The sequence below is a fragment of the Erwinia aphidicola genome (genome assembly GCF_014773485.1).
In the GTDB taxonomy this organism is placed as follows: domain Bacteria; phylum Pseudomonadota; class Gammaproteobacteria; order Enterobacterales; family Enterobacteriaceae; genus Erwinia; species Erwinia aphidicola.
The window spans coordinates 1-115,343 of sequence record NZ_JACXBP010000007.1; the positions used below are offsets into that span (position 1 = coordinate 1).

A 115,343-nucleotide genomic window follows, 5' to 3' on the forward strand; every position below is an offset into this window, starting at 1 on the left:
TCCGGCGTCAGCGCAAAGTCGAGGAACTGGATACCACTGTTCTGGACCAGCGTCATATTGGGTTTAAAATCAGCAATCGTCGCCAGCATCATTATTTACTCTCACGCTTCATGGTCATCGGCAGCACCGTGTCGGCATTGTAGCTGCCGCTGCACTCGGCAGGCCCGCTCAGGCCCTGTTTACACACCAGTTCCGGCATCTGATAGCGCGAACCATCGCTGCATCGCGCTTTCGTGCGGCTGTTAATCACCAGGTTGCCGGAGGACATCAGCCCGGCGAATACCTCCACCTTACAGCTAACGCCGTCGCCCTGGGTGATACGCGCCGTCCCTTTGCCATTTTTCAGCTGATATTTCAGCATCGGCGGGGTGCCGGTTGGCAGATTTTTCTGCACCAGTACGCGCCAGTTACCGTTAAGGAACTTGGTCGAGCCAATTTTGACCGCATCGGCAGGCAGCACCAGATCGTCTTTCGCCACCGGGCGCGCGTCTGCGACAGCTTCCACCGCCGGTTCAGCCGCGGTCGCTGCTGCCGGGGCCGCAGCGGGTGTAACGGCAGCCGGGGCGATAATCGCCGGTGCCAGTGGCAGAGTAGGTGCAGCAGCCGGAGCGACCGGTGCGGCTGGCGCATTCGCAGCTTGCGGTGCGGCAGGCTCGGGCTGTGCGGCGGGTTCAGGCGCTTTCACCTCTTCAGGCGCTTTATCGCTACAGCTTTTCAGCTGCACGCCAAAGGCAATCAGCAGCACCACGGCCGGAACAACCCAGCTGTAGCGCAGCCAGGCTTTCATCGGTGGTTTTGCCGCAGGCGTAGCGGGGACCGCCGGGGCTGGCTCAGGTGCGATTGCCTCCGGCTCGTCAATAATTTCCAACGGCGGAATAGTGGGCATCACTCGCGGCGCGGCGGCGGGTTCAGGGGTAATCAGCGGAGCAATAACCGGCGATACCGTAGCCGCAGCGGGTGCAGGGGCTGCCGCGACGGGTGCAAGGCGCGACAGGCCGAGCTGCGGCTCATCATCTTCCACTGCGCGCAGGCAGTCGAAAGCGTCCTGGCGGGATTTTTTATCCAGGCTGACAAAGCCCCAGAAGGTGATCACCGGTTTGCCGCCCACCAGGTAGACATAGTTCTGGTCGGGGAACTGTAACGCCTTGCTCAGCAGGGCGCCGAACAGCTTCTGGCTCGGCTTATCGGACTGCTGGGCGCGGTCGCTAATCTCTGCCAGCGTGCTCTGGCAGGCGAGCAGGTCATTCAGCGCTGCCTTGCGTGCGCTGTTGCTGGCGGCGGCCCACGAACTGACTTTGCCATTCACCGGCGAGTACCAGTCCAGGCGGTCGCCCGCGTCGTTAGGCTGCGGGATCGCCAGGCAGTCGGCCAGCGCAGACTGTTTTCTCAGGCGCAGGGTTTCGCGCAGTTGCAGAGCGGAGAGATAGACCGGTTGCCCGTTCTCCCCCAGAGCGAGCACAGCATCAAGATTGCCACTGCGTAAGAAGATTTTTGCCACGCAAAAGACCTTATAGTCAGAGTTCGGAAGAAAAAAGCGTGTGTAATCAGAATATTTTAACGCTTTGCGACTTAAATCAAATGCGCAAATAAGCGGTGAAACGCAACAGTACTCAGGCTATAGCCGGGCAGGAGCTTGATATCCGGGAGAATGAAATGGCGAAATGTGACACGGGTAGTGACAGTGTCACATCAGATAATTGTTAATGGGTCAGGCAGGCCTGAGCCTACCCTTTAAGCGCTGCAATATCACCCGCCGTAATTCCAGCAAGATGGGCAGTAATCTTCTCCACTGGCCAGTCCCACCAGGCTAGCGCTTCCAGTTCGGCAATCACCTCATCACTAAAGCGTTTGCGGATCGCTTGCGCCGGGTTACCGCCCACTATGCTGTACGCCGGGACATCGGAAACCACTACGGAGCGTGAAGAGACGATCGCGCCGTTGCCGATGCTCACGCCCGGCATAATCAGGCAGTCATAGCCAATCCAGACATCGTTGCCGATGCAGGTATCGCCTTTGTAAGGCAGGTCGCCGGGTTGCGGAGCTGCGCTTTCCCAGCCGTTGCCGAAAATAAAAAAGGGAAAGGTCGATATACCAGAGGTCTTATGGTTAGCGCCGTTCATAATGAACTTCACGCCGCGAGCCAGCGCACAGAATTTGCCAATAACCAGCTTATCGCCGATAAACGGATAGTGATAAAGGACGTTGCGCTCGAAGTTCTCCGCGTCATCAGGATCGTCGTAGTAGGTATAGTCGCCGATGATGATATTGGGGTTGGTCACGCAATTTTTGATAAAGCAGACCTGGGGAAAGCCAGGGAGTGGATGTTTCTCGCTGGGGTCGGGTCCGTGCATATATTCTCCTGAAGCAGTAGCGTAAAGAGAGTGTAATTCAGAGGAAACCGAAGCGCCTCACGCTGTATTCAAACGGGCAGTGACGCTATGATAGCAGCGCGCCAAATTCGGCAGAGGAGAATTCGCCATAATGTTTTATCGTTTTACGCTGGCAGCGGTTGTTGCCGCCACCACATTGACAGGTTGCGCTGCCTTTAAATCTAATACTGCCGTGGCGCCCGTTAGCCAGGCGACGCAGACCGCTGATGCCCCCGCTGCAACAGCCCAGCCCGAACAGCCGGTGCAAACAGAGCAAACCGCGCCAGCCGAACAGCCGGTGCAGACTACGCCTGTCACTGCGCCCGGCGCCGTCACCGAAGGCAGCCCTGAGGCGACGACAGCTGAGGCAGCAACCGCTCCGGCAGCGACCGCACCTGACGCGCCAGTAGAAACGGCCAGCGCTCCGACCCCGGCCGAAACGGCCACGCCAACTGCACCTGCCGAACCGGCTAAAGAAGAAAAGGTCACGGCGGCGCAGGGGACAGCAGCAGTAGCACCGTTCAGCAGCGGCCCAACGCAGATTGATGTTTCGCATATTGTCACCCGCGCGGATGATGGCTCCTCCATCACGCTGACCATCGACGGTACTGAAGCGGGCATTCTTAAGCGCGGCGAAAAGCGTGCGCTGTTTGTCGAGCCGGGCAAACACAAGGTGGGCGGCTACGTCCAGACGCTGTTCGGCTTAGGGCGCGTAACCATTCCGGCGGTGGAGATCACCACGGTACCGGGCAAAGTGAAACATGTGGCCTACTCGGTTACCCGAACCAAGCCTGCATTTGCTGAAGCGCCAGACACCACCAAAACCCCAGGCTGATATTACTCTCAGCGGAGTGAACAGCAAAAAAAAAGGCCGATCCTCAGGATCGGCCTTTTTGGTTGGCGGGGAACTTACAGCGCCATATCGTGCTGCGGGTTCTCTGCGCGTTTCTCAGCGGGAGCAGCAGCAGGGGCGTTCTGCTCACCGTTCATGTTGATCACCGGCGGCTTCACCAGCTGCAGGGTGGCTGCGGTGTCATCCCACACTTGCTGGGTCAGCGGCGTGTTGCCGTTCAGCTGCTGGCCATAGCTCGGCACGATAGTGCGGATTTTGCTCTGCCACTCAGGAGAGTTGAACTGCTCCGGGAACAGCTTTTTGATCACGTTGAGCGCGATAGGGGCCGCAGTGGACGCGCCCGGTGAAGCGCCCAGCAGGGCCGCGACGGTTTTCTGCTGATCGGTCACAATTTCCGTACCCAGCTTCAGCACGCCACCTTTATCGGCATCCTTCTTGATGATCTGCACGCGCTGACCTGCCTGGATCAGTTTCCAGTCCTCTTTACGCGCGTCCGGGTAGTACTCTTTCAGCGCGGCGAAGCGGTCGTCGTCATTCAGCATCACCTGACCAATCAGGTATTTCACCAGGTCAAAGTTATCCAGGCCGACGTGCGTCATTGGCATGAAGTTGCTGGTGGTGGTGGTGCCCAGCAGATCGAAGATCGAACCATTTTTCAGGAACTTGGTAGAGAAGGTGGCAAACGGCCCGAACAGCACCACGCGCTTACCGTCAAGGTAGCGGGCATCCAGGTGTGGAACGGACATCGGTGGTGCGCCCACTGAAGCCTGACCGTATACTTTTTCCTGATGCTGTTTAGTAATTTCCGGGTTTTCAGTGACCAGGAAGGAGCCGCCCACCGGGAAGCCTGCATAGTTATCCGCTTCCGGAATACCGGTTTTCTGCAGCAGCTTCAGCGCGCCGCCGCCGGCACCGATAAACACATATTTCGCATCGATGCTGTGCTCTTCACCGCTGTTAACGTCTTTAACCGTCACATGCCAGGAGTTATCGGCATTGCGCTTAAATTCGGTAGCCTCGGTCGAGGTTTCAAGGGTGAAGTTTTTATCTTTCTTCAGGCTGCCGATCAGCTGACGGGTGATCTCGCCGTAGTTGACATCGGTTCCCACCGGGGTCCAGGTAGCGGCCACTTTCTGCTGTGGGTCGCGACCGGCAATCACCAGCGGTGCCCACTGCTTGATCTGGTTCTGGTCGGTAGAGAACTTCATGCCCTGGAACAGGGTAGTCTGCTGCAGTGCCTGGTAGCGCTTGGTCAGATACTCGACGTTCTTATCACCCCAGACGAAGCTCATATGCGGCGTCGAGTTGATGAAAGAGTGCGGGTCGTTGAGCACGCCGCGTTTCACCTGAGCGGTCCAGAACTGGCGCGAGATCATAAACTGTTCGTTGATATCCAGCGCTTTGCTGACATCAATTGAACCATCAGCACGTTCCGGCGTGTAGTTCAGCTCCATGTTCGCAGAGTGGCCGGTCCCGGCGTTGTTCCAGCCGTTCGATGATTCGAGTGCGACACCATCCAGCTTCTCTACCATCAGCTGTTTCCAGCCTGGCTGAAGTTCCTGTAACCAGGTTCCTAAGGAAGCGCTCATGATACCGCCGCCAATCAACAGCACGTCGGTTTTCTGTGGAGCAGGGGTTTCAGCATGCAGTGCAGTAGATACCAGCAGAGCAGACAGAGAAAGCAGGGGAATTGTTTTTCTAAATTTAGACATAGCAGTGAGAGATATCTATATAGGTTTCAAAATTGAGGCGATATTTTAACGAACTTAGATGAAAAGTTAAGAATTATTTGCAGCTTTTAATTTAAACACGATTGATAGGGTTAAATTTAACAATTCAATTATTCGGCTAAATTTTAAAAAGCGTTAATTATCAATGCCATGCCTCGATTTTAAATAGGCATGCTATCGTTACTGCTATCTGCAGGCTTTAACTGAATTAGTGGTTACTCTAATTACATAACGCTGACTATAATTAATAAACCGTGCCACTTTTATAACTAAGCCATTAATTGGTCGACTAATTATCCGGTTGAGAAAATCGCTTCAGTCAGCATAATTATCATTAAGTGCCATATCCCGGCATTTAATTTCCTCCGGCCAGACCCGGTGTCGCGATTTTCCCGCCGCCGTTTGATGCCGAAGGTGTTTATAATTTGAGTTAACTCAGTAGCGTGACTCACGATAAACTTCACTGGGTCAGGGTTAAGCGCAGAAACAGCGAAATTTTTTTAAAATTTCCGAATAAAAGTGGCGATGGCGCGTTAACCGATCAACATCCACAAACGGAAACCTACTGTATGTCTGCCATTGCCACTTCCCGCGCGCGTCAGCGCTATGATGCTTTCACCCTGACGCTGCACTGGCTGACCGCTGCCAGCGTGATCTTCCTGTTAGTTTCTTCGGCCTGTTTGATATTCCGGGCTGGATTACCGTCGATCCCGCGCTGCGCCGTATGATGCCTCAAGCTGCCCGGAGGGCGTGAAAATTACCCATAGTGAAGTACGGCAACAGCTGGCCGCCCATCTGTCGCGCCTGTGGCGTTACGGTATGGTGCTGTCCCGCAATCGCGACGTCGCCGAGGAGCTGGTGCAGTCCACCTGCGTGCGGGCGCTGGAGCGCAGCGCGCAGTATCAATCCGGTACACGCATCGACAGGTGGCTGTTTACCATTCTGCACTCGGTATGGATCAGCGACCTGCGGGCGCAGCGGGTGCGCGCCGGGCAGGGGTTCGTCGACAGCGACGATCTGCACGCGCCTGGCAGTCAGCCGCAGGACGAGCAACGCAGGCAGTATCAGAAGGTGATGCAGCGCGTCGGGCAACTGCCGGAAGCCCAGCGCAACGCCGTTTTTTTGGTCTATGTCGAAGGATTTACCTATCAGGAAGCCGCCGAAACGCTGATGGTGCCTGTCGGGACGATCATGAGCCGTCTGGCGGCCGCCAGGGCCACGCTGGCCAGGCAGACGTCGCAGGCGGCGCCCGTACAGGAGAAACACCGGTGAAGAGAGAACATATTACCGCGCCCTACAGCGATGAGGCGATCGTCGCCTGGCTGGATGGCGAAATGAGCGCGGCAGACTCTGCGGCATTTGAACAGCAGCTAAAGCGCGATGAACCGCTGTCAGCCCGCACCGCTGAACTGATGAGAAGCAATCAGCCGTTTGCAGAAGCATTTGAAGGCTTGCTGGAAGCCGCACCAGAGGAGAGGATGGAGCGGCATCTGGCACAACTGCTGGCCCGGACGCCCCCCGCGCCTGCGCAGCACAGGGGACAAGTCAGCCGCCGCGCGCTGATCGCCGCCTCACTCAGCTTTTTGTTTATCGGTTCCGGTATCGGTTATTTCGCCCGTCCGGAAAGCGCCTCGCGCCGCGAAAGCGGCAGGATCCGCGACCTCGAAGCGCAATATATGTCGTTGTACAGCACTCAGACGCTGGCGGATGTCGATAATTCGCCGCCGGTGATTGCGCGCTCGCTGGAGAGAACCGCCCGCGAGATGGGCCTGCGGCTCAGCGCACAGCAGCTGGCGTTACCCGATGCTGAGCTAAAAAGCATACGCCTGCTGCGCTATGACGACGCTTCAATCGCGCAGATCGTCTGGGATCGCGCCAGCGAGGGTCCGATGGCGCTGTGTATTTCCCGCGAGCAGCATCAAAATCTCACCCCGGTGCAGGATGAAAAGCGCCACGGTATGAATCTCGCCTGGTGGTATGCCGAAGGTTATCAGTACGTATTGATTGGCCGCAGCCCGACGCAGCAGATGCAGCAGCGGGCAGGGCAGCTGCGGCAGAGTCTCTCGTAGCGGTCAGGCATGCCTGACCCGACGCGTAGAGTAGGTAGCAATCCCAGGATAATGCCAACCTTATTGCTTTCCGCCTGCCGTGAACTACGCTTTTCAGGTAGGACACGGCTGCGCTTGTTAGCCGACTAATTAAAAACATAATATTCGATAACTCTGAGGATTTAACCATGATGCTTAAGACTAAGCTGGCCACTGCTGCGGTATTGTTATTCTCACTTAATGCTTATTCAGCGGAGCTGATGACGAAAGTCGACTTCGACAAAGTTTCTCTTCAGTATGAAAAAGTGGGGGATATCTCTGTTGCGGATGAATCTTCCACAATTGATGCAAGAGAGGCACTCAAGGCAGAAGCGGAAAAACTGGGGGCGGATATTTACGTCATTACCTCTGCCAATGAGAAAAAGAAAGTGCGTGCTACTGCAGTCGCTTACAAGAAAAAATAATCGGTCATGTCGGGGTCGACCTTTTTTTTCGGTCGACCCGCTATTGACGATGACGCTCAAGGCATATAAAACTCTGTTAATGCTGCGTCAGAGTCTGGATGATCTTATTCGCCGCTTCCACCCTTGCCGGGTTTGGATAAGTTTTATTTGCCAGCATCACAATCCCGACTTTCTGCTGCGGAATAAAGGCAATATAGCTGCCGAAGCCGTTGGTGCTGCCGGTTTTATGCACCCAGGATTGCGCTTCAGCCTTTCCGGCTGGCGTTAACACCTCGACGGCGTGCGGCTTGAGCGCCACCCCATTGTCGCTGGCAGCAATCACTTCTTTGGCATCCACCGGCCAGTGATAGATTTCCCACCCTAAGCCCTGATACCCGTTGCCCACGCGCAGATAGCGCGCCTGGCTGGTGAGGATTGCCTGCTTCACGGCGGGCGTGCTGTCCGGGTCGATATTCGCCTGCAGATATTTCGCCATATCCTGCACGCTGGTTTTCACTCCGTAGGCTTCCGCATCCAGCATGCCCGCTGAAACGCGCACCGGCTTACCGTCGCGATATCCCCACGCGTAATTTTTCTGCTGCGCCGCAGGCACATCAATATAGGTGTGCGTCATCTTCAGCGGTTGCAGCACGTTGTTGTGCAGATAGTCGGCAAAGCTCAGCCCGCTGTTTTTCACCGCCAGTAAACCAAACAGCCCGATGCTGGCGTTGGAGTAGCTGCGCATCGTGCCGGGCTGCCATTCAGGCTGCCACTGCTGATAGTAGTGCCACAGCGCCTGCTGGTCGGTCACCGCATCCGGCACCTGCAGCGGCAGCCCGCCCGCGGTGTAGGTGGCGAGGTTTAGCATAGTGATGTGCTGCCACTGCGGCGTGTTGAGCTGCGGCGCGTATTTCACCGCCGGGTCGGTGAGCTTCACCAGACCGCTGTTAATCGCTGCGCCTGCGGCGATACCGGTAAAGGTCTTGCTGACGGAACCCAGCTCGAACAGGGTATCCGCCGTGACCGGGCGCTTGGCCTCGATGTCGGCTTCGCCGTAGCTATAGAGATGGCTTTTGCCCTGATACACCACGGCGACGGCCATGCCGGGGATCGCCTGCTGGGCCATTAAGGGTTTGATGGTGTCATTGACGATCTGGTCGAGCTGCGCGTTATTCAGCGGGGCCGCTAACAGCGAAAAGCTGGAAAGGGTGCCAGCAATCAAGATCGGGAGAAGGTTTTTTTTCATGCTTAATAGTTCCATAGGCTGATTGATGCAAACAGTGTTGCTCCTTGTGACCTGGAATAGTCTGAAGAGATTGCACGGATCTGACAAACGATTATATTTAGCATCTGACAATAGAAAATCTTACACGAGAGCACCATGAGCCGCAGTTATCTGCCGTTAAATTCGCTGCGTGCCTTTGAAGCCGCGGCCAGACAGTTAAGTTTTACTAAGGCTGCTATCGAACTCAATGTGACCCATGCCGCCATCAGCCAGCAGGTTAAAGCGCTGGAGCAGCATCTGAACTGTCAGCTATTTATCCGCATCTCGCGCGGGCTGGTGCTGACGCCAGAAGGGGAGATCCTGCTGCCCACGCTGAGTGACGCCTTCGATCGCATCGCCGAATCGCTGGACCGTTTTTCTGCCGGCCGCGTCAGGGAGAAGGTGAAAGTTGGCGTGGTCGGAACCTTTGCCACCGGCTATCTGCTGCCGCGGCTGGCGGCATTTCGCCTGCGCTATCCGCATATCGATCTGCTGCTCTCCACCCACAATAATCGCGTCGACAGCGTGGCTGAGGGGCTGGATTACGCCATCCGCTACGGCAACGGCGCCTGGCACGGTACGGAGTCACAGTTTCTGTGCGATGCCCCGCTGGCGCCGCTGTGCACGCCGGAGCTGGCGCAGCAGATCCAGCAGCCTGCCGATTTGAACACCTTTACGCTGCTGCGATCCTTCCGCCGCGATGAGTGGACAACGTGGTTTGCGGCAGTGGGGGAGCCGGCGCCTTCGCCCGCGCAGCATATTATGGTGTTTGATTCGTCGGTGAACATGCTGGAGGCGGCACAGGCCGGGGCGGGGATTGCGCTGGCGCCGCCGGTGATGTTCAGCCATCTGCTGCAAAGTGGGAAGATCGTGCAGCCATTTGCCACCACTATCAGCTTAGGGGGGTACTGGCTGACGCGGCTGCAGTCGCGCCCGGAAAGCGCGGGGATGCGTGATTTTGCGGACTGGCTGCTGGGGGAAGCGGGTGCGCCCGGCCATCCCGGGCCGACCAGAAAAGCGGTCGGCCCCTACAACAGATGATGCGTCATTCATTCCTGATGATGCCCCGGTACTTCCTGTAGGGGCCGACCCTTTTTTTCGGTCGGCCCGAAGTCCCTTGATGATGCGCCATTCATTCCTGATGATGCCCCGGTACTTCCTGTAGGGGCCGACCCTTTTTTTCGGTCGGCCCGGACCCCATCACCCGTTATCCTGAAAACCCGGATAAAGCGTCATGCCGCCATCGACAAACAGCGTGGTGCCGTGCACGTAATCGGACAGATCGCTGGCCAGCCAGACGACCGCGTTGCCAATATCCCGCGCTTCGCCAATGCGGCCATAGGGGATCAGCTCCAGTAGCTTGCGCCCCGCGTCACCCTCGGTACTCTCTTTGTTGATCGCGGTGGCGATGGCGCCGGGCGCGATCGAATTGACGCGTATACGCTCGGCGCCAATCTCCTGGGCAAGCGAGCGCATCAGCAGGTCGACACCGCCTTTGGAGGCCGCATAGTTCACATGCCCGGCCCACGGGATCACCTGGTGTACCGAGCTCATATGGATAATTTTCCCCAGCGCGCGGCTGACCTCCGGCCGCGCACCCTGCTGGCGAAACTGGCGCAGCGCCGCACGGGCGCAGAGGAACTGCCCGGTCAGGTTGACATCCAGCACTTTGTTCCAGTCGGCCAGCGACATCTCGCCAATCGGCGCGTCTTTTTGCAGCCCGGAGTTCGCCACCAGAATATCCAGCGCGCCAAAAGCGTCGATGGTGCGGGCAAACAGGTTGTCGACGTCGTCCTCTTTTGACACATCGCCGCCGACGGCAATGGCTTTGCCGCCTTGCTGACAAATTTTTGCCGCCAGCTCTTCAGCGGGCTGCGCCTGGCTGTTGTAATTGATCACCACGCTGGCCCCGGCTTCCGCCAGCGCCTCTGCGCAGGCATAGCCAATTCCTGAACTGGCGCCCGTCACCAGCGCAACCTGATTTTTTAATGAAATCATCATAACTTTGACCTTCTTGTCGTGAACACGGGTGTCCTATAGTCTTGTTGAGGATCATGAACTCAGCAAATCATGCGGCAATTTTATCAGGAGAGAGCTATGCCAGAGATTAAGTCTGCCCAGTGCCACTGTGGGGCGGTCACCTTTAACGTCACGCTGCTGGACGGCTTCAACACCGTGCGCCGCTGCAACTGTTCTTTTTGCCGCATGCGCGGCGCGGTGGTGGCGTTTGCCAGTGAAATTAACATCACCCAGGGCGAGGATAAGCTGACCGAGTACCGCTTCAACAGCAAATCAGTGGCACACTATTTCTGCTCCGTCTGCGGGATTTACACCTTTCATCAGCCCCGCTCTAATCCGCAGCAGCGTGCCGTCAACGTGGCCTGCATCGACGGCATCTCGCCGTTTGATTTCTCGCCGCTGAACGTTACGGATGGTATCCATCATCCGAAAGATGGCGGCAAAGGCGGCGTGGCGGGAACGCTGAGCTATCAGCCTTCTGCCGATGAGTGCGCGCCTGAGTGAATATCCACGCGGTGTTCGCGCCCGTCATCAATCAGCTCAATATCGCCGTACGGCTGCGGCGTGCCGTCCAGGCACAGTGAAGACTCTCCGTCGCAGCGCCGCACGGTGATGCGGTAGTGGCTGCTGCCGTGCTGATAGGCGATCATCACTTCAGGCCAGGCGGCGGGCAGCAGCGGCCTGATGCTCAACTTATCGCCCTCACGGGTTATCCCCAGCAGCGATTCGGTCAGCAGGCGGTACGCCCAGCCCGCCGAACCGGTGTACCAGCTCCAGCCGCCGCGCCCGTTGTGCGGCGCCACGCTGTAGACGTCGGCGGCCATCACGTAAGGCTCGACCTTATAGCGCGCGACTGCGTCAGCATTCAGGCTGTGATTTACCGGGTTAATCATCGACCACAGCTGCCAGGCGCGCTCGCTGTTGCCCATCTGCGCAAAGGCCATCACCGCCCAGATAGCGCCGTGCGTATACTGCCCACCATTTTCCCGCACCCCCGGGACGTAGCCCTGAATATAGCCGGGGTTAGGGCCGAGACCGTCGAACGGCGGAGTGAGCAGTTTGATTAAGCCGTTATCGCCATCGACCAGCAGCTCGTCCAGGGAGCGCATCGCCTGAGCACAGCGATCCGCGCTGCCTGCACCCGACAGCACCGCCCAGCTCTGGGCTATAGCATCAATCTGGCAGGCGGGAGAGAGCTGGGAGCCGAGCGGCGCACCGTTATCAAAATAGCCGCGGCGATACCACTTGCCATCCCAGCCCGACGCGTGGAGATTTTTTTGCAGCAGGTCGGCCTGCTCGCGGCACAGCAGCGCCACGTCGGGCTGCTGTATCCGATCCGCCAGCGCGGCGAAGCGCTGTAGCACCGTGAACAGGAAGAAGCCGAGCCAGACGCTTTCGCCTTTGCCCTCAATACCGACCAGATTCATGCCGTCATTCCAGTCGCCCGCGCCCATCAGCGGCAGGCCGTGCGGACCGAAGCGCAGCCCGTGGCGAATTGCCTTCACGCCGTGCTGCCACAGCGTCTCCTCCAGCGGGGTGATGGTCGGCTGCTGGTAAACTGACTCCTCTTCCGGCCGCAGCGGGCGCGATTCGATATAGCTGACGGGCTGTTGCAGCAGCGCGCTGTCGCCCGTCACGCTCACGTAGTGGCACATGGCCAGCGGCAGCCAGAGATAATCATCGGAGCAGCGGGTACGCACCCCGTTGCCCAGCGGCGGGTGCCACCAGTGCTGCACATCGCCCGCCAGATACTGGCGTGAGGCGCACAGCACGATCTGCTGGCGCAGCCGCTCCGGCGCCGCATGCGCCAGCGCCAGCGTGTCCTGCAGCTGGTCGCGGAAGCCGTAAGCGCCGCCCGACTGGTAGTAGCCGCTGCGCGCCATGATGCGGCTGGAGAGGGTTTGGTACAGCAGCCAGCCGTTGACCAGCAGATCCACCGACGGGTCGGGGGTGGTCACGGTAATTTTGTCGAGCAGGCGGTGCCAGTGCTGATGGACGATTTCCAGCTCGTGCCGCGCCGCGCCTTCACTGATAAAGCGCGCAATCAGCCCTTCGGCCTCTGCCGGGGTTTGCCCGGTGCCGAGAACAAAAATAAAGGTGCGCTGGTCGCCATCAATCAGCGTGGTCGCTGACTGCACGGCCGCGCAGGGATCTAACCCCACGCCGGTGGTGCCCGACAGCATGTGCTGGGTCAGCGCCGCCGGGGCACGCTGCGTGCCATTACGGCCAAGAAAGGCACGCCGGTCGCCGGTCAGGGAGCAGTGGACGCCGCTGACGGCAAAGAAGGACGTGCGCTCTGAGCCGTTACTGCCGTAGAAGTTGGTGGCCAGCACGCCGCACCCGGCGGCAACGCCAGCGGGCTGCGTCATGATATGCATCGCCGATTTGCTGCGCGTCTCGCCCAGCGTCCATTCTACGTAGCCGGTGGCGGAAATTTTGCGGATCCGCCCTGAGTTATTGCTCACCGTGAGGATCGCCAGCTTGACTGGCGCATCAACGGCGACCAGTACGGTCAGCTCGCTGTCCAGCCCGGTTTCGCGGTGGTGAAATACGCTGTAGCCGAAACCATGGCGGCTCAGGTACAGCCCCTGGCCCCTGGCGGGTAGCGCCGTGGGTGACCAGAAGTGGCCGCTCTCTTCATCACGCAGATAGAAGGCTTCACCTGAACGGTCGCTGACCGGGTCATTTTCCCACGGCGTCAGGCGATATTCGTGTGCGTTCTCGAACCAGCTGTAGGCCTGCCCGGCCTCTGAAATTACCGAGCCGAAACTGTCATTGGCGATCACGTTGGACCATGGCGCAGGGGTCGGGTCCTGCTCATCAAGCAATATCTGGTATTCACGGCCATCAGGGGAGAAGCCTCCGCGCCCGTTGAAGAACAGCAAGTCATCCGTTTCAGGTTGCCACTGCAGGTGCTGATTAGCAGGCAAATCCGTCTGGATAACCAGCGGCTGTGCGGCCGCCGTCACGGGCTGCATGCGCAATTTAAGCTGTTCTTTCAGCCCACCGGCGCGATCGTCGATGACGACCCGCGCCACGCTGAGCAGCAGCAGGCGGTCCTCAGGGGAGAGATGCTGGCCGTCGCGCACAAAAATGCCCCCTGACTTATCGATCAGGCTGGCTTCGGCGCCCGCGGCAACCAGGCTCATTATCTGGTTTTGCAACAGCTGCTGATAGCCGCCGGGGCCGTCATTGAGGATCACCAAATCCATCAACAGACCTTTCATGCGCAGATATTGATGCGCCTGCACAAAGGTAGTGATCAGCGGCGTGTTTTCCGCGCGGGTGACGCTCAGGATCACAATCGGCAGATCGCCCGAAATAGCCCAGCCCCACAGACCGCTTTGCCCACGACGGTTGCGGCTGAGGATCTCCGCCCCGGCGCGTAGCTCGGGGCTGGGGAACAGCACGGCACTGGCGAGGCGGTTAAACAGTTTGGCGTCATCTTCGTTGGCGTTGATCTGCCGCAGCGCAATCTGGCTGTGCGACCAGGCCAGTTCAAAGACCCGATCGGCAATCGGCTGGTCGCGGTACTTTTCCAGCAGTTGAATACTGAGGGCGCGGCTTTCCGTCACCCCATAAACAATGTCTACCGTTACCGACTGGCCCGGTAGCAGGGTAACAGGCTGGCGCACCGCCATGATCGGGTCGAGCACCGCGCCCGCCGAGTTGCTGAGCGGCCCGCTATAACGGGACATTGCCGCATTGGCGGTATCGTTGCCGCGGCCAAGGAAGATGGCGCGGTCAGTTTCGAAGGAGGCGGTTTGCTGCGTTCTGCCATGCACCACCATCATATGAAACAGACAGGGGGTGACTTCATCCGGGGATCTCGGCCGGCGCTGGCAGAGAATGGCTTCATCCTCCGTGAGCAGTTCCGTCTGCACAAAAAGGTTACTGAAGGCCGGATGTGCCCGATCGCTGGCGGCCGGGGCCAGCACCACTTCTGCATAGGTGGTCAGCTCCACGCTGCGCGCCTTGCGGCCGCGATTGAGCAGCGTGACGCGGCGCAGTTCGATATCGTCTTCCGGCGAAACCACGATCTGGGTTTTGATCTCCAGCGTGCCCTGAGTACGGGTGAATACCACACCCGCGTCGGTAAACGATGCCCGGTAGCGATCGGCTGGCGCGCCCAGCGGCTGCCAGGTGGTGTTCCACAGCTCACCGCTCTCCACATCGCGAATATAGCAGCACGGCCCCGAGTTATCGCAGGTGCCGTCGCTGTGCCAGCGGGTCAGCGCCAGATCGCGCCAGCGGCTGTAGCCACCGCCGGCCTGCGTCAGCATCAGGTGATAGTGAGCATTCGACAGCAGCTGGACCTCCGGCAGCGGGCTGTTAACATCATTGAATTCTCGCGGCAGATAGTGAACCGGCAGTAATGCCCCTGCCTGGGCCTCAAAATGACGGCGCGGGCTGTACAGCTCAACGGCATCCGGCACCCGTTCCTGCAGCAGCAGGCGGCCGGACTGGAATGCGGCAACCGACATAAAGCGATCGGTCATGGGCGCGTTGTGCAGCAGGTGGGAGATCGCCTGAAAAGCCATCCCCTGGTGATGCGCCATCCATGAACGCACCACGGCAAAGCGCTGGCCGCTGGCCTGGCGCGAAGGGGTGAAATCCAGCGCCTCATAGAAACCGTATTCGCCGCGCGCGCCGCTTTTAGCCAGCAGCGCCAGATTCTCACAGGCTTTTTGCGGTGACACCATCAGCGCCAGGAACGTGGCATACGGGGCGATGACCATATCCTCCGCCAGCCCGCGCTTCAGCCCCAAACCGGGCACGCCAAAGGCGTGATACTGATAGTTTTGCGCCACGTCAAAGGCATAATATCCCGACTCAGAGATCCCCCAGGGCACCCCGCGCTTTTTGCCCCAGTCTATCTGTCCGTTCACCGCCGACAGGCTCATGGCGGCCAGCAGGCTGCCGGGGTAGATTGGCATCACCAGATTGGGCATCAGATATTCAAACATCGACCCGCTCCAGGACATCAGCGCGGTATTGTTATCGATAGTGGTGAACAGGCGGCCCAGCGCATACCAGCTTTTCAACGGCAGCTGGTTAGTGGCAATCGTCAGGAAGGTAGTCAGGCGGATCTCAGAGGGGAACAGGTCGTAATGGCTGTGGTCCAGCGTGCTGTTATCGCAGTGATAGCCCACGCTCAGCTGATGGTTAACGTCACTGTACAGGAAGACAAAGTCCATTCTGGCGTGCGCGTTCAGCCGCAGTTCCAGCTCGCTGATGATGGCGAGCTGCATGCGGGCCTGGACAATCGCCGAAAGGGGGGGAGAATCGGGCTGCAATGTATCAGCCTGGGAAAGCCACGCCAGCGAAGGCAGCCCGGCCGCACGCCAGTCGGGCGGCAGCCAGCCGAGCAGCGATGACCAGACCTGGCAGAAGCGCGTCAGCTGCGCGTGCAGCAGCCGCGTCCAGCGGCTGACCCCATTGTTCTCCTGCTGGCTCATTCCCTCAAGGCGAGCGCTCAGTTTGCGCATCTTCTTCAGCTCATCCTGTAACAGCGCCGGGGAGAGCTGCGCGGCGTCAACAAGATGCTTTTGCAGCAGCCGCAGCGTGGTGGGGGCATGAGCCCCCCAGCAGGTTTCCAGAATAGCCAGGGTATCTTTAAGCCCCGCCAGCATCTGGCCGATATCGATGATCGGCTGATGGCGCAGCTGACCTAAGCCCGCGCTGAGCGTCAGCAGGTGACCGGCCATATTGCCGCTGTCGACGCTGGAGACATAGCGCGGGTTAAGCGGCAGCAGCGTCAGGGTGTCGTACCAGTTGAACAGGTGACCGCGGTAGTGCTCCATTTTATCCAGGGTGTCCAGCGTCAGGGTGACGCGCCGCAGCACTTCGGTGCCGGGGATATAGCCGAAATCCATCGCGGTCAGATTAGCCATCAGCGACAGGCCGATATTGGTCGGCGAGGTGCGGTGGGCAATCATGGCGTGGGGCTGCTCCTGATAATTGTCCGGCGGCAGCCAGTTGTCGTCTGCGCAGGTAAATGTTTCGAAAAAGGCCCAAATTTCGCGGCTGCTCTGGCGCAGCAGCATTTGATGGTCGCTGCTCAGCGCGGGGGCAGAAAGTTCCGCAGGTCGGCTTAGCCAGCAGAGCAGCAGCGGGGCCAGGCACCAGAGTAATCCGGCGGGCAGGGCGAGGCTCAGCAGGGCGGGCGCCTGCAACGCGCTTAACAGAATCAATAGCAGGCCAGCCACCACGTTCAGCCACATGCTGCGGTAAAACGCCAGTGGGGAAGCCGGGTTGCCGACAGCCGAATGGTCGGCGCTGACCCACTGATTGAGGTTGCGCCGGGTAATCGCCAGCCGCCAGAGGGTGAGCGCAATGGCATGCAGGGAGTAGCCTGCCTCATGCGGCAGCGTGATGAAGTTCAGCCCGATGCGCAGCAGCCGTAGCCAGGTCCCCTTCAGGACAGCCGACACGCGGCTCAACAGAGGGCGGTTGCTCATCACCAGGTCCAGCACCACGGCCAGCACAGTGGGCAACAGCAGCACGATAGCCAGCACCGCAAGCCAGTACAGGGGGTTAGGTACCAGCAGGAAAGCGCAAAACAGCAGCGTAAGAAATGCCGGAGCTGCCAGGCTGCGGCGTAGATTATCGAATAACTTCCAGCGTGACAGGGTGGTGAGAGGGTTAGGCTCGCGCGAGCCATCGGCCCGGGTCACGCGCAGCTTCAGCCAGTTGAGGAGCTGCCAGTCGCCGCGGATCCAGCGCGTGCGCCTGGCGACATCCGTCAGGTAGTTGACCGGGTACTGCTCATACAGCAGCACCTCGCTCAGCAAGCCGGAGCGGGCGTAGCACCCCTCAAGCAGGTCATGGCTCAGCACCAGATTTTCCGGGCCAATGTTGCAGGTTGCCTGCGCGAAAACATCCACATCATAGATCCCTTTACCGACAAACGTCCCTTCGCCAAACAGATCCTGATAAATATCCGAGGACATCATCGAGTAGGGATCGTTGCCCGGTACGCTGCTGCAGATCGCCGCGTAGCGCCCCTGACCGTGGCGCGGCATCTCTTCCGCCAGCCCCGGCTGTAAAATGCCATAGCCTTTCACCACCCGGCGTTGCTGCGCATCGTAAACCGGGTGGTTGAGCGGGTGGGCCATGGTCGCGACCAGCTTGTGTGCGGTGTCGCGCGGCAGCACCGTATCGCTGTCCAGCGTGATGACATATTTGATCGGCGCGGGTAGCGCTTTTTCATTGCCGGTAATAGAGGAGAACTGCGTGCCGGGCTGCCGCAGCCAGCTGTTAAGCATCGCCAGCTTGCCGCGTTTGCGTTCATAGCCCATCCAGACGCCCTGCTGAGGGTTCCACGTGGGGGAGCGGTGCAGCAGGTAGAAAAGGGGCGTTTCACGCGCGTAGCGGCGGTTAAGATTTTGTAGCTGTGCGCTAGCCCACTGCAGCAGAGCGTCATTCTCCGGCGTGCTTTCAGACGGGGAATCGTGAAAATCGCTGAGCAGCGCAAAATAGAGGTTGGCGCTGGGATTACCGAGATAGCAGACCTCAAGGCTGCTGAGCAGCGCGTCAATCGATTTACGGCTGCCCAGCAGGCAGGGAATGGCTATCAGCGTACTGGCGGCAGGCGGGATGCCGCTGGCGTAGTCCATGCGCGGCAGTGGCATCGGGGTGCGAAAACGCGTGGTCATTTCGCCCAGCAGTTGCAGCACCAGCTGGCTGATTACCAGCGCCAGCGGCAGAGCCAGCAGCCATAGCGTCCAGCTCATTCCGTGCTGGGCAGTGCGCTGCAGCACCGCGGCGCTAACGGCCATGGTCAGCAGGCTGAGGCTACCGAGCCAGGAGAGCAGCGGCACCTGATTGAACCGATGGCGCAGCTGGGTGACTCCGCTGGTGTTGGCCGTCAGCACTTTTTCCAGCACCTGGCGTTCTTCGCCTATCAGATAGTGACCAATATGCTGCGGTGGCGAAGCGCCGCTGGCCGCCTGCGACAGCGCCAGCACCTGACGCGTGACGTCCAGCTCGCTGAAACGACTGTTGCGCGCCAGCCGCTCAATCACATGCCGGTAATGGTCGCGGGTATCAAAATGCATCTGGGGATAAATCGCGGCGGGATCCTGCCTGAGCAGCTGCTCCACCAGGCTGGCAGACTCGCAAAAATCTGCCCAGTCGGTTTCGCTCAGCAGGCGCAAACCGGCAATGCTGTTGCTGACCGAAAGCTGGCTGGTGGCCAGCTGCTGGTTGAAGCGGTTGATCATGACATCGGTCGTCATGCCACTTTCGGCCAGGCTCTGCTCGGCCCAGGTCAGCGGCAGCGCCAGTAAACTGCCGCGCCCCTGCAGCCTGCGCACCAGCTCGGCGACGAAAGCACTGCTCAACGGCGGGCGCGAGCGGGCCATATCGGCGATCACCAGCACCAGGTCAGCGGGGGTGGCCTCGGCGCAGGCAATCAGTTTATTCACCCACGAGTCTGCCAGGTTGCGCTCTTTTTGTGCCTGAGCAACCTCGCTGCTGATGCGGCGCAGGTTCTCAATCAGCGCCAGGCGCAGCATGCCGGGTAGCGCCCACAGCTCGCCCAGCGTCAGCGGCGTAACCCGCTGATAGGCCATAATATAGCCGGTTAAGCTGCCGACATCCCAGCGCCCGTCACCGTGAGCAATCGCTTCGGCGGCGATATCATAGATCCTGGGGCAGGAGTGCGGAGCTGAGAGCACGGGCAACCCTTTACCAAAATTCTTGGGTAAATGGTGGCGCACCATGCGGATCTGCTCCTCAATCAGATAGTAGTTATCCAGCAGCCATTCGCCCGCCGGGGCCATGCTGGCCTTCTCTGCGTCATTGAGTAAAAAGCAGTTGTGGGTAATCACCGCCTCGTTATTGCCCAGTCGTTTGAGCAAATAGTACGGCTGAGTTTTTGGCGACAATCGGTGTGAGCGGGCGAGCTTTTGCCCGTAAAGCTCCATTTGCAGCGCAGAAAAAATTTCCGCCTTCAGGGGAGGGTCATTGGCAGGGGAGACGTCTGCCTGCAAGGGTTTATTTGATCTGCTGGCTATGTTCGCAAACACGTTTGTCAGCCACGATTTAAAATTTATTTTCATAATTTTGCTCTTCAGGCGAAACAGACGCAGGGGAGCAGTGGTGAAAGAGGTAGAGAAACGTTTTTTGAAATGGGACGACGTTATAGTTTCAGCAGCTGCCGCAGCGAGAGGAGTAGTTAAGAATTAATGGGGTACGACAAAAAGCGATTTACAGGAGGGGCAGAGTAAGGTCTGATTCTGCCTGATTTTACTCGCCGCATGGGACGACTTATGCCCGCAAATGGGACAAATCGCTGTGGTGGTCGTGGCTTTATTTATGCGTTTCAACGCATCATCTAAAAAAGACATGGAATTGTTCCTCCGACGCGTTTATTTTCTGATGTTCAGAATGCTCTTTAATGACTTTCTATACTCTTTAGTCCAGCCGTTATAAATGTCAGTTAGCGACTCCAGATCGGTTCCTGCCGCCACATGGCGAATAAACAGTCTTGCCTCGCTCTCATTGCGATCGTAGACATAAAGGTTGGCCCATGAATCCACCATCGCTTTTTTCCCATCGACGACAATCTTAGCGTGGTCGAAATTAATCAATGGCCATTGTGCTAACTGCGAGAAAAAATGTTTCTTTTCCATAAGCCACCGTTAATTGTGTAGATATTAAGAAAGGAACAGGAAAGGTTATTTATTGTGCATAGCGACTATATACCTAACCATTGACACTGTCCTGCGTGGGGTCACCAGTTTACTAATAACCTCTGCAGACGAGGTAGATTCTGTCATTACCTCGTTTTAACCATGCTAAAGCTGCGGATTCAGCACAACTGCGAGGCCATAACCTGGCTGCCGTGCAAAATTCCAATCGGTTGATACACTTACAGGAAACGAACCGGGAGGAATAATGAAATTAGGCTTTGCCTGCAAATACCTTAATGCTGACTTACAGCAGCCGTACCCTTTTAAATCACCCACGCGCAAGCGTTTTCTTAGCCTGGATCAGGACAAGCGCCGTGAGCTGCTGCTGTCGTGTGCCAGCCATAACCTGTCGCAGCTGGCGCACATATTTAGCGAGCTGGCGCAGCTGCCGCACCAGTTAAGAATGATGCGTATCGGCAGCGATCTGCTGCCGCTGTTTACCGTTCCCGAAGCGCAGGAGCCGTACCAAAGCCTGCTGCCTGACTTATTGCCTCTGTTCGCGCATGCCGGTGCGCTGGCAAAAGAAGCGGATATCAGGCTGTCGTTTCATCCGGGCCAGTATACGGTTCTGGCTTCGGAAACGCCGGAGGTGGTGGACAGGGCGCTGGTGGACATTGAGTATCATGCGCTGTGCGCCAGATTGCTGGGTTATGGCCGTGAGTTTCAGGATTTCAAGATCAATATCCATATGAACGGGCGCGCCGGTTTTGCCGGGTTCAAAGCCGCCTTTGAGCGGCTCAGCCCGGAAGCCAGGCTGATGCTGACGGTGGAAAATGATGAGGTTTCCTGCTCGCTGGATGATGTTTTGCAGGCCAGAGATCTCTGCCCGATCGTGTTAGATATCCACCATCACTGGGTGAAGGAGAATCAGTTTATACAGCCCGACGATGCGCGCATCGCACTGGTCAAAGAGTCCTGGCGCGGGGTACGGCCGGTGCTGCACTACTCGATTTCTCAGGAGGGATTGATTCCCGAGCAGGGGTTCCCCGATCAGGAGTCGCTGGGGCTGTCAAAAATGAAGCTGCGGGCGCATTCAGACTACTACTTTAACGACACCCTGAACGACTGGGCATTGTCGTTTAGCGATTTCGATATTATGTGCGAAGTGAAAATGAAAAATATCGCCAGCGCAAAGCTGTTGCGGGTCGGGCATGCCCGACCCCTACGGGTAAATAGCGTTTAATCGTGACGTTCGCGCGCTTCCCACTCGGCAGGCGTGAGAGTTTTAATATCAAACTGATCGCGGGTGCGGGTGTAAGTATGCCCGCCCATTCGACCCACTGCGTCCATCAACTGCTGGTCGATGTGCAGGTTCTCCAGGTTGACCGCGTCACTACGCACGTAGACACCAAGCACTTCGCCAAGGATGATTTCGCGCGCCGGGCCAACCTGTAACGTAGTGTGGCGGCGGCACTCCAGGGCGGCAGGGGCCGAGAGAATACGCGGGCTGCGCACCATCTTGCCCGCAGTGGTTTCTAGCCCGGCGAGGCTCATTTCATCCACTTCCGGGCCGAATTTAATCGCGCAGACCTCCATCTGCTCAACCAGCGCATCGTCAACGATATGCACGGTAAACTCCCCGGTTTCGCGGATATTACGCGCGGTATCCTTAAAGCGCATATCCGCGTAGTTTTCCACACCAATCGCCACAATCGCCGGATCGTGGGTCAGCACGTTAAAAAAGCTGAATGGGCCGGCGCTGGGCTGGCCTTCCTTGCTCAGCGTCGTGACCAGCGCGATAGGGCGCGGGATCACAGTGCCGATCAATAGCTTGTAGCGGTCGCGCTCCCCCAGCTCGGCAAAGTCAAAATAGCTATGCCCTGGCATCGTTTTCATCTCAGGCTCCGGCGGCAATGCGGTGAGTTTCCAGCGGGGTGTGGCGGCTCAGGTTTTCAAAGCCCTCTTTGGTCACCACATACATATCGCCAATATTACAGCCTGCTGACAGCGGCTCCAGCCACTGGGTATGCATCACAAATACCATCCCTTCTTCCAGACGATCGTAGTTGTGCGAGGAGATATTAAAGCTGTTCTGCCCCCCCGCCATCCCCACGGAGTGACCGAGGTTCGGGTTATGCGGCCCGTGCGTTGCCGGGTAAACATGCATCAGTCTGCGGCCCTGAGCTTCATAATCCGCATCCGGCACATACTGCTGCGGGATGCGCCTGGCGGACCCGTCCGGCATTGGCGACCAGTTGTACGGCATGGTGCGCGCCTCCGGGGAGGCCAGCAACCCGGCTTCAATCATTGGCGCAAAAGCGGCGTTATTGATATCGCGCATCAGCGCGCCGGGCTTAATCAGCTTCTCGGCATTTTTCACCCCTGCAGTACAGGCATCCAGCACCAACTGCTGGCGCCCGGTGATCTCGCCGACGGCGATCATGCGTGCGGTCTGCGCAGTATAACCCCGCCAGGTGACGTTGGAGATATACAGGTTGATCAGGTCGCCCGGGCGCACCACATGGCCGTAAGGTTTGCCGCAGTGAGTGCCAAACTGGTTAATGCCAATCTGGTAGCCGTCGCCGGTTTCGCCGCCAAACGCCATCTGCGCCGCGGTGAAAGCCGCAAAGATTTCGTAATCGGTAACGCCCGGTTTGGCCACGTGCCAGGCGGCCTGTGTGCCGATGCCGATCAGCTGCGCGGCGGCGCGGAACATCTCAATTTCGCGCGGGGAGCGCACCTTCTGCAGGCGATCAAGGATGGCGTTATCGGCAATAAATTTGCTGCCCGGCAGCATCGACTCCACGGCAGCCCAGAAGGTCAATGAAGTGCGGTCGCCGATTTTTCCGATCTGCGCTTTTGCCAGACCAAGATCGCTCAGCAGCTGCGCGCACTTCTCGGCAGTTTTCATCACCGAGTCACCCGGGCGGTCGGCGTATTCACGTCCGATCGGACCAATCTGCCAAATCTCGTCAACCAGCAGCGGCTCGCCGCCCGGAGGCAGCAGCACCGACTGAGTGAAGAAGGAGAGCAGCACCAGCGCTTTGTCAGCATCGGTCGGGATAATCAGCACGCCTTCGCGCATCCAGTCACAGATATAGCGCAGATAGTGATTCGAGGCGTGGAACCAGCCCACGCTGCCGACATGAACGATAATCGCATCATGCCCGGCTTCCACCGCCTGGCGGCGGATTTTGCGCAGCCGCTCTTCAAACTCTTCAAGCGGCAGCGGCAGCGGAGCCGAGAAGTCGAAATCCGGTTTAAAGTCCGCCAGCAGGGCGCCGATACGATAGCCTGGCGCCTGAGTCGCATGAGTCTTCATAGTCATTCCTTGTGTTTCTTTTGATAAAGTTAAGATGCCTGCGGGCGCGGGGCCAGAACACGCCGGGCGACCAGCATGCCGAGCAGGGTTATCGCAATCAAAATGCCGGAGATAGCCGCGACGCGTACGTCAAGGGACTCCTCGATCATCGCGAACATGCGTAGCGGCAGAACCGTGGTGCTGGCATCAGCGAGGAACAGAGAAACGGTGACGTTATCCAGTGACTGGATAAACACCAGGAACGCCCCCGCCATAATGCCGGGCATCAGCAGCGGCAGCGTGACGCGGCGCAGGGTCATAAACCAGCTGGCCCCCATCGTGGTTGAGGCTTCTGCCAGCGACGGATTAATGCCCTGCGCCACCACCGATGCGGCGCGGTACATCAGCGGGCCAAATACCACTACGTGGCCAACCACGTTCAGCCACAGCGAAGGCTGGAAGCCGATAAAGTTGGCGACAATCAGCGCCGCCAGGCCATAAACCAGGCTCGGCAGCACCAGCGGGGCGAGCAGCAGTGGCTCGATGGTACTGACGCTGCGTCGCTTCATACGCGTCATACCGATGGTGGCAGGCACCGCAAACAGTATGGCGCCGAGTACCGCCAGCGCGGCGATTTTGAACGAGTTCCAGGCGGCAATTTGCTCGGTGGTCGAGCGCACCGGGTCAAGCAGCGCCTCATACCAGCGCAGCGAAAAGCCCTGCGGGGGATATTTCAGCGTCTGCCCGGAGGTAAACGACATCATCACCGCAATGACGATCGGCGCCACCAAATAGATCACACACAGCGTACCGAAGCCATAAACAAACAGCTTGTACAGCAGGGCCGGAAGCGGGTTTTCGCGACGTTCAAACATGGCCATTCAGCCTCCGGTGGCGTGAGATCATGGTAAGGGCAACCAGCAGGCAGCCTGTGGAGACCAGCAGGACCACGGCGATAGCAGAGGCCATTGGCCAGTCGAACAGGGTGCCGACTTCGCGATAAATCAGCTGCGGAACATAGACATTGCGCGCGCCGCCAATCACCGCCTGGGTAACAAATGAGCTGCTGGTACTGGCGAAGACCAGGATCCAGCCCGCCAGCAAGCCAGGCAGCATCAGCGGCAGCAGCACCGTCACCAGCACGCGCCACGGCCCGGCACCGGACACCTGCGCCGCCTCGGTCAGCTGATACGGCGTGCGAGACAGGATGGCGATCAGCGGCAGAATAATCAGCGGCAGATCAATCTGGCACATTGCCAGCAGCAGACCGGTTTCAGTAAACATCAGGCTGGTCGGCATGTTGGTCACCCCAAGGAACATCAGCGCCTCGCTGATCGGCCCCTGACGCCCGAGGATGACGATCCAGGCAAAAGTGCGCACCACGTTGCTGGTGAGCATTGGAATAAGGGTCAGAAAAATTAAAATCTGGCGCAGCGTGCGCCCGCCGTGCCAGTAAAGCAGGGCGATAGGCACCCCCAGCAGGGTGGTGCCTATCACGGTTTCAATCCCCAGTCGGGCGGTATTAACCAGTACCCGGAAGTTAAAAGCGTCGCCGAAGAAGTGGGCGTAGTGCTGTAACGTCACTCCGCCATCCCGGGTGAAACTGAAAACGATCAAAACAGCGAGCGGCGTCGCGAAGAACACCACGGAAAGTAACAACATGGGGATAACGTACGGAAAACCGCTCTGTTTCATGATTTACCTCAACTTGCGACCAGCGCATCAAACTGGCGGATCCAGCCGTCACGATTTTTATTGATAATGTTCCAGTCCGGGTAGACCAGCGATTTAACCTGCTCGCGGGTGATGTACGCCGCAATTGCCGGGGTCAACTCAACATTTTTGTTAGTCGGGAACATTTCGGTCGGCGGCTGCTCCAGTTTTGTTTGCACAAACTGTGAAATCGCGGCGTCCATATAGGCGTAAGCGGCGTCGAGATTTTTACTGCCTTTGGTCAGATGGATATTCACCGGGGCAGCAGGAGAGCCGGTTTCCGGATGGACAAACTCGGCCTTCAGACCCAGGCTTTTCAGGCGCGCCACGTTGTTGGTGCTACACATAAATACGGCGATGTTGCCCTGCTGGAACTGGGTCATCTGGCTGTTGGTGCTGTCAACAATGCTGGCCATCTGCTCAGGGTGCTTTTTAAACAGGTCAAACACTGCCTGCATATCGTCCGGACCTTTGCCGTAGATTTTTGCCAGTTCGGTGTAGGCCATCACCGCAGTGTTAGAGCCAAATCCGGTCCATGACACAAGGCCTTTATAGGCCGGGTTGTCAAACAGATCGCGATAGCCTTTCGGGCGCGGCACCAGCTCCGGGTTGTAGGCAATGCCGTTCACTTCTACCGTTACGGTCGGGCCATATTCGCCCTGAAATGCCGGGTCAAGCAGGTTCCAGTTTTTCAGGCGGGAAGGGTCGATCTTCTGAATCAGCCCCTTTTCTACTGCCACCGTCATTTGGCCAGGCGACATTAACAGCGTGTCGTACGGCGGGTTACCCGGGCTGGCCATCACTTTTGCCAGCTGATCCTGCGCCATTGCCGGGGAAATGGTCAGACTAAAACCCTGCTCTTTAAGGATCGGAGCTAGCGTATTGCGGTAAGCATCTTCCCAGTTACCGGGGAAGGTGGCCGCAACTGCCGTCCCGCCGCCGGCAGCGAACGCGCGCAGCGAGATGGGCAGCATGGCGGAAGCCGCAACGCCTGCCATGATCTGACCAAACCGACGACGACTGATTTCAAAATCTTTCATGGTGCTTACCTCTGTTTTTCATTCATGGGTTGCGGTTCAGCTGGGAAGGCGTGACAGCGTGCAGTATCAATCTCAGCGTAAAGTTGCGATCCGGGTTGCGGGATAAAGGTTGACGGTCCGCGCACTTCGGAGGCGCGTAGCGTGGTGCCATCATCCATCGCCAGATCATGGACCAGCGTAGGACCAAGCGGCAGTGAAACGGTCATCCGCACCGGCTGGGTGTTTTCACCCGACTGCTTTGCCAGCCGCACCTCTTCAGGGCGGAAGGTGATCGTGACCTTCGAGCCAGTAGTAAAGTTGAGACGGCGCGGCAGGCGCAGCGTGTGCTGACCCGCTAAACCAATCAGCGTGGTGTCGTTATCAAAACGCAGCACGGTGCCATGCAGTTGGTTGGTCTGGCCGATAAAGGTGTTAACGAACAGCGTTTTTGGTCGGTCATATACCGCCATCGGCGTGTCGATCTGCTCAACATTGCCTTTATTCATCAGCACCAGACGGTTCGCCAGGCTTTGCGCCTCTTCCTGATCGTGGGTGACGATCAGCGTGGTGATACCCAGCGTTTTTTGCAGGTGTAGAAGTTCCACCTGCAGGTCGAAACGCAGCGCCCGATCGAGTGCGCCAAATGGCTCATCCAGCAGCAGCAAAGAAGGGCGACCGGCAATGGCGCGCGCCACGGCAACGCGCTGCTGCTGACCGCCGGAAAGTTCACGCGGCAGGCGGTTACCGTATTCATCCAGCTGCACCAGATTCAGCATCTCGGCGACGCGCTGTTTCCGCTCAGCGCGGGAAACCTGCTGGCACGCCAGCGGATAAGCGATATTTTCGGCAACGGTCAGGTGCGGGAATAACGCATAGTTCTGGAACACCATGCCAATACCGCGCCCTCTGGCCGACACCGCGGCGAGATCCTGATTTCCCAGCACGATTTTTCCCGCTTTTGGCTGAATCAACCCCGCAATGGCACGCAGCACGGTCGATTTGCCGCATCCGCTCGGGCCGAGCAGTGCGACGATTTCGCCCGGATCAATGTTAAAGGAGACATCGCTGATAGCGTTGCTGCTGCCGTAGCTATGGGTCAGGCCCTGAACGCTGAGCCGCTTACTTTCAGCGGTGTTGTGCATATCTGGCATAAGGTGCTTCCCTGGTTTTGAGTAGCGGTCACAAGACGTTTAGAAACTTGTGAAGCATTCTGCAAGCCGCATGCCAGGTTAGTTATTCCTGGTTCGGATCCACTTCAATACATTGAAATTTATGCCATAAATATGAATTTATTATATTCGCAAATTTGTGCGAAATAACTTAATCCTTATCATCCGAAAGGAATTCCCACATTTAGACAAGCCATTTTGGTGCAGCAATATCGTCATTTTGGTGCAAAAAAGCGACTAAAAACCCTGTCAACGTGAATGTTCTTATGCCGCCAGACGTTCAATTTGTGAGTAACAATCTACGCCAGCGCCCGTGAGGGCGGACTCTTTTGGGAATATTCACTGCTTGAGCTATTTGCCATGACAGAAAGAGTAAAGTCGATTAGCATCGTTATTCGCAAATATATTCGACAATATATTATTTTAAATATTATTTATAAAAATCATATTGATAGGGAGGTTTTTCACGCTAAATTTTGCAACTGGCATGCGCCTTGCAACAGCGGCTGGTGCTCAAACAGCAAATCAGAAAGCAATTAAGGAACAGGTTATGAAATTAGGCATTGATGGGTTGAAGCTGCCCGAAGTGAAGAGACAGGGTCCGCTGGCCAGTCTCGATCGTGTAGGGGCGCTGGGATTGCAGGGGATCTTCTTCAGTACCGTGCTGGATATGAGCCCGACGCTCGACAGCGGCGAGCTGCGCGATATCCGCGCCAAAGCTGACGACCTGGGGCTTTACCTGGAAAGTGGCCTTGGCAAAATTAATCCTTACTGCAGTGCCGAAGCGCCGGAGCTGCGCGCCATCGGCAACGGCGACATTGTTGCCGGGCTGACCCGCATGATTGAGGCCAGCGCTGCTATCGACTGCCGCGAGATGTGGGTTTCGCCGGGCAACTTCAAGGCACAGTATCCGGGCCGACTGGCGGTGGACCGTTTTCGCACTGACGTCAGCTGGCAAGAGCAGCTGCTGGCGATGGAAAAGGTGCTGCACAAAATGGCCCCGGTGGCGCGTGCTCACGGAGTGCATATGAATATCGAAACCCATGATGAGATCACCTCGTTTGAGATCCTGCGATTGATTGAAGCGGTAGGTGAAGATTGCGTTGGCGTGGTACTGGATACCGCCAACATGGTGCAGCGCGGCGAACATCCGGTACTGGCCGCGCAGCGCCTGGCCCCGTGGGTGCGCCAGACGCATATCAAAGATGCCTATATCGGGCGGGCGCCCGGCGGCATTGATTTCCAGCCGCGTCCGTGCGGAACCGGCGTGGTCGACTTTGCCGCGATTCTGACGATGCTGGCGAAGGTTAACCCCGAGATGACGCTGTCGCTGGAGATTGCACAATCTACTGATGATAATCGCCGCCGCGCCAACCCGCGCCAGTGCATCGAGATTGATGATCCGATCTGGCGCGCGGGGCATCCCGACCTCAACGCAGGGGAACTGGAAGCCTACTTTACGCTGGTGGACAGCTATGCGCAGCGCGTGGCAGCAGGAGAGGTTGAGGACTGGGAAAGCTATGAGAGCTCACGCTATGGCTACCCAACATATCAGAAGCAGAATTATGGCTATAAAGAAGCGATCGACTTTATCCAGCAGTCGGCCAGCCACATTCGCGCCGTTTGCGCGCAGCAGGGCATCACTTTATCCTGACCGTTACGCAGAAAGATACGCACAAAGATAAATCACCCGTAAGAGTGCTGTTGCGGTAAATTATCAGGCAAGCGTCAACATTCACCAAAATGATACAGAGGACAGGGAGAGAGCCATGAAAAAAACGCGCGTCAGAGCGACGCCTGAAGCCAAAACCGAGGGCAGCAGTGCCGATCACAGTGAGGATGTTTCTGAGCGGATTCGCACCACGCTGGCTGCTGCTATTGGTGAAGGGGCGCTAAAACCCGGTAGTAAAATACTTGAAGAAGCCATCGCCGAGCATTTCGGCGTCAGTCGTACCGTGGTACGTGGCGCACTTGGCGTGCTGGAAAGCGACCATCTGCTGGAGAGAAAGCGAAATCGTGGCACTTTCGTGGCAGAGCCGAGCATTGAGCAGGCAAAGCACCTGTTTGAAGCGCGACGCCAGCTGGAAGGGGTTCTGCTGGAGTTCGTGGTGGTGCGAGCCAGCACCGAACAGCTGGATGCGCTGGCCCGTCTTGCCGACGAGGAGGAGCAGATCCATCATCACGGCGACGAGAAATCTAAAACGGTGCTTTCCGGTAAGTTTCATATTGTGCTGGCCGAGCTGGCGGGTAATCCCGTTCTGACCGAGATGCTGGCTAAAATTGTTGCTCGCCTGTCACTGGTAATGTCGCTTTACGAAGAGGAGCGCAAAGACGACTGCGGCGCCGATCACCACCGCCAGATTGTCAGCGCCCTGAAAGCGAAAGATCTGGCCACCGCCCGCCAGCTGATGGAGCACCATCTGGCCGATATTGAAGGGCGGGTTCGCCTGACGGAAGGCCACGGCGATCGGCATTCGTTTATTTCAATGCTGGAGAACTTCTCCTGAGGTCCTTTTCATCGCCATCCGGTGCCCCATGCGGAAGAACAGCAGGCCAGCAGCAGAGAAGGCGATTAAGGCAAAAAACATTACCGGCGGTGCCGTGTAGCTGAGCAGGAAGCCGCACAGCACAGGGTTAATGGCACCGCCGATGTTGCTCAGGTTCTGCATGCCGTAGTAGCTGCCTTTCATATGGTCCGGCGCAATAAAGTCGATAAACATATACTCCACCGGGATCACAATCAGCTCGCCAAAGCTGAAGATGGTCATCGCGATTATCCACAGCAGTACCGAAGTGCCGGCCAGCATAAAGCCGGCTAGCCCGAGGATGAAAAACAGCGTGCCGAAAAACAGCCACTTCAGCAGGTTATTCTGTTTCATGCCGCTGCTCATGACGTACTGAAAAGCGATAACAATTATTGCGTTGGTGATCATGATGGCGCCGATGATCTTATAAGCCTGTGCGGCGTCTGAGATAATGATCAGATACTGCGACAGATAGCCGGTGAACTGGCCAAACACAATCGCGCCAAAAGTGCTGCCGAGAGTGAAATAGACCAGGCAACGGTCGCGCATCAGGATAGCTAACGTCTGGCGCAGGTCAGGTTTTTCCAGCGGCTTTAGCTCAATATCGTTGCGTGCCGGGCTGTTGGGGATATGGCGTAAGCCCACCGTCAGAGCAATGACCGTGCCCAGCGCCAGGCTACCGGATATCATAAACGGTAGCTTAGGATCAAAGCCCGCCAGCCACACTCCCAGCGATGAACCAATGGCCCAGCCGACATTAATTAGCGTGTAGTTTATCGAAAATGCTTTTACCCGCTTCTCCACCGGCAGCCAGGCGGCAATGCAGGCTTTAATGGTAATACTCAAAAGTGCATAGGAAGCGTTAAGCAGGGCAATCACCATCACCACGCTACTGACCTGCGGCAGGACAGGCAGCAGAAAAAAGCTCAGCGCGAAGAGGCTGATAGAGAGGGTGATTAAGGTTCGGTGGTTAAATTTGTCGACCAGATAGCCGCCATACAGGCTGCTGAAAATACCGATAGCCAGGCTGGCGCCCATAATAATGCCGACGCTTTTCGGCAACAGCTGGTAATGCTCAGTCAGGTAGATAGTGAGGAACGGCAGAGTGACGCCACGCCCAATCGTCAGAACCAGTGAGCCAGCAAGCAGGGCGAGGATAATTGGCGGCATCCCTTTCATTTACGCTACATCCATCGATCAAGAAGTTAAAAATCAGACCGTTTACTCTATCCGCTTATTGGGGATTTTTTGTGTCGTAGAATCATCATGTTTCAAGGTGTTGTGATGAGAAAACGCTACAGAAAACTCTTATTATGGCAGGGAATACTGCGACAGCGGACTGTGACGCAAAGCGCGCTCAGATTAACCCTCGGGCAGCGTGGTGAAAATTTGTTTTTACCTTGTCTATATGAAAATTCTGTTTTTTGTCAAAAACAGTCAATAAAGGACGCAGACTACAGCTTAACCGGAGATGTCAGACTGAACATGTCCGATTCGTTAACGTCTGGGGCAGCCTTGGCCAGCAGGCTGGCAGTAGCCAGTACCGCGACAGCAGTGCGGCGGTGGGCGTTAAAATCAGTTTCTGATAACAGGCGCAGCCTGCTGTAGTGCAATATAAGTCATAAAAAACGGGCAGAGAATTCTGCCCGTTTTTATTTGCGCAAATAGCACTGGACAACACCGCAAGGGATTCTGTTAATGTAAGCCTTTAAAAGACCAGTATTGCGGAATTTTTATGTTATCTACCCTCATCTATCGCAGCCATCTTTCCGATAATGTTCCGCTAAGCTCGCTGGACAAAATTGTACAAAAGGCAAATAAAAACAACCAGTTAATTGGCGTTACCGGCATTTTGCTGTTTAACGGCACGCATTTCTTCCAAGTGCTGGAAGGCCCTGAACAAGCAGTCAGTACGCTTTATGAACATATCTGTCGCGATCCCCGTCATCATAATGTCGTGGAACTGATGCGTGACTACGCGCCATTCCGGCGATTTGGTAATGTCGGCATGGAGCTGTTCTCGCTTCATGAGTTTGATAAAGCATCGGTGCTGCAGGCAGTACTGGATAAAGGCACATCCGAATTTCTGCTGACCTGGGATGATCGCGCGCTTCAGTTTCTGCGCACCTTTGTCGAATCCTGGGAGAAAGAAAACTATTTCGAAATCCCACCTGCCGGTCAGTGGGAATTTATCGCCACGGACGATCTACCCTTAACCGATGCTGACTTTGCACCAGGCGAGGAGATTAGCTTTGCCTTCCAGCCGATTATCGACCCGCTGGCCGGAACCATCGTCTCCCTTGAAGCCCTGTTGCGCAGCGCACAGGGGCTTTCACCGCTGGATTATTTTGCCAGTTTGCCGCGTGAGGAGCTTTACCGCCGCGACCTGGAATCCAAGAGCCGGGCCCTGGCTCTGGCAAAAGAGCTGCAAATTGATGACATCACCTTCTCGATTAACCTGCTGCCGATGACGCTGGTTGAGATCCCGAATGCCGTGGATTACTTGCTGGGTGAGATTGCCCGACACGGACTGGTGCCTCAGCAGATCGTGGTAGAGGTGACTGAAACTGAGGTGATTTCGAATATCGAAGCATTCTCCAGTGCGTTGAAACATCTGAAAGCGGCGGGTATCAGTCTGGCAATAGATGACTTTGGTGCCGGCTCCGCCGGTCTGCTGCTGCTTTCACGCGTGCAGCCGGAGAAAATCAAGATCGATCGTAATATTATCAGTGATGTGCATAAAAGCGGCCCTAAACAGGCAATCGTCCAGGCCATTATTAAATGCTGTTCTTCGCTGGAAATAGCCGTTATTGCCGAAGGCGTGGAAAAACCAGAAGAGTGGATGTGGCTGGAAGCAGCAGGCATCTGCCAGTTCCAGGGGTTCCTATTTGCCAAACCGCTGCTCAAAGGCATCCCACCTGTTGCATGGCCTGAATTGAAATAACCGGTTTTTGCTACGAGGCGGTGAAGCTGGTGTTTAATAACCAGGGGGAATATGCCCCCTGACATTTATACGTCTTGCGGGGCAGGGTGCTGCTATCAATAGGCTGCAATATTTATACCTCTAAATCCCTCTTTAAGCGGAGCATTGCCCCATCAAACCCTCTCTTTACAGAATAATAACAACCTTTAAGAGCCGAAAATAATATTTTAAGACTTGCTATATTCGAAATGCGCATGCGACTTTTATTTAAAGTGATAAAGGTGAATACGCGCCGAAAATAACTCAATGTTTACGAACACTATAATATGAGTTAGCAACATATCTGTTAGCAAAAAAAACGAACAATCCAGTTAACCCAATCAAACATAATTATCTTTCGCTGTGTGCCAGGCTTATCGGGTTGCATACGTTTTTCGAAATAATTCTTATATGAGGTTAATTATGACAATTAAAACGCTGGAAGATCTCTTTATCCATGAATTATCAGATGTCTATAGTGCAGAAAAGCAAATCTCGAAAGCCCTGCCTAAAATGGCCAGAGCTGCAACTGATGAAAAGCTGGTGGCGGCCTTTCAGCAACATCTGGAAGAGACGCGTGGTCAAATTGAACGTATTGACCAGCTGGTTGAAAGCACTGACGGCGTGAAAATTAAAAGGATGAAATGCCACGCGCTGGAAGGCCTGGCGGAAGAAGCGCAGGAGATTATCGACTCCGTTGAAGCCGGGCCGGTGCGCGATGCTGGATTAATTGGCGCAGCTCAGAAAGTGGAGCATTACGAGATTGCCACTTACGGCACGCTGCATGCCCTGGCACAGAAACTGGGCTATAAGGCAGCCGCTAAACTGCTGGCCGAAACGCTGGATGAAGAGAAGGCCACGGACGAAAAACTGACGGCGATTGCCGGGCAGCAGTAAAGACCTCTTCTGGAAGATGCGCCCGGTCGCAAGCTTTAGTCCTCTCTAAGTACTGCTATAGCCTCCCGCAGGAGGCTATGTTACAGCAACTCAATCAGTTGAAACTCTTCTGCCACAAGATCCATTTCACTTCCTTATTTATCAGGGGGGATTATTTTTTCCGCGTCAGCGTGATGCGCGTCAGTTCTGACGGGCGTCCCACGCGTACCGCCATTCCCGGCCACAGCGCCGTGCCGTTATTCACATACAGCTGCATGCCATCAACATCATAAAGCCCGGATACAAAGCCGCCATTCGGTTTGGCAAACAGGCGGTCTAAGCCGACGATTAAGCCGCCGTGAGTATGGCCGGACAGCTGAATATCGACCCCGTGTTTCGCATTTTCACGAGCGTTCTTTGGCTGGTGGTCGAGTAACACCACCGGCGCGTTGTCAGGGGCATCACCCAGCGCTTTAGCCAGATCGGGGCCGTTACCGCCCCGGCCCGGTGCAGAAGTATCGGGCAGCCCGGCAATCACCAGGCTGGCGTTGCCGCGGGAAATGACCGAATGACTGTTTAGCAGGGGCTTCAAACCTAAAGATGCCAGATGCTCGGTCCAGGCCTGCTGCTCAAAGAAATATTCGTGATTGCCGGTAATCGCCAACACGCCATCGGGCGCATGCAGATTGCGCAGCGGCTCCACGTCCTTAATGCGATTTTTAAGCGTACCGTCAATAACATCCCCGGTAACGACAATCAGGTCTACGTTCAGCTCCAGCGCGCGCTTGACTAACGCGGCACTCCAGCTGGCGTTAAAAAGCGGGGTAATGTGCATATCGGTTAACTGGAGCATTTGGTAACCCTCAAACTCCTGCGGCAAATCAGCAACCTGAATTGTCACATCTTTAAGAGGGGGAACGCGGATTGCCTGCTGCACGCCCCAGCTGGCCAGGCCGAATGCCAGCAGGGCAGCCAGGTAGCGCACGCCGGGAGCAATCTCCAACGGATGGCGCATCAGCATCGCAACAAGCGCAACCACATCAATCAGGATCTGGGTGAGGGCGAGGAACAGCACCGCGCTATATACCCAATTGAACAGGATAATCACCATTCTTGGCATCTCCGGTGAGAAGATGCTGCCAGAAGTAAAGCGGCTCACCAGCAGGTATTGTGAGGCAAGCAGCGCCAGTAGAGAGAGTATGATTTTTAACGCCAGTGGCATGGAAAGCGGAATGATAAAACGGGCAATAACATACCAACTCGGTATGCTGAAAATGAGGTGAAACATGGCGATTTTCCCTGTTAAACGTGCCGATAATTAGCGCAGAAGTAGGATTAAATGGATAATGCGACGCTTCTATTTTAATACAGCAGATTATCATACGGAGAAAATGTGCTGCATAACACCCCAGGTACTGGCCTGAATGTGCCTTTCAGCTCAGCCTGCGCCCGTTTTTATCGACAACTTCTTCCCCGTCTTCTTTGCTGAATTCGCCGCGCTGAGCCGCTGGCAAAATATCTAAAACTTTCTCTGATGGGCGGCACAGCCGGGTTCCGAGCGCAGTGACAACGACAGGGCGGTTCATCAGGATTGGATGTGCCAGTATCGCGCTGATGAGCTCATCATCAGTGAAAGCAGGGTTATCTAGCTTCAGGTGCTGATAAGGATCACTGTTTTTCCGCAGCAGTTCGCGCACGGTAATTCCCATATCAGCAATCAGCTTAACCAGCTCGGAACGGGTTGGCGGCGTTTCCAGGTAGAGGATTACCGTTGGCTCCATGCCGCTGTTGCGGATCATTTCAAGGGTATTGCGCGACGTGCCGCAGTCGGGATTATGATAAATCGTCACCTGGCTCATTTTGTTACTCTCTTTTCTCTATTATCCGGCCCCCGGCATGGCTATGCAGGGGTAAGAAGTTAAACGATGGACAGCCGCAGCGCCAGTGCGGACAGCGTAATAAATAGCACCGGAATCGTCATGACGATGCCGACACGGAAGTAATATCCCCAGCTGACTGTGATGTTTTTCTGCGCTAAAACATGTAGCCACAACAGCGTGGCAAGGCTGCCAATCGGGGTGATTTTTGGCCCCAAATCACTGCCGATTACATTGGCATAAATCATTGCTTGTTTAATCACTCCCGTGGCCTGGCTGCTTTCTATCGACAGCGCGCCAACCAGCACGGTCGGCATATTGTTCATCAAAGAGGAGAGGAACGCCGTCAGGAAGCCGGTGCCCAGAGTTGCGGCCCACAGTCCGTGTTCAGCAAGCTGATTCAGCAACGAGGAAATATACAGGGTCAGCCCGGCGTTGCGCAGGCCATAAACCACCAGGTACATGCCAAGGGAGAAGATAACAATCTGCCAGGGCGCACCGCGCAGTACCTTAGCGGTATTGATCGCATGGCCTTTTTTTGCCACGGCAAGCAGGAACACTGCTCCCACAGCGGCCACCAGACTTACCGGGACGCCAAGGGGCTCAAGTGCGAAGAAGCCGACTAGCAGCAGAACCAGAACCAGCCAGCCGGCTTTAAACGTGCTGCTATCGCGAATGGCCTCTTTTGGCGCCTTTAGCAGCGAAATATCGTAAACAGCCGGGATCTCTTTACGGAAAAACAGGTGCAGCATGAGCAGTGTAGTTGCGATAGCAGCCAGGTTGACTGGCACCATCACGGCGGCATACTGGGTAAATCCAAGCTTGAAAAAGTCAGCTGAGACAATGTTAACCAGGTTCGAGACAATCAACGGCAGGCTGGCGGTATCGGCAATGAAACCTGCGGCCATCACAAAAGCCAGGGTTGCAGCCGGGCTGAAACCCAGCGCCAGCAGCATGGCAATGACGATGGGCGTCAGGATCAGTGCAGCACCATCATTGGCGAACAGCGCGGCCACCATCGCACCCAGCAGAATAATCCAGCTAAACAACAGGCGGCCACGGCCTTTGCCCCAGCGGGCAACGTGCAGGGCAGCCCATTCAAAGAAACCAGACTCCTCCAGCAGCAGGCTGATGATGATCACTGCAATAAAGGTGGCTGTCGCATTCCAGACAATGTGCCAGACCACCGCAATATCAGAGATATGAACAACGCCCGTCATCAGCGCCAGGCCTGCACCCAGCATGGCGCTCCAGCCAATACCCAGCCCTCGGGGTTGCCAAATAACCAGGATCAGCGTCAGTAAAAATATCGCACTTGCCAGCAACATTACACACTCCATTTATATTCATTTAAGCGTATGTATTACGCATACTCAACAGACAACTGACGGCGCATTTCTAAGTTTTTTTTGTATATGCTCGCGCTCGCAGTTCCACGCAGAATCGATAATAGCTACAGCCCAGGCGGGCATGTGCGGCGACAAACGGTAGTGTACCCATTTGCCTTCACGGCGATCGATCACCAGCTCCGCCTCACGTAATAGCGCCATGTGGCGTGATATTTTCGGCTGAGACTCTGCGGTAATGGCACAGATATCACAGACACAAAGCTCGCCGGACTCGCGCAGCAGAATCACCACCTTCGAGCGTGTTTCATCGGCAAGCAGTTTAAAAAGTTGTACGGGTCGCAGCATTGTTAACCTCGATAGTATTTGACATTACATATGCTAATTCATATATGATAAATTGCAAAGCACCGTTTCTAACAAGCAGTCCTTATGCAGCACTCACCCGCATTTTTAAGTCGCATACCCATTACTTGGCCGACCGCTACAGCGGAAGGAAAGAGAGCTAACAGGAGTTATCCAGCCGGGTAAATCAGAACAAAATTTGATAAAAAGCCGCGACGTACTGACCTACGGGCCAAAATTGTGCACCTCAGGTATGGCGCCGCAACGGATTTTAATTCTGTCGGGCGGAAAGTGCGTGATATTGTTATCTATTCACGTTGGCGCGGGGCGGTGGTACAGCTCGCGCTGTCGTCATGATAAATCACGTTGTCTGGAGGAAAGATGGAATTGGAAACTGCACGGCTGCGTCTGGAGCCATACCAACACGCTCATTTTGATGGACTGCGCGAGATGGAAAAAGATCCGGAAATGATGCGCTATATTAGTCCAGGCGAGGTGAGGACGGAGGATGAAACGCGTGAAAGCATCGAACGGGTGATGCTGCGCTGGCAACAGCGTGGCTTCTCTTGGTGGGCACTTATGGAGAAGCAGTCAGGTGCGCTGGTCGGTGCCGCCTGTCTCCAGCATTTAGCCAATGACGACGGCGCACCGCTGGAGCTAGGCTGGCGCCTGAACGCCAGTTATCATGGCCAAGGGTACGCGACGGAAGCGGCGCAGGCGATTGTGAAATTCGCGGTTGAACAGGTCGGCGCGCGCTATCTGGTTGCGGTGGCGCATCCGGATAACAGTGCCTCACATCGGGTGATGCAGCGCCTGGGCATGACATACAAAGGCATTGAGCAGCACTACGATACGCAGTGCGTGGTGTATGAGATGCACGTTGGCGAATAACATCAGGCAAATCGCCTCAGCCAGGCTGTCTTATCGCTACCTTACGTCGGCAGACTGGCCATTTTTTCTTGCTTATTTAGACGATATAATGCCAGCCTGAGACTGGCAAAAATAAAGTTAGAAAAAATAAGTAGCGCGATAATATCTGACAGAATTATCTATCCAGCGACCAGCATCCGGCTTCTTTTAACGCAGCGCTGCCACTATTTGCAAACAGCATGATGGCGCGCTCTCCCGGCTGCGGATAGATTCGGCTGCTTAAACAGGCTTCGCCTTCATTGACAAAGACTTCCACGGATGAACGGTCAATGAAAATTCGCAGTGAAAGGATATCGTCCTCTGGCAGGGGAATGCTGCGCGTTCCCACAAGCGAAAAATCAGGATAGCTTCGCTCTAATATTAAGCGCTGGGCCTGATTATCAACGTAAATACGCAGCCCATCTCCCAGCATCATGCCATACTGTTCTGCCTGCGACCTGGCTCGCTCCCATTCCAGTGATAATTCCATGGCTTCAGCATCTGCTGCGACAAGCATTTGTTGACTACTCAGACAACGTGCAGTGACAGGAATATAGCTGCCTCGCAAAGCGGTCACTTCGGCGATGGGTTTCATCATCAGGCGATTATTATCACCTAAGCTCAGTTCGCGCGGCAGGGAGAGCATACCAGCCCAACCATCCTGTTGCTCCGGCATCGGTGATTCCCACATATCCAGCCAGCCAATAACGATTCTGCGCCCATCCGGACTGAGAAACGTTTGCGGGGCATAAAAATCGTGACCGTTGTCCATTTCAATAAATTGCCCGTCATGGCTGAACGCCTGACCTGGCTGCCACTCTCCCAGTAAATATCCACTCTGGAAGAGGTTACGGTTTTGATAGCCTTGTGCCACCATTCCTTGTGGAGAGAACATCAGCACACGCTGGCCGTTCAGGGTAAAGAAATCAGGGCATTCCCACATATAGCCCATTCCATCTTCAGATTCAGCCAGAATACCTTCGTCATGCCATTTGTGAAGGTCCGTGGAACGGTACAGGCGGACCTGGCCGGTTTCCGCCACGCGTGAACCGACAACCATGTACCAGTATTCACCCTCACGCCATACTTTCGGGTCGCGGAAATGATGCAGTCCTGGAGGGGTATCAATCACCATTCCTTGACGCTCGAAATGAACTCCGTCACGACTGGTTGCCAGACATTGCACCTGATACAGATTGTCATCACTTTCTGGCGAACCGTGAAATTTATGACCGGTGTAAATCAGTGCCAGCGTATCTCCGTCCACCACTGCGGAACCGGAAAAACAGCCGTCTTTATCTGCCGGCCCTTCCGGTGCCAGTGCCACAGGCAGATGTTCCCAGTGAACCAAATCTTTACTGCGGGCATGCCCCCAGTGCATGGGTCCCCATTTCGTTGAATAGGGGTGATGTTGATAAAAGGCATGATACCAGCCGTCGAACCAGACCAGCCCGTTAGGATCGTTCATCCAGCCGGCTCGTGCGGCAAGGTGATAGCGTGGATACCAGCGGCGGTTAATTCCGGCTTGTGCTTCTTCAAGCATCTCTTCAGCCTGTTTTAATAAAGATGTCATTATGCTTTCTCCCGAAAATTACACAGCATCTTGCTGTAAAAAGGGGTGTTCAGTTGTGGGTTTATTTGGGCGCAAAAGGAAGATGGAAATAAACGTGGTGCAGAACACCATAATGCCCATTATCAGATAGGATTGAGCGAAACCAAATTTTTCGTAGCTGAAACCCGCCAGCGGCGATAACACGGTGCCAATAACTGAACTGGTACAGGCAAAACCCACCAGATAAATTGTGGAAGACAAACGCTTGTCGAAGTTCAGGCTGTTATATTTGAAAATGGCAACCAACAGTATCGGCAATTCCAGGGCATGTAGCAGTTTTGTAATAGAAATGAGCAGGGGTCCTTCAACCAGCCCGGAAGCGATCATACGCAGAGCCATTACCATTCCGGCGAATATCAGGCCATTTTTGGCACCAATTTTGTTAACCAGCCAGGGTGCGCAGAACATGCCTGCCGCTTCCAGAAGTACCTGGAAGGAGTTTAAATAACCAAACATCGCGTTCCCTTCGCGCAAGGTAGGAAACTGTGAGGAAAAATAAACCGGAAATTGCTGGTCGTATACACCGTAAATACAGGTTCCAATCACGAAGAAAATAAGTGCCCAGAAACGCGGTAGCGTTAGCAGCCGGATAGCATCTTCCAGAGAAACCTTTTTAGCCCCAATCTCCAGTTTTTCCATGCTCGCCGGTGCCGCAATTTTTAATCGGGCCAGCATGAAAAAGAAAACCAGGCCAGAGCATGACGCCACCAGGAAATTAAGATTGGGGTTAATGTTAAACAGCAGTCCGGCGAAAAACGTGGCAACGGCCCAACCGAGAGAACCCCACATGCGGGCCCGTCCAAATTCAAAGGTACTCTGACGCGCAACGCGCTCGGTATAGGATTCCAGCACGCCTATACCGCCATTAAACGTCAGACCAATAAACAGGCCACCAAAAACACTTCCCAGCAGAATATTGAGGTTGAGCAAATAGCTGAAGAAGAGATACGCAGGCCCGGAGAGGATCAGCAGGGCGGCCATAAACCACAGCAGGTTTTTGCGCAGACCAAGACGATCCTGAATGAAGCCGTAAAAGACCTGAGCGAAAAGGGCTGATACTGATAAGACGGAAAAGATAATACCCGTCTCGGAGGCTTTTAAACCCACTTCCTGGTGGAGCCAGATAGAAAGAAGGGAGCTGGACGAAGACCATGTGACAAAGAAAAAGAACAGCAGGGCGCTGAGCAGCATATAGCTGCGGGAAGGCTTTTTTTTCATCTGAGCAATCTCATAGCGATTTATATGCGCACATGGTAACGTTAACATTATACGCCGGCACCGAGTTTTATGGCAATATCCGATGTTAATCACAAAAGTTAACGTTAACATTGGTATTGTGAGATCTGTATCAAATTTCTTTGCCAAATTCCCAAAATAACAGGCTCAAAGCTTAGAATAGTGGGTTCAACTCTATGGATAACTTGATTACGGCTGTTCGCTTGCGGCGCAATGAAGTATCCGGATTTTCGCAAAATGGAAGGTTATGGCGTCTTTGAAAGATGTGGCCAGAATGGCCAATGTATCGTTAATGACAGTTTCGCGGGCGCTTAATTACCCTGAACGCGTAAAGCCCGAGACCCTTGCACGCGTGCAGGAAGCGATTCTGCATTTGAACTACGTACCCGATTTGTCGGCAAAACAGATCCGCAGTGTGGGGACTAAAAACAAGACGATTGGCGTACTGGCATTGGATACGGTAACCACACCCTTTTCCGTCGAAATCACGCTGTCAATCGAGGAGACCGCGCGCGCACACGGTTGGAAAAGCTTCGTGGTTAACATGTTCTCTGATGATAATCCGGACGAAATTGTCGATCTGCTGCTTGCTCATCGGCCCGGTGGCATCATTTTCACTACCATGGGGCTGCGTGAAGTACGCATACCGCCCAAGCTGCTGACACATCCCTGTGTTCTGGCAAATTGCGAGAATAAAGACGAGCCCGTTGCCTGTTACATACCCGATGACGAGAAGGGCCAGTACACTGCAGTTAGAGCCTTGTTGGCAGCAGGATATCGTCGGCCTATCTGTCTGCATTTACCCGCCAACCACCTGGCGACGTCCCGTCGCCAAAAGGGAATGGCGCGCGCCTGTCTTGAGGCAGGCATCGATCCCGGTACGCTGGATCATTACTATATGCAGCTTGGCGATGAGCACTACCGTGACATTCCCGACCTTCTCATGGCTCATATTCGTCAGGGGATACCTCAGTTTGATTCGGTGATTTGCGGGAATGACCGCATCGCATTTATGGTGTATCAGACGCTTTTGGCTAAAGGAATTCGTATCCCGCAGGATATCGGGGTTATTGGTTACGATAATCATGTAGGCATTGGCAACCTGTTTTTGCCGCCGTTATCTACGGTACAGTTACCGCATTACGAAATTGGTCGACTGAGTACTTTGCATATCATTAACGGTGATGACAGCAAGGCGAGGGTACTGGTGGATAGCCCCTGGCTGTCTCGCGAGTCATTTAGTCGCTGCACCTGACATTCAGTCAGCCCGAGTGGTGAAGCAGCATCACGACGTCGCAGGCATTTTTTCATCAAAGGCCTGGATCACCGCAAGGCGGTTAAGAACTCCCCAAAGCAGCGGCAGGATCGCCGTTGCAGGGCGACATGGTGACCAACCTAATAGTGATAATCCTGGCTGCCTGAATAAGAACAGGCTAACCGGAGTACGACATTTTAACTTTGCTAGAACAAGACGTTATCGCTTGGGACTGACGTTATCGCTTGGGACTGACGTTATCGGTGCGTATAATGTATATTATGTTAAATAAGATATCAGGTAGTTAATCCGTCAGGGCTTTCTGACCAGCCTCATTGCCCTGCTCTTACGGATGTCAATTCAGGCAGCGCTACGTGAATTCTACGAAATTGTGTGGGCTCTCCCACGCCAGGATTTACGTAGCGTTGCCTGTAAAACGCACTCACGATCAACTGCCACCTTTTGCCTGTGTCATGATGCATTCACTCATCACCCACAGGAACGGCTCATGTCAGACAATGATGTTGGATTTAGTCATCTGGCTTTACAGGTGAAAGACCTGTCGAAAAGCGTCGAATTTTATCAGCGTTACGCAGGCATGCAGATTATTCATCAGCGTGAACCCGGGATTGCTGAAGCACAAAAAGTGGCGTGGCTGTCTGACCTGACGCGGCCGTTCGCGCTGGTGCTGGTGCAGTCAGAAATCAGTAATGACACACCGCTGGGACCCTTCGGTCATATTGGCGTGGCCTGCGGTAGCCGCGAGGAGATCGATGCCAAGGTCAAACTGGCTGAGCAGGAAGGCGTTTTGCGCCGTGCAGCGCAGCAATCTGCTGCACCGGTTGGCTACTGGGCTTTCTTTGCGGATCCTGATGGCAATACGCTGGAGCTGTCATATGGTCAGCAGATCGGCATGGAAGTTATCACCGCGCGCCTGTCGTCATCGACCGGCTAAAGCAGTGATTTACTCATGCGGTAGTTGATAAAGTTCTGGCCACGCACCTGCACCTGTTGTGCTGCGAGCAGTTGGTACCCTCGCCTGCTGAAAAATGGCTCAGCCGTGACGCTGGCCTCAGTAAATATCTCCGGCAACGCCATGGCAATAACGGCGTACTCCAGTTTTTCCAACAGCGCACTGGCCACCCCGGTGCGCAGATACTCCGGATGGGTGAACATCAGATCGAGATGACCATCAAACTCTACGTTGCCAAAACCCACTATCTTATCCTCGATGCTGGCAACCCAGCAGTGACTGTCGAGCAGCCGCTTTTGCCAGGACTCCCGATCAACCTGTGCCCAGGCTGCAATCTGTGCAGGATTATAATCGTGTGAGGCTGTCTCGCACACAGCGCGTTCAAACACCGTAATCACCCCTTCGAGGTCAGAATGTTGGTACGACCTCAGCTTAAATGTCTGACTATGCACTATTCCCCACTCCTTATCCATTTGAAGCAAAAGAGGGTCATCGACACTCCGTAACTTCCTATCCTATTGAATATAAAGTAAAATATAAAACAGATCGCGCTACGTGAATTCTGATGTTTTTGCAGTACTGTGATACAGGAAGATTGACGTAGCACCGTTAAAAATGTCCTCCTGAACGGCCTGCAGCCTCAATGATAGCGCGGTAGTTACAGATGACACACTCATAGTTATATCTGTACGTTGTAACTAAAGTACCACATTATCGATGATTTAAATGCCGCGACAGCCGATCGCCGCACAGCTGTAATACCGTAACCAGCGCCACCAGCACGATTATCACCGTGAGCATCACCTGCGAGTCAAAACGCTGATAGCCGTAGCGGTAAGCAATATCCCCCAGCCCGCCCGCACCAATCGCGCCCGCCATTGCCGAAGCATTAATCATGGTGACCAGCGTAATGGTAAATCCGCTGACAATCCCCGGGCGCGCCTCTGCCAGCAGCACATGCCAGATGATATGCCGCCGATGGAAGCCCATCGCCTGCGCCGCCTCCACCAACCCTTTATCCACCTCGCGCAGGCTCACCTCGGCAATACGCGCAAAGAACGGCGTTGCAGCCAGCGTCAGTGGGACAACGGCGGCCCACACGCCATAGGAGGTACCCACCACCAGTCGGGTAAAGGGGATCAGCGCAACCATCAGGATCAGAAATGGCACCGAGCGGAACAGGTTGACGACCCAGCCCAACAGGCGATTAAGCAGCGGATTGGCGAAGAGATTATTGCGATCGGTAATCACTAATATCACCGCCAGCGGCAACCCCAACAGCAGCGCGGCCAACGAGGAGGCTCCGACCATCATCAGCGTATCGAGCAGCCCCTGCCATAAACGTTCAAGCTGGAGTGACATAGCCCAGCACCTCCACGCGGTCAGCCAGCGTCTGCGGAATGCTGGCAGGATTAAACGGCAGCGGCTGTCTGGCCGCCTGCAATACGATATGGCCAATCTGTCGGCCCTGCACCCACTCCAGCGCACTCTGGATCAGGATAACCTCCTCACCCAGTAGCCCGAGCTGCGGCACCGCCCCCTGACCGGTATAGCTCAGGCGCAGCAGCGGCTGGTCACTCTGCGTCTGGGGAGCGCGATGCAGGTGCGCCAGCAGCGCTTCCGGCAGACCGCTATGCTGAGGATTGAGCAGGATGCGGGTGGTCGGCTGCTGCGGATCGCCATACACCGCCCACACCGGGCCCTGCTCTATCACCTTGCCCTGCTCCAGTACCGCCACCTGGTGGCACAGATCGTGGATCACATTCATCTCATGGGTAATAAGCACGATGGTGATGCCCTGCCGCTGATTAATCTCGCGCAGCAACGCCAGAATCGAGGCGGTAGTCTCCGGGTCAAGTGCCGAGGTGGCTTCATCGCACAGCAGCAGCTGCGGCTGATGCACCAGCGCCCGGGCAATCCCTACCCGCTGCTTCTGCCCGCCGGAAAGCTGCGCTGGCCAGGCGTGCTGGCGTTCTTCCAGCCCGACCAGCGCCAGCAGCTCATCAACCCGCTTTTTGCGCAGCGGTGGAGAAACGCCCGCCACCTTCAGCGGTAGCTCGATATTCTCACGCACGCTTTTCGCCGACAGCAGGTTGAAGTGCTGGAATATCATGCCGGTGCCGCGCCGCCATTCAACCAGCTCACGCTGAGTCAGGCGGTTAATATCGACACCATCCACCACCACGCGCCCCGCCGTGGGCGTTTCCAGCCGGTTAAGACAGCGGATCAGCGAGGACTTGCCCGCGCCGCTGCGCCCGATAATACCGTAGATAGCCCCGCGCGGGATCGTCAGGTTGATATCGTGCAGCGCATCCAGCGGCTGGCCGGAATAGCGTTTCACCAACCCCTGAATCGCCACATGCGTCGAGCCATCCGGGCTTACGGCATCAGCTTCTGTTAGCTCATCCCACGTCATCGTCGCCATGCTTACTGCTGCCAGCCAGGCTGATAGAGCTTGCCGTAAAACTTATCGAGGCTGGCGCGCACCACCGGGGAGTGCTGATAGATATCAACAAACTTCTTCAGGCGCGGATCGTCCTGGTGCCCGTCGCGGATAACAAACTGAATCACATATTCCGGGTGCTCCAGCCCGTCAAACAACAGCGCGTTATTCGGGTCAATCACGCCGGAGGCGCGCAGATAGTGCGGATAGCCCTGTGCGAGATCAACCTCCTCCAGCGAGCGCGACAGCTGCACCGCTTCCACTTCAATAATCTTCAGGTGCTTCGGGTTAGCCACAATATCGTCAACGGTAGACTTCAGCCCCGCGCCGGGCTTTAGGGTTATCAGCTTCGCCTTTTGCAGCAGCAGCAGGCCGCGCCCGCCGTTGATGGGGTCATTGGCAATCGCCACCGTGCCGCCGTCAGGGATCTGATCGAGACTGCTGTGCTTTTTCGAGTACAGGCCGACATTATTAATAATCGCCGGGGCGTACTTCACCAGATGAAATCCGCCCTGCTGATTGGCGTTATCAAGAAACGGCTGATGCTGGAACAGGTTAACGTCGATATCGCCGTTTTCGACGCTGACGTTAGGCGCCGTCCAGTCGCTGAACTCAATCAGTTCCACCGCCAGCCCCTGTTTCTTTGCCTCTGCCACGGCGGTTTCCAGTGGCGGTGCGAAGGCCGAGGTGGTGCCGACTTTGAGCGGCCCGCTGTAATCGGCCGCCAGCGCATTTCCGCTGAGCAGCGCGGTCAGTAACAGTGTTTTAATTATTTTCATGATGACCCCTTTATATGTCCCAGATGTTCAAAGATCGCGACGCCACCGGGCGGCCGGATGGCGCAGCGGCAGGCGGTCGTGGTGGAAGAGTTTGTGGCGCAGCGTGCCGGGCTGATAGGCGGTTTTATAACGCCCGCGCTGCTGAAGTTCCGGTATGACCAGCTCGATGAAATCGATATAGCTCTGCGGATTGACGATGCGCGTCAGGTTAAAGCCGTCGATATCCGCCTCATCCAGCCAGTGAATAAGCTGGTCGGCCACCTGCGACGGGCTGCCAACAATCAGCGGATAGCGGCCACCGAGGGCGTGCTGCTCCAGCAGCCGCCGCCGTGTCCAGCCGCTGAAGGTTTTGCTGACCGACTCGATGGCGCGCCCGGAGCCGCTGTCGATCGGCTCATCCAGCCCGAAGCGGGCGAGATCGATGCCGATAGAGCTGGAGAAGTGGGCAATCCCCGCTTCCGGGCTGGCATAGCGCAGGTACTCCTGATGCTTCTCCTGCGCCTCCTTTTCCGTGGGCGCGACAATCACCGACACGCCCATAAACACCTTCACATCACCCGGTTCACGCCCGGCATCGCGCGCGGCGCGGCGCAGCGTGTCCACCTGGGTGCGCATCGCCTGCGGGGTGCTGCCGTTAACAAAGCTACACTCCGCGTGGCGGGCGGCAAACTGCACGCCGCGTGCCGAACTCCCGGCCTGAAACAGCAGCGGCGTGCGCTGCGGTGACGGGGAGCTGAGATGGTACCCCTCCAGCTGGTAATACTTACCGTGATGGCGCACCGGATGAATTTTTGCCGCATCGGCGTAGCGGCGCTGCTGGCGGTCGGCGAGCACTGCACCCTCTTGCCAGCTGCCCTCCCACAGCTGGTAGCTGACGTCGAGAAACTCGTCCGCCTGGTCGTAGCGCTCGTCGTGGCCAAGCAGCTGCGGCTGCCCCATCGCCCGCGCGGCGCTGTCGAGATAACCGGTAACAATGTTCCAGCCCACGCGGCCATTAGTGAGATGGTCGAGGGTGGAAAAACGGCGGGCAAACGGGTATGGCGCCTCGTAGCTCAGGTTGGCGGTCAGCCCGAAGCCGAGGTGCTCGGTGACGCTGGCCATCGCCGACACCAGCATCAGCGGATCGTTAACCGGCAGCTGCACCGACTCGCTGGCGGTCAGCGTAATCCCCTGCTGATAGACGTCATACACGCCGAGGATATCGGCAATAAACAGCCCGTCAAACAGGCCGCGCTCCAGGGTACGCGCCAGGTCCAGCCAGTAGCGTAAGTCGTTAAACTCGGTGGAGCGGTCAAGCGGATGGGTCCACATGCCGTGATGGATATGCCCGACGCAGTTCATATTGAAGGCGTTAAGCAGGATTTTTTTGCTCACAGCGTCCCCCTGCGGGCGGGTAACGCACCGTTTAACAGATAGTTGCCGATCGCCGGATACTTCCAGCGCACCGGGTCGTGCAGCGTATGGGTGCGGGCATTGCGCCAGTGTCGGTCAAGGTTATGCTCGCGTAGCGCGGAGCGGGTGCCGGAAAGCTCAAACAGCAGGTTGGATGCCTCCAGCGCCAGCTCGGTGGTCCAGGCGCGCACGATGGCAACGGCAATCGAGGCCGCCGCCACGCTGTCGGCATCCGGGTTACGCTGCGCGGCGTCTACCGCTTCACCCGCCTCCTGCAGGAGGGCGTCACCGGCCTGCAGGCGTGGCGCAATCTGGCCCACGCGATCGATGGTCAGCGTATCCTGCGCGGCGTGATCCACCCCGGCATCGGGCCACGGGCGCGCACGGCTGTTGATAAAGTTCAGCATGTCGTTAAATGCGGCGCGGGCGATGCCCTGTTCGATGGCGGCATGCATGATCTGCGCGAATGACCCCACGGTGGTCGGGCGCTCAAAGGCGCTCTGAAACGGCACGATATCCTGCGGGTCGACCCTGACGTGATCAAAGGTGACCGTGCCGCTGCCGGTGGTACGCTGCCCGAATCCGGACCAGTCGTCGATCACGCTGACGCCAGGCTGAAAGCGCGGGACAAATACCAGCTGTTCCCTGCCGCTGGCATCACGCGCCGCAGTGGGAATGCGGTCAGCATACAGCGCGCCGGTGGCGTAAAACTTCTGGCCGTTAAGCAGTAAATCCGCACCCTGCGGCAACACCGCCGTACAGCGCTGATGGGCCGCCGCCGAGCTGAACTCCGCCAGCGCGTTGCCGAGATGCACGCCGTCCAGCACCTCCTGATAAAAACGCTGCTGCTGCGCCGGGCTGCCGTTGACGCGCAGTACCTCCAGCGCATAAAAGTGGTTCTGCGGCACCTGACCAATCGCGGCATCGGCCTCACTCAGAATGGCGATCGCCTGCGCCAGCACCGCCGAAGAGAGCGCAGCGCCGCCGAATTCGGCCGGTACGGTAATCGCGCCCAGCCCGGAGGCAAACAGCGCCTGCAACTGCGCGTGCGGCAGTTCGCGCTCGCGGTCCCTGCGTGAAGATCCGCTGCGAAACTCCTGCGCCAGCTGCTGAGCAACCTCGATAGCCTGCTCAGCACTGTGAATGCGGCTGGCGGGATTTTTGGCCTGAACCTGACTGGTTGGCATGACGTGCTCCTTATATCCAGGCATGGCGCACCGGAAAGACACCGTTGAGGTAGTAGTTGCCGATGGCGTGAAACTTCCAGCGGATCGGGTCGTGCAGCGTATGGGTGCGCGCATTGCGCCAGTGGCGGTCAAGGTTATGCTCAGCGAGCGTGGCGCGGCTGCCGCCCCACTCCAGCAGCTTCTCACTGGCCCTCAGCGCCGCCTGGGTCGTCAGCACTTTGGCCTCCGCCACCACGATGGAGGCGCGCGCCGCCGTGGCCGCATCCAGGCTGGCAGGGTCGACCTCATCGAGAAAGCGTGCCGCCCGGCGCAGCAGCGCATCCGCCGCGGCAATCTCGACCCACACGCGCCCGACGTCGGCCTGCAGGTGCGGGTCGTCGCTGTTGCGCTCCACTCCGGCATCCACCCACGGCCGGGAATGCTGGCGCACAAAGGCGCAGGCCTCATCAAAGGCGCCGCGGGCAATTCCGCCGTCGATAGCCGCCTGGATCAGCTGCGATACCGGGCCGCGCAGCGACGGTTTATCGCTGGCGGGCGTGGGGATCACCAGCGCAGCCTCCACCGCCACCTCATCCAGATGGATAGTGCCGCTGGCGGTGGTGCGCTGCCCGATGCCGGACCAGTCATCAACGATCTCCAGCCCGGCGGAATCGCGGGGCATAAACGCCATCACCGGCTGGCCGCTGTCGTCGATAGCGGTGGTAACAATGATGTCGGCGAACAGTGCACCGGTGGAGTAGAACTTACTGCCGGAGAGCCGCAGCCCGCCTTCACGCTGCCGCAGCCGTGCCTGCACGTCCCGGGTGTGCCGGGTGTTCTTCTCCGGGCCACCGTTGCCTAAACGCTGCCCCTGCACTACGGCAGAAAACAGGCGCTGCTGCTGTGCGAAGGTACCCTCATCGCGCAGGAACTGAATCAGTCCGAAGTGGTTCTGCGGGATCTGCCCGAGGGACGGGTCGGCGGCCGAAATAATGCGGAATACTTCCGCCACGGTGCGGTAAGAGAGCCCGCCGCCGCCGAATTCGCGCGGCACGGAGATACTGCCGAGGCCGGAGCGGCTGAACAGCTCCAGCGCCTCCAGCGGGTAGATGCGTTCGCGGTCACGAGTGGCGGCATCGCGCAGCGCCAGATCGGCCACCGCACGCGCGGCGCAGAGCGCCAGCTCATCGCTGAGGATCACCCTGGCCGGAGGATTTTCTGGGCGTGTAAGTGCCGCAGTTTGTTGCGCTGACTGGCTCATGATTTCCCTTAATTAACAGGCAAAGCGATGCCGGATGGCACAGGCCATCAGCAACAGGATTTGTCGAATTTAATTAATATAATCAGAGCGATAATAATTAGTAAAGCGCCACAATTATGACAAATATGGCGTTTGATTGCTGATATTCAGCTAAGGGAACTCACTGTATCGGGTTGACCGAAAAAGAAGGTCAACCCCTACGGAAATAACCGTCCGACACATCAATCGTAGGGGCCGACCGCTGTTCTGGTCGGCCCTTATATAAACGGGCTGACCGAAAAAGAGGGTCAGCCCCTACGGGTAACAATCATCGGGCACATCAACCGCAGGGGCCGACCGCTGTTCTGGTCGGCCCTTAATTTTCCCTACCGCCCCATTGACTTAATCTGTATACATCGTACATTTACCGCCATGCACACTTTCCTGATTATCGTCCCCGATGGGGGCATGCTGTTTGAATCCGCAGGCGTCGCCGACATTCTGATGCAGGCTAACCGCCAGCGCGCGCACGCCGACGCTTTTTATCACATCACCGTGGCCACCACGCAGCCGCACCGGGTGATCCACGGCCAGTCCGGGCTGAACCTGCTGGCCGACCAGCGCCTGCTCGATCTCGACCCGGGTGAGCAGCGCGATACCATAATGGTGACCGGGCGCGGATTAACCGAGGAGGAAAATGCCGGGGTAGCTGACTGGCTGCGCCTGGCGGCACCGCACGCCGGGCGCGTGACATCCGTGTGCGGCGGCGCGATGCTGCTGGCGCAGGCGGGCCTGCTGGAAGGACGGCGTGCCACCACCCACTGGCGGCTGATGGAGGCCCTGCAAACCCGCTTCCCGAACGTCAGCGTGCAAAATGGCCCGCTGTACGTGCAGGATGGCACGGTCTGGACCTCCGGCGGGGTCAGCTCCGGTTTTGACCTTACGCTGGCGCTGGTGGAAGACGACCTCGGATTTGACCTGGCGCGCTGCGTAGCGCAGGACCTGGTGATGTATCTGCGCCGCCCCGGCGGCCAGGCCCAGTTCAGCCGCTACCTGCTGAACCAGGCCGCCGATGGCCCGATTGCCGGGCTGCAAAGCTGGATGGCGGCTAACCTGAAAGCAGATCTGTCGGTGCAGAGCCTGGCAGAACGGGTGGCAATGAGCCCGCGCAACTTCACCCGGGTATTTACCCGTGAAACCGCCATCAGCCCGGCAAAGTATGTTGAGGAGCTGCGTTTAAGCGCGGCACGTCAGCGGCTGGAGCAGACCCGCGACGGCGTTGAACAGATTGCCTGCCTGTGTGGCTTTGGCAGCGCGCTCAATCTGCGCCGGGTGATGGAGCGCAATCTGCACCTCACGCCGGGTGAATACCGTCAGCGCTTCGCCATGCGCACAATGGCGTAAATTGATCTAAATTTGTCATTTACGCCATTCAGAAGCCAGTCCAGACTGAACTCATTACTCATAATAAGGAGTTCACCATGGTAAACATCGGTATTAACGGCTTCGGCAGAATCGGACGTAACGTGCTGCGCGCCGCCCTTGGGCGCAGTGATTTTCAGGTAGTGGCGATCAACGACCTCACCGACAGTAAAACCCTCGCCCACCTGCTGAAATATGACTCGCTCTCCGGCACGCTGCCCGTCCCTGTGGAAGCGGGCGACGGCGAACTGTGGGTTGACGGCCAACGTATTCAGGTCTTTTCCCAGCGCGACCCGGCGACCATTCCGTGGAGCAGCGCCGCAGTGGATATCGTGATCGAGGCTACCGGTTTCTTCACCGATAAAGCGCAGGCCGAAGTGCATATCACCCACGGCGGCGCCAAACGGGTGATCATCTCTGCCCCGGCAAAAGGCGACGACCTCACTATCGTAATGGGCGTTAACCACCAGCAGTACGATCCGGCGCTGCATAAAGTGGTCAGTAACGGCAGCTGTACCACCAATGGGCTGGCCCCGGCGGCGCAGGTACTGCATCAGCACTTCGGCATTAAGCACGGACTGATGAACACCACGCACGCCTACACGAATAGCCAGGCCCTGCACGACCAGCCAGAGAAAGATCTGCGCGGCGCGCGTGCCGCCGCCGAGTCCATCGTCCCCTATTCCAGCGGCGCTGCGAAGGCGATTGGCAAGGTGATCCCGGAACTTGATGGCCGCATGACCGGCTACTCGCTGCGCGTCCCGGTGCCGGTGGTGTCGATCGTTGACCTGACGGTGAATCTGGATCGTGACGTGACGGTGGAGGAAGTCAATGCCGCATTCCGCCAGGCGGCGGAGTCCGGCCCGCTCAAAGATATTCTCGGCTACAGCGAGGAGCCGCTGGTCTCCAGCGACTATCGCGGCGACGCGCGTTCCTCGGTAATTGACGCCCTCTCAACGCTGGTGATTGGGGGCAACATGGTGAAAATCCTCGCCTGGTACGACAACGAATGGGGCTTCTCTAATCGCCTTGTTGACCTCGCGCTGCTGATGGAACAGCGCGGCCTGTAGCCCCAACAGCATAACTAAGAGCATCATAATGATGCTCTTTTTTTTCTTAAGCTTCATGGTGGTATGATGCCTGCGCCGCTGAACACTCCATGGAGTCATTAATGTCCACACTGCGTTTGCTGTTATCCGATTCTTACGATCCCTGGTTTAACCTGGCGGTCGAGGAGTGCATTTTTCGCCAGATGCCCGCCACCCAGCGCGTACTGTTCCTGTGGCGCAATGCCGAAACCGTGGTGATTGGCCGCTCGCAGAACCCGTGGAAAGAGTGCAACACGCGCAGAATGGAAGAGGACAATATTCGCCTGGCGCGGCGCAGCAGCGGCGGTGGCGCGGTGTTTCATGACCTCGGCAACTGCTGCTTTACCTTTATGGCTGGCAAGCCGGAGTACGATAAAAGCGTATCAACGGCGATTATTCTCAACGCGCTTAACGCGCTGGGTATTCCGGCGGAAGCATCAGGGCGCAACGATCTGGTGGTGAATACCGCCGACGGGCTGCGTAAAATTTCTGGCTCTGCCTATCATGAGACCCACGATCGCGGCTTCCACCACGGCACCATCCTGCTTAATGCTGACCTGTCCCGGCTGGCAGACTACCTCAACCCGGATGTGAAAAAACTGCAGGCCAAGGGCATTACCTCGGTGCGCTCGCGCGTGGCGAACCTGGAAGAGCTGGTGCCCGGGATTAGCTTTGAGCAGATCTGTGGCGCGGTAACGCAGGCATTCTTTAGCCACTTTGCCGGGCAGTGCCAGCCGGAGATTATTTCACCGAGCGCACTGCCCGACCTGCCGGGCTTTAAAGAGCAGTTTGCTAAGCAGAGCAGCTGGCAGTGGAATTTTGGTCAGGCTCCGCACTTCCAGCACCTGCTGGATACGCGTTTTAGCTGGGGCGGCGTGGAGATCCACTTTGACGTTGAGCGCGGCAAGATTAGCCGCTGCCAGATATTTAGCGACAGCCTGAACCCGGCGCCGTTAGAGCAGCTGGCACAGAATTTACACGGCGTGGAGTATCGACCGCAGGCGCTCGGCCAGCAGGTGGCGTTGCTGACAGCGGCGTTTCCCAACCAGCAGACAGAGTTGACACAGCTGCAGGCGTGGCTGGTCAGCAGCGTTAGATAAACCGGGCGGACCGCAAAAGAAGGTCCGCCCCTTGCAGGATAATGTTAACTTTCCAGCACCACCACGCACTGGCCGGCGCGCACCGCGCAACCGGGCTGGACGCGCACCTCGCTGACAATACCGTCGCAAGGCGCCAGCAGCGGGATCTCCATCTTCATTGCCTCGATAATCACCAGCACGTCGCCCTGCTTTACCGCATCGCCCGGCTGGAACTTCACCTGCCACAGATTGCCGGCAATCGCGCTCTCTACCGCCTGCTGCCCGGCCTGCAGCGGCTCGTCATCCGGCGCCGCGCTTGCCTCCTCCTGGCTGTCGAAGTGCGCCTGACCGCTGGCGATCCAGCGCTCGCGCTCGGCGTTAAAGGCCGACTGCTGGTGCGTACGAAATGCCTCAATGCCCCCACTTTCGCGCTGTAAAAACTGCTGATAGTCGGCCAGCGCCAGCTCGGTGTGCTCAATGCGCAGCGGATAGCGCCCCAGCGGAAAATCACGGCGGATAACCTGCAGCTCGTCGGCGGAAACCGGATAGAACTTTATCTGGTCGAAGAAGCGCAGCAGCCAAGGTTTGCCGTTGAAATCGGCGACCTCACGATAGCGGTTCCACATCTGCAGCGTCCGCCCCACAAACTGATAGCCACCCGGCCCCTCCATGCCATAAACGCACAGATACGCCCCGCCGATCCCCACCGAGTTCTCCGCAGTCCAGGTGCGCGCCGGATTATACTTGGTGGTGACCAGCCGGTGGCGCGGATCGAGCGGCGTAGCGACCGGAGCGCCAAGGTAGACATCGCCCAGCCCCATGACCAGATAGCTGGCGGCAAACACCGTTTTGTAGACCTCATCAATATCCGCCAGGTCGTTGATGCGGCGAATAAACTCAAGGTTACTCGGGCACCAGGGCGCATCGCGGCGCACGGTGGTCATATATTTATCAATCGCCAGCTGGCAGGCGGGGTCATCCCACGACAGCGGCAGGTAAACCACGCGCGACGGCACGCGCAGATCCTGCTGCGCGCATACCGTTTGCCACAGCCGACCGACCGTTGCCAGCAGCTCGCTCAGCGGCAGCGCTTCAGGGCGATAGTGAACCTGCAGCGAGCGGATGCCGGGCGTCAGGTCGATGACTGCCGGATGGTTAATGGCCTCCAGCGCCTGCATTAGCGCATGAGCGCGAAAACGCAGCACCAGGTTCAGCTCCGGCGCGCCAATCTCCAGCAGCAGATGGGTATCACCGCTCAGCCGCGCGACCAGCTGCGTATCACCCGTGCCGCACTCCAGCACCACCGGGGAATTCAGCGGCACAGGCTGCCAGACGGAATCAACCGGCGCCAGCGCCTGCAGCTCCGCCTCACGCTCTGCGGCCAGCTGGCGGGCGGTCGCCACGTCCACCGCGACAAACTTCAGGCGATCGCCCGCTTTCAGCTGCCCGACCTGCCAGAGATCGGCCTCAATCACCGTCACCGGGCAGACAAATCCGCCAAGGCTCGGGCCGTCGCGCCCGAGGATCACCGGCATATCCCCGGTGAAATCCACCGCGCCGACCGCATACGGATTATCGTGGATATTCGAGGGGTGCAGCCCGGCCTCGCCGCCGCTGTCGCGCACCCACTGCGGTTTTGGCCCAATCAGCCGCACCCCGGTGCGGCTGGAGTTGAAATGCACCTGCCACTCGGTGGCGAAAAACGTCTCAATGTAGCCGGCAGTGAAATACTCTGGCGCAGCGTGCGGGCCGTAGATAACCCGCAGCTCGCGCAGCGCTGGCAGATCGCTGCACAGCGCGTCAGGCAGTGCCTCCCCGGCGCGGGCATCGCGCAGTTCGCTCAGATGCAACACGTCGCCCGTACGCAGCGCGCGCCCCGCATGGCCGCCGAACTGCCCGAGGGTAAAGGTGCTTTTACTGCCGAGGTACTCCGGCACCGCGATCCCGCCGCGCAGGCAGAGATAGCTGCGCACGCCGCGGCCAGCGATGGTGCCGAAAGTTAAGGTGCTGCCTGCCGCGATCGCGAAGGTCTGATTCATCGCCAGCGGCTGGCCGTCAAGCGTGAGCGGGATCGCCGCCCCCGTCACCACCGCCACGCTGGCCGTATTGAAGCGCAGCGTCGGGCCGCTCATGGTGATCTCCAGCGCGGCCGCCGTCGGGTCGTTATCCAGCAGGCGGTTGCCCAGGCGTAAAGCGCGGTCGTCCATCGGGCCGGACGGCGGCACGCCCACCGCCCAGTAGCCAAGGCGGCCCGGGAAGTCCTGCACGGTGGTTTGCGTTCCGGCGCTCAGCACCTCAACGGTGGTGGCGCGGTAGTGCAGCTTCTCAAGGCAACGCGTCCACGGCGAGCCGCTGGTGAACGGCTGCGACGCGAGGATCTGCTGCAGGTACTGGCGGTTAGTCTCAACGCCGTACAGGCGGGTTTCTCCCAGAGCCTGGCTGAGCGCTGCTGTCGCCTGTTCGCGGCTGGCTGCAAAGGCAATAACCTTCGCCAGCAGCGGGTCGAAGAATGGCGGGATCTCACAGCCGGACTCTACCCAGCGGTCAATGCGCAGACGTTTGCCGTCGGCGGGTGGGAAAAACACCTCGGTCAGCAGACCGGGCGACGGTTGAAACTGGCGGCCAGGGTCTTCGGCGTAAACGCGCGCCTGAATCGCATGGCCCTGCGGTGACAGTGTCACGCCAAGCTCTGCCAGCGGCGGCAAATCCCCCGCCGCAAGGGCGATCATCCAGCGCACCAGATCCACGCCCCATACCTGTTCGGTGACGCCGTGCTCTACCTGAAGACGGGTATTAACCTCGAGGAAGTAAAACTGTTCGGCGGCGCTGTCGTAGACAAACTCAACGGTTCCGGCGCTGCGGTAGCTGACCGCCTTCGCCAGTTTGATGGCGGCGGCACAGAGCGCATCGGCCATGCCCTCTGGCAGATTGGCTGCCGGCGTCTCTTCAATCACCTTCTGGTTGCGGCGCTGCACCGAGCAGTCGCGCACGCCGAGCGCAATCACCTCGCCCTGGCCGTCACCAAAAATCTGCACCTCAAGGTGGCGGGCGCGCTCGATAAACTTCTCGATAAACACGCCCGCATCACTAAAGTTATTCTGTCCGAGGCGCTTAACCGCTTCAAACGCTTCGCTCAGTTCAGCAGCGCTGTAGCAAACGCGCATGCCGATGCCGCCCCCGCCTGCGGTGCTTTTCAGCATCACCGGATAGCCGACCTGTTCGGCGGCCATCAGCGCAGCGCCAACACTCTCCAGCAGCTCCGTTCCCTCCAGCAGCGGTACCTGATGCTGTTTCGCCAGCGCACGCGCGGTGTGCTTCAGGCCGAAGAGGCGCAGCTGCTGCGGCGTCGGGCCGATAAAGGCGATGCCGGCGGATTCACAGGCTTCGGCGAAGGCGGCGTTTTCGGAGAGAAAACCGTAGCCGGGATGGATAGCGTCTGCCGCGCTGGCGCGTGCCGCCGCAAGGATCTTCTCCACCACCAGATAAGTGTTGGCCGCCGGGCCATCGCCAAGGCTGACCGCTTCATCGGCCTCGCGGATGTGCAGGCTACTGGCATCGGCTTCGGCAAACACCGCCACGCCGCTGACGTTCATTTCGCGCAGCGAGCGCAGGATCCGGCTCGCAATCGCGCCACGGTTAGCAATCAGCAATTTTTTAAACATAGGTCAGACTCACACCAGGGCGGGCCGTCCCGCCAGTCTTCAGGCCGCCCGGGGTCGTCCCCGGGGGAAATCTCAGGATTTTCGGCGGCTCAGTTCCACACCAGCACTTCGGCGGCGGTCGGGTTCCAGCCGTTACACGGGTTGTTAAGCTGCGGACAGTTGGAGATCAGCACAATCACGTCGCATTCGGCGCGCAGCTCAACATATTTCCCGGCGGCGGAGATACCGTCTGCAAAGGTCAGCCCGCCCTCCGGCGTCACCGGCACGTTCATAAAGAAGTTGATGTTGGCGGCGATGTCACGCTTGTGCAGGCGGCCATCGTGGATGCAGACGCAGAGGAAGTTATCGCGGCAGCTGTGCATGTAGCGCTTATCGGCGTGATAGCGTACGGTATTGCTCTCCTGGGCGCAGGCACCGCCAAGGGTGTCGTGGCGCCCGCAGGTGTCGGCAACAATGGTCAGCAGCGGGTTGCCAAGGTTGGAGTAAAGCACGCTGCCGCTGGTCAGGTAGGCGTTATTCTGGCGGCGCAGCGTGCGCTGGGCGTCATAGCGCTCGCGCGGGTTGGCAGCGCTGTAAAACAGCGTATCAACGGCCTGATTGCCCTCCAGATCGTGCAGGCGCACGGTCTGCCCCTTCTTCACTTCAAACAGATAGGGTTCACCCGCCGGAATGGTGTGGCGCAAAACGGCATCGCTGGCCTGCTTAGCGCTGGTAATTAAAGTCATCAGACGGCTCCTGTCACGTTAAAGCGTTCGATATTCTGCAAGGCGCGCAGGTTCTCCGGGCGCGAGGTTTTACAGCCTTCCAGCATCTGTTCATCGTGGGCATCTCGCAGCGCCAGCTGCACCGGGCGCGGCGCATAGTGCGGGTTCGGGTCCATCGGATGCTGCAGCGCGGTGAGCACCACCAGCGTGTTCATCGGGGCGTACAGCTCAACCACGCTGCCCGGCGCGGAGTGGTTCTGATGAAACTGGAAGCTGCCCGCTTCATCAACGCTCACTTTACTGAACAGGTTAAGCACCATCAGCAGGTCTTCCAGCCGCAGGTCCCACTTGCCCAGCTCCACCAGCAGATTATCGCTGCCGTTGCGGTAGAAGCCGTTGCGCAGCTCCTGATAGCGGCCGTCGCCGTATTTCTCTGCCACTTCTGCCGCATTCAGCACGCCGCCAAAGCAGTCGTGCCAGCCGCAGGTATCGGTCACCATGGCCGCCAGCACGCGCCCCATATCTGAGTAGAGGCAGTGCCCGGCGGTCAGTCTGGCGGTGTGCTGCCCTTTCAGCGTATCCGGCAGGTTCAGGCGTTCACTTTTCTCATCGGCATTCAGCAGCATCAGGCTGACGTTGGCGCCGCCTTCAAGATCGGTAAGGCGCAGTAGCTGGCCCTTTTTTATCACCAGTGAGGTGTGGCCGCCGCCGGGTAAGGTCTCTTCATAGAGGTGCGTCATGGGAAATCTCCTGAGTGGATGGGTGGGCGAAAGCCGTTGGGTGCATCAGCACTTCAGCGGGCTGACGGCGCTGCCGCAGTCGGGTTTCGTTCAGCGGCAGGTCATAAGTAATGCGTGCGCCCCAGGCGTTGGGTTCGTGCGGGTCAATGCGCACTTTGTCGAACACCAGCAGGCGCGTGCCGAGGTTAAAGCCCTCCGACAGGTCATGCGTCACCATAAACACCGTCAGCGCGGTTTCCTGCCACAGCTCCAGCAGCAGGCTGTGCATATCCTTACGGATGCCGGGATCGAGTGCGCCAAAAGGCTCATCGAGCAGCAGAATGCGCGGCTGCATGATGAACGCCTGGGCGATCGCCAGCCGCTGCTGCATGCCGCCGGAGAGCTGCGCCGGATATTTCTTTAACGCCTGCCCCAGCCCCACGCGCTCCAGCATCGCGGCCGCCTGCTGGCGCGCCGCCTGTTTACGCCTGCCGAACAGCCGGCCACAGAAGCGCGCAGCGGGCAGCTCCAGCCCGATGGCAACGTTATCCAGCACGTTAAGGTGTGGAAAGACCGAATAGCGCTGAAACACCACGCCGCGGCTGGCGTCCGGTTCCGCAGGCAGGGTTTCGCCCTGTAGCGTGATGCTGCCGCGGCTTGGCTTCTCCTGGCCCAGCAGCAGGCGCAGGAAGGTCGATTTACCGCAGCCGGAGGCACCGACCATGGTGCAGAACTCCCCTTCGTTGATGCTCAGGTTGAGGTTCTCCAGCACCACGTGGTTGCCATACTCCTGCCAGATGTTGTTGATGTTGATAAAGCTCATGATTTCTCTCCCTGGGCCCACGGGAAGCACCAGCGGTTAAGGCGGCGCAGGCCAAGGTCCATCAGCCAGGCCAGCAGCGTGATCCAGAACACATAAGGCAGGATCACATCCATCGCCATATAGCGGCGCACGAGGAAAATGCGGTAGCCCAGCCCGGCAGTCGAGGAGATCGCCTCCGCGGAGATCAGGAACAGCCACGCGGAACCCAGCAGCAGGCGCAGCGAGGTCAGCAGCCGGGTCAGCAGCTGTGGCAGCACCACGCGCAGCACCACCGTCCAGCTATTGGCCCCCAGCGTTTGCGCTTTAATCAGGATCTCCTGCGGGATCTCCCGCGCCCGCTGTTCAAGGTCGCGCGCCAGCATCGGCGTAATGCCAATGACGATCAGCATGATTTTCGACAGCTCATCGAGTCCGAAGACGATAAACAGCACCGGCAGGATAGCCAGCGGAGGCACCATCGACAGCACGGTCATAAACGACGACAGCGGCGAGCGCCACATTGGAAACACCCCGGCGGCAATGCCGAAGGCCAGTCCGAGCAGCGAGGCGATGCCCAGCCCCAGCAGCAGGCGGCCAAGACTGACGGAGGTATCCATCCACAGCAGATAGTCGCCGCTGCGCTTGTCCGGGGTGAACGCCATGCGCTGCACCGCGTCGATCATCTGCCCGAGTCCTGGCAGCAGTTTGTCGTGCGGGTTGGCATCCAGCCGCACGGCGGAGCCGATGAAATAGGCGGCGATCGCCAGAATAAACGGCAGCAGCACCAGCATCAGATGCATGCCTCTGTCGGGATGACGATTCATTTGCCGCATGGCGTTGGCTCCTCTGTGTGGGGTTATAGCTTGCCGTCGGCGGCCATCTTCAGAAAGCTGTCGTCAAAGCGCAGTTTGACGTTGCTGCTGTCGCCCTGGGTGACGTTGCCGGGGAAGCGCATGCCGATAAAGTCAGCACTCTGCGCGCCGTCGCCAAGCAGCCCTTTCTCAAATGAGAAGCGGGCCACGCGCTGCATGGTTTTCGCCAGTTCGGCATCGCTAATAAATTTCAGGTTGTCGGCGGGGGTGTAAAACAGGTGGGTGGTTTTCAGCTGCGCCTGGTAGCCTTTCAGATCAGTGCCGGAAGCGGCTGCCATTGCATTCAGGGCATCGCTATCACCCGCTTTCATTTTGCTCATCATCTCGTACCAGGCCCCGGTCAGGGCTTTGCCAAGCGCCGGGTTATCCTTCAGCACGTCACTGTTGACTACCATCATATCGATCAGCTCGCCCGGCACCTGCGAGGACTCAAATACTTCCGTGGTATCCGGCGTGGCTTTGATAGCGGAGAGCTGAGGGTTCCAGGCCACGGCCGCCTGCACGCTGCTGGTGGCAAACGCCGAGACGATATCAGCATCAGAGGTGTTTACCACCGTGACATCTTTCTCGGCCAGGCCCGCTTTCTCCAGCCCGCGCACCAGCAGATAGTGTGATACCGACAGTTCCGGCAGGTAGACCTTCATCCCTTTCAGATCGTTGAGGGTCTTGCCCTTGCCTTTCAGCACGATGCCGTCATTGCCCTCAGAGTAGCTACCCAGGATCAGCGCGGTACTGTCAACGCCCCCGGCGGCAGGAATGGTAAGCGCATCCATGTTGGTCATGGTGCAGCCATCAAACTGCCCGGCAGTGTACTGGTTAATGGATTCGATATAGTCGTTAAGCTGGGTGACGTGGATTTTAATGCCATATTTAGCCGCCCACTTGTCGATGATGCCAGAGGTGGCGATCTGGCCCCACGGCATCCAGCCGGCGTAAATGGTCCAGCAGACGTTGAACTCTTTTTTGGCGACAGCCTGTGAGGGAATGCTGGCCAGCGCGGTAACGCTGAGAAGGCAAATGCTGAGGATGTGAGAAAGTTTCATTGTAACCTCGGTTTTTGACGGAAAAGGGGCAGCGCGACACCTGTGGTGTTGCTGTCTCCCGGGCTTTTCTCCCGCCGTGTAACCCCAACCGAGGTCGCCAGCTCTCGGACCAGTCATCCACCTGCGTGGACCGGAACCCTAGCCTGCTATTGTGTTCAGTTATCTGTGTAACGCTGCTGCTATCATTACCTCAGCAAGAGTTGTGCCAGCTTTAAAAGTCCCGGTAATCAGTGAATTCGCGTTTTCGCAGGTTATACGCGTTCCGCATTGGGGCATCATTTTCTGGCAGGCTGCATCAGCGCGGTGCAGGCTTCAGGGACGGGCATGCCCGTCCACTACGAAAAATGTGCTCGGTGCAGGCGTCAGGATGGATATGCCTGTCCCCTACCAAAACTCGCTTGCCCGACGGGAAGCGGGTAACTACCCTTGATGTACTCTGTTTTCCCGGAAGGTAAAAATAACAATGACAAAGCCTGAGCAGTTAAGAAAGAAAGCGCTGGTGGCGGGCGCGGTGGGTAACTTTATTGAGTGGTATGAGTTTGCCGTGTACGGCTTTCTGGCCACGGTGATTGCGCAGAACTTCTTTACGCTTCAGGGCGAATCGGCGATGACGGGTATCATCCTGACCTGGGCTTCTTTTGCCGTTGCCTTCTTCTTCCGTCCGCTCGGGGCGATTATCTTTGGCCGCATCGGCGACAGAATCGGCCGCAAGCCGACGCTGGTTGCGGTGTTGATCCTGATGACGCTGGCGACCGCCGCGATCGGTTTCGTGCCGGTTTATGCCTCGATTGGCGTCGCCGCCCCGCTGCTGCTGACCCTGTTACGCATCCTTCAGGGGCTGTTCGCCGGCGGCGAGTACGGCGGCGCCGTCTCCCTGATGACGGAGTTTGCCCCCAAGGGCAAGCGCGGGCTGTATGGCGCCTGGCAATCCCTGACCGTGGCGTTTGGCCTGCTGGCGGGTGCGGCGGTGGTCGCCACGCTCTCTGCCGTGATGAGCCCGGAGTCACTGCATGCCTGGGGCTGGCGCATCCCCTTTATTAGCGCGCTGCCGATGGGGCTGGTCGCACTCTGGCTGCGTATGCAGCTGGAAGAGACTCCGACCTTTAGCAATACGCAGCGTGCAGCCAGCCCACCCACGGCAGCGCGCAGCGGGCTGGTGCTGAGCGTCATTCTGCTGGGTATCGGCCGCGTTATGGTGTGGTCGGCGGCGGGTTATACCTACCTGGTGGTGATGCCCACCTACCTGCAGTCGGTGCTGCATACCGGGCTGAATCAGGCGCTGGTTATCGCGGTGCTGTCGAATATCGGCTTCGCCCTCACCATCCTGCCTGCCGGCATACTCAGCGACCGCATCGGCCGCAAACCGGTAATGATTGCGGCCAGCGTGCTGCTGCTGGTGTGCGCGTGGCCGCTGCTGAAGGTATTGCAGATGCCGGATATTGGCCTGCTGGTGAAATGCCTGATCGTGCTGTTTGCCGGGGCGATGGTCGGCATGCTTGCCGGTCCCGGGCCTGCCATGCTGGCGGAAATGTTCCCCACCCACGTACGTTATACCGGGCTGGGGCTGGCTTACTCCCTCTCCAATGCGCTGTTTTCCGGCTGTGCAGGCCTGATTATCAGCGGGCTGATTAAGCAGACCGGCAACAACGATATCCCGGCTTACTATGTGATTGTGACTGCGGCCATCAGCATTCTGGCGCTGATGAGCCTGCGGCGCGACGATCATCTGCGTTCGCTGGAGTAATCGCCAGCGGGTCAGGCATGCCTTACCCCGGCAAACAGGTGCCGGCGTCGTAGGGGTCGGGCATGCCGACCCGCTCGCCTCCTGTAAAAACCCCCCTCTCCGGTAGCGGTTAAAGATGCTGTTTCAGCACCTTTCCGAGGGTCGCAATCCCTTTAACTATGTTCTCGTCGCTGTGCGTCGAGTAGCTGAAGCGGGCGAAGTTATGGCGCTGCAGCGTGGGGAAGAAACTCCCGCCAGGCACATAGGCGACTTTCGCCTCGGGTATCGCATGGTGCAGCATAAACTGCGCGGTATCGACCCCTTGCGGGAACTCCAGCCAGGTAAACAGGCCACCGTCGGGGTTGGTGAAGCTGATGGTCTGCGGAAAGTGCGCCTTGATCGCCGCCAGCATGGTCTCTTTCTTACGCAGATAGCGTGCTTTGATGGTCTGGATATGCTCGTCGATGTCATGACGCTCCAGATACAGCGACACCGCCGCCATATTCAACGTGCTGCACTGCGTGTCGGCGGCCAGCTTCAGCAGGCCGAGCTTCTCGGTGATCTCCTTCGATGCCACCGACCAGCCCAGGCGCAGGCCCGGTGCCAGAATTTTCGAGAAGCTGCCGAAATAGATTACCCGCCCTTCCGTATCCATACCTTTCAGCGTGGCGACTTTCTCGCCCTGATAGCGCACTTCACGGTACGGCGAATCCTCAAGGATAATAAAGTCGTACTGATTAGCGAGCGCGATCAGATGGCGGCGGCGCGCCAGCGACAGCGTGATACCGGTCGGATTATGGAAATCGGGTACGGTATAAATGAATTTGATACGCTTACCGGCCTGCAGCTCGGCTTCCAGCACCTCCGTCATCATGCCCTGTTCGTCCATCGGCACGGCCAGATACTCAGGCTGGCAAGTGTTGAAGGCCAGCAGCGCACCCAGGAAGGTCGGCGCTTCGGTGGCAACGATATCGCCCGGGTTCAGCAGCAGGCGCGCCGCCAGGTCCAGCCCCTGCTGGCTCCCCTGTAAAATCAGCACATTGTCGTCGCTGCAGGCAATACCTTCGCGCGCCATGCGGGCGGCGATCTGCTCGCGCAGCTTAGGCATACCGGTCGAGTGAGTGTACTGCAGGGAAGCTTCACCCGGGCCGGAGAGCAGCTCGGCGTAGATATCCTGCAACGCCTGCGCCGGAAACAGGCTGGAGTCCGGGTAACCACCGCCAAAGGAAATAATGGAAGGGTCGGCCCCTAACTGTAATAACTGTCTGATTGCTGAAGGCTTGACCAGCTCCATTCTGTCGGCGTAACGCGTGCTCATTAAGTATTCCCTGCGATGTTTTTTATTGGAAATCCACGTTATGAGAGTGAGTAAGTTATGTCAATAAAGGGCCGGGCAAAAAAACTCGGCCCCTGCCGCTATGCCTGGATGACGACCTTTTTATCCGCCGTGCGCGCCATTCCGATCTTCATCAACACCAGATAGCCGACCGCACCCGCCACCAGCCCGATCGTCGCTTCGCCAAACTGCGGAAACCAGATATGCGCAGCCACCGCACACAGGCTGCCGAACGCCCAGCCGGCAAAGGCGCTGCCGCGAATACGCTGAGTTTTACGCTGGCCGCTGAGGCGCGACATAAAGATCAGGTCAACAATCATCACCGCACCAAATGGCGGCACCACCACGCCGAGCAGACTGAGCCACTCCAGGAAGTAGTGCCACACTCCGGCCAGCGCCAGCGCACCGCCCGCCGCACCGAGGATCAAGGTCCAGATGCGCATTTTGCTGCTGAAGATATGGCTAAAGGCCACCGCGCCGTTGTACAGGCAGTGGGTACACACCGAGCCAAGGTTGATAAAGACAAACAGGCAGGCCACGGTACTGAGCAGCACGCCGTGCCCCATCAGCAGCGGCAGGAAGTTGCCGCCGTTGTTGAGCGGATCCACCGCTGCGCCCAGCGCCACAATCACCACGCCGAACAGGTAGGAGATGCCATTGGCCAGTGGAAACGCGGAGAACGCGGCAAATACGGCGGATCTGCCGTTTTTCGACCTGCGGGTAAAGTCTGCCGTCATGGTGCCGGAGTCGGCAAAACCGGCCACAACCATCGTCACGGCTGTACCCAGCGTCATGCCGCCCGCTACGCTGGCGCTGCCTTTAAACTCAGTGACAGTGCTGAAGTCATGATTTTCTGACACCAGCCACAGCGCCACCAGCCCGAGCACCACATATAGCGGCGCAGCGATGATGCCCAGCACTGACAGCGCGCGCACGCCGAGGAAGGTGATGGCGGTATAAAGCACCATGGCAAACGCCGTTACTGCCAGCGCATTCCAGCCAAAGGTCTGGTTGATCACCAGCCCGGTCAGCCCGGTCTGGAAGGCGTACCAGCCGATCACCACGATGGAGAGAAACCCGGACACCAGAATATAGCCCTGGGTACCGAAAGTCCGTTTTGCCTGCAGCGCAAAGTTCATTCCGCTATTGCCGGCAAACCAGCTCAGCGCACCGACATAGGCAAACAGCACCAGGTTGCCGAGCAGGATAGCGATAATTGCCGGCCAGAAACCGAGGTGCCAGGTAATGATGCCGCCGAACAGCGCGTTGGTGAGGATCATCGGGAAGCCAAACCACACCGCCGAGACGGAGCGCGTAGAGTGACGATGGCTGAGCGGAACCGGCTGGTGCTCAAATTCCTGATGCAGACTGTCTGATGATTTTTTCACGGGTGTTCCTCAGAGTTCAGGCGCGAACCGCGCAGGTTGGTGGTGTTTCCACGGCTGGAGACGTTCAAACGCGGCGCTGGCGGCCAGCACGCGGGCATCGTCGAGATGGCGGCCAACGATCTGCAGCCCGACCGGCAGCCCTTCGGCGGTAAATCCGCACGGCACCGAGGCAGCAGGCTGGCCGCTGAAGTTGAACGGGAAGCAGAATGACAGCCAGTGATCGCTGCTCACCCGGCGGCCGTTAATCTCTTCCGGCCCCTGCATCCCCAGCGGGAATGGCGGTGCGGCCAGCGTGGGGGTAATCAGCAGGTCGTAGCCCTGCATAAAGCGCCACAGCGTATTCACCAGCCTCTTGCGCGCCGTCATGGCATCGGTAAATTCGGCGGCCTGCCACGGCCGTTGCAGCATGGCAACCAGATGCGCGGCCATCTGCCCGCCGAACTCAGGCAGCTGCGCGCGCATGCCGCTCAGGTCGGTTTCCAGCGCGACTATGGCGCGAAATGACTCAACCTGGTCGCCAAATGGCGGGTCGACGAGCTCCACCGTGCAGCCGAGGTCATCGGCAAAGCGCTGGGCGGCGCGGCTGACCAGCGCTCTTACCTGCGGGTCGAGCGCCACAAAACCAAAATTGGCGCTGAAGGCTACGCGTAGCCCGCGCACTGGCTGGCGTAACGAACCGAGCCACTCCACGTCGCTGCAGGGAATCGAGTGGCGATCGCGCATATCCGGTCCCGCCATCACCGACATCATCAGCGCCGCATCGCGCACGCTGCGCGTCATCGGGCCAATGTGCTCCAGCGACTCCCAGCTTGAGACCCCGGGATAGCGATCGTCGCGGCAGCCGGGCCACAGCGGCACGCGCCCCATCGACGGTTTAAAACCGTAAATCCCGCAGTGCGCCGCCGGGATACGTACCGACCCGCCGCCGTCGCTGCCGAGCGCCAGCGGGCACAGTCTTGCAGCCAGCGCCGCCCCGGACCCAGCGCTGGAGCCGCCGGGCGTCTTGCTGAGATCCCACGGATTACGCGGCGTGGGAAACAGCAGGTTGTCCCCCACGCCGCTGTAGCCGAACTCCGGCGCGGTGGTTTTCCCCAGCATCACCGCACCGGCGGCCATCAGGCGCTCAACGCAGATATCATCTTCATCCGGCACGAAATCGCGATAGATAGCCGAGCCGGAAGTGGTTTTTACCCCGGCGGTAGAGATCAGGTCTTTTACCGCCAGCGGCACCCCGGCCAGCGGCGGCAGCGTCTCACCGCGCGCCCGCCGGGCATCTACCGCCGCGGCCTGCGCCAGTGCCCGCTGCGGCGTGGGGGTACAAAACGCGTGAATCTGCCCGTCGCGGCTCTCCATGCGGTCAAGCGCGGCGCGGGTAATCTCCAGCGCCGAGACTTCGCCGTGGCGAATATGCGCCGCCAGATTGGTCGCATCGCCATCCAGTAAATCGTCAAACATATTTCACCCCACCCTGATTGCTAGCACTGAGGCTATCACTGCATAAAGCGGGCCAGATATGAGTAGATCAGGTAAATCGTTGCTGAAGAGGCGCCGGGATAGGATGCGGGATACAAATCGGAAACCCCTGCGCGTGGATCAGAGCAGGAGATGCACAAAAATAAGGCGGGATTGCACTATAAAAGCGGTCGACCATTAAGGCCGATCTGATGTAGGGGGCGACCGCTTTTTGGGTCGACCCGCGGTATAGAATAAACCAAAAGGCCGACCGGAAAAGAGGGTCGGCCACTACGGTAGGGGTCGGGCATGCCCGACCCGAAGGCTTACGAATTCTCCAGCTTCTGCCGCCGCCTCAAATGCGGGAACAGCGTCATCCACACCGCGACCACCACCAGGGTGCCGACGCCACCGAGCACCGCAGCAGGCACCGCGCCCATCATTGCTGCCAGCAGGCCGGATTCAAACTCCCCGAGCTGGTTTGAGGTATTAATAAAGATGCTGTTGACCGCATTGACGCGCCCGCGCATATCATCCGGGGTGTCGAGCTGCACCAGCGCCCCGCGGATCACCATGCTGACCATATCAAAACCGCCGAGCGCGGCCAGCGCCAGCAGCGAGAGCCACAGCTGGCTGGAGAGCGCAAACACCAGCGTAGCAACGCCGAACCCGGCTACGGAACCAAACATAATCATGCCGACATTCTTCTCCAGCTTGTTACGGCTGAGCCAGACGCCCACCAGCAGCGCGCCAACCGACGGTGCGCCGCGCAGCATCCCCAGCCCCCACGGCCCGGTATGCAGAATATCTTTGGCAAAAATTGGCAGCAGCGCAGTGGCGCCGCCCAGCAGCACGGCAAACAGGTCGAGCGAGATCACGCCCAGCACGTCGCGGCGCTCGCGGATGAACTTCACCCCGGCAAACAGCGTTTTGATATTGGCGGGCAGACGCGGCTGCGCGGCGCGGATAAAGCGGATGCGGCTGACCATAATAATCGACAGCAGGTAAAACGCCGCGGCCACCGTATACACCACCTCTGGTCCGGCAACATACAGCAGCCCGCCGAGAGTCGGGCCGAGGATCACCGCGCTTTGCCCGCTCACCGCCCCCGCTGCCGTGGCGCGCGCCAGCATCGCAGGCGGCACCAGCGAGGGCAGCATCGACTGCATTGCCGGGCCTTCAATCGCCTTCGCCACCGAGATAAGAAACACCAGCCCCCACAGCGCGTGCTGATTCGACCAGTGATTAAAGGTCAGCAGCACCAGCGCCAGCAGCGCGCCCCACTCCATGAGCTGCCCGCACAGCACAATACGGCGGCGATCGTACTGGTCGGCCATATGCCCGGCCGGCAGCGCCAGCAGCACCGACGGCAGAAACTGCATCAGGCCAATCATCCCCAGCGCCATTGCACTGTGGGTGATAGCGTAGATCTGCCAGCTGACCGCCACGGAGAACATCTGAAAACCGAAGGAAGAGAAAGTGCGCGCCAGCCAGAAAGCGACAAAGGCGCGTTGATGCAGCAGCGAACCATCCGCTGCTGGTGCAGGTGAACTCATAGCGATTCCGAATCTTATTGTCAGGTTTTGTAATGTTGACAATAAAATAGCGCAATCAGCGCGATGCGGCGATGAGAATAATCACCAGCGCACTCGCCCTGACTGCACGCTTTACTGCGCGGCGGTGACGCGCCAGACGGTGTCTCCGGCATCGTCGGCGATCAGCAGCGCCCCCTGCTGGTCCATCGCCAGCCCAACCGGCAGGCCGTGCACCTGCTTATGATCGTCGCTGAGGAACCCCGTCACCACCGGCTGCGGCAGGCCAACCGGCTTGCCGTTCTCAAAGGCGACGTACGCCACGCGATAGCCGTTGAGCGGGTCGCGGTCCCAGCTTCCGTGTTCGCTGATAAACGCCCCGCCGTGATACTGCGCGGGCAGACTGTTGCCGGTGTAGAACCACAGGCCAAGCGGCGCGACGTGCGAGCTGAGCGCATAATCCGGCTTCACGGCTTTCGCTACCAGATCCGGGCGCGGCGGCTGTGCACGCTTGTCAACATGCTGACCAAAATAGCTGTATGGCCAGCCGTAGAACGCCCCTTCATTCACCGAGGTCAGATAATCTGGCACCAGGTCTGCACCAATTTCATCCCGCTCGTTGACCACCGCCCACAATTTTCCGGTTTGTGGCTCCCACTGTAATCCGGTCGGATTGCGCAGCCCGCTGGCATAAATACGGCTGGCGCCGCTGGCCGCATCCACTTCCAGCACTGCCGCCCGCCGATACTCGGCCCCGATGCCGTTTTCGGTGATATTACTGTTAGAACCCACGCCAACATAAAGCTTGCTGCCGTCCGGGCTGGCGAGCAGCGATTTGGTCCAGTGGTGATTGATCGGGCCGCCCGGTAGCTCGGTCAGCTCGGTCCCCGGCGCCTCAATGCGCGTCTGTCCGCTCTGATACGGATACTTCATCAGGCTGTCGGCGTTCGCCACATACAGCGTATTACCGACCAGCTGCACGCCAAACGGCGAGTGCAGCCCCTCAAGGAAAACATGCTTCTCCCAGGTTTTACCGTCGCCGCTGCTGTTACGCAGCAGGGTAATACGGTTGCCGCCTGCTCCCCCCTTACCGGAAGACTGCTGCACAATGCCCATAATCAGCTGCTTCGGTCGGCTGGTGGGTTTCGCCGGGCCGTTAGCCTCCACCACCAGAATATCGTTATTCGGCAGCACGTACAGCTGGCGCGGATGCTGCAGACCGCTGGCAATTTTGGCAATTTGCAGCCCCTGTGCCACCTGCGGCTTCTCATCGCCCTTCCAGCCGACGCCCTGCGGCACGCGCATCGGCGGCATCAGGAAGTTCTGCGCCTCCGGCAGCACCGGATCGGCGCCCACCTGCTGATTCGGGTCCATGGTTGAAGCGCCATCGCATCCGGCGAGCATCAGCGCTGCCGACAGCGCCAGCAGAGGGAAAACGTGTTGATTTTTCATCTTTTTCTCCTCAGTGTCGCGCGCGCAGGCGCAGAGCAAGCTGAACATTGCCAATCAGCAGCAGCAGGACGGTCAGGGTCGAGAGGATAGCCCCAAGCGGCACCACCGCGTAGCCGTCACGGCTGTGAATAAAGGCATTGAAGATCGCCAGCACCACCGCCAGCAGGTTAAGCCAGAAGTCCGTGCGGTAAGCCCCCGCACGCAGCGGTGCCCGCCCGACCCAGACTTGAAATAAATTAATCAGTCGCGGAACCACGGCAATCAGCAGGCCAAAGACGATCAGCCAGCTGGCGCCCTGGGTCCAGAACTGTTCAAAGCTGTAAACGTAGATGATGTCGAAGATCCAGGCCGCAACGAAACAGCCGAGTGGAATGGGATTCAGCAGCTGATACAGCGCCAGTGCCAGCGTTGACTGCCGTAAGGTGCCAGTTTCGGACATAACAAACCCTCCAGAGAAATAATGCGGGCGGCAAAACCATCCGCCGCCCGCGACACTGCAAAGTTTAGTTAGTGTTATGAATATTTGTAACTTTTGTTAAAGATCACCCCGCCTTATGGAAGAACGGGAACGCACCGGTGATCAGTCCGCCGACCATCAGCATCAGGCTGACCAGGATCCCCCACTTAATCGCAAAGCGCTGATGGTCACCAATATCCACCTTCGCCAGCCCTACCAGCAGGTAGACTGACGGCACCAGCGGGCTGAGCAGATGGAACGGCTGGCCGACAATCGATGCGCGTGCAATTTCCTCAGCGGAGATGCCATAGCTGGCTGCCGTCTGCGCGATCACCGGCAGGATGCCGAAATAGAAAGCATCGTTCGACATAAAGAAGGTAAACGGCAGGCTGACCAGCGCGGTAAACACCGCCAGATAAGGGCCGAAACTGTGCGGGATCACCGCCAGCAGGCTCTTCGCCATCGCATCGACCATTCCGGTGCCGGAGAGGATGCCGGTAAATATCCCGGCGGCGAAAATCAGCGAGGTTACCGCCAGCACGTTACCCGCATGGGCGCTGATGCGCGCTTTCTGCTGCTCCAGCGTCGGGTAGTTGAGCATCACCGCCACGGCGAAGGCCAGCATAAACAGGATCTGAATCGGCAGCAGGCCCACCACCAGCAGTACCAGCAGCACCGTGGTAAGGATCAGGTTGGGCCAGAACATTTTCGGGCGGCGGTTGGCGGCGCACTCTTCGGCATCCCCCAGCCCCAGCTCAATGTTTTCCAGATGATGGTCGCTGATTTTCATTACCCCGAGGCGCTTACGCTCCTGCAGGCCAAACAGCACCGCCATGCTGACCAGCGTCACGCAGGCGATAAACATCGCAGGTAGCATCGGGATGAAGATGTCCAGCGCATCAATGCGCAGCGCCGCCGCGGCACGGGCGGTAGGGCCGCCCCACGGTGAGAGGTTCATAATACCGCTGGCGAGGTTGACCAGGCAGGTCATCGCCAGCACGTTCATTCCCAGCTTGCGGTACAGCGGTAAAAACGCCGCGATGGCGATCATATAGGTAGTCGAGCTGTCGCCGTCCAGTGAGACCAGCAGCGTCAGGATAGCCGTGCCGACCAGCACCTTCAGCGGATCCCCGCGCACCAGCCTGAGAATAAAGCGCACCAGCGGGTCGAACAGCCCGGCATCAATCATCAGGCCAAAGTAGAGAATGGAAAAGGTCAGCATCACGCCGGTGGGTGCCAGCGTCTTCACCCCATCGAGCATCATGGCGCCCAGGCCATGGTAAAAACCGCCTGCCAGCGCAAACAGGGTCGGGATCAGGATCAGTGCAATCAGTGCCGACATGCGCTTGGTCATGATCAGGTACATGAAACAGACAACCATCGAAAAACCCAATATGGTCAGCAAGGTAACTCCCCTCTTTAAGCGGTATGAAAGGTGATAAATTGGTCACGTAGTGATAAAAAAACTGATGAAACAATTAGCGCGCTCATGATTAACCTATTGTTTTACATGACGAGCGCTATTTCCTGATAATAATTAGTAACCAAATTTCTTCATTTTTTTAACAAAAAAGAGTGAGGGCGATCGCCTTTCCACACTGTGTAAATGGATAAGTGTGAGGGCGATCAACTGCTGCAGGGTTATCGGTAACAGGAAATGTGGAGGGGACAGTCCGGTTTAACCTGGCACTGACGGTAAAGTACAGGGCCGCAGCCAGCGGCCGCCGCCCTGCCCGTGCGTTTATCGGCTTTGCACCAGCTTTTGCAATACTTTGAGCTGTGCAACCGCTTCCTGCATTGCATCAATCCCGGAAGTCATTTCGTTAAGCTTATCGAGGTTATCACTAATGCTCTTACGCTCGCTGGCCGTCTGGCTGCTCATTGCCGCGATGGCGTTGGCGGCATCGATGCTCTGCTCGGCCATCTGCTTCGCACGCTCGACGGTAGTCTCCGCCACTTTACGGATATGCAGAATGGTACTCACCGAGTCGGTGATGCTGCGTGAGGTGGCATCCGCCTGCTCTTTCGAGGAGTGCGCCAGGCGGCGCACTTCGCTGGCGACCACGGCAAAACCTCGTCCTGCCTCCCCGGCGCGTGCTGCTTCCACCGCGGCATTCAGCGCCAGAATATTGGTTTGAAACGCAATATTACTGATGCCGCTATTGATAGTGGTAATCCCGGCGGAGAGGGTTTCCAGCTGGTCAAGGCCGCTGCTGAGCTGATGCTGCGCCTGCTGGCTGTGCAGCGCGGCATCGCTGATCGAACGGATATTGCTTTCTGCCGCGGTCAGCGCTTCGCTCTGGCTGCGCGTGGCGTTTTCCAGCGCCGGCAGCGATTTCATCAGCGGGTCGAGCTGCTGCTGATAGTCCACCACCTGATTCACAATTTTGCTTTGCAGCGCGTTCAACGCCTCCCAGCGGCGCAGGGCGCGCTGCGCATAGTGGCTGGCATAACCGGCATACTGTACCGGGAAGTTACGCATCGCATCCGATGGACGATGGAAGAATGCCAGCGCCGACAGCGTCTGATTGATCGGCACACCAAGGATTTCGCCAAAGCTGGAGAAGCCCGCCGCCGGGATGCCGGTGAAGAAGTGGGACTGCGGCAGGCGCGCCAGGTTACCGGCCCGGCGCAGTACGCAGTCATTCAGCAGCAGCGCCGCTGGCTCGCCATACTGCGCGGTAAACTTCTGCCAGTCTTCGCGCGTGGCCGCAGCAAAGTCGGTCTCCTGCAGCAGATGCAGGCGATCGCCAAACTCCAGATCGCAGAAGAACTGAATGCGGTCCGGCAAAATTTTGGCGATGGAACGAATGAAGAACTCCTCTTCGACTTTTACCGCAAAGGTCAGCCCCTGCAGGCTTTGTTGCAGGTTTGCCGGCGTGCAATTTAACTGCGCGCACAGCGCCTCGATAACGTTGTGCTGGCGCCCCTGGGCATCAAACAGCGAGGTGACGGTGCGTGCCACCGGGTCCGCTTCCGCGACCAGCCAGCTGTGCGCTGTCGGGACAAAGTTCTGGCTTTTAAACGGCGCAAAGGATTTACCGGCGGCCATCTGGCAGAAGACGATCACCGCCTTGCCCTGCAAAATACGCCCGCCGTTGGCGATCCAGGTGCCGTCAAAATCCAGCGTGCCGCCTGCGGACCCGCCAATCGCCAGACACGGGAAGCGACCGGAGGCATACCACGCCTGCATCAGGAATCCTTCGGATGCTGACAGGCCATCACAGAAGATCAGCGCAAAGGTCCGCTCTGCCGAGAGTGGCATTTTAAGCGCCAGATGCTCAAGCTCGCGCTGAATAGCGCTGACACGCTGCGAGGCACCCGAAGTATCCTGTACGTGCAGATCAACTTCATGCACTTCGTGTGCGGCAATCAGACTCTCCGGCAGCCAAAGCCAGCTTCCCTGCTGCCCGTCACCGTCACAGTAGGTGCTCTGCCCCCGCCCGCTGCACAGTGCGCCATTGGAGGAGAGCGTCAGCACGCTGCGCCGCGCCGCGTTCAGCTTCTGCCACGGCGTACTGACACGGCTGAAATCGGCATGCGGCGGCACAAAACTTAGCAGCAGACCGGCGCTGTTGCGGCTCAGTCCTAGCTCGTTCATGCCTGCAGGAGGGTGGCTGGCGTTAAAAACACCGGCACGAGGTACGCTGCCGCGCGTTTTCAGCCGCGCGGCAGTGTTCCAGAAAGAAGTGTGACTCATTTATTGCCTACTTATTAACTAAGCGCCCGGTGCCGTCTGGGTTGAAGTCTGGCACCTGCTGGTGAAAAAAATAAGAGATGCGCTTCCGTGTGTCGTTAGGTTTTACGCTGGGGGTTATCGGCAACGAGGGGGGAAGTATTAGGAGCAATGCGTGCGGTGCGCCAACAGAGGGTTAACGGGCGAGGCAAACCTCGCCCGCGCGGTGGTCGGGCCATTTTCCTGGTTGGGGTCAGGCCTGCCTGACCGGGGGCCACCAGTGATTATGGTCGTGCCGCGCTGCCGTCCGGCAGGCGGGCGTTGGTCCAGTCCGGCAGACCCCCGCTCACCGGGAAGCGTTTCGCTTTCTCCTCATCAATATCCACCCCCAGCCCCGGACGGTCACTGAGGTAAGCATAGCCGCGGTCGATTTCCGGGCAGCCTGGGAACACCTCCATCAGCGCCTCATTGACCGGGGTATACTCCTGAATGCCAAAGTTGGTCACGCTGAGATCCAGATGCATATTGGCGGCGACGCCGACAGGGGAAATATCCCCCGGGCCGTGCCACGCGGTTCGCACGCCGTGGATCTCGGCATAGGTCGCCAGCTTCTTCGCGGGGGTAATCCCACCGATGGTGCTGACGTGGCAGCGGATAAAATCGATCAGCTGCTGCTGAATCAGCGGCTTCCATTCGTTGACGTGGGTAAACAGCTCCCCCATCGAGATCGGGGTGCTGCTCTGGGCGCGGATCATTTTCAGCCAGTCGAGGTTCTCTGGCGCAACCGGATCTTCAAGGAAGAACAGCTGGTATGGCTCAAGGTTTTTCGCCAGCTGTACCGCCGCAACCGGCGCGATGCGCTCGTGAACGTCGTGAATAAACTCAACGCCAAAGCCTAATTTGTCGCGCAGGTGGTCAAACAGGCGCGGTACCGCTCGGGCATAAGCATCCGGGTCAAAATAGATCCCTGCCGTCTGGCTGCGCGGCGAAATTTTCGCTTTGATGTTGCGGGCTTTCGCCAGCTTGCCGGCAATCAGGCGCAGATCTTCGGTCCCGGCGCCGCCGTACATCCCCATCTGACAGCGCACATACTGATAGCCCTCTTCCATGCGCGCGCGGATGTTGTCCTCCACTTCTACTTCATCGGCACCGTCGCAGTGGCGATAGAGCGGAATAGCGTCGCGACATTTGCCGCCCAGCAGCTGATAGACCGGCAGCCCGGCAACCTTGCCCTTAATATCCCACAGCGCCATATCAATGCCGGACAGCGCGTTGTTCATGATCGGGCCGCTACGCCAGTAGCCGCTGACCGCCGCCGACTGCCAGATATCCTCAATGCGCAGCGGATCTTTCCCCAGCAAAAATGGACGCATGTAATTTTCAATCGCGGCTTCCACGGCGAAAATGCGCTGAGTAAAAGTGGCGCAGCCCAAACCGTACAGCCCCGGCTGATTGGTTTCGACTTTAACAACCACCAGATCGATGCCGCCGGGTGCCGTCAGCAGGGTTCTGACATTCGTTATTTTCAACGTTTCCATAACTGTCTCCGTATCACCGCAATGATGTATGATGTCCTACAAGATAGGGTTTTAAAAAAAGCCTCGCACTGAGGCTTTTTGCGCGACTACTTTTCGCCCAATTTCACTTCTTCAATCGCGCTGACGTTGTGCGCCATCGCGCTGTTCAAGGTTTCGCTGGCGGTGGCCGCATCACGGTTTTTCAGCGCCATAAACACCTTAATATGCGCCTCGACGCTTTCCAGCGTGACGCCCAGCACCCGGTTAAGCTCTTCCAGATAATGGATATAGATATTCTTCAGCGACTCCATCACGTGGATAAACACCTTGTTATGCGAGGCTTTAACAATCGCCAGGTGGAAATCGTAGTCGGCTAAGGAGTACTTTTTGTAGTCGTCTTTGCTGACCAGCATGCGGTTCAGCGCCTGCTCCAGCCGCACGATGTCTTCATCAGTGGCATTCTCTACGGCCAGGTCCATGCAGCGGAACTCTACCGTCTGGCGGAACACGCGCATATCGTCAAACTCTTCCTGTGAGAGGTGCAGTATCGGCTGGCTGTCGCTGAAAGCGCCGTAGCGCGACACTTCACGCGTAACAAAGGTGCCCTTGCCCTGATGGGTCACCACCACGCCGAGGTCGCGCAGTTTCTGCACCGCACTGCGCACGCTGACCCGGCTAACGTTAAAGGTTGCCGTCAGTTCAGCTTCCGAAGGCAACTTACAGCCCGGCTCCCACACCCCGTCCTGAATGTTTTGCTTCATCTGCTGATAGATCAGATTCACCACGTTGTGCTTTTGTACGCTTTCCAGGGTCACTGCCGTCCTCTCTTAACCTGTCCTACAAGCTGGGTTTATTTTTAGCATTGTCGTGGTGTCATTAGCAAGGCTTTGATGATAAATAGTTAACTTCATGATTTTTATACACTAAGCCGCACTGCGGCAATTAAAATGTGATATTGCCTGCATTTTTATTATCCCCGGATTGCCGATTTAACGCGCATCACGTAGATATTAAGCCACAACTTGTTAGTCATGTTACATATACATTAACCGGAGTTACTATGTCTTCTCTGTTCTCCCTTGCTGGTAAAACCGCGCTGATTACCGGCTCCACCCGCGGCCTTGGCCTGGCCTATGCTCAGGGGCTGGCGGCGGCTGGCGCAGCGGTGATTATCAACGGTACGCAGCAGCAGCACCTGCACTCTGCCCTGGCCACCCTCGGCGCTCAGGGCGCCAGCGCACGCGGGTTTCTGTTTAATGTCGCCGATGAATCAGCGGTTGAGGCCGTGTTCCGTCAGCTTGATGAAGAACAGGTCAATGTCGACATTGTGATTAATAACGCCGGGATCCAATTTCGCAAACCGATGCTCGAACTGGCGCTCAGCGACTGGCAGCGCGTGCTGGATATCAATCTCACCAGCGCATTTATCGTCTCGCGTGCCGCCGCGACGCGCATGGTGGCGCGCAACAGCGGCGGCAAGATCATCAATATTGGCTCCCTCACCAGCGAAGCGGCGCGGGCCACCGTTGCCCCCTATACCGCGGCTAAAGGCGGTATCAAGCTGCTCACTAAGTCGATGGCGGCAGAGTGGGCACAGTACAACATTCAGAGCAACGGTATCGGCCCGGGCTACATCCTGACCGATATGAACCAGGCGCTGGTGGATAACCAGGAGTTTGATCAGTGGGTGCGCAGCAGTAACCCTTCCGGGCGCTGGGGCCACCCCGATGAGCTGATCGGCACCTCTGTTTATCTGGCCTCGTCAGCGTCCAACTATGTGAACGGCCAGATGATCTACGTTGACGGCGGCTGGCTCGCCACCCTGTAACAGCGCATACCCTACCGGAGCAGAGCGCTAAGACTCTGCCCTTCCATGATACCGAGGTCAGCACCATGAATCAGACAATCGCGGCGGCACTGCCCGCCAGTCGCTGGGGGAAACTGATCCCCATCGCTTTCATTACCTACAGTCTCGCCTATCTTGACCGCGCCAATTATGGCTTTGGTGCCGCAGCGGGGCTGGCTGAAGATCTGAATATTACGCCCGCTATTTCGTCCCTTCTCGGCGCGCTGTTCTTTCTCGGCTACTTCTGCTTTCAGGTGCCCGGCGGGATTTATGCGGAAAAGCATTCGGCTAAGCGGCTAATTTTCTGGAGCCTGGTGCTGTGGGGCGCGCTGGCGGCGGCCACCGGAATGGTGCACAACGTGGTGCTGCTGGCCGCGATCCGCTTTCTGCTCGGCGTGGCCGAAAGCGTGGTGATGCCCGCCATGCTGATTTTCCTCAGCCACTGGTTTACCCGCGCTGAGCGTTCAAAAGCCAATACGTTCCTGTTCCTCGGTAACCCGATCACCGTGCTCTGGATGTCGATCCTTTCCGGTTATCTGGTCAATGCCTTCGGCTGGCGCGGCATGTTTATTATCGAAGGAGTTCCGGCAATTCTCTGGGCGGGGATCTGGTGGCTGGTGTATGCAGACCGCCCGCGCGACGCCAAATGGCTGAGCGAGGCGGAAAAACGGGCGATTGAGAGTGCGCTGGCTGCGGAGCAGCAGGCGATCAAACCGGTTAAAAACTACCGTGAAGCGTTTCGCTCACCGAAAGTGCTGGCGCTGGCATTTATCCACTTCTTCTGGAACATCGGCATGTACGGTTTCATTATGTGGCTGCCATCGATGCTGAAAAGTGCCTCGGGCATGGGGATTGTGGCGACAGGCTGGCTCTCCGCCGCGCCTTATCTGCTGGCGGTGCCGCTAATGCTGGCAGCTTCGTGGTTTTCTGATAAATACCAGCAGCGTAAGGCTATTGTCCTGTTGTTCCTTGGACTCGGCGCGATCTGCTTTATCGCCTCCTTCTCCATCGGGCCTGCTCACTTCTGGCTCTCGTGGGTGCTACTGGTGATTGCCGGTGGTGCAATGTATACCCCTTACGGCCCGTTCTTTGCGGCGATCCCTGAAATGATCCCACGTAACGTCGTGGCTGGGGCGATGTCGTTCGTGGTCTGTTTTGGCGCACTGGGATCCTTTATTGGTGCGTGGATCGTAGGCTATCTTAACGGCCTGACCGGCAGCCCCGACGCGTCCTACATCTTTATGGGCGGTTCGCTGGTGCTGGCGGTGCTGCTCGCCGCGCTGACCACCTTCAGCAGCCACTCCTCCACGGCGCAAGCCACTGTGGCCGGCTAAGGGGGCACTGATGACGACGATGAAACCCACGCGTTCACGCTTGACCATTCTGCTGATGCTGTTTGTGGTGACGGCCATCAATTATATGGACCGCGCCAATCTGTCGGTGGCGGGGTCGCATATTCAGGGCGAGTTTGCCCTGTCACCGACCCAGCTTGGCCTGCTGTTTTCAATGTTCACCTGGTTTTATGCCATGAGCCAGATCCCGGTCGGCTATATTCTGGACCGGGTGGGTTCGCGGGTGCTGTACGGCAGCGCCATCGTGCTGTGGAGTATCTTTACCTTTGTGATGGGCTTTGCCTCGCACCATCTGTTCGCTACCGCCAGCGCATCGTTCGCCATGCTGCTGGCCTGCCGCGCGCTGATTGGCGTGGCGGAGGCGCCCTCTTTCCCTTCCAACACCAAGATCATTGCCAGCTGGTTCCCGGACCACGAACGCGCGCGCGCCACCGCCTTTTACTCCAGCGCGCAATATATTGGCCTGGCGCTGCTGACGCCGCTGCTCTCCTGGATCGTGGCGGAATACGGCTGGGAGATGTCGTTTTATCTCTCCGGCGGGATTGGCATTGCGTTTGGCATTTACTGGCTGATCGCCTATCGCGACCCGCAGCACAGCAAAACGGTCAATCAGGCAGAGCTGGAGTATATTCGCGCCGGTGGCGGCTATGGTTCCAGTAATCAGAAAGGTAGCAGTGGCAAAGTGAACTGGGCCAGCGTCAAGCATATCCTGCGCCAGCGTACCGTGTGGGGGCTATTTATTGCCCAGTTCGCCGCTTCATCGACCCTCTATTTCTTCCTGACGTGGTTTATTGTCTATCTGGAAAAAGGGCTGGGGCTGTCGATTGCCAAAGCGGGGATCGGGGCGATGTTCCCCTACCTGATGGCGATGGCGGGCGTGCTGTGCGGCGGTACGTTGAGCGATATGCTGCTGAAAAAAGGGCATTCACGCACGTTTGCCCGCAAGCTACCGGTGATGAGCGGCCTGTTGGTCACCACCTCCATTGCGCTGGTCAACTTTTTCCAGCACAGCCCGACAATTGCCATCGCGATTCTGTCAGTCGCCTTCTTTGCCAATGCCTTTTCTAACCTCGGCTGGGTGGTGTGCAGCGATGTTATTCCACGCCATCTGATCGGCACCATCGGCGGCTTCCTGAATATCTTCGGCAACCTGTCCGGCATCATCAGCCCTATCGTGATTGGCGTGATCCTCGAACGCACCCATAACTTCCAGTATGCCATGTGGTATATCGCCGCCGTGGCGCTGGCGGGCTTCTTCGCCTATCTGCTGCTGGTTGGCAAAATAGAGGTGATAGCCCTGCCGGATGAAAAACCTGAAGCGGATGAACCATTAAAAAAACTGAGGGAAAACAATGCAGCACATTAAAGAAATCGTTGCCAGCGTGGTCAGCGGTGCGCATCAGGTCAGTAATGAAACGCGCAGCCTGACGTGGAGCGACAGCCAGGTGCTGGTGAAGGTCGAGCGCGGCGGGATCTGCGGCTCCGATCTGCATTACTATCAGCACGGCCGTGCCGGGATGTCGATACTAAAGCAGCCGCTTATACTGGGGCATGAATTTGTCGGCCGCATTGAACAAGCTCCGCCAGAAAGCGGCTTGCGGGCCGGTCAGCGCGTGGCGGTCAATCCTTCGCAACCCTGTAATCAGTGCGAGCTGTGCCTGAAGGGCAAACAGAACCTCTGCCGCACCATGAAGTTTATGGGCAGCGCGCAGTTCTTCCCTCATATCAACGGTGGGTTTGCCAGCTTTGTCGCGGTTAGCCCGGCGCAGTGCGTGCCATTCGCCGAGGATGTGGACAGCAAGATTATTGCCTTTGCCGAGCCGCTGGCAGTGGCGCTGCATGCCATTCACCAGGCGGGGGAAATTTTCGGCAAGAAGGTGCTGGTGACCGGTTCCGGTCCGATTGGCTGCCTGGTGATCGCGGCCGCCTTAGCGGGCGGGGCCGCTGAGATCGTCGCAACCGATATGAGTCCGCGCTGCCGCCAGCTGGCGCTGGAAATGGGGGCCACGCAGGCGATCGATCCCAGCGATGAGAGCCTCACCGCCCACTGGCTGGAAGACGGTGGCTATTTCGACCTGTGCTTTGAAGCCTCGGGGGCAGCAGCGGCTATCGCCTCCACCGTCGGTTTTACCCGCCCGGCAGGGCGCATTGTGCAGCTGGGGATGGGCGCGGCCGCGCTGGAATTCCCCCTTGGGCCTCTACTGGTTAAGGAGATTGTGCTGGCAGGATCCTTCCGCTTTATCAGCGAGTTCCAGCTGGCAGTGCGCTGGCTGGAGAGCGGACGGATAAACCCCCTGCCGCTGCTTTCCGCCGAGTTCCCACAGCAGGCTATCGTGGCGGCGCTGGAAATGGCCAGCGATAAGAGCCGTGCGGCCAAGGTGCAGGTCGTATTCGGCTAACGTTATGGCGAGGCATGCCTCGCCACTACGGGATTGCGGATGCAGGCGCAGCAGCAGGAGGTTGCCGTAGGGGTCAGGCCTGCCTGACCCGCAATTCCCCGCGCTGATTCAACCTTCCAGCACGTTCAACGACTCGCCCGTGGCATAGAACTGCCCGCCTGCCACGTAGTGCAGGCTGCGCAGTGCGGGGTCGGCCTGGTCAAAATGCCAGTGACCTTCGCTGAATACCCGGCTGTCGGCCCATGCGCCCACCACTTCAGCGATAAACAGATCATAAGTGTTCTGAATATGAGGTTCGGGGATTAGCCGGCAGGCCAGCCACGCGGAACAGCCGCGTACAAACGGCAGGTCGTAGCCGTCGAAGCTGAACAGCTCCACGCCGCAGTTGGCCAGCTTATCCGGTTCGTTAAACAGGCTGCGCGTGCCAACCGCATGGGTAAGATTGATCTGTGCGACGGTGGGAACCTGAATCACAAACAGCCCGCTCTCCTCTACCAGCTGCCGGGTTTTGGCGATTTTGTCGATCACTACCGTCAGCTTTGACGGCGAGAAATCCAGCCCGCAGGCCCAGGCCGCTGCCATCACATCTTCCGTGCCGCCTGCGCGCGCTGAAACAAGGATGGTCGGGCCGTGATTAATCAGGCGGTAGGCCTTTTCCAGTTCAACCGGGACAATATTGTTCATTGATTTCCACCCTGATGGATTTTTTGCATTACGATCATATCAAGGGTATCTCATCGGGGAATCATCATGCCACTGCTAATCCTGGTACTGCTCAGCGCGCTTCTGCCGCTGCGGGTCGCGACTGCCGACAGCAGCGGCTGCCAGCAACAGTGCTATATCGAAAACAGCCGCTGCGACCGTGACAGTCGCAGCGGCTGTAGCAGTACACTTCAGAGCTGTCTGCAGGCCTGCGCGCACCGTTAACGGCTGACGGGCAGATCAAGCACCTGCTGGGTGGTTTTGATCTCGGCGAATACGTCTGCGACGGCGGCCAGGGCAGCACGCTGCAGATCCTTGCTGTCGACAACGTTGTTATCCCAGGTCGCCAGGCTGCGCGTGGCGGTAGCATCTTGCGGGATAATGACCTCATAGCCCAGCGGCACGGCGTCACGCGCGGTAGATGAGACGCACATGTGGGTCATCAGGCCGCATACGATCAGCGTTTTAATTCCTTTCGCTTTCAGCTGCGCATCCAGATCGGTGCCGACGAACGAACTTGGGGTCGGTTTGGTAATCGTGATATCGCCCTCAACCGGCAGCAACTCCGGGTGAAACTCAGACAAAAAGTGGTCTTTAGCAAACAGTGGGCCGTCCGCCGGGCCTTCGTGGCGAACGAAAAATACCGGCATCGCGTGGGCATGGGCAAAATCAACCAGCTTGCGCGACTGCTTTAAGACTTTCATGCCGTCGGCGATCGGCATTTTGCCGTCAAAATATTCATTCTGGATATCGATAACGATCAGCGCAGTCTCGTTGGCCGTCAGTTGGTTAATAGCCGTGGCGCCGCTCATGGTGCGGATGCTGGGTGCCTGGCTTGCAGTAGCAGATAATGTGGTCATGTTATTTTCCTGTAAGCGTGTTCAATTAGTGGCCTGTCTGATTATAGACAGGCTCACAAATGGGATTAGTTAATTACCCGCATATCGAGAACCTGCTGGGTGGTTTTGATCTCGGCGAATACGTCCGCAACGCCTGCCAGCGCGGCACGCTGCAGATCCTTGCTGTCGACGACGCTATTATCCCAGGTCGCCAGGCTACGAGTGGCAGTTGCATCTTCCGGAATAATTACCTGATAGCCTAATGGCACAGCATCGCGGGCGGTGGAAGAGACACACATATGGGTCATCAGTCCGGTGACAATCAAATCTTTGATGCCCAGTTTTTTCAGCTGCGCATCAAGGTCGGTGCCAACAAATGAGCTGGGAGTGGCTTTGGTGATCACAATGTCACCTTTGCCCGGCTGCAGGTCTTTATGGAACTCTGCAAAGTGGCTGCCTTTGGCAAACAGCGGGCCGTCCGCCGGGCCTTCATGACGCACGAAGATCACCGGCATCCCTTTTTTATGCGCAAAATCGACCAGTTTGCGTGACTGCTTCAGAGCTTTCATGCCGTCGGGGATCGGCATTTTACCGTCAAAGTATTCATTCTGAATGTCGATAACCACCAGCGCGGTCTGTTTGGCAGTCAGCTGATTGATGGATGTCGCGCCGCTCATGGTACGGATAGTCGGAGCCTTGCTGGCGGTTACGGTGTCAGCGGCAACAGCAGCGCCGGAAGCCATCATGGCTAATACCAGGGCAGCGGAGGTGAATAATGTTTTCATGTTATTTCCTTTCTCTCATTTTCAGGTTAGTTTGCTTTTCACTCATCAAGTGATGGCGGCAAGTATCCTCCTGAAACGGCATGTTGAAGAGAGGCGCGGATACCCAAAAACGATCGTTTTGGGCCAGGTTGATTACAGGAGAAGGTTCATGGCGATTAACATAGGGATTGTGGTGTTTGACGACATCATTCCTTTCCATCTCTCCGTGCCCTGCGCGGTATTTGAGAAGGCGCTACAGCCGGATGGCAGCCCTGTTTTTCAGCTAACCGTGTGCGCCACCACGCCGGGCGTGCTGCGCACCAATGCTGGGTTTTCCATTGTTGCGGAGCGGGGATTAGACGCGCTGGATTCAGCGGATATTGTGGTGGTGCCCAGCTGGAGTAAACCGGACGAGCTCCCCCCTGAAGTCCTGCTGGCGGCGCTGCGCAAGGCACATCAGCGTGGAGCTACCGTCGTCGGGCTGTGCCTCGGGGCCTTTGTGCTGGCGGCAGCGGGCCTGCTGAATGGCCGTCGCGCCACCACGCACTGGCGCTGGATGGATGACTTTCTCAGCCGCTATCCGCAGGTCGATATTGACCGGGACGTACTCTATATCGATGAAGAGGATATTGTCACTTCGGCGGGCACCGCAGCCAGCATCGACTGCTGCCTGCACCTGGTGCGTAAACATTGTGGGGCGGATAGCGCTAACAGCGTGGCGCGCCTGCTGGTGGTCCCCCCTCACCGTCAGGGTGGGCAGGCGCAGTACGTTGAGCAGCCGGTGTATAACACCAAAGGCGGGGATAACTTTTTATCGTCACTCAGCTGGGCAACGGAGAACCTGCAGCAGCCATTAACGCTGGATATGCTGGCGGACCACGCCTGCATGAGCCGCCGCAGCTTTACCCGCCGTTTTCAGCAGACCAGCGGCACCAGCTTTAATGCCTGGCTGCTGAATCAGCGGCTGGCGGTAGCGCAGCGTTTTCTGGAAAAAACCGACCAGCCGATTGAGCTGGTGGCGCAGCACAGCGGATTTCCATCCGCCATTGCTCTGCGCCGCCATTTTAAAGCGCAGTTTAATACCTCCCCGGCCCGCTACCGCAGCGAGTTCCGCGGACGGGTTTAATTGCCGACGCGCTTCATCAGATCGGCGGGGTAACGATCTCCGGTGACTTCGATCTCAGCCAGGGCGCTGTTGATCGCCGCCAGATCGGCGGATGGTCTGTTCCCCGGCTTCGGACAGGCCAAAATGTTTTACTTTCCCTTCGGCGATCGGCTGCTTAACCGTACCGGCCACCTCTTCAATCGGCACGTTAGGGTCGATGCGGTGCTGATACAGCACACTATAGTGCTCAGGTGCATGCGCTTATCAGTTCAGCTCATTAATCATCGGGGACTGGCGCATAACATTCACCAGAGCACGCGCCATTAATGAGTTCAGCTCACCACTTCTATAAGCCAGACGCACTCAATCCCCCGTGTGCAATAGCCTATGATGAAGGGGTGTTCAACACTCAAGGAATCAAACTGATGATCGATATTACAAAAAAAGACAGCAAACCGGCCGTTGCCGGACCGGCAGACTATTTCACCGGGGCGGTTACCGTTGCTTCCCCGTTTGCCACCACTGAACCGGCGCGTCTGAGCGGCGCAACCGTGACCTTTACCCCGGGCGCACGCACCGCATGGCATACGCATCCACTGGGGCAGACGCTGCTGGTGACGGCGGGCCAGGGTTGGGTGCAGGAGTGGGGTAAAGAAGCACAGGCGATCTCTGCTGGCGACAACGTGTGGATCCGTCCCGGGGTAAAACACTGGCACGGCGCCAGCGCCGAAAGCGCGATGACCCATATCGCCATCGCCGAAGCCGAAGATGGCAAAGTGGTAGACTGGCTGGAGCATGTCAGCGACGAGCAGTATCAGGGCTAATATTTCACCCTGGCGGGCCAACCTAAAAAGAAGGTCGGCCCCTACGAGGAACAGTGGCCGAAGCTGGCGCAGGGGACGACCCGCATCAACACCCAGGGCCGACCGAAAAAGAGGGTCGGCCCCTACAGGAACGGTGGTCGAAGCTGGCGCAGGGGCCGACCCGCATCAACACCCAGGGCCGACCGGAAAAGAGGGTCGGCCCCCACAGGAACGGTGGTCGAAGCTGGCGCAGGGGTCGACCGCCCTTCTGGTCGACCCGCACCAACACCCAGGACCGACCGGAAAAGAGGGTCGGCCCCTACAGGAACGGTGGTCGAAGCTGGCGTAGGGGTCGACCGCCCTTCTGGTCGACCCGCACCAACACCCAGGACCGACCGGAAAAGAGGGTCGGCCCCTACAGGAACGGTGGTCGAAGCTGGCGTAGGGGTCGACCGCCCTTCTGGTCGACCCGCATCAACACCCAGGGCCGACCAAAAAAGAGGGTCGGCCCCCACAGGAACGGTGGCCGAAGCTGGCGTAGGGGTCGACCGCCCTTCTGGTCGACCCGCATCAACACCCAGGGCCGACCGAAAAAGAGGGTCGGCCCCTACAGGAACGGTGGTCGAAGCTGGCGCAGGGGTCGACCCGCAAACCTTAAACCAGGTACTTGTTAAACCACGCCAGGGTTCTTTCCCACGCCAGATCAGCGGCGGCTTTGTCATAACGCGGAGTTGAGTCGTTATGGAAGCCGTGGTTGACCCCTTTGTACACGTAGCCCTCGTAAATCTTGTGATGCTCTTTCAGCGCCGCTTCGTAAGGCGGCCAGCCTTCGGTGATGCGCGTATCCAGCTCGGCATAGTGCAGCAGCAGCGGCGCTTTAATCTTCGCCACGTCTTCCGTTTTAGGCTGACGGCCATAAAACGGCACGGCCGCCGCCAGCTCGGGATAGGCGACAGCTGCAGCATTGGCCACCCCGCCGCCGTAGCAGAAGCCGGTAATGCCCACTTTGCCGGTGCCGGGTTGATGCTGCATCAGAAATTCAATCGCGGCGAAAAAGTCGTTCATCAACTTAGTCGGGTCGATCTGCTGCTGCAGCTCGCGCCCCTTCTCGTCATTACCGGGATAGCCGCCGACCGAACTTAACCCGTCCGGGGCCAGCGCGATAAATCCGGCCTTGGCCACGCGGCGCGCCACATCTTCGATATACGGATTCAGGCCACGGTTTTCGTGCACCACCACCACGCCCGGCACCTTGCCACTGGCGTTGGCCGGGCGCACCAGGTAGCCTTTTACGCTGCCGTGCCCCTGCGGTGACGGATAGTGAATATATTCCGCGAGAATGTCAGGATCGGTGAACTTCACCTGCTGAGCATAAGCATAATTGGGCGTCAGCAATGTGCCGAGCGCGGCGGCCGACAGACCACCAACGACAAATTTCGCCGCGATATCAAGAAATTCGCGCTTGCTGATTTTGCCGTGGACGTAGAAATCGAAATACTCGAGTAGTTCAGGGGGGAAATCTTTTGCCGTCATACGTGTCATGCGCCAGGCTCCGTTCGGTTCAAAAGAAGCCTGAATAATGACCTGTAAATGCCGATTTTGTAAACACATTATGCACAGGCACGTAGGGGCGAGGCAGGCCTCGCCCCCATAACGGGCTCGCTATAATTCGACGGAATGCGCGTTGATATCCGGAATGGCTTTGATCAGTCCCTGCTGCAGATACCACTCGGCAACGTGCTGAATATGCTGGCGCTGCGCTGCGCCGACCGGGGAGAGCGGCACGGTATTCACTGTGCCCAGCTGGTCGCCCAGCCCGTCCCCGAGGCGCCCCATCTGCTGCGCCCAGATTTTCCCGGCCTCATGCGGGTGCTGCTTCGCCCAGGCATTCTGCTGCTTCATCACCTCCCAGAATATCTTCACCACTTCCGGGTGCTGCTGATAAAACGAGGTGGTGACAAAATAGCCCACCGCATTTTCCGAGCCAAGCTGTTTGCCGTTGGTCAGCAGGCGGCCATCGTAGCTCTGGCGCGCCAGCGACAGAAACGGGTCCCATACGGCCCACGCATCAACATGGCCGCCGACAAAGGCGCTGCCGCTGTCGGTCGGCGTCAGGTACTCTTTCTGCACGTCGCTCTCTTTCATCCCGGCGCTTTGCAGCGCGCGCGACAGCAGATACTGCCCGGTGCCGCCCTTATTCACCGCCACCTTTTTCCCGCGCAGGTCGGCCAGCGTTTTCAGCGGCGACTCTTTACGGACCACAATGCCTTCGCCATCGGGCGACATCGCCTGATAGCCGAAGAACACCAGCGGCAGCCCGGCAGAGATGGCGGTGACGAACGCGGTTGAGCTGCCGGTGGTGATATCGATCGACCCGGCGTTCATCGCTTCATAGGCGGGCGCGGCTGAGGAGAACGTCCCCGACCACTGCAATTTAACGTTATGCGCGGCCAGCGCCTTTTCCAGGCTGCCGTTTTCCCGCGCCAGCGCCAGGTCGGTCGGCGCACGTAAAAAGCCAATCCGCAGCGTGACAGGGTCGGCAGCCTGAGCCGCCAGCGTGATGCCTAACGCCGCGGCAACCAGCACGCGCAGCACTCCGTTCTTCATGCCTGTACTCCGTATTCTGCCGCAACGCCAATCGTCAACGGCTGGGTGATAAATTCGGCGGCCAGCAGATCGTCGGCCTGCTGCTGCTGCTCCGCCAGCAGGGCTGGTGCAACGCGCTGAATGCCCCATGGGCGGGCGCGAAGGGTTGCCAGCCAGTGGCTTTCGCTCAGCGCCCCCGGCAGATGCTGATGCAGCAGTCTGGCCGCCTGCAGGCTGTTTTCAGCAATCCAGCGGTCATTATCGCTGAGCACTTCCAGCAGCTGCGTTGCCTGCTGCGCATGCTGGCTGAGCCAGCTGGCGCGGCACCAGAACAGCGAACGATTGCGGATCACCTCGCCGACCTGAGCGAGACAGCGCACCTTTTTAGCATCCCGGGCGGCAGTTAGCCAGGGATCGATAGCGGCCCACAGGTCCACCCGCCCTTCGCGCAGCGCACGCGCGGCATCGCTGCCGTTAAGGTCCACCAGCGTGACGTCACCCAGCGTCAGCTGCTGCCGGAGCAGCAGGCGGGCGAGAAAATGGTCGGTAAACGAGCCTTTCATACAGGCAATGCGCGCGCCGCGCAGGTCGCGTACGCTTTGCCTGGCGCCCTCCTTCATCGCCAACAGCGCACAGTTGGCGGCACGATCGGGAGAGGCGGCGAGATAGGCCACATCCAGACCGTTACCCTGGGCGTAGATCGGCGGGGTTGAGCCGGTCCCCGCCACGTCCAGCCGCAGGTCGGTCAGCATCGCCGCGCTGTCGCCGCCGTGCAGATAGTCCACCCAGCGCACGCCGCTTATCGCCGCTTCCAGCACGCCGCGCTGGCGCAGAATAAACAGCGAGAGGTTATTGGGATGGCTGCCGATACGTAAGCTCATCAGCGCTCCTCCGTCTGGCTAATCGGGCGGTCCCACAGATTGCTCCAGGTAAAGGTATTGGCCGCCTCGTCCGCCGCTGCCGTGACCGCATTGTCGTCCAGCTGCAGGCGCGGCAGCACCAGCTCGCTGAAGCGCTCGGCCTTCTCCAGCAGCGGGAAGCCGGAGAGAATAAACACCTCGACGCCAGCCTGCTGATAAGCTTTCAGCGTGCGTTCCACCGTTTGCGGGCTGCCGACAATCGCCGTGCCCGGCCCCGGACGCACCAGACCGATGCCCGCCCACAGCCCGGGATAGATCTCCAGCTCGCGCGGGTCGTCGGGGCGGGCGTCATTGTGCAGCGCGCTCATACGTGCCTGGCCGACGGAGTCCGACCCCGCCGCCAGCGCCCGGCGGGCAGCGATCGCCTGCTCATCCATCGACTGATACAGCTCGTCTACCGCCTGCCATGCGGCCTCGTCGCTGTCGCGCACGATGACATACAGGCGAATGCCAAAGCGTAGCGTGCGCTGGTAAGCTGCCGCCCGCTGCTTCACCGCCGCGATTTTCTCTGCAGCCTGCGGCGGGGTTTCTCCCCAGGAGAGATAGGTATCAATATGCTTAGCCGCGACGTCCTGCGCCGCTTCAGATGAGCCGCCAAACCACAGTGCCGGAGGCGGATAGCCGCCGTTGCCCAACGCCAGCTTCGCCTTGTCGATATCAAGATGGTCGCCATGGAAATCCACCGACTGCCCGGCCAGCAGCGGTTTCAGCACGGTAAGAAACTCATCGCTCAGGGCATAACGCTGGTCGTGTTCCAGGTGCATACCGTAGGCGCCAAGGGTATTTTTATCACCGCTCACCACGTTCAGCAGCACCCTCCCTTTCGAGAACTGGTTAAAGGTGACCGCCATTTTCGCCAGCAGCGTCGGGGAGATCAGCCCTGGCTGGATGGCAATCAGAAACTTCATGCGCTCGGTGGCAGAGATCAGCGATGCACCGATAATCCACGGATCGTGCGCCCCCGTCGCCAGCAGCGCACCGTGAAAACCCAGACGGTCAATACCGCGCGCCACCCGCTGGAACCAGGCATAATCGATGTTATAGCTGCCGGCGGCGTTCCACGGCTGAGGGCCATCAGGGGCGGTGAGATACCAGTAAATTTCCATTGCGGCTAACCTTTGCTGTGTCAGAGTTAAACCACAGCAATATCAAAGCCGTATCGTAAGGACAAAGAAGAAATCGGGGAAAGGTGTGCAGGAATGAGCATTTGGAAAACTGGCGGCTCTGTGGCCGCCTTGTCTTTCAGGCGCGGGTTAATCATCATCACACTTCTAAAATGTACCGTACCGTACCGTACCGTACCGTACGGTTTGCTTGTGCCCTGGCAGGATTTTTTTGTCAATAAAATGTACACTCGGGTTTATTTTTCGCGGGAGGTGCGATGAAAGTCAAAACGGAAGCCCGCCGTGAGGCGATTGTGGAAGCTGCCGCTCAGCTGTTCCAGGAGATGGGGTATGAACGCGCCTCAATGAATGAGCTGGCGAAGCGGCTGGGTGGCTCGAAAACCACGCTGTATAACTATTTCCCCTCGAAAGAGGAGCTGTTTAGCGCGGTGATCCGCACCTATGCGACGCAGCACCTGACCGACGCCGCCTGTGCGCTGGATACCTCCGTCAGCAAAGGCCTGTCGCTGACCGAGAAGCTGCAGCTGTTCGGTGAGCAGATGCTGCAGGTGATGACCACCAACAACACCGCGCTGGCGGTATACCGCATGGTGGTGGCTGAAGCCGGTCATTCGGAGATGGGGATGCTGTTTTATGAATCAGGGCCGCGTGAGAGCATCGAACGGCTTGCGCGACTGTTCTCCAGCGCGATGGACAGCGGCGTGCTGCGCATGGGCGACCCGCAGATCCGTGCGCTGCAGTTCCTCGCCCTGCTGACTGCAGAAATTGAGATCCGCATTTACCAGCGCAACGCGCCGCCGCTGAGCGTGAAGCGGGTCAGCGAGATGACCGCCTGCGCGGTAAGAATGTTTATGGCTGGCGCAGGAAAGTAGTGCCGCCCCTATTGTGAGGAGATGAATAATGAAGACTCTGCCTGCTGTCACTATCACCTACTGCTCCCAGTGCAACTGGATGCTGCGCGCCAGCTGGATGGCGCAGGAGCTGCTGCACACCTTTAGCACCGACCTTGGCTCGGTTACGCTGATACCCGGCACCGGAGGTGTTTACCAGATTGCCATCCACGACCAGATAATCTGGGACCGCAAAACTGATAACGGTTTTCCCGATGCCGCCGAGATCAAACGCCGCCTGCGCGCCGTCTGCTTCCCCGAGCGTGACCTTGGCCATATTGACCAGCACGTGAAACCGGCCGAATAACACCACAGCGGGTCAGGCATGCCTGACCCCTACCTGAACCCGGATGCTGCTACCGTGGGGGGCGGGCACGCCCGACCCGTTGTTTTCCGTGATGCTGCAACCGTAGGGGTCGGGCACGCCCGCCCCGTAGTTTACCGTATCGCAATTAACCGACGCGCTTCACGTCACCGACCAGCAGGATGTAGGAGAGCGCACCAATCAGCGCCACCACCGAGATATAGATCAGCGCCGGGGAGAAGCCATAATCCTGCGCCAGATAGCCCACCACCAGCGGCACGGTGATGCCACCCAGCCCGCCAATAAAGTTGAATACCCCACCGGTTAAACCAATCAGACGCACCGGCGCCAGCGAAGAGACCAGCGACCAGGTGATTGAAGCAAAGCCGTTGCCGAAGAACGCCACCGCCATCAGTACCATGATCCACACCGGATCGTTGGTGTAGTTGGCGCCCATAATGCAGGTGGAGATCAGCAGCCCGCAGATGATCGGCGTTTTACGCGCAAAGCCCAGCGAGCGGCCGCTGCGCACCAGACGGTCGGCGACAATGCCGGAGAGGATCACCCCGAAAAAGGCAGCGAGGAACGGCACGGTCGTCATAAAGCCAGCGGTAAGTGCCGCAATATGTTTCTCCTGGGTCAAATAGTTAGGGAACCAGGTGAGGAAAAACCACAGCGTCGAGGTCACGGCAAACTGCCCGAGGTAAACGCCGCACAGCTTGCGGTGGAACACCAGCTTCCAGTCAGCCGCCGTCATTTTAACGCGGTTTTTCTTCTCTGAGGGGGCATCGCCGTCGATCATCGCCCCGCCGTCGCGAATGTACTCCAGCTCGGCCTGGTTGATACCCTGGCTTTTGCGCGGAGCCTGGTAGACTTTGATCCAGACAAATGACCAGATAATGCCGATGCCGCCGGTAATGATAAACACCCAGTGCCAGCTCAGTATCTCCTGGATCCAGATCAGCAGCGGCGTCAGAAATGCCAGGCCGACAAACTGCCCGGAAGTGTAAAAACCCACGGCCGAAGCACGCTCCTGCTCCGGGAACCAGCTGGTCACCAGGCGATTATTGGTCGGGAACGCCGGCGCTTCAAAGATACCGGTAATCGCGCGCAGGCCAATCAACGACATTAATCCGCTGGCAAAGCCTTGCAGCAGCGTCGCCACCGACCAGCCGAAGATGGCGATGAAATAGGTCAGGCGCGAACCGACGCGGTCAAGGAACCAGCCGCCGGGGATCTGGCACAGGGTATACAGCCATGCAAAGGCCGAGAAGACGTAGCCCATCTGCGCTTTGCTGATGCCAAACTCTTCCTGAATATGTGCCGAGGCCACCGCCAGGTTGGCGCGGTCGACATAGCAAATCACCACGGTAATAAAAATCATCAGCAGGGTTAAATAGCGCCGACGCGTAGGCCTGGTATTAACGTCAGAGATGTCCATAATAGGGCTCCGTAGGGTTTCAGGGCGAGATTTACCCGCCCGGTGAGAGGTTTATCTTTCTAATAATTTGATAAAAAAATTGCCATATAAATAGAACGGTACACTTTGCCACTAATATCGTTAATGGCTGTGCACTCTTAATTAATATCCAAAATAACTCGAGCAGCAGGAAGGCGGCAAGCCCGTGAGTCTCCAGCAGCATAGTAAGCTATGTGACTGGGGTCAGCGGGTGAAGCCAACGCATCTGCGGCTCGAAGAATGAAGGATATTTACCATTCCGCCACGGAACCATCCGCGAAACGCCACAATGGATTACGCCAGTCCGGGGCATTTTTACTGCGCTCAATCACCAGCTCTTCGTTTATTTCTACGCCAAGGCCGGGTTTATTTAACGGATAGAAATGACCGCCATCCATTTTAAAGTCGTCTTTATTAATCACGTAGTCGAGAAGTTCGGCGCCCTTATTATAATGGATACCCATACTCTGCTCCTGGAATACCGCATTGCGCGAGACAAAATCGACGTGCAGGCAGGCTGCCAGCGCAATCGGTCCCAGCGGGCAGTGCGGCGCCAGCGCCACATCGTAAGATTCAGCCATCGCGGCAATTTTATAGCACTCGGTAATGCCGCCCGCGTGGGAGAGATCGGGTTGCAGAATAGCGAGACCGCCCGCTTCCAGCACGCGTTTAAACTCGAAGCGCGAAAACATGCGCTCACCGGCGGCAATCGGAATATGGGTTTGTGCCGCCAGTTTCGGATAGTACTCCGCCTGCTCTGCCAGCACCGGCTCTTCGATAAACAGCGGACGATACGGCTCCAGCTCTTTGATCAGCACTTTCGCCATTGGCGCACTGACGCGGCCGTGGAAGTCGAGGCCGAACTCAATCTCACTGCCGAACGCTTCACGGATCTGCGCCACGGTATTGACGGCGGTATCGATCTTACGCGAGTTATCGATAATGCCCATCTCTTCACAGCCGTTCAGCTTAAAGGTGTCGAAGCCGATGGTGCGCAGCTTTTTGATCCCTGCGATGGCATCTGCCGGGCGGTCGCCGCCGACCCAGCTGTAGGCTTTGATGCTGTCGCGCACCAGCCCGCCCAGCAGCTGATAGACCGGGACGCCGAGCACTTTGCCCTTAATATCCCACAGCGCCTGGTCGATGCCCGCAATGGCGCTCATCAGGGTTGGGCCACCGCGATAGAAGCCGCCGCGATACATGACCTGCCAGAGATCGTTGATGCGCGCCGGATCCTGGCCGATCAGATAGTGTGACATCTCGTGCACCGCCGCTTCCACGCTGCGTGCGCCCCCTTCTATTACCGGCTCGCCCCAACCGAATACGCCTTCGTCAGTTTCAATTTTGAGGAACATCCAGCGCGGCGGTAGGCGGTAAGTTGTCAGTTTGGTAATTTTCATCGTAACGCGTCCTTATAAGCGTGAATAAATGCCTGAGCCTGTTCAACGGTGCGCGCCAGCGGCTGCCCGGCGCGGTAGAGATCGCTGCCCAGCCCGGCGCCAATGCAGCCCGCCGCCATAAAATCTTTTAAGTTTTCCGGGGTCACGCCGCCGACGGCAAATACCGGAACGTCGGCAGGCAGCACCGCCTTCAGGGCTTTGATATAGTCAGGGCCAAAGGCGGAAGATGGGAAAATTTTCAGGGTTTGCGCACCGGCTTCCAGCGCGGTAAACGCTTCGGTCGCGGTCGCGCACCCGGCAGCCACCACCATCCCGCAGTCGACCGCCCGGCGGATCACCGCGGCGTTGGTATTTGGCGTTACCACCAGCTGGCTTTTGATCTGCGCCAGCTGCTCAACCTGCTCCACTTTCAGTACCGTTCCAGCACCGATCAGGGCTTTATCGCCGAAGTTCTGCACGGCTTCGCTAATGCTGACCGCCCACTCCGGGGAGTTAAGCGGGATCTCGATGGCGTCGAACCCTGCGGCGATCAGCGCGGCAATATGCTCCTGCGCTTCCTGCGGACGAATGCCGCGTAAAATGGCGATTAACGGTAATTTAGTCTGCCAGCTCATTGGCTATGCTCCTTATCCCATGCTGGAAGGCGCTATCGCCCGCCAGCGTTTGTGTATTGAGGCCGACAAAACGCAGCGCCTGCTGATAGCGTTGCGCCAGCGCCTCCCCGGCTATAATCGTCACCGGACGCCCGGCCTTCACCGCGTACTGCCCGGCCATCAGCGCCGCTTCGTGGCCAATTAACAGGCCGGAGAGAAAATCGCTAATCGTCGCCCGGTCACGCACCCCCAGCACGTGTGCCGCACGCACTTCAAACAGCCGGGAGAGAATGGAGCGGTCGCTGCTGCCTACCGCCAGCCCGTCGCGAAAAGCGGCGCGATCCTCACGCTGCTCAGGCAGCCCCGCCCCCACCAGCGACTGCGTTAACAGCAGGTGGTGCAGCTCACCGGTCATGACGGTACGAAAATCGATAATTTTGTCCGCTTCGGCCTGCACCCACTTGGCATGGGTGCCGGGCATCACGTAAACGTCCGCCGGGGCGAGCTGAAGTGCGCCCAGCAGCTGCGTCTCTTCACCGCGCATGACATTGGCGTTATCCTCCCGCTGCACGCTCAGCCCGGGCACCACCCAGGCACGGTTATCGACGCGGGTCAGGCGAGCGGCAATGTCGCTCAAGCGCACCGGGCAACTAAGGTACGGCACCGGCTGCCAGCCCGCGTTGCTGCCGACCATCCCGGCCATGACCACCGGCACGTCATCCACCGGCCAGCCGGCGGTCACTTCAGCAAACACCTCGGCGCAGCGGCGACCGTTGAGGCGCGTGACGCCCGCCTCTGAGCGGCGCTCTTCGACGCATGCGCCCTGCTGATAGTGCCACGCGCGTAAATTGGTGGATCCCCAGTCGATGGCGATATAGCTGTTCACATTATCTCCTTAAGGCGCCCCGTTGAGCTGGCAATCATGGTTTTCGCCGCCTGCTCAGCGGCATCGGCATCCTGATGGCGAATGGCATCCAGCAGAGCTTTATGCTCCTCCAGCGTACGCGGCATATTGGCTTCGTCCGGCATAAAGGTGCGGTCAAACACCGCTTTTTGCAGCTCGCCAATCGCAACGTTAAGCTGTTGCAGCACCGGGTTATGCACCGAGGCCATCACCGCTTCGTGGTAGCGAATATCCGCCTGGTTAAAGGCATCACGATCGCGGCGGTTCGCCACCATCTCGTTCCAGGCCATCTCGATATTCGCCAGATCGCTGGAGGTGGCGCGCTCCGCCGACCAGCGCGCAATTTGCGGCTCTACCAGCACGCGCACTTCGTTCATGGCGGCGATCAGGCGCGGGTCGTCATCATGCGCCAGCGACCAGCGCAGCACGTCGCTGTCGAGGTAGTTCCACTGGTTGCGCAGGGTGACGAACGCGCCGCGATAGCGCTTCATCTCCATCAGGCGTTTCGCCATCAGCGAGCGAAACACCTCGCGAATAATATTGCGCGAGGTGGTAAAGCGTTCGCACAGCTCGGCTTCGGCAGGCAGCGCGCCGCCGGGAACATATTTGCCCGAAACGATCTCCTCGCCCAGGGTCAGGATGATGCGTTCGGTTTTACTTAGCTGTTCTTGCGTCATGATTTTCCATTCGGTGAGCTGCAGGTCAGCGGCGGCAGTGGATGAGCAGATTGTAGTACTAATGGATAAAGTTGTACTACAATCCAGATCACAAAACAGACAATTGCTCTGACAGGCACAAAAAAGGCCGGGCAAGCCCGACCTTATGGTTAATCCTGAGCCTTACATCAGAAATCGACGTTCACACCCAGCTGGAAATTACGCCCCGGCATGACGGCCAGTGAGCGGTCGTTGATATCCATCGGGGTCTCCCCGGTCAGGTCGCGGCTGCTGAGGTAATCCCAATATTTGCGATCGGTCAGGTTATAGATGCCGCCGCTCAACCTGACGTTCTTCGTCACCTTCACCCACGCGGAGAGATCCACCATGCCGTAGCCCGGCACGCGCTGGTACTCGGAAGTGGCATCGGTCAGCGCCGAGCCACTGTTGTTGAAGCTGTTGCGATTGGTGTTTTCCGCCTGCTTGCCCTTCACAAAGGTTGCGGTGACATTGGCACCAAAGCGCTGCGCCGGGTCGTCCCAGCCCACGCCGACCACGGCTTTCATCGGTGCCACGCTGTCGAGGTCAACATACCTGTCGCCGGCATAGCTGGACTTCGACTGCCCTTTGCTGTACCCCAGCGCGAAGGTGCTGTTCAGACCATTAACCGCTTCAAACCAGGTGCCGTAGTTGATTTTGCTACTGATGTTGCCGCCCCAGATGTAGGCTTTATCGCGGTTTTCCGCCTGATAAGTGGTGGCGATATTTGACGGCACGTTGGCGAATTTCTCCGGGTTGGTGGCGCGGCTGTAGCGGGTATAGGCAATAAAGTTTTTATAGCTGTTATAGAACATCGCGCCGCTGAAGGTGACCCCTGGCGTGGCTTCTCCCTTTACGCCCCACTCAACGTTGTTACTGGTTTCGGTATCGAGATCGGTGTTGCCGATCAGCGCGTACTGGCGGCCGGCCAGGTAGTTGGAGCCGAGGTTCCACGAGCCGTACAGCTGGCTGGCATTCGGGAACTGCGCCCCGCGCTTGTACTGCACATAGGTCATCAGCTTTGGCGTGATGTCGTAGTTGAAGCTGATGGACGGCAGCACCTGCGTGTCGCTGTTGGTTTTACCGTACAGCGCTTCGGCATCGGCCCCGGTGAGCACGTCGGTGCCGGCGGCGAGGTTATCGAGGTTCTGCGGTTTGGTTTCCTGATGTGCCACGCGCACGCCGGGCACTACCGCAAAGCCGTGACCGTCGAGATCGAACTGAATGGTGTCCTGCACGAAACCACCCAGAACCACGGTGCGGCTGTCGCCCTGGGGTTTGGTGATCTTATTGAACGAGGTCTGCGCCGGGGACTGGCTGAATGGACGCTCAGCATCGGCCAGACGGGCATTGACCCCGGCGAGCAGATCGTGACGGCCAATGCTTTTCGCCAGCTGGGCTTCGTAGCCCACCGTTTCAACGTTATAGTCAGAATAGACGCGCTGCATGGATGACGCATCCAGCGGCATCAGGGTGTTGTCGTGCGCTTCGGTTTTCTGGTAGTAGACCTTGTTGCTCAGGCTGTCGATCCACGCGTTTGCCGGCGTCCACTCATCTTTCAGGCTGATGCCCCAGCGGCGGGTATTGCTCTGCTGATTGGCATCGCCCAGTACCGCTGTGCCGGCGGTGTTCCAGCTGTCGTAACGGGTGTGGTTCACCTTGTTGTAGAGATCGACGGTGGCTATCAGCTTGTGCTCGTCGCTGGGCTGCCAGATGCCGGAGGCGAGAAACGCATCGGAGTGCCAGTTAGCCGGGTAAGCATCCCGCTCGCCGCTGTTGTTGCGCGTCTCCTGCCCGTCGCGGCGGCTGTAAGCCACCAGCCCGCGCAGGGTTTCATCGCCCATCGCTGCGGTAATGCCGTTGTGCCAGCTGCGGTTGGAGGAGTCGTAATCGCTCTGGTAGCCAAAGTAGGTCGGTTTTGACGGCGCCAGGTAGTCATCGGCAGATTTTGGCAGGAAGGAGACGGAGCCACCGAGCGCGTTATTGCTGCGCGCCGTAGAGGTTGCGCCGACTTCGATGTCGACCTGGCCGTAAAGATAAGGATCCACGTAGTCGCGACCGATACCGAAGGTATTTACCCCGGCACGGCTGGCGTAGCTGCGCCCGGTCGCGTCCGGCTGCGGGATGCCGTCAACGTCCATCGCGATGCGGTTACCCTCCAGACCACGGATGTTGTAGCCGGTGTAGCCGCTGCGGTCGAAGCCGCTTTTACCGCTGGTGGAGCCACCGCTGCTGCCGACCGCACCGATCAGCGTTTCATAACGCATGATGGTGCCAAAGTCGTTGCCGCCGCGCTGCTGCATCTCCGCCGCGCTGAGCGTGATTTTGCTGCCGGCGACGTTTTTCACCGCCGGCGACAACACGGTCATCACCGCATCATCTTTCGGCCTGGCGGCATCGGACGGTTTCTGGCCGCTGGCGTTCTGTGCTGTTTGTGCGGTCTCGTCACCCTGCTCCGCAGCGCTGCTGACGGTGGCGGTGAGTAAAGTTCCCATGACGAGCGATGTCTGCAGTAGCCCCTGGCGGGACGAAAATTTGAGCATGATAAATACCTGATTTAATTATTGGTATTTGCTCAACAGTGCTTTCCGATGAAACAGGTTAATGGCCCCGAAAATGCGATGCGCGGGGCAAGTCGTTCTTTTATAATTTGCGACATCATATACAGACGATAATAATTATCAATACACTAATTGAATAATTTACATTAACCTGCGGAACTTTCTGCTAAAGCCGCCCTCATGGCATAAAAAAACCGCTGTTCCTTGCGGCGCAGCGGCTTAGACGTGACTCAGTCCTCTCAGGATTCAGCGAAATCCGTCAGCACCTTGCCTTCCATGCGGTAGCGCACCCACTCATCCTGCGGAACCGCGCCGAGGCTTTTGTAGAAGTCGATGGCAGGCTGGTTCCAGTCGAGCACGCTCCACTCCAGGCGACCGCAATTGCGCGCGACCGCCAGCTGGGCGATATGGCGCAGCAGGGTTTTACCGGCTTTATGGCCGCGAAAACGCGGGGAGACGTAGAGATCTTCAAGATAAATACCGTTTTTGCCCAGCCAGGTAGAGTAGCTGGTAAAGAACACCGCGTAGCCCGCCGCCTCACCGTCGATTTCGCAGATTAGCGCTTCTGATTTGCTCTCCGCAGCGAACAGCGACTCTTCGATGTCCTGCTGGCTGGCGACCACTTCATGTAGCGCTTTCTCATATTCGGCCAGCTCGGCGATCATCGCGAGGATCAGTTTAGCGTCCGGGCGTTCGGCGCGGCGGATAACGATATTCATTGTATTTCTCTGAGGTTAGGGCGTGGATAACGCTTAGCATAACCGCTAAGCGCGGGTGAATGAAGGGAAAGCTTATGCCGCTATGCGTCACGCAGCGTGATGAGTCTGACGATCGTGGTGGTCGCGCCTGGCGATGCCCAGCCTTTCGCGCAGCGTGCGGCTGTCGTCCTGATGCCAGTAACCGCGGGCTTCGAGGATCGGCAGCACGTAGCGCACCACGTCTTCCAGCGCTTCGTTCAGCACCGGGCCGCAGATGATAAATCCGCTGGCGCCACCCTGCTCAACCCAGCGGATAAAGGTGTCGGCCACCTGCTCTGGCGTGCCAAAAAACTCGCCTTTTGGCAGCGTGGTGCGCAGCGCAACCTCGCGCAGCGTTAACTTTTCTTCTGCCGCCAGTCGTTTGATCTGATCGGTGGTGGAACGGAAGCTGTTCTCGCCCAGGCTACCCAGCTGCGGGAAAGGCGCGTCCGGATCATACTGGCTGAAGTCGTGATGGTCGAAGAAGCGCCCAAGGTAGTTCAGCGCCTGCTCCAGCGTCAGCAGGGAGAGCAGATACTGATATTTCTCCTCGGCTTCCTGTTCCGTGGCGCCAATAATCGGGCTGATGCCGGGAAAAATTCCCACCGCGTCACGCCCCTGCTGCGCCACCTGTTCACGCAGGCTGGCGGCGTAACCTTCGGCTTCCTCCAGCGTGCGCGCGTTGGTAAACACCGCGTCAGCCGTCGCCGCCGCCAGGCGAATACCGGACTCAGAGGCGCCCGCCTGGAAGATCACCGGCTGCCCCTGCGGGGAGCGCTGAATATTAAGCGGCCCTTCAACCGAGAAGTGGTCGCCCTGATGATTCAGCTTGTGCAGCTTGCTGGCGTCAAAAAACTCGCCGCTCTGCTTGTCACGGATAAATGCATCCTCTTCCCAGCTGTTCCACAGCCCCTGCACCACTTCAATATATTCACGCGCTATCTGGTAACGCTGGCCGTGCTCCGGGTGTGTTTTACCAAAGTTGCGCGCCGAGCCTTCCAGCGGCGAGGTCACCACGTTCCAGCCTGCGCGCCCGTGGCTGAGCAGGTCGAGCGTTGCCAGCTGCCGTGCGACGGTAAACGGATCGCTGTAGGAGGTGGAGATGGTCCCGGCCAGCCCGATGCGTTCGGTGACCGAGGCCAGGGAGGAGAGCAGCGCCACCGGCTCGAAACGGTTAAGGAAGTGCGGCAGGGATTTTTCATTGATGTGCAGCCCGTCGGCGACAAACAGGAAGTCCAGCCCGGCATCCTCTGCCTGGCGTGCCAGCTGGTGATACCAGCTAACGTTGACGCTGGCATCGGCCGGGACACGATGATGGCGCCACGCATTCATAAAACCACCGGCGCCCTGCAGCATCAGACCAAGTTTGATCCGTTGTGGATTCTGGCTCATTTTACTACTCCCTCGTCATAAGATATGACGCCAGATTTTCATAAATCCGCGACGGAATTAAATATCAATATCCCCTTTGTAATGCCGCATTACGGCAAACTGCCGGGCGGTGAGGGTTTTACCCGCACCAGCAGCGGAGTATGATGTCGCGCTTTGGTTAATATGATGTTCTCTTTTGCTGACTTCAGGATCCTGCCGCCATGATTGTTCGCCCGCATCAGCACTGGTTTCCGCGCCTGTTCTCATGGCACGGCGCGGTGCTGCAAAAAATTCTGTTTCGCCTGAGCCTCAATCTGATGATGGCGATATTCGCGGTGATCTGCTTTCAGTGGTATGAAACGCTGGGGGTGAAGCTGACCACCGCGCCGTTCAGCCTGCTGGGGGTGGCGATTGCTATCTTTCTTGGCTTTCGCAATAGCGCCAGCTATGCGCGCTTTGTTGAGGCGCGAACCCTCTGGGGGTCGCTGCTGATTACCCAGCGTTCGCTGCTGCGCCAGGCGAAAGGCGCGCTGCGCAGCGACCCGGCGGCAGTGAGCGAATTCAGCGCGCTGCTGAAGGCCTTTAGCTGGAGCCTGAAGCATCAGCTGCGCAGCACCGATGCCAGCGATGATATCCGCCGCCTGGCCCCGGAAAAGTGGCGGGAAGAGGTGCTGGCCAGCCCGTTCAGGACCGGCCGCCTGCTGTTGTGCATGGGCGCGTGGCTGGCGGACCAGCGCGAAAAAGGGCTGATTAGCGACCTGCTGTATAACGGCATGGATAATAATCTGAATGAGCTGTCGCATATTCTGGGCGGCTGCGAGCGCATCAGCACCACGCCGATCCCGTTTGCCTACAGCCTGATTGTGCATCGCACGGTGTACCTGTTCTGCACCCTGCTGCCGTTCGCGCTGGTGGCAGACCTGCACTACATGACGCCGCTGGTCTCGGTGTTTATCTCTTATACCTTTTTGTCGCTGGAATCGCTGGCGGAAGAGCTGGAAGACCCCTTTGGCACCTCCGCTAACGACCTGCCGCTGAACGCCATCTGTAACCACATCGAACGCACCCTGTGCGAGATGGATAACCAGCACCCGCTGCCGGAGAAGCTACTGCCGGACGCGCGATATAATTTGATGTGATTGGATTGCTGTTGCGATAACAGTTTAGGGCCGACCGGAAAAGAAGGTCGGCCACTACGCGTGACGGGCTACGCTTGTCGGCAGCGCAATGACGTTGGATTTATAGAGGCACTAACGGATGCTGGCAATCAGGACTAGCCGGGTTAACCGGCCGATGTAGGGGTCGGGCATGCCCGACCCGCTGGGAGGGCTCCAGCCTAAAGGGATCTAACGACGGCGAGCCCTGAAATCATCCTTACTTCCCGAGAATGCTGTTCACCGCGGCGGCATGGCCGGTTTTGTCGCTGGCGCCGGAAAGCACCTGGATAACCACAAACTTGTTATCGGCGGTAGAGAGCAGCGTCGCCTGCTGCACGCCTTTACCGTCCATCTTGTCGGTGGCTTCAATGTGATAAACGTCCAGCCCTTTGACCTTCTCGGTCTTCTCGCTGATCACCTTATAATCCGGCGATGCCTGCTTCTGTTTATCCTTAATCGACTTCATACCGTTGAGGAAGTCCGCATCGGTGCCGCCTCGCGCCACAACGGGGACATTGTCCTCACCGAGGATAATCACGCGCTTTTCTGCCTGGCTGACGTACATCTTGCCCGGTGCCCCGCCCGGCATTGGCTGCTGCTGATAACCTTTCAGATTAAAAGCAAAGTCGCCGTTCAACAGCGAGACTTTCTGCGTGGCGGGTGCCGCTGCCGCAGGAGTAGTGACTTCCGCTGCGCCTGCGGCTGTCGCCGTACCAGAGAGGGCCAGCACCAGAGATAATGAACCTGCTAATTTAGATAATTTAATAGATTTCATTCGAGCATCCTTCTTCTGAATTGGCTTTCAGTATAGTGAGCCGCTCAAGCCCCCTGCCATGAGAAAGTTCCTTAACTGCCGAAAACGATAATGATTAATAAGGATATTTGGCCAGTCACTCTATCGCAGCCAAACCAAAGCCCTGCTTGCCATTACGCTTTACGTTGTACATCGCTTCATCGGCGCGCATCAGCGCCGCGCCAAAATCATCAGATTCCTTCACCTCAGCAATACCGACCGATGCGCCAATCTGCGCCAGGCCGTTATCGAGCTCGAACGGCGTCAGCGCCGCATCCAGCACGGCCTGCGCCGCAATGCGTACTTTGGGATAACCGATCAGGTAAGGCAGCAGCAGCACAAACTCATCGCCGCCGATCCGGCTAATCACCACGGCGGGCGGCACCGCGTCACGCATACGCTGGCTGAGCTGGATCAGCACCTCATCACCGCTGCGGTGGCCGAGCGTGTCATTAACGTGCTTAAAGTTGTCGAGGTCGATATAGGCAAGGCACAGCGGACCCTGCGTTTTCATCTGGCTGAAATGGTGTTGCAGCGCGTGGCGGTTAGTAAGGCCGGTTAGCGGATCGTGATGCGCCAGCGCCGAGAGCTGGGCTTCGTACTGCTTCTCTTTAGTCATATCAATATGAGTGCCGGTCACCTTCAGCGCGTTACCCTGCTCGTCCCATTCGCTGACGCGCCCGCGGTCCAGCACCCAGGTGATCTTACCGTTCTTGGCGATCATCCGGTGCAGCGCCTCATAATAGGGTGCGCGCCCCTCGATATGGTCATAAAACGCCTTCAGCACTTCCTGCGCATCCTCCGGGTGCAGATGTTCGCGCCACACGGCAAATTGCGCACTCAGCTCCTTCGGCTGGAAGCCCAGCATCGACCCCCAGCGGCGGTTGAAGATCACCAGCTTGCCGCTGGGGATATCCAGCTGCCACAGACACAGCCCGGTGCCGTCCAGCGCCGCATTCAGCTTATGGCGGGCGTCATGGGCAATACGCTTCAGGCGCGCATTATGTTTTTTCAGGTTGTGGATTTGCTGGTGGAGCGCTTCGTCGGACATGGTTCACGCAAAGAGTGAAAATAAGCGCTATTTTGCCTGCGCGAATTTTTCTGTAAATGACTGAATTGAAAAGCCGATCTTTGGTGGGGAATTTCAGGGAAAGAAGGGTTTTTGGCGGAATAGCAGGGCAATATCAGCGGGGAGCGCTGTTTTACCGGGTTGGATGCTGAGAGCTGATCAATAGCTGGCGGCGCGATGCCCTGCGCCGCCGGGCTTAACGTGGTCAGAATTACATCTGCACCAGGTTCTTAATTTTTACGTCCGGATTAACATCCGCTTCGTAATCCACGCCGTCCAGACCAAAGCCGAACAGGTGCATGAACTCGGTTTTGTAACCAACGAAGTCAGTCAGCTGGTTCAGGTTTTCGTCAGTGACGGTTGGCCACAGTGCGGAAACCTCGTCCTGAACTTCAGGCTGCAGCTCTTTATAATCGGCACGCAGGCGGCCGGTGTCATCGAGGATCGGCGAAGCACTATACAGGCTGTCTTTAAACAGGCCGTAGACCTGCTCGATGCAGCCTTCGTGGGTGCCTTTCTCTTTCATCACTTTAAACAGCAGTGAAAGATAAAGCGGCATCACCGGGATAGCCGAACTGGCCTGGGTCACTACCGCTTTCAGTACGGAAACGCGTGCGTCGCCGTTACCGTGCGCGGCCAGCTTGTCGCGAATGGAAAGAACGCGTTTATCGAGATCTTTCTTCGCTTCACCAATTGAGCCGTTCCAGTAGATATCATGGGTGATCTGCTCGCCCAGATAGGTGAAGGCAGTAGTTTTAGCGCCGTCGGCCAGAACACCCGCTTCCATCAGCGCGTCGATCCACATCTGCCAATCTTCACCACCCATAACCGCGACGGTGCCTTCGATCTCTTCCTGAGAAGCCGGTTCCAGGGAGACGTCGGTGATGGTTTCTTTATCGGTGTTCAGCCCACGGGTCACCAGCGGCTTGCCGATTGGCTTCAGGGTAGAGTTAAACACTTCACCGGTGGTTGGGTGGGTACGGCGTGGCGCGGCCAGGCTGTAAACCACCAGGTCAACCTGACCCAGATCCTGCTTAATCATCTCAATGGTTTTCTGTTTCACCGCGTCGGAGTAGGCGTCACCGTTGATGCTTTTGGCATACAGGCCTTTCTCCTCGGCAAACTCTTCGAACGCCGCAGAGTTGTACCAGCCTGCGGTGGCGGTTTTATTCTCTTCGCCGGCACGTTCAAAGAACACGCCCAGCGTATCTGCACCGCAGCCAAACGCCGCAGAGATACGCGCCGCCAGGCCGTAACCCGTCGAGGCGCCAATCACCAGAACTTTTTTCGGGCCGGAAGCGATCTCGCCCTGTTGGGTGACGTATTCGATCTGTTTTTTGACGTTAGCTTTGCAACCCGCCGGATGGGCAGTAATACAGATGAAGCCACGGATGCGTGGTTTAATAATCATATTGACCTCAGTTTATGAAACTTTTTCATTAACTTTTTCATTAACTTTCTCATGAAATAAGGGCGTCAGAATAGCGCGTAAAGCGGTTCAGGCAAAGTGCGGAAGCGCCGATCTGCCGCTTCGGCTTACTCTGTAAGCGCCAGTTGCTTACGGATTAAGCGCTTTTAGTGCGCTGGCCTGATACTGCGCCATCTCCGCAGGCGGCACCATGCCGCCGCCGGTCGCCCAGACTAAGTGCGTCGCACCGGCCAGCGCCGCTGCACTGATGCCCTGCTGAGCCAGCTTTTCAGGCTGCGCGCTGATACGCCACGGCCCTGCCATTCCCGCCAGCGCCGACGGTTCCAGCGCCAGCTGTTCATGCTGATACAGCAGCCCGAGCAGCGCATACATTTCTTCGTCACTGAGAGTATAAAAGGCGCTTAGCAAACGCTCCATTGCGCGGCCCACAAAACCGGAGGCGCGCCCGACCGCCAGACCGTCCGCTGCGGTACGGTTGTCGATTCCCAGATCCTGTACCGCGATCTCATCATGCAGGCCGGTGTGTACGCCCAGCAGCATGCACGGAGAGTGCGTCGGCTCGGCAAAGATGCAGTGCACGCTGTCGCCAAAGGCCAGCTTAAGGCCAAACGCCACGCCGCCGGGGCCACCGCCGACGCCGCACGGCAGATAGACCAGCAGCGGATGCTGTGCATCAACCCGGATATTTTCCGCAGCAAACTGCTGCTTCAGCCGTTCCCCGGCCACCGCATAGCCAAGAAACAGGTTATGGGAGTTCTCGTCGTCGATAAAGAAACAGTGCGGATCGGACTCGGCCTGACGGCGCCCTTCCGCCACCGCCACGCCGTAATCCTGCTGATACTCCACCACCTTTACGCCGTGCTCGCGCAGCTTCTGCTTTTTCCACGCGCGCGCATCCGCCGACATGTGGACCGTGACATCAAAACCGAGGCTGGCACTGATAATCCCGATCGACAGGCCAAGATTTCCGGTCGAGCCGACGGCAATACGCCGCTGGCTGAAAAACTGGCGCAGCGGCGCGGAAGCAAGGCAGGCATAGTTATCCGTCTCCTTCAGCAGCCCGGCATCGATTGCCAGCTTTTCCGCATGTGCCAGCACTTCATAGATGCCGCCGCGGGCCTTAATCGAGCCCGACACCGGCAGGTGGCTATCTTTCTTTAACCACAAACTGCCGGGCAGCGCGTGCTGATAGCGTGCATCAAGCACCGGTTGTAAGCGGGTCAGCGGGCAAATTTCCGACTCAATGATGCCGTTGCTGGCGCGCGTTTCCGGGAATACCTGCATCAGGTAAGGAGCAAAACGCGCCAGCCGGGCGCTGGCTTCCACCACCTGTTCACGCGTCAGGCCGACGTGCGCATAGCCCTGTGCCAGCGTCGTGGCTTTAGGGTTGAACCAGGTAACCGGTTGTAAGGCACACAGCTGATTAACCAGTGGAAAATTCTGCCTGACCTGTTCTGCATCCATTAACATGGTGACTTCTCCTGTGGTGGTGGGGTGATGGCCGATTTATGCTTAAACAATGGGAAAAACAGTCATTAGCGCCAAAGTTTGATCGCATTCAAATTTCTGAAAAATATAAAGAAAAAACCAGATATGCAGTTTATCTGCATAACTACCGCCTGCCAACTGTCGGTCTGTAAAGTCAGCGCAGTTTTACCCGCTAACTATGCAGTTAGTCATGCTGAATTGCGCTTAAAACACAGGATTTCACATTTATTTAAAAACTTTGAAACCTTTTTTTGATGTTAAATTAGCGGCGACTTAGTGAGATTCACTGAGTCATCCACGGTATGACAGTATTTATAACTAAGAGCTCCCCGCACGGCATTTGCCCCTGACGGACAGGCTCTACACATATGAAGGTTTGTTATGGAAAAGCTCTCTTACGTTTCTGAAGGCAGCAAGACGGCCTGGTCAACCTATCTGCAGCAGATCGATCGCGTCGCGCCGTATCTCGGCGACCTGTCGCGCTGGGTGGATACCCTGCGTCATCCGAAACGTGCACTGATTGTAGACATTCCGCTGCAAATGGACGACGGCAGCATCCGCCACTTCGAAGGCTTCCGCGTGCAGCACAACCTGTCGCGCGGCCCGGGTAAAGGCGGTATTCGTTACCATCCTAATGTGGATCTTAATGAAGTCATGGCGCTTTCTGCGTGGATGACGATCAAATGTGCGGCGGTTAACCTGCCGTATGGCGGCGCCAAGGGCGGGATCCGCGTTGACCCCTTTGCGCTGTCGGAAGGCGAGCTCGAGCGCCTGACGCGCCGCTACACCAGCGAAATTGGCCTGATCATCGGCCCGCAAAAAGATATTCCTGCGCCGGACGTTGGCACCAACGCTAAAGTGATGGCGTGGATGATGGACACCTATTCAATGAATCACGGCACCACCATCACGGGCGTTGTGACCGGTAAGCCTATCCACCTTGGTGGTTCACTGGGGCGCGAAAAAGCCACCGGGCGCGGCGTATTTATTACCGGCCGTGAAGTGGCACGCCGCAGCGGCATTGAAATTGAAGGTGCGCGAGTTGCCGTGCAGGGCTTTGGTAACGTCGGTAGCGAAGCAGCGCGCCTGTTTAACGATGCCGGGGCGCGCGTGGTAGCGATTCAGGACCACAGCGCCACGCTGTTCAACGCGGCAGGCATCGACCTGGTCGCGCTGAGTGAGTGGCAGGCAGCCAATAAAAAGATTGCCGGATTCAGCGGCGCAGACGTTATCAGCGATGAGGCATTCTGGGACGTAGAAATGGAGATTCTGATCCCTGCCGCGCTGGAAGGTCAGATCACCCGTCAGCGCGCGGAAAAACTGCACTGCCGCATCGTGCTGGAAGGCGCAAACGGCCCAACCTTCCCGGAAGCCGATGACGTGCTGGCCTCACGCGGTATTACCGTCGTGCCGGACGTCGTGTGTAACGCCGGGGGCGTAACCGTCAGCTACTTTGAGTGGGTGCAGGATATGGCCAGCTTCTTCTGGAGCGAGGACGAAATTAATGAGCGCATGGATAAGCTTATGACCGAAGCGATGGTCCACGTCTGGGATAAAGCGCGTGAGAAGACGTGCAGCCTGCGCACCGCCGCCTATATCGTGGCGTGCGAGCGCATCCTGATGGCACGTAAGGATCGCGGGATCTATCCGGGTTAAGAGCAATATAGCCCCTCAAAAACCGTATTGATGTAGGGTTGGCTCGAAGAATGGCAGGCTCCTTTAGGAACCTGCCTTTTTTTAGATCTTTTCCGCCCGGGCGTCCGCTTCGGCCTGCTGGTAACGCTGCTTAAATGCCTCGTTCTCTTCGACCAGGCGCAGCGCCGCCTCGATCAGTTCATTCTGCACCAGCGTATCGGCACCGTCGCTGGTGGCCCAGTGAATGTACATCACGCACAGTGCCGCAACTTGCAGCTGCTCGCCCTCTTCATTGCTGCCGTCAAACTGATATTCGGCCAGCGACCAGCGGTAAATTTCAGCGACAAATGGCATATCACCACTTTCATCCAGCGCGGGTAAGGTGGCGAACAGTTCCAGCATCTCCGGGGTGGCGACGTAGTTCTGGCGGCCAACGGCATCCAGCTGGCGTCCGTGGGCGCGGGCCTTATTGGCCTGTTTGGCTTTCAGTTTGGCGCGTTTGTTACGTTTATCCTGTTTGGTGCTCACGGCTTTTCTCTGTCAGTAAAAAATTGGGCGGCAGGATAACATATCTGGTCAGGATTTCCCGATCATCAGCGACACCAGCCCGGCGGCAATCAGCGGCCCGACCGGCACGCCGCGAAACAGCGAGACGCCGATAATGGTGCCGATCAGCAGCCCACCAACGACGGTAGGCTGGCTGCTCATCAGCTGCACGCCGCGCCCGCCAACCCATGAAACGAAAATGCCCACCGCGATTGCCAGCAGCGATTTCCAGTTCAGGAACGAGTGCATCAGCGTGGTGGATGGCAGCGAACCGCTGGCAATCGGCGCCATCACGCCAATGGTCAGGATAATGATCCCCACCGTGACGCCCTGCTTCTCAATCCACGGGAAGGTTTGCTGCAGCGGCGTCATGCGAATGGCAACCAGCACCAGCAGCGCAATGGTGACGGTGAGGTTGTGGCTGAAGTAGCTCAGGGCGGCAAGGAACAGCAGAATAGCGAGGGTCAAATCGAACATTTTTTACCTGATAACAGTTTCGCAACAAAGTGGTGAGCACAGCATAAAGAATTTTTTCAGCAACTCACCCTTTTTTTTCCGCCACGCCGCGGGCGTGACCCGCGCCCGCTTCAGGCAATCAGTGGCTGGCATCAATCGCGGCCTGAAGGCTGACCTGCGGGCCACTCAGCACCGCCAGCGTACTGTTAATAAAGCGCTCCGCCCCGCTCATCGACGCCTGCGCCAGCACGATACAGCCCAGGGTGCATTCCGGACGTTGCTGAATATAGTGCGCAATTTCCTGATGATAGCCGTCAATGTCGCCCTGATTGAACCAGGCCCACGCGCGCGGAATCAGTTCGATCACCAGCCGTTCACCGGGAATAAAGGCGCTAAATAGCTGGGTGGTGGAGGCCAGCGTCGAGCTGGCGGTACAGAGCACCAGTATCGTGCCGTGATAGCGCGAGGCGATTTTCGCCAGCGTGGCATCAATGCGCACCACCGGTTTGCTGAAGGCGACCTCGTATGCCGCCACCCCAAGCGTGGTGCAGGTGACAATCACCGCATCCGCCTGCTGACACAGCTCTTCAATGGCCTGGCGCGTGGCGGCTGCGATCTCCGGGGTGACATGCTGCTGCTCAATGGCTTGATCAAAAAGTTCACTCTCCACCCGGTGCAGCAGCTGGACGTCTTCATAGCCGAGCGCGCCGAGCGACTGCTCGAACACTTCTATATTGCTTCTGGCCGCGTGCAGGCAGGCAATGATGGTCATGGCCGCATCTCCTTTAACGTTGAAATGCTACTGTGGCAAATATCACAAAAAATGCCAGTAAAAAGGGCCTCTCTGAGAACGAATGTTTCACCCGATAAGCACCGCCGTGGTGCACTGCACCGTATTTGTTCGCCACCTCCCTGCAACCTTTGTTTCAACAACCGCATTGTTCGCCTGCTGGCGGCACTTTTTGTCTCATAAGAAACTGGTATGGAAATTGCTTTTATTTACTCATGACGCAAAGGAGAGACAGATGAAAGCAATTATCATAGGTGCCGGTATTGGCGGTATGTGTGCGGCGATTGCGCTGCGGCGCGGCGGCATTGAGTGCGAGGTGTTCGAGGCGGTGAAAGAGATCAAACCGGTAGGTGCGGCGATCTCAGTCTGGCCAAACGGAGTGAAATGCCTCAACTATCTGGGGATGAGAGAAGCCCTGCGCGCCATTGGCGGTCCGATGCAGATGATGGCCTACAAAGACGGGTACAGCGCGGAAACTCTGACCCGCTTCAGCCTTGACCCGCTGGTTAAGGATTCCGGCGAGCGCCCGTATCCGGTAGCGCGTGCCGAGCTTCAGGCGATGCTGTTGGATACCTGGGGGCGCGACTCTGTTCAGTTCGGCAAACGGGTGGTCAGCGTGGAAGAAAAAAGTGACGGTGTCACTGCTTACTTCGACGATGGTTCAGAAGCACACGGCGACCTGCTGATCGCCTGCGACGGCACCCACTCGGCGATCCGCCAGCACGTGCTGGGTTATGCCACCGAGCGCCGTTACGCGGGCTACGTAAACTGGAACGGCCTGGTGGAGATTGATGAATCACTGGCTCCGGGCGACCAGTGGACCACCTTTGTCGGTGAAGGCAAGCGCGTTTCGCTGATGCCGGTAGCGGGCAACCGCTTCTATTTCTTCTTCGACGTGCCGCTGCCAAAAGGGCTGGCGCAAGACCGCAGCACCCTGCGCAGCGATCTGAAGGGGTATTTCTCCGGCTGGGCCGCGCCGGTGCAGCAGCTGATTGAACGGCTGAACCCGGAAACCACTAACCGCGTGGAGATCCACGATATCGAACCTTTTGCGCAGCTGGTTAAAGGCCGGGTAGCGCTGCTGGGCGATGCGGCACACAGCACCACGCCGGATATCGGCCAGGGCGGCTGTGCGGCGATGGAGGATGCGGTGGTGCTGGCGATGATGCTGCACAGCAATTCGCTGGGCATTGAAGATGCGCTGCTGCGCTATCAGGACAAGCGCGCCGGGCGGGTAAAGGATCTGGTGCTGAAGGCGCGTAAGCGCTGTGATGTTACCCACGCCAAAGAGCCAGCGGTGACCGCAGAGTGGTACGCGGGGCTGCGCGAGGAGACTGGCGAGCGCATCCTGAACGGCATGTGCGAAACCATCCAGGGCGGTCCGCTGGCCTAGCCCGCGATTTGCCCCTGTAAGCAGGGCCGATCGAAACAGAAGATCGGCCCCTGGGCGTTATTCTTGCAAACCCCGGTTGCGCAGCATCGGTTCGATCTCCGGGTCACGCCCGCGCCAGTCGTGGTAGAGCTGCTTCAGATCTTCGCTGTTGCCGCGTGACAGCACTTTGTCACGGAAGCGCTGACCATTTTCCCGCGTCAGGCCGCCGTGCTCTTCAAACCACGCAAAGCCATCATCCGCCAGCATTTCGGTCCACAGATAGGCGTAATAACCGGCGGCGTAGCCGTTACCCCAGATATGCTGGAAGTAGCTGGAGCGATAGCGCGGCGGCACGGCGGCCAGGTTGATTTTCTCCTCGCTCAGCGCGTGCTGTTCAAACTCATCGGTTTTCTGCACTGGCTGGTCGGCATGCAGCCCGTGCCAGTGCTGATCGAGCAGCGCGGCGGCCAGCAGCTCGCTCATGTCATAGCCTTTGTTGAAGGTGCTGGCACGCAGCATCTTATCGCGCAGCGCCGCTGGCATCGGCTCCCCGCTCTGGTAGTGGCGGGCGAAGTGGCTGAACACCTGCTGGTTGCTGGCCCAGTGCTCGTTAAACTGCGACGGGAACTCAACAAAATCACGCGGCGTCTCGGTGCCGGACAGGCTGGCGTAGCGCTGGTCGGCGAACATGCCGTGCAGCGCATGACCAAACTCGTGGAACATCGTAATCACATCATCCCACGACAGCAGCGCAGGCTGGCCGGGCGACGGCTTGCTGAAGTTCGCCACGTTGTAAATCACCGGCTTACTGCCCAGCAGCGTCGACTGCTCGACAAAGTTGCCCATCCACGCGCCGCCGCCTTTGTTATCACGCTTGAACCAGTCGGCGTAAAACAGCGCCAGCGGCGTGCCGTCTTTATCCAGCACTTCATACACTTTGACATCCGGGTGATAGACCGGCAGATCGGGGCGTGGCTTAAAGGTAATGCCGTACAGCTGAGTCGCGGCATAGAACACGCCGTTCTCCAGCACGTTGTTCAGTTCGAAGTAAGGTTTGATCTGCGCCTCGTCGAGGTCATATTTGGCGCGGCGCACCTGCTCGGCGTAGAACAGCCAGTCCCACGGCGCCAGGGTAAAACCGCCCTGCTGCTGGTCGATGACCGCCTGGATATCTGCCGCTTCACGCCCGGCGCGCGCGGTGGCTGCCGGGACAATCTGGCGCATAAAATCGAGCGCGGCCTGCGGGGTTTTCGCCATCTGATCCTGCAGCTTCCAGGCGGCGTAGCTGTCGAAGCCCAGCAGTTTGGCCTGCTGCGCCCGCACCTGCGCCAGCCGGGCAATCAGCTCGCGCGTGTCGTTGGCGTCACCTTTTTCGGCGCGCGTCCAGCTGGCCTGATACAGTTTTTCACGCGTCGCGCGCGCGCTCAGGGTTTGCAGGTCCGGCTGCTGGGTGGTGTTTTGCAGGGTCAGGAGCCACTGGTTGCTCAGCCCGCGCGCCTGGGCCGCATCGGCCGCTGCGGCAATTTCTCCGGCGCTCAGTCCGGCCAGCGGCTGCTCGCTGCTGAACAGGACGCCGCCCGCTTTGGTGGCGGCCAGCAGGCGGTTGGTGAAGCGGGTGCTGAGCGTGGCAGACTCCTGATTCAGCGCTTTGAGCTGAGTTTTATCCGCGTCGGAAAGCTGCGCTCCGGCCAGTTCAAACGCCTGCCAGGTGACCTCTGTCAGCCGCAGCGACTCCGCATCCAGCTTCAGCTGCTGGCGCTGCTGATACACCGCGTCCAGCCTGGCGAACAGCTTGCCGTTGAGGTGAATATCGTCGTCGAGCGCCGCCAGTTTTGGCGACATCTCCTCATCCAGCGCCTGCAGTTCATCACTGGTATTGCCGGAGGTCATCGCGCTGAAAACGTTATACACGCGTGCCAGGCTCTGACCGCTCTGCTCCAGCGCCAGGTATGTATTTTCAAAGGTCGGTGCGGCCGGGTTGTCGGCGATGCGGGCGATTTCGGCGCGCTTTTCCGCTATCGCCGCTTCCAGTGCCGGGCGATAGTCGGCACTGTGGATCTTGTCGAAGGGCGGTGCCTGGAACGGCAATGTACTGGCCTTGCTGAACGGGTTATCTTGCTGTCTCTGCATCTGCTGATGTTCCTTTTGCGATTCTGCCGCCTGCACGCTGGCGGTGACTGCCATACTGATGGCCCAGACTAACGGTGCAATCCTCATAACTTTACCCTCATCCCTGTTGACGAATCACCAGCTTAGGCGCAGATGCGCCGGGTTGCAAAGTCATTGCTGGCGCTGATAACAGGCGATGATCTCCCCCGCCACCGCCACGGCAATCTCGGCGGGCAGCTTGCCTTTCACGTCCGGTAGCCCTATCGGGCAGCGCATCCCAGCCAGCTGCTCGCGGCTGAAGCCTTTGCCCTCCAGCCGGTAATCAAAGCGCTGGCGCTTGGTTTCAGAGCCAATCACACCAAAATAGCGCGCATCGCCGCGCCGCAGGATCGCTTCACACAGCTGTAAATCGCGCGGGTGATGGTGGGTCATCACCACGTAATAGCTGTTGGCGGGCATCAGCTTGACCTGATCGAGGGGGTCTTCCAGACAGCACGTCGTCACCCCTGGCGGCACCGCCGTGAACTGCTGAGGCCGTTCATCAACCCAAAATACGTGACAGGGTAACGTTGACAGCAGGTTCACCAGCGCCTGACCGACGTGCCCGGCGCCAAACACGGCGATCTGCGGCTGCGGCTGTACCAGCGGCTCGAAAAGAATACTGGTGACGCCGCCGCAGCACTGCCCGAGGCGTGCACCAAGGTTGAATTGCTCATGCC

At 58.1% G+C, this 115,343-nt stretch carries 100 protein-coding genes, 1 pseudogene and 1 riboswitch (1 of these 102 running past the window's edge); of the genes and pseudogenes, 31 read left to right on the forward strand and 70 right to left on the reverse strand.

Annotation, left to right across the window (positions count from 1 at the left end):
• The 3 genes from ID864_RS23965 to ID864_RS16840 all read right to left on the reverse strand — a co-directional run.
• On the reverse strand, positions 1-89 hold an 89-nt coding region (locus ID864_RS23965; protein WP_224750551.1), incomplete at its 3' end, for a virulence factor SrfB.
• A gap of 2 nt (positions 90-91) precedes the next feature.
• Positions 92-1,498 carry an SrfA family protein gene (locus tag ID864_RS16835; protein ID WP_048916057.1) on the reverse strand — a complete coding sequence of 469 codons (1,407 nt, stop codon included), beginning with the start codon at positions 1,496-1,498 and terminating at the stop codon, positions 92-94.
• A 226-nt stretch (positions 1,499-1,724) separates the two neighbouring features.
• On the reverse strand, positions 1,725-2,351 hold the full coding sequence (locus ID864_RS16840) for a Vat family streptogramin A O-acetyltransferase (RefSeq protein WP_048916058.1): 627 nt from the start codon (positions 2,349-2,351) through the stop codon (positions 1,725-1,727).
• 130 nt (positions 2,352-2,481) lie between these two features.
• Here ID864_RS16840 and ID864_RS23970 point away from each other — a divergent pair, with 130 nt between their 5' ends.
• Positions 2,482-3,204 carry a hypothetical protein gene (locus tag ID864_RS23970; RefSeq protein ID WP_191149411.1) on the forward strand — a complete coding sequence of 241 codons (723 nt, stop codon included), beginning with the start codon at positions 2,482-2,484 and terminating at the stop codon, positions 3,202-3,204.
• A gap of 74 nt (positions 3,205-3,278) precedes the next feature.
• Here ID864_RS23970 and mqo read toward each other — a convergent pair whose 3' ends face one another.
• Positions 3,279-4,934 carry a malate dehydrogenase (quinone) gene (gene mqo, locus ID864_RS16850; protein WP_048916059.1) on the reverse strand — a complete coding sequence of 552 codons (1,656 nt, stop codon included), beginning with the start codon at positions 4,932-4,934 and terminating at the stop codon, positions 3,279-3,281.
• Positions 4,935-5,521: 587 nt separating this feature from the next.
• Between mqo and ID864_RS16855 the strand changes: the two genes are divergently transcribed.
• From ID864_RS16855 to ID864_RS16870, 4 genes are all read left to right on the forward strand, one after another.
• The gene (locus ID864_RS16855; RefSeq protein ID WP_180276731.1) at positions 5,522-5,680 is read left to right on the forward strand and encodes a hypothetical protein; all 159 of its coding nucleotides are present in this window, start codon (positions 5,522-5,524) and stop codon (positions 5,678-5,680) included.
• Between the two features lie 22 nt (positions 5,681-5,702).
• Positions 5,703-6,224 carry a sigma-70 family RNA polymerase sigma factor gene (locus tag ID864_RS16860; RefSeq protein ID WP_191149412.1) on the forward strand — a complete coding sequence of 174 codons (522 nt, stop codon included), beginning with the start codon at positions 5,703-5,705 and terminating at the stop codon, positions 6,222-6,224.
• Positions 6,221-7,021 (forward strand): anti-sigma factor family protein, encoded by an 801-nt coding sequence (locus tag ID864_RS16865; RefSeq protein WP_191149413.1) that lies wholly within the window; start codon positions 6,221-6,223, stop codon positions 7,019-7,021. The genes ID864_RS16860 and ID864_RS16865 overlap by 4 nt, the downstream gene beginning before the upstream one ends.
• Before the next feature lie 167 nt (positions 7,022-7,188).
• Positions 7,189-7,464, forward strand: coding sequence for a YdgH/BhsA/McbA-like domain containing protein (locus tag ID864_RS16870; protein WP_191149414.1), 276 nt, complete (start codon positions 7,189-7,191; stop codon positions 7,462-7,464).
• Between the two features lie 76 nt (positions 7,465-7,540).
• Here ID864_RS16870 and ampC read toward each other — a convergent pair whose 3' ends face one another.
• Positions 7,541-8,689, reverse strand: a complete 1,149-nt coding sequence (gene ampC, locus ID864_RS16875; protein WP_191149415.1) for a class C beta-lactamase — start codon at positions 8,687-8,689, stop codon at positions 7,541-7,543.
• Between the two features lie 135 nt (positions 8,690-8,824).
• On the opposite strand from ampC, the gene ampR reads away from it, so the two are divergent.
• Positions 8,825-9,748, forward strand: coding sequence for a LysR family transcriptional regulator AmpR (gene ampR, locus ID864_RS16880; protein WP_191149416.1), 924 nt, complete (start codon positions 8,825-8,827; stop codon positions 9,746-9,748).
• 159 nt (positions 9,749-9,907) lie between these two features.
• Here the strand turns inward: ampR and ID864_RS16885 are convergent, their stop codons facing one another.
• Positions 9,908-10,708, reverse strand: a complete 801-nt coding sequence (locus tag ID864_RS16885) for an SDR family oxidoreductase (protein WP_048914692.1) — start codon at positions 10,706-10,708, stop codon at positions 9,908-9,910.
• Between the two features lie 96 nt (positions 10,709-10,804).
• On the opposite strand from ID864_RS16885, the gene ID864_RS16890 reads away from it, so the two are divergent.
• Positions 10,805-11,230, forward strand: coding sequence for a GFA family protein (locus ID864_RS16890; protein ID WP_099753815.1), 426 nt, complete (start codon positions 10,805-10,807; stop codon positions 11,228-11,230).
• Here the strand turns inward: ID864_RS16890 and ID864_RS16895 are convergent.
• From ID864_RS16895 to ID864_RS16900, 3 genes are all read right to left on the reverse strand, one after another.
• On the reverse strand, positions 11,197-19,791 hold the full coding sequence (locus ID864_RS16895) for a GH36-type glycosyl hydrolase domain-containing protein (RefSeq protein WP_191149417.1): 8,595 nt from the start codon (positions 19,789-19,791) through the stop codon (positions 11,197-11,199). The two genes, ID864_RS16890 and ID864_RS16895, sit on opposite strands and share 34 nt — an antisense overlap.
• Before the next feature lie 123 nt (positions 19,792-19,914).
• Positions 19,915-20,079 (reverse strand): YnfU family zinc-binding protein, encoded by a 165-nt coding sequence (locus ID864_RS23770; protein WP_222941354.1) that lies wholly within the window; start codon positions 20,077-20,079, stop codon positions 19,915-19,917.
• 21 nt (positions 20,080-20,100) lie between these two features.
• Positions 20,101-20,364, reverse strand: a complete 264-nt coding sequence (locus ID864_RS16900) for a hypothetical protein (protein ID WP_191149418.1) — start codon at positions 20,362-20,364, stop codon at positions 20,101-20,103.
• 265 nt (positions 20,365-20,629) lie between these two features.
• Between ID864_RS16900 and ID864_RS16905 the strand changes: the two genes are divergently transcribed.
• Positions 20,630-21,607, forward strand: a complete 978-nt coding sequence (locus ID864_RS16905) for an apurinic/apyrimidinic endonuclease family protein (protein WP_191149419.1) — start codon at positions 20,630-20,632, stop codon at positions 21,605-21,607.
• On the opposite strand, the gene ID864_RS16910 is transcribed toward ID864_RS16905, so the two are convergent.
• From ID864_RS16910 to ID864_RS16935, 6 genes are read right to left on the reverse strand one after another with little or no spacing between them, the layout of a single operon-like run.
• Positions 21,604-22,260 (reverse strand): flavin reductase family protein, encoded by a 657-nt coding sequence (locus tag ID864_RS16910; protein WP_224750368.1) that lies wholly within the window; start codon positions 22,258-22,260, stop codon positions 21,604-21,606. The genes ID864_RS16905 and ID864_RS16910 overlap by 4 nt on opposite strands.
• Before the next feature lies 1 nt (position 22,261).
• On the reverse strand, positions 22,262-23,686 hold the full coding sequence (locus tag ID864_RS16915; protein WP_191149420.1) for a M24 family metallopeptidase: 1,425 nt from the start codon (positions 23,684-23,686) through the stop codon (positions 22,262-22,264).
• A gap of 29 nt (positions 23,687-23,715) precedes the next feature.
• Complete coding sequence (locus ID864_RS16920) at positions 23,716-24,546, reverse strand: ABC transporter permease (RefSeq protein WP_224750369.1); 831 nt, start codon at positions 24,544-24,546, stop codon at positions 23,716-23,718.
• Positions 24,533-25,360, reverse strand: a complete 828-nt coding sequence (locus ID864_RS16925; protein WP_191149421.1) for an ABC transporter permease — start codon at positions 25,358-25,360, stop codon at positions 24,533-24,535. Before ID864_RS16925 ends, ID864_RS16920 begins: the two co-directional genes overlap by 14 nt.
• 8 nt (positions 25,361-25,368) lie before the next feature.
• The gene (locus tag ID864_RS16930) at positions 25,369-26,418 is read right to left on the reverse strand and encodes an extracellular solute-binding protein (RefSeq protein WP_191149422.1); all 1,050 of its coding nucleotides are present in this window, start codon (positions 26,416-26,418) and stop codon (positions 25,369-25,371) included.
• Between the two features lie 5 nt (positions 26,419-26,423).
• Positions 26,424-27,548 carry an ABC transporter ATP-binding protein gene (locus tag ID864_RS16935; protein WP_191149423.1) on the reverse strand — a complete coding sequence of 375 codons (1,125 nt, stop codon included), beginning with the start codon at positions 27,546-27,548 and terminating at the stop codon, positions 26,424-26,426.
• A 568-nt stretch (positions 27,549-28,116) separates the two neighbouring features.
• Between ID864_RS16935 and ID864_RS16940 the strand changes: the two genes are divergently transcribed.
• Both ID864_RS16940 and ID864_RS16945 read left to right on the forward strand, forming a co-directional pair.
• A complete protein-coding gene (locus ID864_RS16940) occupies positions 28,117-29,220 on the forward strand; it encodes a sugar phosphate isomerase/epimerase family protein (RefSeq protein ID WP_191149424.1) in 1,104 nt (367 codons plus the stop codon).
• 115 nt (positions 29,221-29,335) lie between these two features.
• Positions 29,336-30,073: a GntR family transcriptional regulator gene (locus tag ID864_RS16945; RefSeq protein WP_191149425.1), complete on the forward strand. Its 738-nt coding sequence runs from the start codon at positions 29,336-29,338 to the stop codon at positions 30,071-30,073.
• Here the strand turns inward: ID864_RS16945 and ID864_RS16950 are convergent.
• Entirely contained in the window at positions 30,050-31,270 is a 1,221-nt protein-coding gene (locus ID864_RS16950) for an MFS transporter (protein ID WP_048917962.1), read from the reverse strand. The genes ID864_RS16945 and ID864_RS16950 overlap by 24 nt on opposite strands.
• A 556-nt stretch (positions 31,271-31,826) precedes the next feature.
• Between ID864_RS16950 and ID864_RS16955 the strand changes: the two genes are divergently transcribed.
• Together ID864_RS16955 and ID864_RS16960 are read left to right on the forward strand one after the other, a co-directional pair.
• Complete coding sequence (locus ID864_RS16955; protein ID WP_191149426.1) at positions 31,827-33,035, forward strand: diguanylate phosphodiesterase; 1,209 nt, start codon at positions 31,827-31,829, stop codon at positions 33,033-33,035.
• 441 nt (positions 33,036-33,476) lie between these two features.
• Entirely contained in the window at positions 33,477-33,950 is a 474-nt protein-coding gene (locus ID864_RS16960) for a YciE/YciF ferroxidase family protein (RefSeq protein WP_187498970.1), read from the forward strand.
• Between the two features lie 151 nt (positions 33,951-34,101).
• Here the strand turns inward: ID864_RS16960 and ID864_RS16965 are convergent, their stop codons facing one another.
• The 4 genes from ID864_RS16965 to ID864_RS16980 form a co-directional block, all read right to left on the reverse strand.
• Complete coding sequence (locus tag ID864_RS16965) at positions 34,102-35,217, reverse strand: metallophosphoesterase (protein WP_048917964.1); 1,116 nt, start codon at positions 35,215-35,217, stop codon at positions 34,102-34,104.
• Positions 35,218-35,362: 145 nt separating this feature from the next.
• Positions 35,363-35,788, reverse strand: coding sequence for a glutaredoxin-dependent arsenate reductase (gene arsC, locus ID864_RS16970; protein ID WP_048917965.1), 426 nt, complete (start codon positions 35,786-35,788; stop codon positions 35,363-35,365).
• A gap of 59 nt (positions 35,789-35,847) precedes the next feature.
• Positions 35,848-37,134, reverse strand: coding sequence for an arsenic transporter (locus ID864_RS16975; RefSeq protein WP_191149427.1), 1,287 nt, complete (start codon positions 37,132-37,134; stop codon positions 35,848-35,850).
• Between the two features lie 45 nt (positions 37,135-37,179).
• Positions 37,180-37,500 (reverse strand): metalloregulator ArsR/SmtB family transcription factor, encoded by a 321-nt coding sequence (locus ID864_RS16980; RefSeq protein WP_191149428.1) that lies wholly within the window; start codon positions 37,498-37,500, stop codon positions 37,180-37,182.
• A 378-nt stretch (positions 37,501-37,878) separates the two neighbouring features.
• Here ID864_RS16980 and ID864_RS16985 point away from each other — a divergent pair, with 378 nt between their 5' ends.
• Entirely contained in the window at positions 37,879-38,388 is a 510-nt protein-coding gene (locus tag ID864_RS16985) for a GNAT family N-acetyltransferase (protein ID WP_191149429.1), read from the forward strand.
• A 154-nt stretch (positions 38,389-38,542) separates the two neighbouring features.
• On the opposite strand, the gene ID864_RS16990 is transcribed toward ID864_RS16985, so the two are convergent.
• Positions 38,543-39,979, reverse strand: a complete 1,437-nt coding sequence (locus tag ID864_RS16990; RefSeq protein ID WP_191149430.1) for a glycoside hydrolase family 32 protein — start codon at positions 39,977-39,979, stop codon at positions 38,543-38,545.
• An 18-nt stretch (positions 39,980-39,997) separates the two neighbouring features.
• On the reverse strand, positions 39,998-41,236 hold the full coding sequence (locus ID864_RS16995) for an MFS transporter (protein ID WP_099753822.1): 1,239 nt from the start codon (positions 41,234-41,236) through the stop codon (positions 39,998-40,000).
• 265 nt (positions 41,237-41,501) lie between these two features.
• Between ID864_RS16995 and ID864_RS17000 the strand changes: the two genes are divergently transcribed.
• Together ID864_RS17000 and ID864_RS17005 are read left to right on the forward strand one after the other, a co-directional pair.
• A complete protein-coding gene (locus ID864_RS17000; protein WP_191149431.1) occupies positions 41,502-42,509 on the forward strand; it encodes a LacI family DNA-binding transcriptional regulator in 1,008 nt (335 codons plus the stop codon).
• 508 nt (positions 42,510-43,017) lie between these two features.
• Complete coding sequence (locus ID864_RS17005; protein ID WP_048917967.1) at positions 43,018-43,464, forward strand: VOC family protein; 447 nt, start codon at positions 43,018-43,020, stop codon at positions 43,462-43,464.
• On the opposite strand, the gene ID864_RS17010 is transcribed toward ID864_RS17005, so the two are convergent.
• From ID864_RS17010 to ID864_RS17040, 7 genes are all read right to left on the reverse strand, one after another.
• The gene (locus ID864_RS17010; RefSeq protein WP_230048468.1) at positions 43,461-43,871 is read right to left on the reverse strand and encodes a GNAT family N-acetyltransferase; all 411 of its coding nucleotides are present in this window, start codon (positions 43,869-43,871) and stop codon (positions 43,461-43,463) included. The two genes, ID864_RS17005 and ID864_RS17010, sit on opposite strands and share 4 nt — an antisense overlap.
• Before the next feature lie 322 nt (positions 43,872-44,193).
• Complete coding sequence (locus ID864_RS17015) at positions 44,194-44,844, reverse strand: methionine ABC transporter permease (RefSeq protein ID WP_048917969.1); 651 nt, start codon at positions 44,842-44,844, stop codon at positions 44,194-44,196.
• On the reverse strand, positions 44,828-45,907 hold the full coding sequence (locus ID864_RS17020) for a methionine ABC transporter ATP-binding protein (protein WP_048917970.1): 1,080 nt from the start codon (positions 45,905-45,907) through the stop codon (positions 44,828-44,830). The genes ID864_RS17015 and ID864_RS17020 overlap by 17 nt, the downstream gene beginning before the upstream one ends.
• A 2-nt stretch (positions 45,908-45,909) precedes the next feature.
• On the reverse strand, positions 45,910-46,704 hold the full coding sequence (locus ID864_RS17025; RefSeq protein WP_062818536.1) for a MetQ/NlpA family ABC transporter substrate-binding protein: 795 nt from the start codon (positions 46,702-46,704) through the stop codon (positions 45,910-45,912).
• A 27-nt stretch (positions 46,705-46,731) separates the two neighbouring features.
• Positions 46,732-48,078 (reverse strand): LLM class flavin-dependent oxidoreductase, encoded by a 1,347-nt coding sequence (locus ID864_RS17030; RefSeq protein ID WP_288497739.1) that lies wholly within the window; start codon positions 48,076-48,078, stop codon positions 46,732-46,734.
• Complete coding sequence (locus tag ID864_RS17035; RefSeq protein ID WP_191149432.1) at positions 48,075-49,283, reverse strand: SfnB family sulfur acquisition oxidoreductase; 1,209 nt, start codon at positions 49,281-49,283, stop codon at positions 48,075-48,077. Before ID864_RS17035 ends, ID864_RS17030 begins: the two co-directional genes overlap by 4 nt.
• A gap of 10 nt (positions 49,284-49,293) precedes the next feature.
• The gene (locus ID864_RS17040; RefSeq protein ID WP_048917973.1) at positions 49,294-50,523 is read right to left on the reverse strand and encodes an SfnB family sulfur acquisition oxidoreductase; all 1,230 of its coding nucleotides are present in this window, start codon (positions 50,521-50,523) and stop codon (positions 49,294-49,296) included.
• 411 nt (positions 50,524-50,934) lie between these two features.
• Here ID864_RS17040 and ID864_RS17045 point away from each other — a divergent pair, with 411 nt between their 5' ends.
• From ID864_RS17045 to ID864_RS17055, 3 genes are all read left to right on the forward strand, one after another.
• Positions 50,935-51,906, forward strand: coding sequence for a GlxA family transcriptional regulator (locus tag ID864_RS17045; protein ID WP_191149433.1), 972 nt, complete (start codon positions 50,935-50,937; stop codon positions 51,904-51,906).
• A 77-nt stretch (positions 51,907-51,983) separates the two neighbouring features.
• Complete coding sequence (gene gap, locus ID864_RS17050; RefSeq protein ID WP_191149434.1) at positions 51,984-52,994, forward strand: type I glyceraldehyde-3-phosphate dehydrogenase; 1,011 nt, start codon at positions 51,984-51,986, stop codon at positions 52,992-52,994.
• Positions 52,995-53,095: 101 nt separating this feature from the next.
• Positions 53,096-54,112: a lipoate--protein ligase A gene (locus ID864_RS17055; RefSeq protein ID WP_048917976.1), complete on the forward strand. Its 1,017-nt coding sequence runs from the start codon at positions 53,096-53,098 to the stop codon at positions 54,110-54,112.
• Positions 54,113-54,156: 44 nt separating this feature from the next.
• On the opposite strand, the gene uca is transcribed toward ID864_RS17055, so the two are convergent.
• From uca to ID864_RS17085, 6 genes are all read right to left on the reverse strand, one after another.
• Positions 54,157-57,753 carry an urea carboxylase gene (gene uca / locus ID864_RS17060; RefSeq protein WP_191149435.1) on the reverse strand — a complete coding sequence of 1,199 codons (3,597 nt, stop codon included), beginning with the start codon at positions 57,751-57,753 and terminating at the stop codon, positions 54,157-54,159.
• A gap of 89 nt (positions 57,754-57,842) precedes the next feature.
• Positions 57,843-58,478 carry an urea amidolyase associated protein UAAP2 gene (locus ID864_RS17065; RefSeq protein WP_191149436.1) on the reverse strand — a complete coding sequence of 212 codons (636 nt, stop codon included), beginning with the start codon at positions 58,476-58,478 and terminating at the stop codon, positions 57,843-57,845.
• Positions 58,478-59,197 carry an urea amidolyase associated protein UAAP1 gene (locus tag ID864_RS17070; RefSeq protein ID WP_048917979.1) on the reverse strand — a complete coding sequence of 240 codons (720 nt, stop codon included), beginning with the start codon at positions 59,195-59,197 and terminating at the stop codon, positions 58,478-58,480. Before ID864_RS17070 ends, ID864_RS17065 begins: the two co-directional genes overlap by 1 nt.
• On the reverse strand, positions 59,181-59,999 hold the full coding sequence (locus ID864_RS17075) for an ABC transporter ATP-binding protein (RefSeq protein WP_048917980.1): 819 nt from the start codon (positions 59,997-59,999) through the stop codon (positions 59,181-59,183). The genes ID864_RS17070 and ID864_RS17075 overlap by 17 nt, the downstream gene beginning before the upstream one ends.
• Positions 59,996-60,811, reverse strand: a complete 816-nt coding sequence (locus tag ID864_RS17080) for an ABC transporter permease (protein ID WP_191149437.1) — start codon at positions 60,809-60,811, stop codon at positions 59,996-59,998. Before ID864_RS17080 ends, ID864_RS17075 begins: the two co-directional genes overlap by 4 nt.
• A 23-nt stretch (positions 60,812-60,834) precedes the next feature.
• A complete protein-coding gene (locus ID864_RS17085) occupies positions 60,835-61,893 on the reverse strand; it encodes a putative urea ABC transporter substrate-binding protein (protein WP_191149438.1) in 1,059 nt (352 codons plus the stop codon).
• A 53-nt stretch (positions 61,894-61,946) separates the two neighbouring features.
• Positions 61,947-62,046, reverse strand: a riboswitch (guanidine-I (ykkC/yxkD leader).
• Positions 62,047-62,356: 310 nt separating this feature from the next.
• Between ID864_RS17085 and ID864_RS17090 the strand changes: the two genes are divergently transcribed.
• Complete coding sequence (locus tag ID864_RS17090; RefSeq protein WP_048917983.1) at positions 62,357-63,637, forward strand: MFS transporter; 1,281 nt, start codon at positions 62,357-62,359, stop codon at positions 63,635-63,637.
• A gap of 109 nt (positions 63,638-63,746) precedes the next feature.
• Here the strand turns inward: ID864_RS17090 and ID864_RS17095 are convergent, their stop codons facing one another.
• From ID864_RS17095 to ID864_RS17140, 10 genes are all read right to left on the reverse strand, one after another.
• Positions 63,747-64,934 (reverse strand): aminotransferase-like domain-containing protein, encoded by a 1,188-nt coding sequence (locus ID864_RS17095; RefSeq protein WP_099753841.1) that lies wholly within the window; start codon positions 64,932-64,934, stop codon positions 63,747-63,749.
• A gap of 98 nt (positions 64,935-65,032) precedes the next feature.
• Positions 65,033-66,340 carry a purine-cytosine permease family protein gene (locus ID864_RS17100; protein WP_191149439.1) on the reverse strand — a complete coding sequence of 436 codons (1,308 nt, stop codon included), beginning with the start codon at positions 66,338-66,340 and terminating at the stop codon, positions 65,033-65,035.
• A gap of 9 nt (positions 66,341-66,349) precedes the next feature.
• A complete protein-coding gene (locus ID864_RS17105) occupies positions 66,350-67,795 on the reverse strand; it encodes an amidase (protein WP_191149440.1) in 1,446 nt (481 codons plus the stop codon).
• A gap of 323 nt (positions 67,796-68,118) precedes the next feature.
• Positions 68,119-69,348 carry an MFS transporter gene (locus ID864_RS17110; RefSeq protein WP_048917987.1) on the reverse strand — a complete coding sequence of 410 codons (1,230 nt, stop codon included), beginning with the start codon at positions 69,346-69,348 and terminating at the stop codon, positions 68,119-68,121.
• 111 nt (positions 69,349-69,459) lie between these two features.
• Positions 69,460-70,776: a PQQ-dependent sugar dehydrogenase gene (locus tag ID864_RS17115; RefSeq protein WP_048917988.1), complete on the reverse strand. Its 1,317-nt coding sequence runs from the start codon at positions 70,774-70,776 to the stop codon at positions 69,460-69,462.
• Between the two features lie 10 nt (positions 70,777-70,786).
• Positions 70,787-71,215: a DUF2231 domain-containing protein gene (locus ID864_RS17120; protein ID WP_099753838.1), complete on the reverse strand. Its 429-nt coding sequence runs from the start codon at positions 71,213-71,215 to the stop codon at positions 70,787-70,789.
• 103 nt (positions 71,216-71,318) lie between these two features.
• Positions 71,319-72,638 carry a CitMHS family transporter gene (locus ID864_RS17125; protein WP_191149441.1) on the reverse strand — a complete coding sequence of 440 codons (1,320 nt, stop codon included), beginning with the start codon at positions 72,636-72,638 and terminating at the stop codon, positions 71,319-71,321.
• A gap of 336 nt (positions 72,639-72,974) precedes the next feature.
• A complete protein-coding gene (locus tag ID864_RS17130; protein WP_191149442.1) occupies positions 72,975-74,933 on the reverse strand; it encodes a methyl-accepting chemotaxis protein in 1,959 nt (652 codons plus the stop codon).
• A 260-nt stretch (positions 74,934-75,193) separates the two neighbouring features.
• Positions 75,194-76,447, reverse strand: coding sequence for an enolase C-terminal domain-like protein (locus tag ID864_RS17135; RefSeq protein ID WP_099753835.1), 1,254 nt, complete (start codon positions 76,445-76,447; stop codon positions 75,194-75,196).
• An 86-nt stretch (positions 76,448-76,533) separates the two neighbouring features.
• Positions 76,534-77,241, reverse strand: coding sequence for a FadR/GntR family transcriptional regulator (locus tag ID864_RS17140; RefSeq protein WP_048917993.1), 708 nt, complete (start codon positions 77,239-77,241; stop codon positions 76,534-76,536).
• 245 nt (positions 77,242-77,486) lie between these two features.
• On the opposite strand from ID864_RS17140, the gene ID864_RS17145 reads away from it, so the two are divergent.
• The 4 genes from ID864_RS17145 (at position 77,487) to idnD (ending at position 82,023) form a co-directional block, all read left to right on the forward strand.
• Positions 77,487-78,254: an SDR family oxidoreductase gene (locus ID864_RS17145; RefSeq protein ID WP_191149443.1), complete on the forward strand. Its 768-nt coding sequence runs from the start codon at positions 77,487-77,489 to the stop codon at positions 78,252-78,254.
• A gap of 65 nt (positions 78,255-78,319) precedes the next feature.
• Positions 78,320-79,606, forward strand: coding sequence for an MFS transporter (locus ID864_RS17150; RefSeq protein ID WP_133623608.1), 1,287 nt, complete (start codon positions 78,320-78,322; stop codon positions 79,604-79,606).
• Positions 79,607-79,625: 19 nt separating this feature from the next.
• Positions 79,626-80,990, forward strand: coding sequence for an MFS transporter (locus ID864_RS17155; RefSeq protein WP_048918014.1), 1,365 nt, complete (start codon positions 79,626-79,628; stop codon positions 80,988-80,990).
• On the forward strand, positions 80,977-82,023 hold the full coding sequence (gene idnD / locus ID864_RS17160) for an L-idonate 5-dehydrogenase (protein ID WP_048917996.1): 1,047 nt from the start codon (positions 80,977-80,979) through the stop codon (positions 82,021-82,023). The genes ID864_RS17155 and idnD overlap by 14 nt, the downstream gene beginning before the upstream one ends.
• A 108-nt stretch (positions 82,024-82,131) precedes the next feature.
• Here the strand turns inward: idnD and ID864_RS17165 are convergent, their stop codons facing one another.
• Positions 82,132-82,707, reverse strand: coding sequence for a flavin reductase family protein (locus tag ID864_RS17165; protein ID WP_048917997.1), 576 nt, complete (start codon positions 82,705-82,707; stop codon positions 82,132-82,134).
• Positions 82,708-82,773: 66 nt separating this feature from the next.
• On the opposite strand from ID864_RS17165, the gene ID864_RS17170 reads away from it, so the two are divergent.
• A complete protein-coding gene (locus ID864_RS17170; RefSeq protein WP_180276732.1) occupies positions 82,774-82,950 on the forward strand; it encodes a hypothetical protein in 177 nt (58 codons plus the stop codon).
• Here the strand turns inward: ID864_RS17170 and ID864_RS17175 are convergent.
• Entirely contained in the window at positions 82,947-83,585 is a 639-nt protein-coding gene (locus ID864_RS17175) for a cysteine hydrolase family protein (RefSeq protein ID WP_191149444.1), read from the reverse strand. The genes ID864_RS17170 and ID864_RS17175 overlap by 4 nt on opposite strands.
• 65 nt (positions 83,586-83,650) lie before the next feature.
• The gene (locus ID864_RS17180; RefSeq protein WP_099753830.1) at positions 83,651-84,349 is read right to left on the reverse strand and encodes a cysteine hydrolase family protein; all 699 of its coding nucleotides are present in this window, start codon (positions 84,347-84,349) and stop codon (positions 83,651-83,653) included.
• Between the two features lie 148 nt (positions 84,350-84,497).
• On the opposite strand from ID864_RS17180, the gene ID864_RS17185 reads away from it, so the two are divergent.
• The gene (locus tag ID864_RS17185) at positions 84,498-85,454 is read left to right on the forward strand and encodes a GlxA family transcriptional regulator (RefSeq protein ID WP_191149445.1); all 957 of its coding nucleotides are present in this window, start codon (positions 84,498-84,500) and stop codon (positions 85,452-85,454) included.
• Positions 85,455-85,535: 81 nt separating this feature from the next.
• On the opposite strand, the pseudogene ID864_RS17190 reads toward ID864_RS17185, so the two are convergent.
• A pseudogene (locus ID864_RS17190) lies at positions 85,536-85,670 on the reverse strand (aldo/keto reductase); the annotation flags it as partial.
• Positions 85,671-85,858: 188 nt separating this feature from the next.
• Between ID864_RS17190 and ID864_RS17195 the strand changes: the two are divergent.
• A complete protein-coding gene (locus ID864_RS17195) occupies positions 85,859-86,257 on the forward strand; it encodes a (R)-mandelonitrile lyase (protein ID WP_191149446.1) in 399 nt (132 codons plus the stop codon).
• A 633-nt stretch (positions 86,258-86,890) separates the two neighbouring features.
• On the opposite strand, the gene yghX is transcribed toward ID864_RS17195, so the two are convergent.
• From yghX to ID864_RS17215, 4 genes are all read right to left on the reverse strand, one after another.
• Positions 86,891-87,778 (reverse strand): YghX family hydrolase, encoded by an 888-nt coding sequence (gene yghX / locus ID864_RS17200; RefSeq protein WP_191149447.1) that lies wholly within the window; start codon positions 87,776-87,778, stop codon positions 86,891-86,893.
• Positions 87,779-87,898: 120 nt separating this feature from the next.
• Positions 87,899-88,843, reverse strand: coding sequence for an aliphatic sulfonate ABC transporter substrate-binding protein (locus ID864_RS17205; RefSeq protein ID WP_191149448.1), 945 nt, complete (start codon positions 88,841-88,843; stop codon positions 87,899-87,901).
• Complete coding sequence (locus ID864_RS17210) at positions 88,840-89,703, reverse strand: ABC transporter substrate-binding protein (protein ID WP_191149449.1); 864 nt, start codon at positions 89,701-89,703, stop codon at positions 88,840-88,842. Before ID864_RS17210 ends, ID864_RS17205 begins: the two co-directional genes overlap by 4 nt.
• Positions 89,703-90,848, reverse strand: coding sequence for an LLM class flavin-dependent oxidoreductase (locus ID864_RS17215; RefSeq protein ID WP_191149450.1), 1,146 nt, complete (start codon positions 90,846-90,848; stop codon positions 89,703-89,705). Before ID864_RS17215 ends, ID864_RS17210 begins: the two co-directional genes overlap by 1 nt.
• Positions 90,849-91,123: 275 nt before the next feature.
• On the opposite strand from ID864_RS17215, the gene ID864_RS17220 reads away from it, so the two are divergent.
• The gene (locus tag ID864_RS17220; RefSeq protein ID WP_048918005.1) at positions 91,124-91,738 is read left to right on the forward strand and encodes a TetR/AcrR family transcriptional regulator; all 615 of its coding nucleotides are present in this window, start codon (positions 91,124-91,126) and stop codon (positions 91,736-91,738) included.
• Positions 91,739-91,766: 28 nt separating this feature from the next.
• Positions 91,767-92,063: a SelT/SelW/SelH family protein gene (locus ID864_RS17225; RefSeq protein ID WP_048918006.1), complete on the forward strand. Its 297-nt coding sequence runs from the start codon at positions 91,767-91,769 to the stop codon at positions 92,061-92,063.
• Positions 92,064-92,208: 145 nt separating this feature from the next.
• Here ID864_RS17225 and ID864_RS17230 read toward each other — a convergent pair whose 3' ends face one another.
• The 8 genes from ID864_RS17230 to ID864_RS17265 all read right to left on the reverse strand — a co-directional run bounded on the left by ID864_RS17230 (position 92,209) and on the right by ID864_RS17265 (position 101,801).
• Positions 92,209-93,501 carry an MFS transporter gene (locus ID864_RS17230; protein ID WP_048918007.1) on the reverse strand — a complete coding sequence of 431 codons (1,293 nt, stop codon included), beginning with the start codon at positions 93,499-93,501 and terminating at the stop codon, positions 92,209-92,211.
• A gap of 269 nt (positions 93,502-93,770) precedes the next feature.
• Positions 93,771-94,919, reverse strand: a complete 1,149-nt coding sequence (dgoD, locus tag ID864_RS17235; protein WP_048918008.1) for a galactonate dehydratase — start codon at positions 94,917-94,919, stop codon at positions 93,771-93,773.
• The gene (locus tag ID864_RS17240; RefSeq protein WP_048918009.1) at positions 94,916-95,533 is read right to left on the reverse strand and encodes a 2-dehydro-3-deoxy-6-phosphogalactonate aldolase; all 618 of its coding nucleotides are present in this window, start codon (positions 95,531-95,533) and stop codon (positions 94,916-94,918) included. Before ID864_RS17240 ends, dgoD begins: the two co-directional genes overlap by 4 nt.
• Complete coding sequence (locus ID864_RS17245; protein ID WP_191149451.1) at positions 95,517-96,398, reverse strand: 2-dehydro-3-deoxygalactonokinase; 882 nt, start codon at positions 96,396-96,398, stop codon at positions 95,517-95,519. Before ID864_RS17245 ends, ID864_RS17240 begins: the two co-directional genes overlap by 17 nt.
• On the reverse strand, positions 96,395-97,093 hold the full coding sequence (locus ID864_RS17250) for a FadR/GntR family transcriptional regulator (protein ID WP_048918011.1): 699 nt from the start codon (positions 97,091-97,093) through the stop codon (positions 96,395-96,397). Before ID864_RS17250 ends, ID864_RS17245 begins: the two co-directional genes overlap by 4 nt.
• Positions 97,094-97,260: 167 nt before the next feature.
• Entirely contained in the window at positions 97,261-99,654 is a 2,394-nt protein-coding gene (locus ID864_RS17255; RefSeq protein WP_048918012.1) for a TonB-dependent receptor domain-containing protein, read from the reverse strand.
• Positions 99,655-99,911: 257 nt separating this feature from the next.
• Complete coding sequence (locus ID864_RS17260; protein ID WP_048916063.1) at positions 99,912-100,391, reverse strand: GNAT family N-acetyltransferase; 480 nt, start codon at positions 100,389-100,391, stop codon at positions 99,912-99,914.
• 87 nt (positions 100,392-100,478) lie between these two features.
• Positions 100,479-101,801: an LLM class flavin-dependent oxidoreductase gene (locus ID864_RS17265; RefSeq protein WP_062818545.1), complete on the reverse strand. Its 1,323-nt coding sequence runs from the start codon at positions 101,799-101,801 to the stop codon at positions 100,479-100,481.
• A 200-nt stretch (positions 101,802-102,001) separates the two neighbouring features.
• On the opposite strand from ID864_RS17265, the gene ID864_RS17270 reads away from it, so the two are divergent.
• Entirely contained in the window at positions 102,002-102,919 is a 918-nt protein-coding gene (locus ID864_RS17270) for a bestrophin family protein (RefSeq protein WP_062818546.1), read from the forward strand.
• Positions 102,920-103,154: 235 nt separating this feature from the next.
• Here ID864_RS17270 and ID864_RS17275 read toward each other — a convergent pair whose 3' ends face one another.
• The 4 genes from ID864_RS17275 to ID864_RS17290 all read right to left on the reverse strand — a co-directional run bounded on the left by ID864_RS17275 (position 103,155) and on the right by ID864_RS17290 (position 107,692).
• Positions 103,155-103,712, reverse strand: coding sequence for a DcrB/PsbP domain-containing protein (locus tag ID864_RS17275; RefSeq protein WP_062818547.1), 558 nt, complete (start codon positions 103,710-103,712; stop codon positions 103,155-103,157).
• Between the two features lie 115 nt (positions 103,713-103,827).
• Positions 103,828-104,781: a sensor domain-containing diguanylate cyclase gene (locus tag ID864_RS17280; protein WP_133623592.1), complete on the reverse strand. Its 954-nt coding sequence runs from the start codon at positions 104,779-104,781 to the stop codon at positions 103,828-103,830.
• Between the two features lie 229 nt (positions 104,782-105,010).
• A complete protein-coding gene (gene fabV, locus ID864_RS17285; protein WP_048916068.1) occupies positions 105,011-106,210 on the reverse strand; it encodes an enoyl-ACP reductase FabV in 1,200 nt (399 codons plus the stop codon).
• A gap of 147 nt (positions 106,211-106,357) precedes the next feature.
• Positions 106,358-107,692 carry a D-serine ammonia-lyase gene (locus ID864_RS17290; RefSeq protein ID WP_048918804.1) on the reverse strand — a complete coding sequence of 445 codons (1,335 nt, stop codon included), beginning with the start codon at positions 107,690-107,692 and terminating at the stop codon, positions 106,358-106,360.
• 405 nt (positions 107,693-108,097) lie between these two features.
• On the opposite strand from ID864_RS17290, the gene ID864_RS17295 reads away from it, so the two are divergent.
• Positions 108,098-109,372 (forward strand): Glu/Leu/Phe/Val family dehydrogenase, encoded by a 1,275-nt coding sequence (locus tag ID864_RS17295; protein WP_048916069.1) that lies wholly within the window; start codon positions 108,098-108,100, stop codon positions 109,370-109,372.
• An 81-nt stretch (positions 109,373-109,453) separates the two neighbouring features.
• Here the strand turns inward: ID864_RS17295 and ID864_RS17300 are convergent, their stop codons facing one another.
• The 3 genes from ID864_RS17300 to ID864_RS17310 all read right to left on the reverse strand — a co-directional run bounded on the left by ID864_RS17300 (position 109,454) and on the right by ID864_RS17310 (position 111,125).
• The gene (locus ID864_RS17300) at positions 109,454-109,879 is read right to left on the reverse strand and encodes a hypothetical protein (RefSeq protein ID WP_048916070.1); all 426 of its coding nucleotides are present in this window, start codon (positions 109,877-109,879) and stop codon (positions 109,454-109,456) included.
• A gap of 48 nt (positions 109,880-109,927) precedes the next feature.
• Entirely contained in the window at positions 109,928-110,374 is a 447-nt protein-coding gene (locus ID864_RS17305; RefSeq protein ID WP_048916071.1) for a DUF441 domain-containing protein, read from the reverse strand.
• A 118-nt stretch (positions 110,375-110,492) separates the two neighbouring features.
• Positions 110,493-111,125 (reverse strand): hypothetical protein, encoded by a 633-nt coding sequence (locus ID864_RS17310; protein WP_187497820.1) that lies wholly within the window; start codon positions 111,123-111,125, stop codon positions 110,493-110,495.
• 253 nt (positions 111,126-111,378) lie between these two features.
• Between ID864_RS17310 and hpxO the strand changes: the two genes are divergently transcribed.
• The gene (gene hpxO, locus ID864_RS17315; RefSeq protein ID WP_048916073.1) at positions 111,379-112,536 is read left to right on the forward strand and encodes an FAD-dependent urate hydroxylase HpxO; all 1,158 of its coding nucleotides are present in this window, start codon (positions 111,379-111,381) and stop codon (positions 112,534-112,536) included.
• 57 nt (positions 112,537-112,593) lie between these two features.
• Here the strand turns inward: hpxO and dcp are convergent, their stop codons facing one another.
• Entirely contained in the window at positions 112,594-114,732 is a 2,139-nt protein-coding gene (gene dcp / locus ID864_RS17320) for a peptidyl-dipeptidase Dcp (RefSeq protein WP_099754694.1), read from the reverse strand.
• Positions 114,733-114,795: 63 nt separating this feature from the next.
• Positions 114,796-115,343, reverse strand: partial view of a xanthine dehydrogenase accessory protein XdhC gene (xdhC, locus tag ID864_RS17325; RefSeq protein ID WP_191149452.1) — the 3' portion only. 226 nt of this gene lie beyond the right edge of the window; only the last 548 of its 774 coding nucleotides appear in the window; its start codon lies beyond the right edge, outside the window; the stop codon is at positions 114,796-114,798.

Excerpts from the sequence above, each read along its gene's own strand:
- ID864_RS16840 (WP_048916058.1), bottom strand. The coding sequence starts at position 2,351 with ATGCACGGACCCGACCCCAGCGAGAAACATCCACTCCCTGGCTTTCCC.
- ID864_RS23970 (WP_191149411.1), top strand. The coding sequence starts at position 2,482 with ATGTTTTATCGTTTTACGCTGGCAGCGGTTGTTGCCGCCACCACATTG.
- mqo (WP_048916059.1), bottom strand. The coding sequence starts at position 4,934 with ATGTCTAAATTTAGAAAAACAATTCCCCTGCTTTCTCTGTCTGCTCTG.
- ID864_RS16855 (WP_180276731.1), top strand. The coding sequence starts at position 5,522 with ATGTCTGCCATTGCCACTTCCCGCGCGCGTCAGCGCTATGATGCTTTC.
- ID864_RS16870 (WP_191149414.1), top strand. The coding sequence starts at position 7,189 with ATGATGCTTAAGACTAAGCTGGCCACTGCTGCGGTATTGTTATTCTCA.
- ampC (WP_191149415.1), bottom strand. The coding sequence starts at position 8,689 with ATGAAAAAAAACCTTCTCCCGATCTTGATTGCTGGCACCCTTTCCAGC.
- ampR (WP_191149416.1), top strand. The coding sequence starts at position 8,825 with ATGAGCCGCAGTTATCTGCCGTTAAATTCGCTGCGTGCCTTTGAAGCC.
- ID864_RS16885 (WP_048914692.1), bottom strand. The coding sequence starts at position 10,708 with ATGATGATTTCATTAAAAAATCAGGTTGCGCTGGTGACGGGCGCCAGT.
- ID864_RS16890 (WP_099753815.1), top strand. The coding sequence starts at position 10,805 with ATGCCAGAGATTAAGTCTGCCCAGTGCCACTGTGGGGCGGTCACCTTT.
- ID864_RS16895 (WP_191149417.1), bottom strand. The coding sequence starts at position 19,791 with ATGAAAATAAATTTTAAATCGTGGCTGACAAACGTGTTTGCGAACATA.
- ID864_RS23770 (WP_222941354.1), bottom strand. The coding sequence starts at position 20,079 with ATGTCTTTTTTAGATGATGCGTTGAAACGCATAAATAAAGCCACGACC.
- ID864_RS16900 (WP_191149418.1), bottom strand. The coding sequence starts at position 20,364 with ATGGAAAAGAAACATTTTTTCTCGCAGTTAGCACAATGGCCATTGATT.
- ID864_RS16905 (WP_191149419.1), top strand. The coding sequence starts at position 20,630 with ATGAAATTAGGCTTTGCCTGCAAATACCTTAATGCTGACTTACAGCAG.
- ID864_RS16910 (WP_224750368.1), bottom strand. The coding sequence starts at position 22,260 with ATGAAAACGATGCCAGGGCATAGCTATTTTGACTTTGCCGAGCTGGGG.
- ID864_RS16915 (WP_191149420.1), bottom strand. The coding sequence starts at position 23,686 with ATGAAGACTCATGCGACTCAGGCGCCAGGCTATCGTATCGGCGCCCTG.
- ID864_RS16920 (WP_224750369.1), bottom strand. The coding sequence starts at position 24,546 with ATGGCCATGTTTGAACGTCGCGAAAACCCGCTTCCGGCCCTGCTGTAC.
- ID864_RS16925 (WP_191149421.1), bottom strand. The coding sequence starts at position 25,360 with ATGAAACAGAGCGGTTTTCCGTACGTTATCCCCATGTTGTTACTTTCC.
- ID864_RS16930 (WP_191149422.1), bottom strand. The coding sequence starts at position 26,418 with ATGAAAGATTTTGAAATCAGTCGTCGTCGGTTTGGTCAGATCATGGCA.
- ID864_RS16935 (WP_191149423.1), bottom strand. The coding sequence starts at position 27,548 with ATGCCAGATATGCACAACACCGCTGAAAGTAAGCGGCTCAGCGTTCAG.
- ID864_RS16940 (WP_191149424.1), top strand. The coding sequence starts at position 28,117 with ATGAAATTAGGCATTGATGGGTTGAAGCTGCCCGAAGTGAAGAGACAG.
- ID864_RS16945 (WP_191149425.1), top strand. The coding sequence starts at position 29,336 with ATGAAAAAAACGCGCGTCAGAGCGACGCCTGAAGCCAAAACCGAGGGC.
- ID864_RS16950 (WP_048917962.1), bottom strand. The coding sequence starts at position 31,270 with ATGAAAGGGATGCCGCCAATTATCCTCGCCCTGCTTGCTGGCTCACTG.
- ID864_RS16955 (WP_191149426.1), top strand. The coding sequence starts at position 31,827 with ATGTTATCTACCCTCATCTATCGCAGCCATCTTTCCGATAATGTTCCG.
- ID864_RS16960 (WP_187498970.1), top strand. The coding sequence starts at position 33,477 with ATGACAATTAAAACGCTGGAAGATCTCTTTATCCATGAATTATCAGAT.
- ID864_RS16965 (WP_048917964.1), bottom strand. The coding sequence starts at position 35,217 with ATGTTTCACCTCATTTTCAGCATACCGAGTTGGTATGTTATTGCCCGT.
- arsC (WP_048917965.1), bottom strand. The coding sequence starts at position 35,788 with ATGAGCCAGGTGACGATTTATCATAATCCCGACTGCGGCACGTCGCGC.
- ID864_RS16975 (WP_191149427.1), bottom strand. The coding sequence starts at position 37,134 with ATGTTGCTGGCAAGTGCGATATTTTTACTGACGCTGATCCTGGTTATT.
- ID864_RS16980 (WP_191149428.1), bottom strand. The coding sequence starts at position 37,500 with ATGCTGCGACCCGTACAACTTTTTAAACTGCTTGCCGATGAAACACGC.
- ID864_RS16985 (WP_191149429.1), top strand. The coding sequence starts at position 37,879 with ATGGAATTGGAAACTGCACGGCTGCGTCTGGAGCCATACCAACACGCT.
- ID864_RS16990 (WP_191149430.1), bottom strand. The coding sequence starts at position 39,979 with ATGACATCTTTATTAAAACAGGCTGAAGAGATGCTTGAAGAAGCACAA.
- ID864_RS16995 (WP_099753822.1), bottom strand. The coding sequence starts at position 41,236 with ATGAAAAAAAAGCCTTCCCGCAGCTATATGCTGCTCAGCGCCCTGCTG.
- ID864_RS17000 (WP_191149431.1), top strand. The coding sequence starts at position 41,502 with ATGGCGTCTTTGAAAGATGTGGCCAGAATGGCCAATGTATCGTTAATG.
- ID864_RS17005 (WP_048917967.1), top strand. The coding sequence starts at position 43,018 with ATGTCAGACAATGATGTTGGATTTAGTCATCTGGCTTTACAGGTGAAA.
- ID864_RS17015 (WP_048917969.1), bottom strand. The coding sequence starts at position 44,844 with ATGTCACTCCAGCTTGAACGTTTATGGCAGGGGCTGCTCGATACGCTG.
- ID864_RS17020 (WP_048917970.1), bottom strand. The coding sequence starts at position 45,907 with ATGGCGACGATGACGTGGGATGAGCTAACAGAAGCTGATGCCGTAAGC.
- ID864_RS17025 (WP_062818536.1), bottom strand. The coding sequence starts at position 46,704 with ATGAAAATAATTAAAACACTGTTACTGACCGCGCTGCTCAGCGGAAAT.
- ID864_RS17035 (WP_191149432.1), bottom strand. The coding sequence starts at position 49,283 with ATGCCAACCAGTCAGGTTCAGGCCAAAAATCCCGCCAGCCGCATTCAC.
- ID864_RS17040 (WP_048917973.1), bottom strand. The coding sequence starts at position 50,523 with ATGAGCCAGTCAGCGCAACAAACTGCGGCACTTACACGCCCAGAAAAT.
- ID864_RS17045 (WP_191149433.1), top strand. The coding sequence starts at position 50,935 with ATGCACACTTTCCTGATTATCGTCCCCGATGGGGGCATGCTGTTTGAA.
- gap (WP_191149434.1), top strand. The coding sequence starts at position 51,984 with ATGGTAAACATCGGTATTAACGGCTTCGGCAGAATCGGACGTAACGTG.
- ID864_RS17055 (WP_048917976.1), top strand. The coding sequence starts at position 53,096 with ATGTCCACACTGCGTTTGCTGTTATCCGATTCTTACGATCCCTGGTTT.
- uca (WP_191149435.1), bottom strand. The coding sequence starts at position 57,753 with ATGTTTAAAAAATTGCTGATTGCTAACCGTGGCGCGATTGCGAGCCGG.
- ID864_RS17065 (WP_191149436.1), bottom strand. The coding sequence starts at position 58,478 with ATGACTTTAATTACCAGCGCTAAGCAGGCCAGCGATGCCGTTTTGCGC.
- ID864_RS17070 (WP_048917979.1), bottom strand. The coding sequence starts at position 59,197 with ATGACGCACCTCTATGAAGAGACCTTACCCGGCGGCGGCCACACCTCA.
- ID864_RS17075 (WP_048917980.1), bottom strand. The coding sequence starts at position 59,999 with ATGAGCTTTATCAACATCAACAACATCTGGCAGGAGTATGGCAACCAC.
- ID864_RS17080 (WP_191149437.1), bottom strand. The coding sequence starts at position 60,811 with ATGCGGCAAATGAATCGTCATCCCGACAGAGGCATGCATCTGATGCTG.
- ID864_RS17085 (WP_191149438.1), bottom strand. The coding sequence starts at position 61,893 with ATGAAACTTTCTCACATCCTCAGCATTTGCCTTCTCAGCGTTACCGCG.
- ID864_RS17090 (WP_048917983.1), top strand. The coding sequence starts at position 62,357 with ATGACAAAGCCTGAGCAGTTAAGAAAGAAAGCGCTGGTGGCGGGCGCG.
- ID864_RS17095 (WP_099753841.1), bottom strand. The coding sequence starts at position 64,934 with ATGAGCACGCGTTACGCCGACAGAATGGAGCTGGTCAAGCCTTCAGCA.
- ID864_RS17105 (WP_191149440.1), bottom strand. The coding sequence starts at position 67,795 with ATGTTTGACGATTTACTGGATGGCGATGCGACCAATCTGGCGGCGCAT.
- ID864_RS17110 (WP_048917987.1), bottom strand. The coding sequence starts at position 69,348 with ATGAGTTCACCTGCACCAGCAGCGGATGGTTCGCTGCTGCATCAACGC.
- ID864_RS17115 (WP_048917988.1), bottom strand. The coding sequence starts at position 70,776 with ATGAAAAATCAACACGTTTTCCCTCTGCTGGCGCTGTCGGCAGCGCTG.
- ID864_RS17120 (WP_099753838.1), bottom strand. The coding sequence starts at position 71,215 with ATGTCCGAAACTGGCACCTTACGGCAGTCAACGCTGGCACTGGCGCTG.
- ID864_RS17130 (WP_191149442.1), bottom strand. The coding sequence starts at position 74,933 with ATGAGTCACACTTCTTTCTGGAACACTGCCGCGCGGCTGAAAACGCGC.
- ID864_RS17135 (WP_099753835.1), bottom strand. The coding sequence starts at position 76,447 with ATGGAAACGTTGAAAATAACGAATGTCAGAACCCTGCTGACGGCACCC.
- ID864_RS17145 (WP_191149443.1), top strand. The coding sequence starts at position 77,487 with ATGTCTTCTCTGTTCTCCCTTGCTGGTAAAACCGCGCTGATTACCGGC.
- ID864_RS17150 (WP_133623608.1), top strand. The coding sequence starts at position 78,320 with ATGAATCAGACAATCGCGGCGGCACTGCCCGCCAGTCGCTGGGGGAAA.
- ID864_RS17155 (WP_048918014.1), top strand. The coding sequence starts at position 79,626 with ATGAAACCCACGCGTTCACGCTTGACCATTCTGCTGATGCTGTTTGTG.
- idnD (WP_048917996.1), top strand. The coding sequence starts at position 80,977 with ATGCAGCACATTAAAGAAATCGTTGCCAGCGTGGTCAGCGGTGCGCAT.
- ID864_RS17165 (WP_048917997.1), bottom strand. The coding sequence starts at position 82,707 with ATGAACAATATTGTCCCGGTTGAACTGGAAAAGGCCTACCGCCTGATT.
- ID864_RS17170 (WP_180276732.1), top strand. The coding sequence starts at position 82,774 with ATGCCACTGCTAATCCTGGTACTGCTCAGCGCGCTTCTGCCGCTGCGG.
- ID864_RS17175 (WP_191149444.1), bottom strand. The coding sequence starts at position 83,585 with ATGACCACATTATCTGCTACTGCAAGCCAGGCACCCAGCATCCGCACC.
- ID864_RS17180 (WP_099753830.1), bottom strand. The coding sequence starts at position 84,349 with ATGAAAACATTATTCACCTCCGCTGCCCTGGTATTAGCCATGATGGCT.
- ID864_RS17185 (WP_191149445.1), top strand. The coding sequence starts at position 84,498 with ATGGCGATTAACATAGGGATTGTGGTGTTTGACGACATCATTCCTTTC.
- ID864_RS17195 (WP_191149446.1), top strand. The coding sequence starts at position 85,859 with ATGATCGATATTACAAAAAAAGACAGCAAACCGGCCGTTGCCGGACCG.
- yghX (WP_191149447.1), bottom strand. The coding sequence starts at position 87,778 with ATGACACGTATGACGGCAAAAGATTTCCCCCCTGAACTACTCGAGTAT.
- ID864_RS17205 (WP_191149448.1), bottom strand. The coding sequence starts at position 88,843 with ATGAAGAACGGAGTGCTGCGCGTGCTGGTTGCCGCGGCGTTAGGCATC.
- ID864_RS17210 (WP_191149449.1), bottom strand. The coding sequence starts at position 89,703 with ATGAGCTTACGTATCGGCAGCCATCCCAATAACCTCTCGCTGTTTATT.
- ID864_RS17215 (WP_191149450.1), bottom strand. The coding sequence starts at position 90,848 with ATGGAAATTTACTGGTATCTCACCGCCCCTGATGGCCCTCAGCCGTGG.
- ID864_RS17220 (WP_048918005.1), top strand. The coding sequence starts at position 91,124 with ATGAAAGTCAAAACGGAAGCCCGCCGTGAGGCGATTGTGGAAGCTGCC.
- ID864_RS17225 (WP_048918006.1), top strand. The coding sequence starts at position 91,767 with ATGAAGACTCTGCCTGCTGTCACTATCACCTACTGCTCCCAGTGCAAC.
- ID864_RS17230 (WP_048918007.1), bottom strand. The coding sequence starts at position 93,501 with ATGGACATCTCTGACGTTAATACCAGGCCTACGCGTCGGCGCTATTTA.
- dgoD (WP_048918008.1), bottom strand. The coding sequence starts at position 94,919 with ATGAAAATTACCAAACTGACAACTTACCGCCTACCGCCGCGCTGGATG.
- ID864_RS17240 (WP_048918009.1), bottom strand. The coding sequence starts at position 95,533 with ATGAGCTGGCAGACTAAATTACCGTTAATCGCCATTTTACGCGGCATT.
- ID864_RS17250 (WP_048918011.1), bottom strand. The coding sequence starts at position 97,093 with ATGACGCAAGAACAGCTAAGTAAAACCGAACGCATCATCCTGACCCTG.
- ID864_RS17255 (WP_048918012.1), bottom strand. The coding sequence starts at position 99,654 with ATGCTCAAATTTTCGTCCCGCCAGGGGCTACTGCAGACATCGCTCGTC.
- ID864_RS17260 (WP_048916063.1), bottom strand. The coding sequence starts at position 100,391 with ATGAATATCGTTATCCGCCGCGCCGAACGCCCGGACGCTAAACTGATC.
- ID864_RS17265 (WP_062818545.1), bottom strand. The coding sequence starts at position 101,801 with ATGAGCCAGAATCCACAACGGATCAAACTTGGTCTGATGCTGCAGGGC.
- ID864_RS17270 (WP_062818546.1), top strand. The coding sequence starts at position 102,002 with ATGATTGTTCGCCCGCATCAGCACTGGTTTCCGCGCCTGTTCTCATGG.
- ID864_RS17275 (WP_062818547.1), bottom strand. The coding sequence starts at position 103,712 with ATGAAATCTATTAAATTATCTAAATTAGCAGGTTCATTATCTCTGGTG.
- ID864_RS17280 (WP_133623592.1), bottom strand. The coding sequence starts at position 104,781 with ATGTCCGACGAAGCGCTCCACCAGCAAATCCACAACCTGAAAAAACAT.
- fabV (WP_048916068.1), bottom strand. The coding sequence starts at position 106,210 with ATGATTATTAAACCACGCATCCGTGGCTTCATCTGTATTACTGCCCAT.
- ID864_RS17290 (WP_048918804.1), bottom strand. The coding sequence starts at position 107,692 with ATGGATGCAGAACAGGTCAGGCAGAATTTTCCACTGGTTAATCAGCTG.
- ID864_RS17295 (WP_048916069.1), top strand. The coding sequence starts at position 108,098 with ATGGAAAAGCTCTCTTACGTTTCTGAAGGCAGCAAGACGGCCTGGTCA.
- ID864_RS17305 (WP_048916071.1), bottom strand. The coding sequence starts at position 110,374 with ATGTTCGATTTGACCCTCGCTATTCTGCTGTTCCTTGCCGCCCTGAGC.
- ID864_RS17310 (WP_187497820.1), bottom strand. The coding sequence starts at position 111,125 with ATGACCATCATTGCCTGCCTGCACGCGGCCAGAAGCAATATAGAAGTG.
- hpxO (WP_048916073.1), top strand. The coding sequence starts at position 111,379 with ATGAAAGCAATTATCATAGGTGCCGGTATTGGCGGTATGTGTGCGGCG.
- dcp (WP_099754694.1), bottom strand. The coding sequence starts at position 114,732 with ATGAGGATTGCACCGTTAGTCTGGGCCATCAGTATGGCAGTCACCGCC.